The sequence below is a fragment of the Neopoerus faecalis genome, from assembly GCF_029218125.1.
Taxonomy (GTDB): domain Bacteria; phylum Bacillota; class Clostridia; order Oscillospirales; family Oscillospiraceae; genus Oscillibacter; species Oscillibacter faecalis_A.
The window spans coordinates 169,406-284,748 of sequence record NZ_JARFXX010000001.1 but is presented as its reverse complement, the minus strand read 5'-3'; the positions used below and the strand labels follow the sequence as shown (position 1 = coordinate 284,748).

Genomic DNA, 115,343 nt, shown 5'->3' with positions numbered 1-115,343 from the left:
CAGCCGCCATCAGCATAGCGGGAACCACCTTGTCGCAGGTGCCGATCAGCACCATGGCATCCAGGTGGTGTGCCTTGGCGTTCAGCTCGATCTCGTTGACCAGCAGGTCACGGGAAGGCAGCACGTAATCGCCGCCGCCCACGCAGTCGCACAGGTTCACGCCATAGAACAGGAACGGCAGGCCGCCCTTTTCAATGATGCCCTCACGAACGGCCTGAGCCAGGGGCTGCTGATGAATATGGCCGGGGTTGATCTCGTTCCAGGTATTCATGATACCTACACGGGGCTTTTCAATATCCTCATCATTGTAACCCATGCCATAGAAAAAGGCGCGGGTGCCCTGCCAATCCAGGGTCATGCGATCTTCCAGATCGCTATTGATCATTCTTTTCTTCTCGCTCATGGTTTTCTCCTTTATGAAAAAATAATCAAATTTGACAGAATCAAATTATAGAAATAACTGCAAAGTTACTGTGCGGAAACCTTACCTGCCTCTGCTTTCAGCTCTTTGCCAGCAGAGATGAACAGATAAACCAACACAACCACGCCAAAGATATCGGTGAAGTGCTCAGGCACAATGCAGCAGATACCGGCAGCAAAGGCCAGGACCCGCTTCCACATCACCAGAGGACGGCGGCAATAGCCCTCCAGACCGGCAGCCACCAGGTAAACGCCCAAAATGCAGGTGCAGATACACACGATGGTGCTGATTGGGCTGGTGCCCATACCATTGAACTGCAGGCCGGGCTCATACACGAACACATAGGGAACCAGGAAAGTGGGGAAAGCCATCTTGAAGGCCACCCAGCCCGTTTTTGAGGGGTTGCTGCCCGCGATAGCCGCAGCTGCATAAGAAGGAACTGCCACAGGAGGCGTAATGCAGGCCAGAATGCCAAAATAGAAGCAGAAGAAATGGGCAGTCAGCACGGGGATTCCCAGCTTTACCAACACAGGAGCAGCCACAGTCGCCAGCACGATATACACGGCCACAGTAGGCATACCCATGCCCATAATGATGGACATGATCATAACCAGGAACAAGGTGATAAAGAGGTTGCCCTGGGAGATCTGAAGAATGTAGTTGCCCAGCACGTTGCCCACACCGGTCAGGGTGGCCACACCGATGATCATACCCACGCAGGCGCAGGAAACACCAAAGGACACGGTCTTCTGACCGCCGTTGACAAAGGCCATGGCGATCTGCTTAAAAGACAGGCGGGTCTCTTTCTTCAGAGGAGAAACCACCAACACCAGGATAATGCCCACCAGAGCAGCAAAGGAGATCGTATACTGGCGGATAATCATATAGATCACAGCCAGGAACGGGATTGCCAGATGGCCGCGGCTCTTCATAGCGGCTTTCACGCTGGGGAGCTGGTCCTTAGGCATACCCAGCAGGCCCAGCTTCTTGCTGCGCAGGTCCACCGTGATGAACACGCTGAGATAATACAGCAGAGCAGGAATCAGGCCGGCTATCATAATATTGGAATACGGAATACCGATATATTCGGCCATAATGAAGCAGGCAGCGCCCATGACAGGGGGCACCAACTGGCCGCCGGTAGAGGCGCAGGCCTCAACCGCGCCGGCAAACTCAGGCGGATAGCCGCAGTCCTTCATCAGAGGAATGGTAAACGTACCGGTGCCCACCACGTTGGCAGCAGCAGCGCCGGAAATCGTACCAAACGCAGCGGAGGCCACAACAGCCACCTTGGCGGGACCGCCGGTAGAACGGCCAGTCAGGCCCAGGGCCACATCACGAATGAAGTCGCCCATGCCGCACTCCTGCAGCAGAGAGCTGAACAGCACAAACAGGGAAACATAAGTAGCGGCGGTACCCAAGGGGCTGCCGAAAATGCCCTCAGGGATCATGAACATATGATCCGCCATACGGGCCAGACCGCCAGCCTTAGTCTGGAACATACCGGGCATATAGTTGCCGAAGTAGGCGTAGACCAGGAATACCAGCGTGACCAAAGACAACGCCGGACTGACTAAGCGGCGGGTACCCTCCAGCACCAGAATGGCCAGAATCACAAACACGAACTGATCGGTAGAGTTGGAAATACCATACCGCATCAGAATGGCTTCATAGTTAATAAAGGCGTAAAAACAGCAGCCAAAGGAGGCAGCAGCGAAAATGTAGTCATACCAGGCTACGCCTTTTTTCGTATTCTTACTGAAGGCAGGATAAACCAAGAACAGGATTACCATGGCGCACAGCAGATACAATGCTCTCTGCTTTACGGCAGGGAGAGAGCCGAACGCCGCAGTATACACCAGGAACAGGGAAATAAACAGGGAGAATGCGTTTACGATCATCGAAGTGACTTTCGTCAGGGAACGGGTATTGTCCTCTTTGGAGAATTCACGCAGGATCTCATCAGCCTTTTCAGCGTTGATCTCACCGGAGGCGCCAGAGGAATTGACCTCTGGCGCCTGCGCGGCGTTCTTCTTCGCTTTGAAAAGGCTTTTTTTGTTATTATTTTCCATTAAAGCCTCCTAAGCTCCATGTTCGCTCTCAACGGTTCAATACGTTGCTTTCTCTATCTTACTTGCGGAGAGAGTCCCTTACAGGATGCCCTGCTCCTGATAATACTTCAGAGCACCGGGATGAATGGGCAGATCTGCGCAGTCCTTCACATCGTCAATGGTCAGGTTGGCCAGAGCGGCATGGAGCATGTTCAGGTCGCCGATGTTCTCCCAGATGTACTTGGTCAGCTCATAGACCAGTTCATCGGACAGATCGCCGCGGCAGCAGAGATAGGAGCCCTGTGCGATGGTGGCAATGTCCTCGGGCTGGGTCTTATAGGTGTTGGCAGGGATGGTTGCGCGGAACCAGACGGGGATGCTGTGCTCGCCGGGCTCGCAGGCCTTGTCAATGGTCTCCTGAGACAGGGGCATCAGATAAGCCTTTTCAGCGTTGGTCAGCTCCAGGAAGCTGGAGAAAGGAAGCTGGGTCACAGCGATTGCGCCGTCAGCGTGGCCGTCCTTCATGGCCTCGATGCCCTCGTTGCTGCCCAGGTACTGGGGATCGAAATCATCAAAGCTCATGCCCATCAGGGTGTAGAGCTGCTTAGCGGTAGCCTCATCGCCAGAGCCAGGGCCGCCAACGACCAGCTTCTTGCCGCGCAGGTCAGCCTCGGTCTTAATGTCCTTGGTGCAGAACTGCTGGAAATAAGCGTTGTACAGAGGGGTGATGACCTTGACATCCTCATAAGGCTTACCATCGAAAGCATTGGTACCGTCAATGGCATCCACCAGGACGCTCAGACCGATAATGCCGAAATCGCAGGTGCCGTTCTGCATGAACATGATGTTCTGCACGCCGCCAGTGGTGGCGGTGGAGGAGAACTGGCCGTAAACCTTTCCGTCATTGAAGAACTGGGTGAAGGTAGAGCCCATGGCATTGAAGGTGCCGCCGGTGGCGCCGCCGCCAATGGCATACAGGGCAGTAGGATCAATGCTGCTGTTGGTGTCGGATGCGTTGGTGTCACTGGAGTCGGTATTCTGTGCGGGTTCCTTGCTATCGCTGGAGTTAGAGCTGCCGCCACAGGCAGCCAGGGATAGGGTCATAGCCATTGCCAGGACCAGGGTCAGGAATCTTTTCATCTTCAGCCTCCATAGCTTACTTTATTTTTATGGAAGAGTCTGTTCAGGCTCTCCACATAAATCAGGATCAGCGCTTAAGAAATCATTGCGTAAATTTCTTCCAGGGTCTTGCCCTCCAGGCCCAGCTTATCCACCGTGCGTCCCTCGGCCTTGAAATCCCGGCCGCAGATAATGCTGGCGATCAAGATAAAGGAATCCATCACCGGCGTTTCAACGCCCAGCATATGACCGATAGAAGCCAAAGGCACAATACCGCTGACCGTATCCTCCACAATAAAGCGGTGATTCAGGCTGGTGGGGCTGCGAAGGCCCTTGTAAGCCGCATTGTGCTGCAGGAGGTCATACAGGTCCTCCTGGTCCAGCTTGTACATCTTCTGCAGGGAGTGCACCAGAGAAGGAACCTCCAAGCCCAGAGCACGGCAGACAGCCAGACGCTCCGCATCGCAGGCGGAAACCAGCTTTGCGATACTGGGGGTGATACCGGCCATATAATAATCGTAATTCTCACCCATGTCGGTGCGGTTCACGTTCATCAGGCTGGGAATGGGATGCAGCATAGCGCCGCCGCCCTCAAAGCCGGTCTCCAGAATGTTCTTAACAGGCTTCAAATTTGTGAAGATGCCGCCGATCTTATCCAACAGACGGTTCACATCGCCGGCAGGCAGGGTCGCTACATCCACACCGGCCTTAATGCCGGACTGGAAGGTCTGCCCAATCTCATAGGAACGGCAGGCATACATCAGGTCGCCGGACTCGGCAATAATAATGTCAGCCTTGCAGCCATGGACATCACGAATAATGTGGCTAACCTCCAAAGCGCCGCCCACATGGCCGGGGTTCAGCATAAAGATAGAACCATCATGGAGATAAGGCGCGCACAGATCAGCGATCTCTTTATGTGCGTCCGTGGTGGTGCAGACCATGATCACGTCCACATCCTTAACGGCCTCATCGATCACGGTCGTACAGACCTGCGGAAAGCCTTCACATTCAAACTTACCCGTAACAACGATTCTGCCCAGCTCATTCAAGCGGGCAATCTTCGCCTTGTCATGGTCATACAGTGTCACATAATAATTCTGGCTTGCCAGATAGGCCGCCATGGTCTGGCCGCCGGCGCCGGCGCCAATAACCGCAAATTTCAACTTGTCCATACTGCGCTCCTTATCTGCAAATTTGTTCTTATATCAGAACGGCTTTTTATATAAGAACTACCTTGCTGTAAAGTTTAATGGATATAACCGCGAATGTCAATAAAAAAAACCGCCAAACTTATACAGCAAAAATTGTCTATATTAGTACCTCGGTCTCCCTGCAATCTCTATGACTTTATCCATCCTTACAATTTGATTGCGTAATAAATTTACGCTTATTTGCGTTTCTTTTTCCGCCATTTCTCTTTAAGAGAGAACTAAAGCAGTTCTTTTGATAATTTTTACAAAATTCCCTGGCATATTGGTTGCAAAGTACAGCAAATTATGTTAAAATAATATAAATGATAATAAATGGAGGAAAAACCTTTATGGCGCAGACCGCACATCGCTCAACCTCCCGTGTGCTGGATATCTTTGAGCTGCTCTCAACCACCAGCTCAGACGGTGCTACACTTACGGAAATCGCTCAGGCATTGGAATCGCCTAAAAGCAGCATACTCCCGATCCTGCAGACCCTGGTGGCCCGGGGTTACATTGATATGGATTATCGCACAAATAAATATTCTATTGGTGTCAATCTCTATATGGCCGCTTCAATTTACCGCAGCAAGATCTCTATCAATAAATTTATCGACAATGAGATGCGCCATCTGACCACACGGCTAGAGGAATCCTGCTGCTTAGCAGTGTTAGATGGCCGCAACAGCCTTTTTTTGCATAGAACAGACCCCCGGGATGGTGTTCACTGCCAAAAATCCCCCGGAAAGAGCGAGCTCGCTTGTCTGGGTGCTGTGGGCAAATCTCTGCTGTGCGACTACAAATTGAAGGAAATTTCCGATCTGTTCCTCAGCAACGGGCAGACGCTCCCCAACGATATCAATCTTTACCGCCTCCATGTTCAAATGGAGGAAACTCGTTTTACCAGCCTTTCCTACGAATACGGTGAGGTAGAGCCCGGCATTCAGTGCGTTGCCACGCCGATCCGGCATCAGGAAAAGGTCGTTGCCGCCCTGGGGATCATCCTCCCTGTCTTCCGTCTGACGCCGGAAAAAATTCTGGACTGTACACGGCTGCTGCCGGTCTCCGCCCAGCGGATTGAAAACACATTGGCAAGCACTACAGAGGATATTTCCGACATTTTCTCCCTCAGTGGTTTTAGAAACCTGTAAAGCGTATTTACGGCATATCTCTTATCTGACGGCCCCATCCGTCGGATAAGAGATATGCTGAAAATAACAGGCCGGTTAACTGTAGAACACAGTTGACCGGCCTGCCTTTTCTGATTCTCATGTCAGCTTTCATATCTACGCCTATATATTTAATAAGGTATCAGTCCTGAAAGCGTCCGCAGTACTCAAACACTCAGAAAATACTTGCTAAAATAAGCGGCACCCATAATAGATGCGATGCTCAGAGGCTCATCTAAGCCTTAATAGCCCAGAGCGGCGGTAAACACCGCCACGCCGGAATACCGGTAAATGCTGATCTCAGAGGTTGGCTCCACCTGAAAGCAAGGGTCGGGAAAAGCTGCCCGATAGCGGCGAATGCCCCACAAGCAAACGGAAAAACAGGCTTTTAAGGACAGACAGCGGAAAAGAAGTCATCATGATTTCCGCCAATACACAACTCCAGGCATAGAAGTGCAGAACAATGGTTTTAAGAATACTGCCTTCCTGCAACAGGCCGGCAGTGTATAATCGCCGTGCACAATGCGCACAGCAGCGCAGCGCCTATCTTCACAAAGTTCAGTTCTTCATTCAGCCGCAAACAATCTAACAAATGCCAGTCACTGCGGTTCAGTATAGCCGCATCCGCCTATTTCTCGTTTCCGACCGCATGCGCAGAAAAGCAGGACAATTCCTAAAGCCAGAAAAGGACTGTTCTCTTTAACTACTATAGCTGCCGCCAGTAAGAAGCTGATCAGATTCCGGAAAGTACCTATTCAAAGGTATGTACTTTTCCTGAGGTCAGCTTCACAAAAACCTGCATGAAGGAAAAAGGCCGTACCGCACCGGCATGAGGCAGATCACTTTTGCTTTTGGCCCCTTCATAACTGTGTTTTAGTCTTTTTATACAGGAGCCGTTATCCGTTACAACGTTGGAAGTTCCATGTTCAGCAAGCGCAGCATCGCATTGTGATAGATCTTCCTCTGTAGGTAGAAGTCCGCAAGCTCCACATATTCGTCATTCTGATGTTCTGTGTGGATATGCCCCGGGAAAGCAGCGCCAAAGCCTACGATATTGTCAATTCCTCGGGCATACGTCCCCCCGCCGATCACGATCGGATCACCCAGGTCGCCAGTCTCTTCCCGATAGGCTGCCAGAACCTGCTGTAAAACCGGATGGTCCTTGGGATAATACAGCGGCTTGGCGTTTTTCAGGATGCGCAGTTCCACACCGCAGTCAGCGGCGGCATCCTGCACCTTCTTCAAAATCCCCTCGCCATCTGCGGTCACCGGATAGCGGATATCCAGCGTCATGGTGATCTCCTCCGGCGTAGTGCTGACCATACCCACACAAAGTGTGGTCCGGCCGCTGGCCTCATCTGTGATATCAATGCCCATATATTCCCCGTGGCAGGTATCCCGCACATACTTTTCATGGAATGCCACCAACGGGTCCTCCACACGGCCATACAACTCCCGCATAACTACCGCAATGGCGCTGACACCCTGGTCCGGCACGGTGGCGTGAGCTGCCTTTCCGGCGGCAGAGAGCCGGACGGGCTGCCCATCATGATTCTTGTAGCACGCCTCACACTGGGCCGCAACAATATTGCAGGCCGTGCCGCCCTTCAGGGATTGCAGGCCGCTCTTTGCTGCTGGTACAGCAAGCTCTGCCCACAGCATTCCCTTTTCACCGTTCAGTGCTGGAAATTCAGCGTCCGGTGTGAAACCGGCAATAGGCTTTTCCTCATTCTGCCGGTAATAATCCATATCAGTCCAGACGCCAGTCTCCTCGCTCTGTCCAAAAATCAGGCGAAGCCGCCGGGGCAGCCGTCCGCCGGTCTCTTCTAAAATATCAGCGGCAGCGTAAATGCAGGACATGGCCGGACCCTTATTGTCAGAGGAACCTCTGCCATAGAGCCGTCCGTCCTTTACTGTACCGTCAAAGGGCTCCACAGTCCAGCCATCTCCCGCCGGAACAACATCCAAATGCGGGACCACAGCAATCATTTCCGTACCCTGTCCGATTTCCGCCCAGGCGGTCTTGCCCGGCAGCTTCGTTGTACGCATTCCCAGAGAACGGCACAGGGCCAGCGTATGGTCCAGCGCTTCGTCTACCTCTTTGCCGTAGGGCTGACCGGGATTGGCGCCATGGCCGGATACGCTGGGGATCCGCAGCAGCTTCCGGAGAGATTCCAGCATTTCTTCATTTGTATAAGGCATGAGAAAACAACTCCTTTCTCAGATCTTGCCAAAGGGAGGCGTGACCCAGCTGAAGTCCTCCAGGGCCTCCGCCTTTGTTTCCGCGCCGCTGGCAACCTCCAGCACCTGCTGGTAAAGCTCCTTGCCCAGGTCCCGGTAATCCCGGTGCTGGGTAATGACAGGAGAGGCGTCAAAATCGATCATCTCTCCGCCGAGTCTTGCGTAGGTATCCGGGTTGCCGGTGATCTTGATGGTCACGCTGGCAGCGTTGCCGAGGGGCGTGCCCCTGCCCGTGGTGAACAGGCAGATATGAGCGCCTGTCATGGCCAAAGCCGTGGTGGCGTAAACGTCATTGCCGCCCTGCCGGTTGTCCAGCAGCCATTGGCCGGAGGCCGGAACATCCTCGCCTACCTCCAGAACGCCTACTACCTTTGTACGGTTGCCGGAAAGCTCCAGATTACTGATAGCCTTTTCACAGAGCGTTGTGATGCCGTGAGCCTTGTTGCCGGGGGTGGGATTCACATCCGCGATAGACTGGCCGGTCATTTTCAATACGTCGTTGCGGTACTCTTCCACAATGTTGAGGATATGCTCGCCCACTTCGTGAGTGGCTGCCAGTTCGATCAGGTGGCGCTCATGACCGGGCATACCACGGATCCCGGCGCTGACAATCGCCGCCCCCGCATCACCCAGCAGATCGGCCGCCTCACCGGTGGTAACATTTGCCGCCAGAGAGCTTGACCAATCGGAGCCGCCGCAGTAAACTGAAACTATCAGATCAGAGACAGGGAATGGCTCTCTGGGCATTTCTTTTCCCTCCTGCAGAAGCTGGTTCACCAAAGTGGTCCCTTTTTCTACAGTCCGCTTTACGCCGCCCTCATCCTGAATGCACAGGTGATAGACCTTCGTGCCGTATTTTTCAATCTCAGCGGCAATTGCCTGCGGATTTGTCCACTGGCAGCCCAGACTTACCAGCACCACGCCGTATACATTGGGATGCTGGCCGGCCCGGATCAGCCCCAAATTCGTCCGGTTCTCCTGGTCATGATATTCACCGCAGCCGGTATTGATCGTGATAGCCGGCACACCGCATCGGGCGGCGATCTGCGTGGCTGCACCGTTGGCGCACTGGACCAGAGACATGACCAAAACCTGATTGCGAATGCCGAACCGCCCATAGGTGCGGCGGTAGCCCATAACTGTCTGATTCATCTCTGCTCCAACTCCTTTGCCCGTTTCCGGTATGCGGCGGCGTATTCGTTGCAAAGCCGCTCGGTAATGTCTTTTACGTTGTGGGTATGGACCCATTGGCCCGGCTGAATATCGCAAGAGGCCTCACCAATCGCCGTTCCGTACTTGACGATCATCTCCGCGGCAGGGATCCGCCGCAGAGCAATCTTGTGTCCCACAGGAATATCCTCTGCGGCTGTCAGCTTCAGACCGGCAGCAAGAACTGTATCTCCTGCCTTTACAGCTTGGGGAACAACAGCCACATTATCCTTTTCATTCAGGGTAATCGCGTAAATTTCCATCTTACCTTCACCTCTCCTTTCAGTATACCAGCTCCCGCCAAAACACGCCATTGGGAAAAGTTGCACGCTACCCATGTGTTTTTTATATATCTCAAGATCAGGAGGCTGCCTACATGACCTTTCAGCAACTCACCTACTTTGTTACAGCGGCCCGTTTCGGCTCCATCAACCAGGCCGCCGAGCATCTTTACACCCATCAGAGCAACATCAGCAACGCTGTCCGGCAGTTGGAGGAGGAATTCTCCATCCAGCTTTTTGAGCGCAACTCCAAGGGCGTTCAGCTCACCACCGCCGGCCGGGAATTTCTCGCTTACGCCCAGGACCTGGTGCGAAAGAAAGAGGACCTGGAAAAGCTCTATCAGGTGCGGACCAAATGCAACCCCCAACATTTCTCCGTGGCGGCCATGCGTTCCTTTTTCGCATACGCGCCTCTGCTGGCCATCTCTGATGAAGGCTTCTGGAGCGTCCCGATGAACCTACGGCTGCAAAAATGCTCCCGCCGGGATGTGATCGATCTTGTTTCCTGCTCTGAGGCCGACCTGGGTATTCTCTTTTCCATGAAAAGCGCCATTCCCCGGTTAAGGCAGGCTGCACGCATTAAGGGTGTGGAGCTGGCACCTTTGGGAGAAAGCAACCTTCACGCCGTCATGCGGGCAGAACATCCCATGATCCGCAGCGGCAATCTGACCGACATGGACCGTTACCCCTACGTCATTATCGAGAATGATGAAGACTACAGCCGTCTTTACGACGATGCCTCCGGCAGCATCAGCAGCCTATTCACCACGCTGCCCTCCACTATCATTTCCACCAATGACTCCATGACCTGTCAGAGCATCGTGGCCCACTCCAACGCCTTTTTTATCAGCACAACGCCCTGGAAACACGGTCCCCATTATGACTTTGCCTCCATCCCCCTCCCTGGCGAGGAAAATCGGATCACCTTCTTCAGCGTGCTCCACTGCGGGCAAACCCTCTCCCCGCTGGGACAGGCCTACTTGGGGCAGCTGCAAAAACTGATGAAAGAGCTTTAAAGCCGCTGAATTTCCTACAAAACCTCTCTCGGAGATGCATTTCAGAAATAATTTTTCCTAATCCATTCATCTTTTTGTTAAAAACATCTAATCAACAGTTGCTTTTTTGTCGAAGACGTAAAAAACGAGGTTTTTCGTGTTTTTTTATTGACATCAGCAAATATTTGAAATATCATTTGCTCATGGTTCATATATCCGTTGTCGTTCGCATATGCGCACCGATTCTGTTTGAATCATCTGTCAAGAAAGAAAGGAGAACCCCAATGAAAAAAGCTTTGTCTCTGCTTCTGGCATCTGTCATGGTCCTGTCTCTCACCGCTTGCGGCGGCTCTAAGAAGGACGATTCCGCTGCCAGCGACAACTCCGGCTCCGGCGATGCCGCTGCCGCCACCTACGAGTTCAAACTCGGCACCGACTGCTCCGATCCCGCTCTGTCTCCCGATTACAACGGCTACGGTATGCAGATTGCTAAGTTCTGCGAGCTGGTCAGCGAGAAGACCAATGGCCAGGTGACCATCACCCCGTACTATGAGTCTGTTCTGGGCGGCCAGTCCGAGCTGCTGACTCAGGTCCGCGACAATGAGTTGGATATGTTCTATGGCCAGGCTCAGTCCAACTTTGACTCCCGTTTTGCTTTTAAGGCTATCCCCTATCTGGTGGCTGATGTGGACGCCTTGCATCGTCTGATGGCCAACCCCGATGGTGAGCTGTACAAGCTGTATGCTTCCATCCTGGAGGAGTACAACATCCACCTGATTGGTCAGGGTGTGGGCACTTTCCGCGGCCTGTTCAACAACAAGCACCAGGTTGCCACTCCCGAGGATATGAAGGATCTGACCATGCGTATTTATGAGGACCCCGTTGTCAAGTACTTCTGGGCTCCCATCTGCAACGCTTCCGTCATCTCCTTCTCCGAGGTTTACACTGCTCTGCAGACCAAGACCTGCGACGCTATGGAGATTGCTGCCGGCGTTGGTATCTACAGCAAGTTCTATGAAGTCTGCGACCACTACACCGATATCAACTGGCAGTTCATGAGCCAGGGCTTCCTGCTGAGCGACAAGTGCTGGAACACTCTGCCCGACGACCTGCGTCAGATCGTTGTTGATTGCGCTTGGGAGTCCTCCGAGTACGAGTATGAAAAGGAGAAGGAATTCGCCGCCGAGGCTATGGGTCAGCTCTCTGAGCTGGGCTGCGAGGTTTACCAGCTCTCTGACGATGAGCGTCAGGCTTGGGTCGATTATGCCCGTTCTCACGATGACGAGTTCCGCGATTACATCGGCGCTGATTTCTATGATCAGGTCATGTCCATTGTGGAAGCCGACGCTGCCGCCAACGCCTAATCAGAACCGCTTTGCTCCTGATTTTACAGCAATAGTGTGAAAAAGCGCCCGGTTTAATTGGAATGCAAATTAAATCGGGCGCTTATTTTTAGTAAAACCATAGATAGAGACTTGGAGGGCAAATATGCAATTTCTGGAGAAATTGGATAAGGGCATTGACGCGTTCCTGAAATACTTTACAGGCGTGCTCATGGTCCTGCTGACGATTATTGTCTGCGCAATGGTCATTTCCCGGTATGTGTTCCGGATTCAGATGGGCGGTATTGAGGAACTGCCTGTCTACTTCATGTGCGTCTGCATTTGGCTGGGCGGCATCCGTGTTTCCCGCAATGACGCGCATGTCAAAATTGAGATTATCTATTCTCTCATCAAAAACCCCCGTGCTCAGAACGTTCTGCGCACCTTGACTTCCCTGATTGCCGCTCTGGTACTGACCTATTTCTGCAACAGTGCCTGGCTGCTGGTTATCCGTACCTATGAGGCTGGCACGATTTCCTCTTCGATCGGTTTCCCCCTGTGGATCGCCTACAGTTTTGAGCTGATCGGCACTGTTGGTATGACGATTTATACGTATGTGAATACGATCAAATACGCTTTGAAGGTGGTGAAGGGCTAATGAGTATCGTCGCATGTATGGCGCTGATCCTGGCGCTCATTATGATGAGTATGAACATTCCGCTGGCATTCCTGGCTGGCGCCATGATCTTCTCCTTCACCAATGGACTGACGACTGGCAGCTGGGGTTCCACCGGCTGGTTCTCTGTTGAGTCTTTCTCCCTGCTGGCTATCCCCCTGTTCTTGATTGCCGGTACTCTGATGGAGCGCAGCGGTATTGCCGGCGCTCTGGTGGACCTGGGCCAGAAGCTGACGGATAAAGAGGGCAAGGGCCGCGGCCTCGCCAACGCTATTCCTGTTGTTTCCGGCTTCTTTGGCGCTCTCTGCGGCTCCGGTCTGGCTACCGCTTCTACCATGTGCACCATGCTTGGTCCCCGTCTGGAGCAGAAGGGCTACAAGAAAGAGTTCATCTATGGCCTGATTGCCTGCAGCAGTCCTTTCGGCTATATGATCCCCCCCAACATGAACGCCATCATCTATGCCAAGGTGGCCAACGCCTCTGTGGCTGATTTGTTCATGGCTACCGTGATCCCCGGTATTCTGTGGATTATCTTCTACATCATCATCAACCGGTTCATGGTTCCCAAGTATTTCTTCCCCGAGAACGCTGTAGCCTCCGCCACGGTGGCTACCGAAGTCAAGAAGCAGCAGTCCAACTGGCAGCTCTTCCGTTCCCTGATCCCTGCTATCCTCATGCCCGTTATCATTCTGGGCGGTATTTACGGCGGCGTCTTCACCGCTACCGAGGCTGGCGCTGTCGGCTGCCTGTACGGCGTGATCGTGGGCGTGTGCATCTATCGCACCGTTAAGACCCGCGACCTGTTTGACATTTTCGCCACTGCTGCCTATCAGATGGGTTCTCTGCAGATCATCTTCCCCTTCACCATGATCTTCACTCGTATCATGGTGACCAACGGTGTGCCCGATATGGTGACCAGTTTCGTTACCGGCGTGTCTGACAGCAAGATCGTCATCATCCTGATCCTGGTGGCTGTGCTGTTTGTGGCTGGTTTCTTCCTGGACGGCAACATCCTGCTGCTGGTCCTGACTCCGCTGCTATTGCCCACCGCTACCTCTGTTGGCATGAGCGTGATTCAGTTCGCCGTGCTGGTGTTCGTTGCTCTGGGTGTTGGCTCCATTACGCCTCCCATGGCTATGTCCCTGTTCCTGTGCGCAAGACTGGGTGATGTCCCCGTGGAAAAGATGGTCAAGCCCATGATCCCCTATATCGTGTTCGCGGCTGTGCCTATCCTGCTGCTGGTGGCTTTCGTTCCTGCAATATCCGAATTCCTGCCCTCTCTGCTGCATTAATGATTTTAACGTAAAAGAGCCCAATGGGCTCTTTTACGTACATATGGAGGAACTTTTATGGATTATCTCATTAAAAACGCTAAAGTTGTAGATGGTACCGGTGCCCCTGCATATACGGCGGATGTGGCCGTTACCGGCGACACCATTACCCAGATCGGCTCAATCAATGAGCCTTGCGCCAACACTATTGACGCTGCCGGCCGTGTCCTGATGCCCGGTATTATTGACCCCCACAGCCATGCTGACGCCGGCATTTTTAATTCTGATTGGTCCCATCAGCGGATCACACAGGGTATTACGACGGAGATCACCGGCCACTGCGGCCCCTCCCCCGCTCCCAACTGTCCGGAAAATATGGAGCTCTTGCGGCGGATCTACTTTGACCTGACCAACACCGGCGTTCCCTTTGAGTGGCCCTTCCATGACTTCAAGGGCTGGCTGGATACTGTCAGAGCTCAGAAACTCTCTGCCAACTATGGCTTCTTTGTCGGCCACGGCACTCTCCGGGCTTATGTGATGGGTGGAAAGACTGAGAAGGCCTCTCCCGCTGAGATCAAGGCTATGCAGGAGCTTTTGGACGAGGCTCTGAGCCAAGGCGCTATGGGTCTGGGACTGGGCTTGAGTATGTTCCCCGGCAGCTATGCCGATACTCAGGAGCTGATTGAACTGGCCAAGGTAGTCAAGAAGCATGACGCCATGATTGCCGCTCACCGCCGTGACGAGGGCAATACCGCCTACGAGTCTATTGACGAAATGCTGACTGTGGCCCGCGCTACTGGCGTCCGCATGAACATTGCCCATGTCAAGGTCACTGGCAGCAGCAACTGGGGCAAGGGCAAATCCCTTATCAAGCTCATTGATGACGGTATCAAAGAGGGACTTGACCTCTCTCTGGATGCCTATCCCTATATCGCTGGCTACACCCAACTCTTCCAGATCTTTCCCATCAGTGTGTGGGGTGTGGGCGGCGAACAGATGCTGAAGAACTTCAGCGATCCCGCTTATCGTGCGGACGTGATCGCCAAGATGACTGACGGCACCTATGGCGGCCTGAAGGCTGCTAACGGCGGCGCCGCCGGTGTGCAGGTCATTCAGTGCCCTGATCCCACCTTCGACAAGAAAACGTTAGCTGAGATCAGTGAGATCCTCCATGTGGACCCTGTGGAGGCCGCTATCGAGATGATGGAGCGCTTCGGCAGCAATGTCATGATGTTCTACTATTTGCAGGATATGGACGAGTTGAAGGGGATCCTGCTCTATCCCAATACCATCATCATGTCTGACGGCGCTCCCACCAGCGCGCACAATCATCCCCGCTGGATGGGTGCTTTCGGTCAGATCTTTGAAATGTTTGTTCAGAATGGCCATGAGCTGGCACTGGAGGCCGCTGTTAAGAAAATGACCTCGATGCCTGCCCAACGGTACCGTCTGCTGGACCGCGGCGTGATCAAAGAGGGCAATAAGGCCGACCTGATTCTGCTGGATTGGGAGCATTTCCAGAATAACTGCACCTATGAGAATCCCGCCGGCCCCTCCAAGGGGATCAATTACGTGTTCCTGAATGGCAAGATCGCCGCTATGGACGGTAAGTATACCGGAGAGGGACAGGGCACGGTTTTCTGTGGCCATTAAGCTCTGTTTCTTTATGTAAAATCAGGGGCGGCAGTCAAATGACTGCCGCCCCCGATTTTATATTCATTTTTTAGAAAGGCAGGACCATATAGTCCAGATCCCTGCGCATTCCCTCGCTGAGGATCAAGGGGCCATGCTCAGTAGCGTAAGCGTCATCCTCAATCCGCATACCAAATTCACCAGGGATATAAATGCCAGGCTCTACAGAATGGTACATACCCGGCAGGATCAGATCCTGGTTCTTCCCATCCACAGACGGCGCTTCATGGATACTCAGGCCAATGCCATGGCCGACCCGGTGGTTAAAATAGGGACCATATCCCGCCTTTTCAATAACCCGGCGGGCTGCCTGGTCAATGGTGCAGATAGGTTCTCCCACCTTGATGGCATCAAAGGCTGCCTGCTGTGCCTCAATCAGCACCTGGAATACCTCCCGCATTTTCGGCGTAGGCTTACCCAGGAAGAAGGTACGAGACATATCCGCCCAATATCCCTGGTAATCAATGCTGCAATCGATCAGCACCTGCTCCCCCTTTTGCAGGATCTTGTTGCTGGCCTGCCCATGGGGAGAAGCAGCCGCTGTGCCGGAAAGGATGCAGGGAATCATATAGTCTGTGCCGCCCAGGCGATAGGTCTCGGCAAACATATCCATGGACAGCTCCAGTTCGCTCTTCCCCGGTGCCAGGCGCTTACGGATAAATTCAAACATTTGGCACAGCTTATCCGCCGATTCCCGTAGAGCCATCAATTCTGTTTCGTCCTTAGATAGCCGTATTTGGTTCAAAAGGTCAGTCAGATCCACAATATCCAGTCCGTAACGCTGGAAAATTCTCTTGCCCAGCGCCATACTGTAGTGCTCCTGGAAACCGCCGCCCATCTGAACACCGATCTTGCGGTCCTTCAGCAGAGGCTCCAAAATATCCAATGGGTCCTCCCCATCAGAAAAGAGGTATTGCTCCGTAGAGCATTTTCGCATGTTCAGCTCCTCCAGCTTAGGTGCAATGGCAACATGGCGGCCGTTACGGGCGTCCAGCACGATACCCATAAACCGCTCAGCAGGACTGATCGCCACACCAGTCAGATACAGGAAGGTGCGGGGCTCTCCAATCAGCGCTGCGTCAAGGTCATGCCCACACAGCCACTCGCAAATCGACTGCCGTCTCTTTTCATAGATGTCCATAGAGTACCTCCTCGGAATTTAAATAAAAATGGCCGAAAAGCCAAGCACCCGTAAGGGAACGTGGCTTTCGGCCATATCGGAGCATAAGGCCGTGAGCCTTTGCTTATTCGTGCGACAAGATGCCCTTTCCCTTTTCAATTGGGAAGTGGCAGGCCACAAAGTGACCCGGACGGACCTCACGCCACTCCGGCACCTGTTGGCCACAGATCTCCTTGCAGCGGCTGCACCGGGTATGGAACCGACAGCCGCTGGGCGGATTGGCAGGAGAGGGGAGATCACCTTGCAGCAAGGTGCTCTTCCGCTCTTTCCGCAGAGCAGGATCAGGGATGGGAACAGCTGCCAGCAACCCCTCCGTATAGGGATGGCAGGGTGCGTCAAACAGCTCCTCTGTCTCAGCCAGCTCTACCAACTGTCCCAGATACATCACGGCGATCCGATCACTGACGTGTTTCACCGTGGGCAGGCCATGGGCAATGAAAATATAGGAGAGGTCGAACTCTTTTTGCAGTTTGGCCAGCAGATTCAAGACTTGAGCCTGAATGGATACGTCCAGAGCACTGACCGGCTCATCGCAGATGATCAGTTTCGGTTTCAGCGCCAGTGCCCGTGCAATGCCGATCCGCTGCCGCTGGCCACCGGAAAATTCATGGGGATAGCGGTAGGCGTAGTCCCGCTGGAGACCTACCACATCCATCAAACTCAGCACCTGCTCGCGGAGATCCGCAACGTCCTTATAAGCGTGGTGCGTTTTCAACGGCTCCGCAATGATGTCAAACACGCGCATCCGGGGGTTCAGAGAGGAATAGGGGTCCTGAAAAATCATCTGGATATTGGGCCGGATCACGTCCAGCTCTTCCCTGGACATTTCGGAGATCTCATGTCCTTCAAAGTAGACCTCACCGCTGGTTTTTTCCAGCAGCCGGATAATGGTGTTGCCGGTGGTGGATTTTCCGCAGCCGGACTCGCCCACGATACCCAGCGTCTCACCAGGACGGATCGCAAAGCTGACATCATCCACAGCCCGCACATACTGATCCTTATTCTTGTTGGCAAACAGACGGCCGCCTACCCGGAAATACTTTTTCAGATGGCGCACTTCCAGCAGGTACTCACCGGTATAAGGCTGTGCCAATTCCTGGCGGAGCTGTTCCGCCTTAGCTTTATGATCTGACATTATTTTCGGCCCCCTTCCAGCGGGTGCAGGCAGGCTACACAATGCCCGTCCGACAGCCGCTTGAGCTCCGGTGTGATCCGCTTGCAGTCCTCCTGCGCATAGGGGCAGCGGGGGTGGAACGCGCAGCCCTCAGGCATAGCCTTCAGGCTGGGCACAACACCCTCAATGCACTGCAGCTCGCTGTCCTTTGCTTCCTGAACCTTGATGGTACTGTTGAGCAGGCCCTGAGTGTACGGGTGTGCACAGTGGTGGAACAGCGTCATTACGTCGGCTTCCTCCACCAATCTGCCGGCATACATGACCAGGACCCGGTCCGCCATCTCCGCAATTACACCCAGGTCATGGGTAATAAACATGATGGAGGTATCCGAATTCTGGATCAAGTCCCGCATAAGCTCAAGGATCTGGGCCTGAATGGTCACATCCAGTGCTGTAGTAGGCTCATCCGCAATGATGAGCCGGGGTGCGTTCGCTAAGGCGATTGCGATCATAACACGCTGCCGCATACCGCCGGAGAGCTCGTTGGGATATTCCTTGTAGACCGCTTCAGGCCGGGGAATGCCCACCTTCTTCAGCATAGCGATCGCCCGTTCCTTTGCCTCCTGCTTATTGCACTTCTGATGCAGCTCAATAGTATCGCTGATCTGTGCGCCCACTGTAAACAAGGGGTTCAGAGAGGTCATAGGCTCCTGAAAAATCATGGCCAGCTCAGAGCCGCGGAGCTTCCGCATTTCCTCACGGCTGTATTTGGAAATATCCTTTCCCAGCAGGGAAATATGGTCAGATGTAGCGACACCGGGAAATTCCAGCAGGCCCATGATAGCAAGAGAGGACACGCTCTTCCCGCAGCCGGACTCGCCCACAATCCCAAGCAATTCGCCGCGCTTTACCTGAAAGGTCAGATCCCGAACGGCATGAAGCTGTTCGCCGTCCGCCGTCTTAAAGTAGATATTCAGATTTTGGACGTCAAGTGTGGTTTTTTCTTCCATATCCATTCCTCACTTTATGCCTTGATTGCGGGGATCCAACACGTCACGCAGCCAGTTGCCGAAAAACATGATGCCCAGCACAGTAATGGTGATGGCGATACCAGGGAAGGTGCCGATCCACCAATGGGTACCCAGAAACTTCCGTCCCTCGGACAGCATAACACCCCAGGAAACCGTAGGCGGCTGAATACCAACGCCCAGGAAGGACAGGGCAGCCTCGCTGATGATATTGCTGGCCACGTTCATCGTGCACAGCACGATAAAAGAGGACATAACGTTGGGCATGATGTGCTTGAAAATAATCACATGGTTCGGCGTGCCGATAGTCCGGGAGCACTTCACGAACTCCTTTTCCTTCAAGGCCAGCACCTCACTTCGGATCAGTCGGGCAAACGGTACCCAACTGGTTCCGCCAATGATCAGAACCAGCACCGTAACGCTGCTGCCGGCTACCATCAAAACCACCATTGCCATCAAAATACGGGGGATGGCAAAGAAGGCATCGGTAGTCCGCATGATCACGCTGTCAATCCAGCCGCCGTAGAAACCGGAAACCATACCCAGCACAATACCAAAGACACCAGCCAGCAGAACGGAGAGAATACCTACCAGCAGAGACACTCTGGTACCGTAAATAATACGGCTCCAGAGGTCACGGCCCAGGTTGTCGCAACCCAGCAGGTGCTCCATGGAACCGCCCTCCATCCAGCAGGGCGGCATCCGCATACCGTGAAGATCCACCGCTGTGGGGTCATAAGTGGCAATTTGCGGGGCAAAGACTGCAATAAATACCACCACTAAGATGATAATAAAGCCAATCATACCTGTCTGGCTGTGCAGAAGCAGGCTGCCATAGCGCCGCAAGACGCTATTCTTTTTTACGGAGTTATTCTCCGCAGTATTTTTCTTTCCCATCTTCGCTGTTCCTCATCCCATTCTGATTCGGGGGTCGATCAGACAATACAGCACATCCGCCAACAGGTTCACAATGATCGTAATAAAAGTGATCACCAGAATAGAAGCCTGCACAATGGCCATGTCATGATTTGTAACACCGGTCACCATAAGCTGCCCCAGGCCAGGCCAGGCGAAAATCGTCTCCGTGATCAACGCACCGCCAAACAGGCCGGGAATCTGCAGGGCTATCATGGTAATAACCGGGATCAAAGCATTTTTGAAGGCATGGCGGTAAATGATGACCCGCTCTGCAAGACCCTTGCTTCGGGCAGTGCGGATATAATCCTCATGCACGATCTCCAGCATAGAAGAACGCACTAAAGGAATGATCTGCGCCGCCGTGCCGATTGCCAGCGTCAGCGACGGCATGACCAACTGGGCCAGCGTACCACGTCCTGACGGTGGCAGCAGCTGAAAATGAACGGCAAAGATCATGATCAGCATAATGCCCACCCAGAAACTGGGCATAGCCTGTCCCAAAACCGCAAAGCCATTTACAATTGAGTCAAAGGGCGTGCCGTGTGTCTGTGCCGCCCAGATTCCTAATGGAACGGCAATTACAATAGACAGCAGAAGAGATACCGCGCATAGTTCCAAAGAGGCCGGAATTCGTTCCAAAACGATCGGCAGAGCCGCAGCATTATACTTATGTGATGTTCCGAAATCACCATGAAGCAGGCCCTTAATGAAAATGCCGTACCGCACATACATGGGTTCATTCAGACCCAGAGCCTCCCGCAGGTTATCCCTTGCCTCCTGTGTCGCATCCTGCGGCAGCATCATGGAAGTGGGATCGCCGGACAGATTGACCATCAGAAACACCACTAGCGTCACGATCAGCAGGACCGGAATCACTTGAAGCAGTCTCTTTCTTAAATATTTCCCCATAGGGCTTTCCTTTCCGTTTTACTCAGCCTTGGCAAACTTTTCGATGGTAGCCACCACCATTTTGATTCCCAGAATGTAATCCTCAATAAAGATATGCTCGTTGGGAGAATGTACGGCGGACTCCGTGTTGCCGGGGCCGATCATGGCCACAGGGATATTGTCGTACTTGCAGATCTTCTCCATGGGAGAAGTGCCAGCCAGTGTGATCTGAACTGCGGGCTCCGCACCGTAAACGTCAGTAGCAGCCTCCATCAGCGCCTTGACATAGGTGGAGTTGATGTCGCTGCGGAAGGGAGCGCAGCCGGATTCTACCACCATCTCAATATCGGAGAAGCCGTGGTCATCCAGGTGCTTGCGCAGCAGCTTTTCAATCTTGGCGGGATCCTGACCGGCAACCAGACGGAAGTCCATCTTTACAGAGGCACGGGCAGGCACCAGACTCTTGTGCTCCGTGCCGGTATGGCCGGAAACCATGCCGTCAATATTGGCGGTAGGCGCGAAGAGCAGCTTTTTCAGGGCCTCATCACCCTCAACACCGCCGATGTACTCCTTGACGCCGGACAAGCGCTTTGCATCGTCGGGATCAAAATGACCCATCTTCAGGGAATCCAGTTCATCCTGCGTCACAGGCTCCACATCATCATAGAAGCCGTCGATCAGGATCTTGTCGTTTGCGTCCTTAATAGAAGCCAGCGCCCACACCAAACGCCAGGCGGGATTTACCACCAGAGGCGCGTTGGCGCTGTGGATATCAATGTTGCCGCCCTTGGCAAACAACTCTACGCTCAGCATGCCCTTGGCACCCAGTGCGATAATCAGAGGGCCGTTGTCAGGCAAACGGTCGCCGCCCTCCCACATGTAGCCATCCGCATGGAACTTGGAGGGGTTATCAGCGACTACCTTGCTCAAGGAGGGGCTGCCTACCTCCTCTTCGCCGTCATAAACCATCTTGATATTCAGGGGCAGTTCTTCACCAACTGCCCGGATGGCCTCCAGTGCACACAAACGGCAGGCCAGAGCGTCCTTATTATCCGCAGCGCCTCTGGAATAGAGGATCTTGCCGTCCTCAATAGTTCCAGAATACGGAGGATACTTCCACTCAGACTCATCGCCGGCAGAAACCACATCATAATGATTATAAATGCCCAGGGTACGGTCCTTGCGCTTGCCGGGGATCTCCGTGTAAAGAACGGAATTGCCGGGAGTCTTGATCTCCTCGGGCTCCGCGCCGGTGTACTCCCGCACAGTCTTCATCACGAGCTCCTTCATCTGCTCGTTTTCGGGGTGCATGGAGGCCACGCTGGGCTGACGGACAAAGGACTGCAGCAATTCAATATAGCGGTCACGGTTTGCATCAATGTAGGAATAAATTTTTTCGAGATCCATTTTGCCACTCCTAACGACCCTTTGGGTCAAAATTTGCATTGTTTGTAGTTTAAATTTAGGAAAAAGGGGGTTGTCCGTAGGGACAACCCCCTTTTCTGTACACTTGGGTACGGTCGGGTCAATTACTTCGTATTGTCAACCAGCCAGTCGCAGTAATAAGCGCTGATGACACCGGGAGTGTAGCTGACCTTATCGCTGACGCCCAGCGCAATGGAGGGCTGAATGAGCTGGATAGAGGGCAACTCCTCAGCAACCAACTGCTGGCACTCCTTGAACTGCTGCTCGCGGGAATCCAGGTCCATGTTGGTCTTAGCGGCGGCGAACAGAGCCTCATACTCGGGGTTGTTCCAGTTCATACCGGAATCAGCAGCTTCGGTGTACAGATTCATGGGATAAGCGCCGTCCATGAAGCCAACGCCGTAGCAGACAAAGGCCATATCGGTCCAGGAGTTAGAGGACAGGATCTCAGACCAGGTGGAGAACTCCAGCAGCTCCAGATCAATGTTGATGCCCACCTGGGCAGCCATGGAAACGATAGCCTGCTCAATGTCGCTGTCGCAGACATAACGGCCGGTGATACCAGTCATCTTGATGGTGACACCATCGGGATAGCCGGCCTCAGTCAGCAGCTCCTTGGCCTTTTCGGGATCATAGTTCTGAACGTTGTCCAAGGACTCGTCATAACCGAACACACCAGCGGGGCAGCGAGTGCGGGTGGGATGGCCGCTGCCGGAGAGGATGGTGTCGCAGATGAGCTGCTTGTCAATAGCATATTCCAGAGCCTGACGGACCTTCACGTTGGAGATGGGGCTGTCGCTCTGGGTATTGCAGAGGATCATAAAGTCACGGGTGCTGTCGCCGAAAACAACAGAGGTGCCATCGTTGCCGTTGATACGATCCCACTCGTTGGGGGAAACGTTCTCAGCGATGTCAATGCCGCCGGTCAGCAGCTCGGAAACACGGGTGGACTCCTCGGGGATTACCTTGTAGATGATCTGGTCAAAATCTCTGCGGACATTTGCGTCGTCAAAATAAGTCTCGTTCTTCTCCAGGACCACGCTGTCGTCCTTAGACCAGCTCACGAACTTGTACGGGCCGGAACCAATGGGGGCCTTCTGGAACTCATCCATGCCGCCGCAGGACTCCACATAGCTCTTGGGCAGGATCTCAGAGCCAGCCTTGCTGACCAGAGACATCAGAGCGGGATACGGATCATTGGTGCGGATGTTCAGAGTGGTGTCATCCACCACGTCAACACCGGCGATCACGTTAAAATACTGGTTCTCGCGCAGACCGGTATCGGTAGCAGGACGCTCCAGGGAGAACTTAACATCCTCAGCGGTAAGCTTGTCGCCATTGCTGAAGGTCACACCCTCCTTCAGCTTAAACTGCCAAGTAGTGTTATCCAGGATCTCATAGCTTTCAGCCAGATCGGGGATGGTCTCACCGTCAGCGGTCTGCGTATACAGGTGGCTGAAAATATTGTGCAGAATGCATTCAGAAGCAGCGCTGTCGTTGTTTGCGGGATCGAAGGACTGCAGGTCGGAGGCCACACCAATGGTGATGGTCTTGACACCGTCATCCGCAGTACTGCTGCTGTCGCCGGAGTTGGTGTCAGCAGAGGCCGTGTTTTTGCCGCCGCATGCCGCCAGAGACAAAGACATAGCAAGCGCAAGAATCAGGGCAAGTGTCTTTTTCATCTTTTTTCATCCTTTTCTTAAAGATTTTATAAACGCCGGTCCCAAAAATCACCAACCAGACGCTTATTTTCAAGAGAAACATTATAAAGCTTTTGTTTAGCTCCTGAATAAATTAAGCATATTATATCGCTAAGTAAAAACTCTGTCAACTAAATTCGCTAAAAGCTGTTACAATTTAACAGAATTTTATACCTTTCGTTTTGGTGGGTTTCTTGCTTTTTGTATATGTGCTAAACCAATTAGCAATTTCCTTTAGCCGGCGAATCCGGTTACGGGGTTTCCCGGAGCGGGACAGTTCATGATTCTCCCCGTGGAAAATCACCATCCGGCAGGGAACCCGCTGGCGCTGGAAGGCCGTGAACATCTGATATCCCTCAGAGACCGGGCAGCGGTAATCCTCATCAGAATGGAGGATCAGCGTCGGCGTCACAAAATGATCGCCATAGGCTACCGGAGAATGCTTCCACATTTTTTCAGGGCTCTTGTAGAAATCAGCGTCGCACTGAGGCTCCGTATAGATAATGCCAATGTCGCAGGTGCCATAATCGCTGAGCTGGTTGGAAATGCTCCGCTGCGTGCAGGCCGCCGCGAAACGATCCGTATGACCCAGGACCCAGTTGGTCATGAAGCCGCCATAGCTGCCGCCTGCCACGGCTACCCGCTTGGAATCGATCTGCGGATAGTGTGCCAGTACCGCATCTGTAAAAGTCATGAGGCTGTCAAAGTCTCTGCCGCCGTATTGGCCCCGAATATCCGCAAATTCATCTCCCCGGCCGTCGCCGCCGATAGGATTGCAGTAAAACACGAAATAACCCTGACCCGCGAAGTACTGCATCTCATGGTTGAACACTTCGCCATAGGTCATGCGGGGGCCACCGTGGATCTCCAGCAATGCAGGGTATGTCTTGTTGGGATCATAGTCAATGGGTTTAAGCACCCAGCCGTCGATCTCAATGCCCTCATGCTCCACGGTCAACTTCTCCGGGGCAGCCAGATAACACCCATCAAACACATGGTCATTCAGGTGGGAGATCTGCTCAACGCCGCTCTCCTTGATCTGATACAGCTCCTGAAGCTGATTGCCGAACAGGCAGATACCCAGGATCTCGCCTTTCTCATTGACATCAAAGCAATCAATAGAGCCCTCGCCGCCATAAACCGTCTCCGTATGGCCGGAGAAATCCAAAGTTTTCAAATGCGATGCATTCCGCCCTGTCTCAAGGTAATAGATCCGGTCATTATGGATCTGCACCGGAGAACCGCCGCCCAAGCCATAGCGGCTGTCGGAGCAAACGTTATTATGGGGATAAAGGTTATCCGCCAACAGCGTGGTGATCTTTCCGGTTTCCAGATCGTAAAAACAGAAGTCCGGCGTCTCCTCATCCTCAAAGATCTTACCATCAGACATCAGCAGGAGCAAGCCGCCGTGGTAGCCCCGCAGGCCGTGGAGATACTGCCCATAAGGGTCCAGCAGGCAGGTCGTCTCCCCGGTGACCGGGTCCAAGCGGTATACGCCCTTGCGGTAAGGAGTCAGCCCCACAAAATCCTCACCCACGAAATAGAAGATCCCATCGATGTAGGCGACTTCCCACACCTTCATATTCGGCGTGGAGAGACGGCGGACCTCCCCGGTAGTGCTGTCATAGAGGAACAGCGCGTCCCGGTTATTGCTCTGGAAGCCCTTTCCGTTGTAATAGAAAGGATACTCCTCCAGCACATCGCAGTCTCCGTCTGCCCGCTTTGCCTGCAAACGGGCCAGCCGCTCTTCCCGGGGACGGAGATAATCATCCGGGTCCAGGCGGTCGATCTCAGCAATAAAGTAGTACTTCCCACCGCCGATGCTGACCAGTTCCTTGGTATTCAAAGGCAGCTCTACCGCCGGCAGAGCCTCTCCTCCCTTTAGGGAAAGGCGGTAGAACACAGTGAATTGCTCTCCCGCCTCCCGGCGGCGGCGCTCCTCAGGAGTGCGGTCCGCCGGGAAGAGGATGTTGTCGTCATCCTCCCAGAAAAACGCATTTTCCCGGTCCATGCCGGTGATCTGACGGACTGCTCCGTCTTCATACAAACACAGGTTGGAACGGTAGCCGTTTTCTTTTTCGTCGCACTGTGTTTTGACAAACGCAGCACGCTTGCCATTCGGAGAATATTTCAGTCCCGAAAGAAACTGATAATTTAAAAATTGGTCCAGTCGAATGCCTTCCATTTCCGTTTCATTCTCCTTTACAATATGTTTGGAGCAATGCGTTCAGCTTTACTTACCAGAGTGTACAGCGCCCTTAGCCAGAGAGCCGACCCAGCTCTGATACAGGCCCAGGTAACCGGACTTCCAATCGATTTCCTTATCAAAAGCCGCCACGCGGGCTGCGATCTCTTCGTCAGACAGCTCCACATTGATGGTGCGGGCCTCAATGTCGTAGCTGATCATATCACCGTCCCGCACCGCACAGATGGGGCCCTTCAGAGCCGCCTCGGGAGAAGCATATCCGATAATGGCGCCGGAGGCGGCACCGGAAAACCGGCCGTCGGAGATCATGGCGCACTTGCCAGCCAGATGAGAGCCTGCCAAAGCAGAGGTGAAATCGTAAACACTGATCATGCAAGGGCCGCCCTTGGCCCCCTGGAACAGGATCACAATAAAATCACCGGCCTGAAGCGTACCGTTATGCAAAGCGTCAATGGCATCATTTGCGTCAAAGAACACCTTGGCGGGCCCACGGAATTTCAGCATATCCCGGGCAAAGGTGGACTGCTTGGCAGAGCAGCCCTCAGGAGCGATATTACCCTTGAGGATGCAAATGCCGCCATCCACGCTGTAAGGCTGATCCATGGGATGGATCACCTCCCGGTCCAGGACCTCATGGCCTTCAATATTCTCCCCCAGCGTCTTGCCGTTTACGCTCAGGCAGTCCAGATTCAGGGTGCTCTTGATATTGTTGCACATAGCCCGGACACCGCCGGCCCGGTCAAAATCAGAAATCGTGTAGGGTCCCACAGGACGAATGGTCATCAGCAGAGGCACCTCATGGGAGGCCTTGTCGAACATATCCCACACGGAGCAGGTCAGGCCAGCCTCAGAGGCAACGCCAGGCAGGTGGTACATGGTGTTGGTGGAACCGCCCATTGCCATAATCATCCGGACTGCGTTGTTGACGCTCTTTTCCGTAATGATGTCTCTGGGGCAGATGTTCTTCTTCCACAGTTCAATGACCTGCTTGCCAGCCTCCCGGCCATAGCGCAGCAGACTCTTATCCACAGCGGAGGCAGTGGCGTTGCCGGGCAGGCTCATGCCAAGGGTCTCTACCACGATCTGCATGGTATTGGCGGTGCCCATCATGTTGCAGGCGCCGATGCCGGGACAGGCTACATCGATCAGGCCCTCCAGATAGGCCATGGGACACCGGCCCTCCTCTACGGCGGACACAGTTTTGTTGACATCAATAAAGTCCACCAGCTTACCATCGTAAATACTGGACTTCATATGGCCCCCGGTCACAATGATCGCCGGAACATTGACACGGGCCGCAGCCATGGTAATGGCGGGCACATTTTTATCACAGGTGGCGATCAAAACCATAGCATCCAGCTTCTCCGCCCGCGCAATCACCTCAATGGAATTGCAGATCAGGTCTCGGGAGGCCAGTGCGTATGCGGGCTTGGGCTGGAGCCCGTCACAGAAGTTGATGGTATTGAAGTTGCAGGCAATGCCGCCAGCCTCCGTAATGCCCTCCGTCACGGCCTGGGCCACGCCCTTCAGGTGCAGATGGCCGGGATTGTAGTCCGCCCAGGTATTCATCACGCCCACACGGGGCTTTTTCATATCCTCCCGGTCATAGCCAAGCTCCAGCATTGCCTCCTCAGCGGGCCGCAGCTCGTTGTTCATCATATGTTCGCTCATCGTTTTTACCCCGCTTTCCGCTCATTTATGACTCCCGGTGGGCTTCAGCAGTCCGCCGGTCTTCCAAGATGTGACGCTCTTTTGATACATACCCATAAATCCATCCTGGATCTCGGGTTTGCGGTCAAAGGCTGCCACGCGCTTTGCCAGTTCCCCCTTGGAAATCTCAGCCTGGATCGTGCGTTTCTCCACATCCACAGTAATCATGTCACCATCCCGAACACCGCAGATGGGGCCGCCCAGTGCCGCCTCCGGAGAACAGAGGCCAGCCGCCGCAAAGGGTTCCTTACCGGTGTAGCGGCCGTCTGTCAGCACGCAGACCTGATCCTTCAGAGGGGACTCAGCCAGTGTGGCCGTCAGCTCACAGTATGCCGGTATAGCGGGACCACTCTTGGCGCCGACCATAGTCAGAATCACAGCGTCACCTGCCGTCACCTTACCGTTCTTGACCGCTCCGGCGGCCTCCGCGTCGCTGTAAAACACCTTGGCAGGGCCCTTAAACTGCTTAGTGAAGGCAGACTTACGGGTCACAATGCCCTCCGGAGCGATATTACCCTTCAAAACGCAGAGATCGTTATCGCGGACAGGCTCCTTGACCGTATGGATCACTGCTGCATCCCGGCTGGCCTTGCCCTCCAGCTTCTGAGCCAGAGTCTTGCCGCTTACATCAACGCAGGTCAGATCCAGGTGCTCCTTCATCTCCGCCATCAAAGCGGAGAGACCGCCAGCCTGGGTAAAGCGGAACAGCACGTTTTGCTCTTCAGCGCACAGATCTGCCAGCACAGGGATCTCACGGCTGGCCTGATCGTAAACAGCCCAGCAGTCCATATCCAGGCCCGCTTCTGCTACAATGGCGGGCAGGTGCAGCATGGTATTCACAGGCATGCCAATCGCAGCGCAGACCTTAATGGCATTGGTCAGAGCGGATTCGGTCATGATCTTACGGGCTGTAATCCCTTCACGCCACAGCGCCATGACACGGCGGCCGGCCTCACGGGCCAGGATCTGAAGCCGGGTGGAAATGGCGGACAGATCGCTGTTGCCGGGTACAGTCATACCCATGGCCTCCGCCAAAACACACATGGTCTCCGCCGTGTCCAGCAGGCTGTCAGCCCGGAGGATCTCGCCGTCAGACAGCGGATAACCGCCAGTGACTACCACGGCGGGCAGATCCATACGGGCAGCACCCTGCAGAATACCAGCCACTGACTTACCGCGGGTAGCGATCAGGACCATACCATCCAGCATGCAGCCATCCATGATCGTTTCGATTTCATTGCACATCAGGTCCCGGGAGGGCAGAATATAGGGACTGTCTCCAGCGCCGTCGCTGAGGTTGGTCAGATTATAATTGAACGCCAGACCGCCGGCCTCTACGATACCCTCCTTTACAGACTCCGCCAGGTTGGCCAGATGGGTCTGAGCCGGATCAATCACATTCCAAGTGTCGATCACGGCGATCCGGGCCTTTTTCAAGTCTTTGTCATTCAGGCCCAGGCCGCGCAGCAGCGCTTTGGTGCTGGATTCACGGATATCTTCCGTATAGCTCCGAGCAACAGGTTCTTTTTGTTCCATAGCTAAATATCCTTTCTGCGCATTTAATATAATCTCAGCTAATAGTTGTCTCATATTTTTCTGTGTTTAAGAAGTCCAATTTGCATTATAGCAGAGAGGATTCCTTAAAATCAATGATTTCCGCAAGTTTTTGTACGGGTCGTCTATTTATTTAGCACATATATAATCGGGTGCTTCTCTCCTCATACTTTTACAAAAAGCACCGGTGTATAGACGCTCTATACACCGGTGCTTCCATCTTTATTTCCTTACTGATTAACGCATCCCCATCTGCGCTCCGGATCATTGGTCAGGATCTTCCGATAGCAGTTGATCACCTTGTAGAAAGCCCGCAGCTCCTCTACCGAGCAGACCTCCAGCAAGCTTTTAACAATGTGGGTCGAATCTTCAAAATCATTTGCCACAAAATTATAGATGATCTCCATTCCCCAATCCGTTGTATACAGCCGGAAAACCTTTTCATCCGTTTCGCTCTTTTCCTTATAGATAAAACCCTTTGCCTCAATTTTTTTCAGGATCTGGGAAATGGCTCCCCTGCTGCGGTTCCAGTAATACCCTAATTGAGTCGCTGTGATTCCCGGATAGTCTCCGATCATCATGATCACCCGGATCTCCATCATGGTCAATTCCGTCCCGTGGGATTTCATGCGGATCGCACCGGTCATACCGCTGGCAACGATCAGAAAATCATATAGGTCACCCGCATGATGATTCACCTTGCGTAAGATCTGGTTGATCGCATTTGGATTTAACGCCTCATTCTCATGACCTTTCTCTTTCGTATCACGCCACCCTCCTCACAGTCCTGCCAAGCAGTTTGATATTTAGTTTACCTATCATACTTTTAATATGGGCATCTGTCAAGTAACTTGCTTTCAGATGCACAAACCGCCATATCGCAGGAAGATTACGACAGCTTTCCTTTCAAACGTGCAGAGCAAAGTGCTGCGATTGTTTCACAATAGATCAATGAACAGCTCAGCACGGCGTTTCCGGCGTGAAAACAAATATAACCGCGAGAGTACGCTTCAATTTCAAAAGAGCCGGAGCAAGTTCTCTGACGCTTTCCCCGGCTTGCCATCCCCAGCCAGAGTCTAACTGGCGTCTACCGCTTAGGAGCAGCATCGTTCGGGTCACACCTTATAATGCACTGTGCTTTAAAACGTCCGCAAAGCCGCATAAATACTGACTTTTATAATAAAACAGCTTATTAAGGTGCAGCCTCATTCTAAATTTTGCCGATCTTTCAGCAAGTTCGATCCCCTTGCTTTTCATTATCTGCCCTCACAAATACACCGCTCCTGCATTGTCTGCGCCGCAGAGCGAGGGATTTGCTCACACATGGGCTAAAATCCCAATGCAAATATTTTTCATGGCAAGTTTCATTCCCTGTACGGTGTTTTTCTTTTATTATGCCAGATTTCCGCCGCCGATTCAATCCCCACTGCCGAGGGGCGGCGTCCGCCGCCGGATTTTCTTTGCGTATCCTACAATTTTTGCGGGATACGGCGGCCGCCCTCTTGGGCATCCTACCGATCTTGCGGACAAGGGTTGCCGTTTCTATTGACTTGCATTTTCCGCTGTGCTACACTTCAGCCAATCAAAGGGCGGTCTGCCCGGAGAAAGGACGGAGAATCGGATGACGCATGATACCAAGGCTTCCGTGAATACGTCTGCACAGCGCGGCTGTGCCGCTTTCTCCTGCCATGCTGCCTCTGCGGAAAACAATACTGCCCTGCTTCTGGACGCCGGTCTGCTGCCGGCGTCCATTCTTTTGCACATTATTCTGCTGGTACGGGCCAGCTTTGCCGGACATCGGAACAGCGCGTATCTCACAGGCCATTGAATGGCGTTCATGAGAAACAGGCGGCTCCGTCGATCCGGCGGGGCCGCTTTTTAATTTGATTTACGATTTTTCGGGAGGAAAGAGATATGAATATCCGCGTGACCAAAACAACACACCCCATGGAGCTGACCCCCTCGGACAAGCTGGGCTTCGGCATCCACTATACCGACCACATGTTCATCATGGACTACAGTGATGAAAAGGGCTGGTACGATCCCCGCATCATCCCCTTCCAGAATATTTCCCTGTCTCCGGCCGCCTGCGTGTTCCACTACGGCGCCGAGGTCTTTGAGGGTTTGAAGGCATACCGCCGCCCGGACGGCGGCGTGCAGCTGTTCCGTCCGTGGGACAATATGGAGCGCCTGAAGAACTCCTGTATCCGCATGGGCTTGCCGGTGGTGCCCCCGGAGGATGCGCTGGAGGCGGTGAAGGCGCTGGTGAAGGTGGACGAGCGCTTTGTCCCCTCCGAGCCCGGCACATCTCTCTATATTCGCCCGTTCCTGTTCGGCACGGACGCAAAGCTGGGCCTGCATGGTGTTCACGAGGCTATGTTCATCGTGGTGCTCTCCCCTGTGGGCAGCTATTTTGATAACGGCATGGAGCCGGTAAAGATCATTGTGGAAACCGAGGATGTCCGAGCGGTCCGGGGCGGCACCGGCGAGGCCAAGTGCGGCGGCAATTACGGCGCGTCTAACCGCGCCGGCGAGCGGGCCTTTGCCAACGGCTATTCTCAGGTTTTGTGGCTGGACGGTGTGGAGCATAAGTACGTGGAAGAGGGTGGCGGCATGAACGTTGTCTTCAAAATCGGCGGCAAGATCGTCACGCCCATGCTCACCGGATCTATCCTGCCGGGCATTACCCGCCGGTCCTGCCTCCAGCTTCTGCGGGATTGGGGGACGCCCGCCGAGGAGCGCCTCATCACGGTGGACGAGCTGTTTGAGGCGGCGGAGAACGGCACACTGGAGGAGGCCATGTGCGTCGGTACCGCCGCGGTCATCTGCCCCATCGGCGAGCTGACCTACGGCGATAAGGTCTATACCATCAACAACTTCCAGACCGGCCCCCTGGCCCAGAAGCTCTACGATACCCTTACGGGAATCCAGTGGGGCACGGCGGAGGACCCCCACGGCTGGACCTGCCGCCTGTAAGAGCGGCTGTGGCACGGACGGACTGTCCGAACCCACAAAATCCCGGCATATTTTCCCACAAGGTTGAGCAGGTGCGACAAAAGAAAGGCCGACCTGTCGAAAACGGATTGACAACTGTCCGTACCCGTGCTACAGTAACCCCAACTTACAAAACCGACACGAAAGGAGGCACACAGGATGATGACCATGCTGATGAACCATGTGATGATGGCGGCTGCCAAAGCAGGCGCTTTCCTCTCCTGCGCTGCCTCCAACGTGCATACCGCCGCCATGATGGACGCCACTGCCGTGGCGTCCATTTTTGCTGCCATTATTATGATTATCAGCCTGATTATCATTATCAGCATTATTGGCACAAGTGAATATGGCCGGTGTGAAAATAAGCAGCCGCTCAGCGCGTAAGCACAAGGAGCAAGCGGCCCCGCCGGTTCGGCGGGGCCGCTTTTTTGCGTTCAGACCCATTTCAGGAGGTAATTGACATGAAACTCACAGGTGCGCAGATATTGATCGAATGTCTGCTGGAACAAAACGTGGATACCGTGTTCGGCTATCCCGGCGGCACCATTCTCAACGTATATGATGCCCTCTATGACCATAGGGAGATCACCCATATTCTCACCTCCCACGAGCAGGGCGCGGCCCACGCCGCGGACGGTTATGCCCGCAGCACCGGCAAGGTGGGTGTGTGCTTTGCAACCTCCGGCCCCGGCGCCACGAACCTCACCACCGGCATTGCCACGGCATACATGGATTCCTCCCCGGTAGTTTTTATCTCCTGCAATGTGCCGCAGAACCTCATTGGAAAGGACGCCTTTCAGGAGGTGGACATCACCGGCATCACCATGCCCATCACAAAATCCACCTATCTTGTGCGGGATGTAGCCAAGCTGGCGGACGCCGTGCGGGAGGCGTTCGCACTGGCCCGCAGCGGCCGCCCCGGCCCCGTGGTGGTGGATATTACCCGGGATGTCACCGCCGCTGTGTGCGAATATGAATATCTGCCGCTGGAGCGGCACGCCGCCTCCGGGCACTTAGCCTCCCTCATCCACCGGGCCTACACCAGCAGCCTGAAGATGCCGGAGGCCGACCTGGGGGATGTGGAAAAGCTGGTGGAGATGATCGCGGCGTCCGAAAAGCCCATGCTGATCTGCGGCGGCGGTGTGGTCCGCAGCCGAGCCCATGAGGAGTTCCGGCAGTTTGTCCGCCGCATCGACGCCCCGGTGGCCATCACCGTTATGGGCGGCGGCGGTGTCTCCGGCCGGGATGTGATGACCACCGGCATGATCGGGATGCACGGCTCCGTGGCTTCCAACATGGCCTGCGACAACTGTGATCTGCTCATCGCCGTGGGCTGCCGGTTTTCCGATCGAGTGGCGCTGAAGCCGGAGACCTTCGCCCATCAGGCGAAAATCGTCCACATCGACATCGACCGGGCGGAGATCAACAAAAACGTCCAGACGGACCACCACATCATCGGAGATGCCAAGCAGGTTTTAAAGCTGCTGTTGGAGCGTCTGCCCCAGTATGACCATAAGGAGTGGAAGAATTTTGTGCTCTCGTTTCCCCGGGAAACGGAATACGGCGAGAGTGAGAGCGTCCTGACCCCCAAACAGGTGCTCTCCGCTATTGCCCGGCTGTGCCCGCAGGACTCCATCGTGGCGACAGACGTCGGCCAGCACCAGATGTGGGCCATCCAGCACCTTCATTTTGACTATCCCGGCCAGCTCTTGACCTCCGGCGGCTTCGGCACCATGGGCTTCGGCCTCGGCGCCGCCATCGGCGCCAAGCAGGGCAACCCGGAGAAAACGGTCATCCACATCACCGGCGACGGGTGCTTCCGCATGAACGGCAACGAGCTGGCCACCGAGGCGTATTACCGCCTCCCGGTCATCACCGTGATCTTCAATAACCGCAATCTCGGCATGGTCCGCCAGTGGCAAAGCCTGATCTACGATCGCCGCTACTCCCAGACTTCGCTGGAAAACCGCAGCCCGGACTTTGTGAAGTTCGCGGACGCCTTCGGCCTGAAGGCCCGGCGGGTCACGCAGCCCAGCGAACTGGCCGAGGCGCTGACCGAGGCGCTGGCGGAAAGCGCGCAGGGCCGGGGCTATGTCATCGACTGCGCCATCAACGCCGATGAAATGGTGCACCCCATGGTCAACGGCGGTCATCACATTACGGAATTTCTTTTGAGCTGAGGAGGGGAGGACATAATGATGGAAACAGCGCTGCGTACCCTTTCCGTTCTGGTGGACAATGAGCCGGGAGTGCTCTCACAGATCTCCCGCCTGTTTTCAAGAAAGGGCTTCAATATCGAATCGCTGGCGGTGGGTCCCACGCAGGACCGGAGCCTTTCCCGCCTGACGCTGGAGGTCATTACCGATGACAGCCAGACGGAGCTTTTATGCAACCAATTATCCAAAATGGTGCCGGTGCACTCCGTCCGACTGCTGGCGGACGAGCACTCCATCCGCCGGGAGCTGGTGCTCTGCAAGGTCCGGGCGGAGAACCGAAGCATCCGCAACGAGCTGATTCAGCTTGCCAATGTGTTCCGGGCGTCCATTCTGGATGTCTCCGCCACCTCCATGACGCTGGCAGTCATCGGCGAGGAGTCGAAAAATGAGGCCCTCACCGACCTGCTGCGGGAGTTCGGTATTCTGGAAATGGTCCGCACCGGCATGGTGGCGCTGGAGCGGGGCCGCTATACCATTCAGGACGAACGGAAGGAAACACTGGAATTCAATCTGGGAAAAATGCTGTAAATCTGTGCATTTTACGATAAAAAACTAAAAACGAAAGAAAAAGGAGAAAGAACCATGGCTAAGATGTATTACGAAAAGGACTGCGACCTGAACTATCTCAACGGAAAGAAAATCGCTGTGATCGGCTACGGCTCTCAGGGCCACGCCCATGCCCTGAACCTGAAGGACTCCGGCTGCGAGGTCTGCGTGGGCCTGCGGGAAGGCTCCAAGAACTGGGCCCAGGCGGAGGCCGCGGGGCTCACTGTCAAGACCATTGCCGAGGCCGCCAAGTGGGGCGACGTTGTGATGCTGCTCATCAACGATGAGGTGCAGGCCGACGTATATAAAAAGGACATCGCCCCCTATCTGGAGGAGGGCAACGCGCTGGCCTTTGCCCACGGCTTCAACATCCGCTATAAGCAGATCGTGCCCCCTGCCGGTGTGGATGTGTTTATGGCGGCCCCCAAGGGCCCCGGCCACACCGTCCGCTCCACCTATGTCTCCGGCAAGGGTGTGCCCTGTCTGGTAGCCGTGGAGCAGAACGCCACCGGCCGGGCCTATGAGATCGCGCTGGCCTACATCGCCGGCATCGGCGGCGCTCGGGCGGGTATTATGGAGACCACGTTCCACGATGAGACCGAGACGGACCTCTTCGGCGAGCAGACCGTTCTGTGCGGCGGCGTGGTGGATTTGATGCAGTGCGGCTTTGAAACGCTGGTGGAGGCCGGCTACGCTCCCGAAAACGCCTATTTTGAGTGCATTCATGAGATGAAGCTTATCGTTGACCTTATCAATAAGGGCGGTGTGGCCGCGATGAACTACTCTATCTCCGATACCGCTGAGTTCGGCGAGTACTTTTCCGGCCCCCGGGTGCTGCCTCACGAGGAGACCAAGGCCCGGATGCGGGCCGTGCTGGCGGATATTCAGGACGGTACGTTTGCCGGCCGCTGGATCGCCGAGAACAAGAGCCGGGGCCGCACGTTCTTCAATTCCAAGCGGGACCAACTGGCAAAGCACCCCATGGAGCTGGTGGGCGAGGAATTGCGCCGCAACATGATCTGGAGTGGTGATAAAAATCTCGACACGGCATCTGACTAAAAAGAGGTATCGGAGGAGAAAGCTATGCGTTCTGATGAGATCAAGACCGGCGTGGAGCGTACGCCGAACCGCAGCTTGCTGTATGCGCTGGGCTATACCGATGAGGAGCTTTCCCGGCCCCTCATCGGCGTGGTCAGCTCCTATAACGAGATCGTTCCCGGCCACATGGGGCTGGACAAGATCGCCGAGGCGGTGAAAGCCGGCGTCCGGGCCGCCGGCGGTACGCCGGTGATGTTCCCGGCCATCGCCGTGTGCGACGGAATCGCTATGGGCCATGTGGGTATGAAGTATTCGCTGGTGAGCCGCGACCTCATTGCCGACTCCACAGAGGCTATGGTCATGGCCCACCAGTTCGATGGACTTGTGATGATTCCCAACTGCGACAAGAACGTGCCGGGCCTGCTGATGGCGGCGGCGCGGCTGAATATCCCCACCATCTTCTGCTCCGGCGGCCCCATGCTGGCAGGCCGTCTCAGAGATGGCCGCCGCACCTGCCTGAGCCATATGTTCGAGGCGGTGGGCGCTTATCACGCAGGAAAGCTGGACGAGGCCGGTGTGGCGGACTACACGGAAAATGCCTGCCCCACCTGCGGCTCCTGCTCCGGGATGTACACCGCCAACTCCATGAACTGTCTTACAGAGGCCATCGGCATGGCCCTGCGGGGCAACGGCACCATTCCCGCCGTGTATTCCGCCCGTCTGCGGCTGGCCAAGGAGACCGGCATGAAGATCATGGAGCTGGTGAAAAAGAACGTCCGTCCCCGTGACATCATGACAAAGGCCGCCTTCCACAATGCCGAGACCGTGGACATGGCGCTGGGCTGCTCCACCAATACCATGCTCCACCTCCCCGCCATCGCCCACGAGGCCGGGGTGGAGCTGAATCTGCGCATGGTCAACGGCATCAGCGACAAAACTCCCAACCTCTGCCATCTGGCCCCTGCCGGCGACACCTATATCGAGGATCTGGACCGGGCCGGCGGCGTCTGGGCCGTGATGAAGGAGCTGACCAAGGCCGGTCTGCTGGATACCTCGCTGCCCACCGTAACGGGTAAGACCGTAGGGGAAAACCTGGAAACGGCGGAGAATCTGGACACCAGTCTCATCCGCCCGCTGGAGGAGCCTTATTCCAAGACCGGCGGCATCGCCGCCCTGTTCGGCAATCTGGCCCCGGACGGCTGCGTGGTGAAGCAGAGCGCCGTGGCCCCGGAAATGCTGCGGCACAAGGGCCCCGCCCGGGTGTTCAACAGCGAGGAGGAGGCCATCGCCGTCATCTACGCCGGCGGCATCCATCCCGGTGATGTGGTGGTGATTCGCTACGAGGGACCCAAGGGCGGCCCCGGTATGCGGGAAATGCTGAACCCCACCTCCGCCATCGCCGGTATGGGATTGGACAAGGATGTGGCCCTCATCACCGACGGCCGGTTCTCCGGCGCGACCCGGGGAGCGTCCATCGGCCACGTCAGCCCGGAGGCTGCCTCCGGCGGCGTCATCGGTCTGGTGCAGGAGGGCGACCTCATCGAGATCGACATTCCCGGACGCTCCCTCCACCTGTGCGTGGAGGACGCGGAGCTGGCGGAGCGCCGGAAAAATTGGGTCTGTCCTGAGCCGAAGATCAAAACCGGTTACCTTGCCCGATATGCCAAGCTGGTGTCCTCTGCCGACAGGGGCGCCATTCTGGAATGAGGGAGCGGTGTATGAACACGGCTGAAGCATTGGACCGCCTGCTTTTGTACCGCCAGACGCCGGAGAGCCTCTTGCGGCGGCTCATGGACCCGGCAGAGACCGTCCGCACGGCGGCGCAGGCGGAGGTGGTGGCGCTGGCGGTGGAAAACGGCTGGCAGGGCGACCTGTGGCGCTGCTGCATCGCGTGGACGCTGACGGAGCACGAGAACCCTTTCTCCCTCTCATGGGAGCGCCGCACCGGCCCGGAGGACACCCTCAGCGCGCTGGCGCTGGCGGACATGGCTGTTTTCCATGCCCTGCTGTCCGCCCCGCCGGAGGAGGGGCCATGGCCTCTTCTGCGAAATTTTCACCACGAGAGCCGCCAGGGTAAGGAAAGCGCTCCGCTGACGGAGCTGGCCGCCGCGCTGGCAGACGCCGCCTCCCCGGCGGCGCTGCTGGACTGTCTGACTGCTTTTTATCAAAGCCACGGCGTCGGTCAATTAGGGCTGGGGCAGGTGTTCCGCGTCCGGCGGGAGGCCGATGGCGTCCGATTGCTCCCAGTGCGGGACCAGCCCCCGGTGCGCCTTGCGGATTTGGTAGGCTACCGGCAGCAAAAGGAGCAGTTGGTCCGCAATACCGAGGCATTTCTGCATGGCCGGGGCGGCAATAATGTCCTACTCTACGGCGATGCCGGAACCGGCAAGTCCACCAGCGTACAGGCTATTGCCAATGAATACGCGGCGAAGGGGCTGCGGCTTATTGAGGTTTATAAGGAGCAGTATGACCTTATTCCGGCGCTTCTGCGGCAGATCAAGGGCCGCAATTACCGCTTTCTCCTGTTTTTGGACGATCTCTCCTTTGAGGAAAACGAGACCTCCTATAAATATCTGAAGGCGGTCATGGAGGGCGGCGCGGAGGCCCCGCCGGAAAACGTGCGAATCTGCGCCACCTCCAACCGCCGCCATCTGGTGCGGGAGGTGTGGAGCGACCGCAGCGATATAGAGCATGACGGTGACATCCACCGCTCCGATACGGTAGAGGAAAAGCTGTCCCTTGCCAGCCGCTTCGGTTTGCAGCTTTTCTATCCTGCCCCCACCTTTGAGGAATATCAGCAAATCGTCTCCATCCTCTCCGAAAGGGCAGGAACGGACCTGACTGCCGAGCAGCTCCGGGCGGCGGCCGCCACATGGCAGGTCCGCAGCGGCAGCCGTTCCGGCCGCACGGCGCAGCAGTTTGTCAATCAATTAGATCGCTGAAAAACGGCAGTCAGGAAGCAAATTTTTGCTTTCTGACTGCCAATAAAAACTTTATTCTGAAAAAGCATCAGCCCCCACTCGCTCCAACGGCGAATGGGGGCTACTTCTGCTGTGTTTCTTTCAATATGGTTACCTCTGCTTCCATCTATATTGCCGCTGCTGCAGAACACTGGCTGCCAATCCATGAGGTGCCGGGTGCGTGCAGAGACTCATCTCACGCGATTCATTAAATGATGGCACTTCGTATTTGACGGCGCGGCCCACTGAAGCGGCGCTCAAGGAACGGCGGATTTGGGTTCGGAAGCACTGCCCTCCTTGTGCCTTTACTGTACAATGAACCCTTGAAAATGTCAATAGATTTTGTATATATTTTACATTTTGAATAAATAAAATTGAAAATATACGAGCAATCTGCACAAAAGCATGCGGTCAGCCAAGCTCGGCATAAAAATGCGCGGGGGACAACTCTTCTTGAGCCCAAAAACCATCCCGCAGTGCGGACAGGTTTTCCTCATCATGCTCGATCTCACAGCTGAACCGGCGCAGCGCCTCCGCAGGACCGCATACCGCCGCAAGGCACCGGATGGTCAGCACGGCGAAAATGCACAGCTGCGTCTGCCCCAGCACATCCCCGTCATTGACCGCCTTTAAAATATAGTGGAACAGAAAATACGCGGCAATGCGCTCCAAAAGCGCCTCGGATACCGGTGCCGGCTCCGCCGCTTCTCCCCGGTGCAGAAGGTCCCGCCAGTCCGGCTCTAAAACCTCCAGCGTTTCCAAAAATTGCAGGGCGTAAGGGAACAGCCCCGTGGTTTCCGGCGCGGCGGAATGCGCCGGGAGCGGTCCTTCGACCAATTCCGGCAGGGCATCCTCGTCCTCTGCGTCCAGCCGCTCCTGTACGCCTTGGGCCAGCAGCAGAATATCCCGCAGCCGAGCGTTCAGAGGGCGGGTGCGATTCTGCAAAAGCGCCAGCATCCGTTCCCGCAGGGGCAAAAGCCACGTCAGCCATTCGTCCCCCGCCTCTGCGGGCGTATCGTCCGTTCGCTCCGGAAACAGCAGCGGGGCCTCGCTGCTCAGCAGAAGCCGGTTCGCCTCAGGGCAGGAGGCGGACAGTGTGACCTCCCGGAACGTGCCGTAATCTTCCACGAACCGGGGGTGCTCCCGGCAGGTGACAGAGGTGGCCGCCTCGTCCAAGGTGAGGTGCACCTCACAGAGATTTTCCTGATTCAAAAAGGGGCAGCGCCCGCCGCGAAGCGGAAAGCACCAGTCCTCTCCGTCAAGTTGCATCGCGGCGCGGAGCCGCTCCCCCAGCGGGCCGGGGAGAGCGCGGTACCGCCGGGCGGTGTCCTCGTCCAAAACAACCTCCCACTCCATGCAGCAGCTATGAGGGCACGCCCCCGCCAGACAGGAAAAATCGTCAAAATAATCCGGGACACGCAGCTTCATGGCACTTCCTCCTGTATCTGACAGCGGCTCTTTCAAAAAAAGTTGCATACGCAACAGAATTTACATAAATATTATAGGATACTATCTACGGAAAGACAAGGCTGAATAGCCAAGGAAAAAGGAGATACCCTATATGATACGGAAAATCATTGAGATCGACCGGGAAAAATGCAATGGCTGCGGTGCCTGTGCGGCCGCCTGCCAGGAGGGCGCCATCGGCATGGTGGACGGAAAGGCCGCCCTGCTGCGGGACGATTACTGCGACGGCCTCGGCAACTGTCTGCCCCATTGCCCCACCAACGCCATCACCTTTGTGGAGCGGGAGGCCGCTGCCTTTGACGAAAAGGCCGTTGCCGCCGCCCAGCTCCAGAAGCGGGCAGAGGCGCTGAAGGGCAGTGCGCCGGTGACGCGCACCGGCTGTCCCGGCAGCGCACCGCTGCAAATGGGCGGCTGTCCTGGCAGCCGGGCCGCTGAGCTGAAGCAGACTGCGGCAGAGGCCCCCATGCAGACCATGGCCCAATCCCGCCTGATGCAGTGGCCCATCCAGATCAAGCTGCTGCCGGTGCAGGCCCCGTTCTATCAGGGGGCAAAGCTGCTCATCGCCGCAGACTGTACGGCCTTTTCCCGGGCGGATTTCCACGAGCGGTTCATGAAGGGCCATATTACCCTCATCGGCTGCCCCAAACTGGACGAGGGCGATTACGCGGAAAAGCTGACGGACATCCTCCGGCTCAATGATATCCGGGCGGTCACAGTGGTCCGCATGGAGGTCCCCTGCTGCGGCGGCCTTCAGCGGGCGGCGGAGACCGCGCTGCAAAACAGCGGCAAATTCCTCCCGTGGCAGGTGGTGACGCTGGGACGGGATGGAAGCATTATGGATTGACATTTGGAAAATGGAGGCAAGGAAATGAGAGCAACGGTCAATGACACCTGTATCGGCTGCGGCCTGTGCGCCGGCACCTGCCCTGTGGTGTTTTCCATGGGGGATGACGGACTGGCCCACGGCGGCGAAATTCCGGACAACCAGCGCGCCGAGGCGGAGACCGCCCGGGATGGCTGCCCGGTCAGCGCCATCAGCATCGAGGACTGAAGTCCATGAAAAAGCGGCGGAGCAAACGCTCCGCCGCTTGCGACCGTCGAAAAAGTGGCATTGCCACTTTTTCGAGGAAGTTTCGCTGCGCTCTGCGCCTCGGTTGTCCGCTGATGGCGGACAATTCGACGCTCGCTTTGCACAAAGTGTTTTCTGCCACGCACAGGTCGCGGCAAAAAACAAATTTTACAGCTTTCGCGTCTGCGGACGCGAAACTCTGTGAGGCTTTTTCAACACGCTGAAGCGGCGGAGCAAACGCTCCGCCGCTTCAGCGTGTTGAAAATCCGTCAGGTATTGTCCCGGCTGATAGGCTCCCGCACCAGCAGCCGTCGGAGAGCTTTGCCGTTGAAGGGAATGAGCGGATAGAGGTAGCCCTTACCCACCAGCGGCTTTGTGGTGCACAGCAGAACGAAAATTCCCACCACGCCCAGCACGAAACCCCAGACGTCAAAGGCCGCCGTGACCAGCAGCAGCGCCACCCGCAGCAGCTTGAAGGCGTAGCCCAGCTCGTAGCTGGGCTGGGCAAAGCCCGCCACGGAGACAAAGGCCATATAAACCAAAACCTCCGGCCCCAGCCATCCGGCCTGTACAGCGAAATCGCCCAGCACCAGCGCGCCCAGCATGGAAAAGGAGTTGGAGAGGCTGTCCGGCGTATTCAAGGACGCCAGCTTCAATACGTCAATCAAAAACTCAACCACTAAAAGCTGGCTCAAAAGGCTCAGGGACACCGGCTCCGGTGAGGACAGGAAATCCAGCCATCCCGGCAGACGGTCAGGCACGCTGACCATCAAATACCACGCCGGAGTGATGAACAGCGAGAGGAGGAATACCGTCACCCGCAGAATACGGAGATACGTGCCGATGAGGGGCGGGAAGTAAAAATCGTTGGCCTCCTGGGTAAAATCGAAAAACGAGGTGGGCAGAATCATCACGGAGGGTGAATTGTCCACCATTAAAACGATGCTACCCTCCATGATGCTGGCCGCCGCCGCGTCAGGCCGTTCCGTGTAGCGGACCTTTGGGAATGGATTGTACCACTGCTTTGGGCGGATGGCCTCCGCCAGACTTTCCTGCGCCATGGAAAGAGACCGGATGTCCAGCCCCAGCAGCTTGCCCCGGAGCTTGCGGAGCAGCGATTGGTCCACCTTGTCATCCAGATAGCAGAGCACGGCGTCATTGTGGCTCCGGGAGCCGACCTTGTGGCCCTCCATGGTCAGGTGCGGGTCCCGGATGCGTCGGCGCAGCAGCGCCATATTGGGAACCACCGCCTCCACAAAGCCATCGTGACTGCCCCGGAGCACCTTTCCATCCGGCGGCTCGTCCACGCCCCGGCTGGGATAGCCCTTGGCGTCCATCAGCGCGGCGCCGGACAGTCCCTCCATGATCAGCAGGGATTTTCCCAGAAATACGGAGGTCACGGCGTCAGATACGTCAAACGTGACGTTGGATTCGGAAAACGTGATGAACCGGTCCAAAAACTCCTGCATCTGGGTGAGCCCTGCTACGTGCTCCGGCTTCAGGGATAGCCAGAAGGCGCCCATGCGCTCAATGATGCTGTCGCTGCCGAAACCGTCCACCACCCACAGCCGCGCCCTTCGCCCGCCGATGACATAATCCCGGCTCACCATATCGCAGCTCCGGCCTACGCCCAACAGCAAATCCAGCTCCGCGGCGTTTGCCGCGTAATTTGAAGTCAGTTTTTCCATAAGCACCCCCGCAATATAGGGGTAGTATGCGCCGGAACAGAAAATTTATGGCAGTGAGCGGAAAAAAGCGTGGGAGTGCCGAAGGGCGGTCCCACGCTTAATTAAAATGAATTCACTTACCACTCCAGAACGCGGACTCTTATCACATTTGCCATGTGCTGAACGTCCTCAATGACGCGTTCCGCCACCTTCGTGCCGAGGTCCACCATGGTGTAAGCGTATTCGCCCCGGGACTTGTTGCTCAGGTTCTCCACGTTGACCCCGTCCCGGCCGAACAGGCTGGTGATGTTCGCCAGCATACCGGGAACATTCTTGTGCAGGATGCACAACCGCTCCACGCCGCTGCGGTCCATCACCATATCCGGCAGATTGACGCTGCGGCGGATGTTGCCGTTTTCCAGATAGTCCGTCAGCTCGTCCACCGCCATGGCGGCGCAGTTCTGCTCGCTCTCCGGTGTGGAGGCGCCCAGATGGGGCATGGCGATGACATGGGGCGCGGTGAGCAGCCGGTTATTGGGGAAGTCCGTGACGTATACCGCCACCTTGCCGGTATCCAGTGCCGCCAGTATGGCCTCATCATCCACGATCTCGCCCCGGGCCAGATTGATGACCCGCACGCCCCGCTTCATGGCGGCAATGGCATCGGCGTCGATCATGTGGGCCGTTTTTCCCGTGTAGTGGATGTGCAGAGTAACGTAATCCGCCCGCTTATAAAGGTCATTGATATCCTTGACCACATGAACGTGGCGGTCCAGCCGCAGGGCGGTGTCCACGGACAGGAAGGGATCATAGCCGTAAACATCCATGCCGAGGGAAATAGCGGTGTTGGCCACAATGGAGCCGATGGCACCGAGGCCGATGATGCCCAGCGTCTTTTTGTAAAGCTCCGGTCCCACAAAGGCGGACTTGCCCTTTTCCACCACAGTAGCCACCTCCACGCCGGAGGCCGCCTGCTCCCGGACCCAGCGGATAGCGCCGGGAATATCCCGGGAGCCCATCAGCATGGCGCAGACCACCAGCTCTTTTACGGCGTTGGCGTTGGCACCGGGGGTGGAGAACACAGGGATGCCCGCCGCCGCGCAGCGGTCCAGCGGGATGTTGTTCACGCCCACGCCCGCCCGGGCGATAGCCAGCAGGCTGGGGTTGAACTCCATGTCCAGCAGCTTGGCGGAGCGAACTAAAATCCCCTGAGGGTCCTGTACCTCATCGCCCACCTCATACAGTGCGGCGTCAAAACGGTTCAGGCCCACAGGGGAAATCTTGTTCATGGTTTGAATGCGATACATATTCATGATCTCCTTGGCGGCTCCAGCGAGCCGCATTACTCCCACCGGAACGTGCGGCGCTTGCGCCGCTTCCGCCGAGGCACTTTCCATTATAGCGGAACCGCCGGGGGAATCAATGTCCGAACAGTCAAAAAACGGCGGGCTTTGCCGGTGTTCTTTGGCGAAAAGGGCGGTTTGACCGCGAACGGGGAAACAAATGGGAAAAAATTCGGAATTTCAGCGGAAAATATGAAATTTCCCATTGAAATTAGAGAAAGCGTGCATTATAATAATAGGCTGTGCAAAAATCCTTTAGATAGGAAAGGACATTCAGATTATGCAGAACGAACATTTGAGAAACGTAGCTATTATCGCCCACGTTGACCATGGCAAGACAACGCTGGTGGACGAGATGCTCAAGCAGGGCGGCGTCTACCGGGAAAATCAGGAGGTTGTGGACCGCGTGATGGACTCCGGCGATCTGGAGCGGGAGCGCGGCATTACCATTCTGGCCAAGAACACCGCCGTCCGATATAAGGACGTAAAGATCAACGTGGTGGATACCCCGGGTCACGCTGACTTCGGCGGCGAGGTGGAGCGCATTTTGAAGATGGTCAACGGTGTCATCCTGCTGGTGGACGCCGCTGAGGGTCCCATGCCTCAGACCCGCTTCGTCCTCAGCCGCGCACTGGAGCTGGGTCACCGGGTCATTGTGGTGGTCAACAAGATCGACCGTCCCGACCAGCGCATCCACGAGGTCATCGACGAGGTGCTGGAACTGCTGATGGACCTCAACGCCACTCCCGAGCAGCTGGACTCCCCCATGCTGTTCTGCTCCGGCCGGCAGGGCACGGCCTCCTATTCCCCCGATGTGCCGGGCACGGACCTCAAGCCGTTGTTCGAGACCATTCTGGAGTACATCCCCGCTCCCGAGGCGGATGTGGACCAGCCGTTCCAGATGCTGGTCAGCTCCATCGACTATAATGAGTTCGTGGGCCGCATCGCCATCGGCCGCATCGAGCGCGGCACTCTGAAGCAGAATCAGGAGATCGCCGTTTGCAACTACCATGACCCGGACGCCGCCCCCAAGAAGGCCAAGGCCGTGTCCATTTACGAGTTTGAGGGTCTGGCTCGGAAGCAGGTGACGGAGTCCACCGCCGGCAACATCATCGCCATGAGCGGCATCCCCGACATTACCATCGGCGATACCATCTGCGCACCCTCCGCCGTGGAGCCGCTGCCCTTTGTGAAGATCAGCGCCCCCACGCTGGAGATGACGTTCTCCGTCAACGATTCCCCCTATGCCGGCCGGGAGGGTAAGTTTGTCACCTCCCGTCAGATTCGCGAGCGTCTGTACCGCGAAACGCTGAAGGACGTTTCCCTGAAGGTCACGGATACCGACCGCGATACCGCGTTCAACGTGGCGGGCCGGGGCGAGATGTCTTTGTCTATCCTTATCGAGACCATGCGCCGTGAAGGCTACGAGTTTCAGGTTTCCCCCCCGCGTGTGCTGTATCAGGAGATCGATGGCAAGAAGTGCGAGCCCATTGAGCGCCTTGTGGTGGACGTTCCCAGCGACTGCGTAGGCGCGGTCATTGAAAAGCTGGGCCAGCGCAAGGGCGATCTGGTGGAAATGACCCCTGTGGGCGACCGCATGAAGGTGGAGTTCCTGATTCCCGCCCGGGGCCTGTTCGGCTACCGCAATGATTTCCTCACCGACACCAAGGGCGAGGGCATCATGGCCTCCGTGTTCGATTCCTACGCCCCCTATAAGGGCGACATCCAGCGCCGGGGCATGGGCAGCCTGATCTCCACCGAGACCGGCGAGTCCATTACCTATGGCCTTTATAATGCGCAGGAGCGCGGTACGCTGTTTATCGGCGCCGGCGTCCCGGTGTACGAGGGCATGATCATCGGCGTTGCCAACCGAGGCGAGGACATTGTGGTGAACGCCTGCCGCAAAAAGCAGCTCACCAACACCCGTGCCTCCGGTTCTGATGACGCTCTGCGGCTGGTGCCGCCCCGCCAGATGAGCCTCGAGCAGTGCTTGGAGTTCCTGGCGGACGATGAGCTGCTGGAGGTCACCCCCAAGAGCCTGCGGATGCGCAAGGCCATTTTGAACCACGAGCAGCGCATGAAGTCCCTGAAGGGCAAAAAGTAAAAACCGTACAGCCCGCCGAGCCATCCCCGGCGGGCTGTGTTTTAAGCAAAGGAGTATTATATGAAAAAATTACTGAGCATCTGTCTGGCCGCCCTGCTGCTTTTGAGCATGGCCGGGTGCGGCAAGACCGACACGGCTGTTGTTGACGCTGCTAAAACCGATACAACTGAGCCTAAGACAGAGGGCATCGGCACCCACCGCGCCGAAATTGAAATTCAGGACTATGGCACCGTCACCGTGGAGCTGGACGGAGACGCCGCGCCCATCACCGTGCAGAACTTCATGGACCTTGCCAACGCCGGCTTTTATAACGGCCTGACGTTCCACCGCATCATCGCCGGGTTCATGATGCAGGGCGGCGACCCCAACGGCAACGGCACCGGCGGCTCCGAGAATACCATCAAGGGCGAATTTTCCGCCAACGGTGTGGAAAATCCCCTGTCCCACATCCGGGGCGCCATTTCCATGGCCCGGGCGCAGGACATGGACAGCGCCAGCTCCCAGTTTTTCATCTGCCATGCCGACAGCACATTTCTGGACGGTCAGTACGCCTGCTTCGGCTATGTGACGGACGGTATGGACGTGGTGGACGCGGTCTGCGAGGCCGCTCAGCCCACGGACGATAACGGCACCATCCCGGCGGATCAGCAGCCGGTCATCACCGAGGTTCGCATGATCGACTGAATTGAAAATGTAAATGCCCCGGAGGGAAGTCAGAACTTCTCTCCGGGGCATTTTTTCGCCTCCCGGCTTTCCAGCGGCGGTGCCCTGTGCGACAATGCTGTCAAAAGGATTGGGAGGAAACGGTATGAGACAGCGCAGAGCGCCCGCACCTATTACGGCGCGGCAGATCGAAACATTCAGGCGGGAGCTGACACAGCGGGAGTGCAGCCCCGGTACGGTGGAAAATTACGTCCGCAGCGTTCGAGCCTTCGCCCGCTGGAACCGGGAGGCCCCTGTGACCCGCGGCCGCGCCGCGGAGTGGAGGCGAAGCCTTGCGGAAACACATGCCCCCGCCACTGTCAACGCCATGCTGGCTGGGCTGAGTAAATTTTTCACTCTGACGGGCCGGGAGGACTGCCGGGTGCGTCCGCTGCGGCTCCAGCACCGCAGCTTTCGCTCGGCGGAGCGGGAGCTGAGCCGCGCGGAGTACCGCAGCCTTGTCTGTACCGCCCGCGCAGAGGGCCGGGAACGGTTGGCGCTGCTGATGGAAACGGTCTGCGCCACCGGGATTCGGGTGGGCGAGGTCCGCTATATCACGGTGGAGGCGGCCCGGCGGGGCCGCGCGGACATTGCGCTGAAGGGAAAACTCCGCACGATTCTCCTTCCCGCCCGTCTCTGTCGGCGGCTCTTGAAATTCGCCGGGAAAAACAAAATCGCCTTTGGCGCGATCTTCCTCACCAAAAGCGGCTGCCCTTTGAGCCGCACGCAGATTTGGGCGGAGATGAAGCGCCTGTGCGCCAAGGCGGGCGTGGCGGCGGAGAAGGTGTTTCCCCACAATCTGCGCCACCTCTTTGCCCGCACGTTTTACGAATCGTGCCGGGATGTTGTAAAGCTGGCGGACATTCTGGGCCACAGCTCCGTGGAGACCACCCGGCTCTACCTCCTGACCACCGGTGCGGAGCACCTTCGCCAGTTGGAGCGGCTGCGGCTCCTCTGTTAGACAAAATAACCATTTTGTCAACAGCGCGGTCAAAGGCCCACGCACTGTCCCGTTCGTTGACCCAATCATAGCGGAAAGCCTTTAAAAAAGCAAGCAATTCCCCTAAAAGAAGCGCATGAGAGCGGACCGGCCCCTTGTTTTTCGCAGAGCCGGTCTGTTTCCGTGCGCTTTTTCTTGAAAAAATCCCTCCTGCTTTTCCTGCGGCGACAGGCAAAGCGCTATTTGTTGACAAAATGGTTATTTTGTCTGCCGCTGTCCCGGAAAGCAGGGAGGACCGGGGATGGGCTACGAATTTAAACGGCCGGACGCAACGGCCATGGAGCGGGTGCTGGCGCGGCACCCCGCCGACCCGGAGGGCGCGGTGCTGCGCCTTGCGTGGCAGGCGGGCCTCAGCCGGGAGGAAATTGCGGGCCTGACATGGCCGCAGGTGGATTTGACGGACAGCGTCCTGTACCTGTCCGACCGCACCGTGCCGCTGGAGGGCGACACCCTGAACTGCCTCCGCCGGCGCCATGAGCAGTACGCCGCCGTGTCCGACCATGTGGTGATCTCGGACCGCTACAAGCGCCCCATGCCGCCGGAATCCGTGTCCCGTCTGGCCCGGAACGCGTTGGATGCCGAGGGCCTGCGGGTGAGCCTGAAGGATCTGCGTCAGGATTTTGTCATCCGCCAGTTGGAAATCCATGACTGGCCCTACGCCGCCCGCGTCAGCGGCATGGCGGTCTCCACCCTTCGGGGCGCCTTCTCCCAATATTTCCGCCCCAAGGAGGAAAAGCGCCCGGAGCCGCCGGGCAATATACAGGAGCGGGAATACCTCCTTTGGCGGATTTTGCAGCAGGAGGGCGGCTCCCTTGTGGGTATGGCCCTGTGGATGAGCTGGAAACTGAATATGCAGCCCGGCGAGATCTTGGAGCTTACATGGCCGCAGGTGGACTTCGACCGCGACGTCATCACCCTTCCGGACCGCGAGATCCCCATGGGCAGCCGCCTCAGCCGCCAGCTTCGGGACGCCTGGGACCACCGCCGTGACCCCGCCCAGCCCCGCATCATGCTGGCCCCGGCCACCGGCCGCCCCATGGACCTTGCCCGCCTCTCCACCATCACCCGCACGGCCCTCATCCACGGCGGGCTGGAGGACATCAGCCTCGGTGACCTTTGCCGCTGGAGCCGCCGGGATGACCGCCGCCGTGCGCTGCTGGCCGCCCTGAAGGAAACCGGCTCCCTGACCCGCGAGGAGGTTATGACCCGTCTCGGCATCACGAAAAATGCCGCCCTCACGCTCCTGAACGCTCTCCGCGCCGAGGGCGCGGTGCTCCGCGTCGGCAGCCGCTACTACCCCGCCGATGCGGTCACGCCCCCGGACGCCCAGCCCGCCGCCGTGCTGGATTTTCTCCGGGAAAACGGCCCTGCCGCCCGCAAGGCCATCGCAGCCCGCTTGGGCCTTCCCCCGGCGCAGACCGCCGCGCTGCTGCGTCGAATGGCGGCGGAGGGCCGCCTCGTCCTCACCGGCAAGCGCTACGCCCTCCCCGCCGATTCCCCCGACTGACCCTCCCCACAAACGCTACACTTACAAACAACAAAAAACACGGAAATTACGTTATTTCCGTGTTTTTTTACATCTGAATTACGAACCGCGCAAATCTATTTACATTCCGCCCGCCCCCTGCTAAATTGAGCTTGCGAAACAAAGCTGCGGGCAAACTGCCTCCAAGCTCCGTGCTTGGTGTAGGCTCGTAACGCCCGACGCAAGTCGGGCCGTTCCCATTCTCCATTCGCAAACCAGCGAAGCGTTTGCGGATGGAAAAGCGAGGAGAAGGCTCGTCCGATATCGGCCAAACCGCTTGCGGTTCGGCGATATCTCAGAGCCATCGACGAGCAGGCTAGCCCCGACACGAAACCCGGAACCCGGGGGCGGGGACTCCAAGGCGCTGTTTCGACATTTTATAAGGAGGAAACCCCATGAAGAAGTTCCTTTCTCTGGTACTGGCTCTGGTGATGACCATGTCTCTGGTCACCGTCTCTGCCGGTGCCAAGGACTTCACCGACGGCAGCAAGATCAATTATAAAGAAGCTGTCGACGTGATGTCCGCCGTGAAGGTCATCGACGGCTATGCCGAAGGTGACTTCCGTCCCAGCGCCACCCTGACCCGTGGCGCTGCCGCCAAGATCATCTGCAACCTGATCCTTGGCCCCACCACCGCGTCCGCCCTGGTGGCTGACGCCGCTCCTTACAAGGATGTTCCTACCAACCACACCTTCGCTGGCTACATTGCTTACTGCCAGAAGGAGGGCATCATCTCCGGTTATGCCGACGGTACTTTCCGTCCCGCCGCTTCCCTGACCGGCTATGCCTTCATGAAGATGCTGCTGGGCGCCCTGGGCTATGATGCCGAGGTCGAGCAGTACACCGGCGCTAACTGGTCCATCAACGTTGCCAAGCGCGCCATGAACATCGGCCTGAAGGACGGCCTGATCGGCGACTTCAACGGCGTCAAGGCTGTGACCCGTGAAGAGGCTTGCCTGTACGCTTTCAACACCCTGCAGGCTACTATGGTCGAGTATTCCGCTAAGACCTCTGTTTCCACTAACGGCACTACCGTCGTTATCGCCGGCTCTGAGGCCAAGGATGTTGTCAACACCGGCAAGACCGATAGCAACATCGACAAGGACGGCAAGATGCAGTTCGCTGAGAAGTACTTCGAGGACCTGAAGCTGGATAAGACTTCCGATGATTTCGGCCGTCCCGCTAACAAGTGGAACGTGAAGAAGGAAGAGGTCGGCACCTATGCCAACACTCCCGACGCCACCTTCACCAAGAAGGTCACCAAGGCTGACGTTTACAATGCTATCGGCAAGACCGTTTATGACGATCTGAAGGATGGCGACGCCACTCTGACCACCTACTTCGACGGTGATGGGACCAAGGTCAAGGCTGCCGATGTTGACTCCACTTGGGCCAACAAGAACGACACCGGCAAGGTCAACTCCACCGGCAACGGCGACCTGACCGAGATCTATGTTGACGACGACAACAATGTCACCATCGTCACCATTCGTACCTATGTCTTCCAGGCTGCCACCGATTATGACGCCAAGAAGGAGTCCGTCAACCTGACTCAGGATGGCTCCAAGGCCGACAACCTGACCAACGCTGCCAAGACTATCGTTCTGAACGACCGCACTGTTGAGGCCGAGGACTACGCTGTGGTCAAGGACCTGAAGGCTGACGATTACGTTCTGGTCACCGCCGTGAAGAACGGCTCCGGCTATGACGTGAAGTCCGTTGAGAAGGCCGAGGTCAAGACCGTTGAGGTCTCCGGCTACAAGCTGAACGACTCCGTGGACGCTGCTTCCACCACCTACAAGTACAACGCCAACGCTGACTCCATCAAGGGTACCTCTTACAACGTCGGTAAGCAGGCTACTCTGGTTCTCGATAAGTATGGCTACATCATCGCTGTCGAGGAGTCCGTGGTTCTGTCCGACTATGTGTACATCGAGAAGTTCGGCTCCACCTCCAGCCTGAACGCCAAGGCTCTGGCTAACGCCATCTTCGCCGACGGTACTGACGCTGAGATCACCGTCAAGGAAGTTCTGGGCGTGAAGAACAAGACCACCATTGCTAACTATGGCACTTCCATGGCTGGCTGGTACACCTACAGCAAGAACACTGCTAACGAGTATACTCTGTATGCTATCGAGAGCAAGTATAACCAGAAGGCTGACTCCTTCTCCGGTATCACCGAGGTTTCCGTCAACGGCAAGGTCAACCCCATCAGGGGCGCTCTGAGTGGCGTTCTGGCTAACGACGATACCGTCATTCTGGTCTCCGACAAGGACGACGACATCACCGTTTACACCGGCGTGAAGAACTTCCCCGGCGTGAAGCTGACCTCTGCTTCCAGCAAGGCTACCGTTTCTGCTGTCGTTAAGACCTCCAACGGCTATGCTTCTCTGGTTTACATCGATGTTGACGGTTCTGCCACCATCACCGGCGACAAGAACTCCAACCTCGTGTATGTTGTTGAGTATGATGGCAAGTATGTCACCAAGGACAACGAGACCTTCTACAAGTACACCGTGCTCGATGGCGAGGACGAGGTCAAGATCGAGGCTGACAACCAGATCCAGAACATCACCGGTTCTGTTTACGGTGTTGCCAACTACCTGACCAAGAGCGGCGACCGTTACACCGACTTCCAGCTGGTCAAACAGGATAAGGACGTTGTTGTTTACGGCACTGGCACCAAGGCCAGCGATCCCATCAAGCAGAGCGCTGGTACTCTGGTTCTGGCTGCGGGCAACAACAGCACCGGTAAGTTTGTTGTTGCTTCCGACGCTAAGATCACTCTGGTTACCACCAAGGGCGCTGCCGTTCTGAACAAGGACGCTGACGCCGCTTACGAGGTTTCCGCTAACATGACCGCTAAGGAGCTGGTGGATGCTCTGGCTACTGCCGACACCTACACCTACACCTATGCCGGTAAGACCACCGATAGCGACAACGAGGTCCTGAAGGAGCTGTATGTCACTGTCACCGCCGCTACCGCTTCCAACAGCGGTAATGGTTCCAACAGTGCTAAGGGTGAGGGCTCTGCCACCATCAACTACACTGTCGCTTCCAATGGCACTCTGCGCTACACCATCAACTACACTGCTCCCGAGTATGCTGCTGACGGTGCGCATGCCACTGTGAAGGTTGATGTGCTTGCCAACGGCAAGTATTTCGATACTCTGACCATCGCCAAGGATCTGAAGAATGGTGAGTTTACCTACACCGGCAAGGATTCTGGCTATCCCGATGACGAGGAGTTGACTTTCGAGATCTTTTCCGAGGAGTTCGACGAGGTTGTTGTCAACTATGTTGACGCCGCCGGCAAGGCTCTGACCGTTGGCGGTGACAAGACCGCTAAGGTTGGCTCTCTGAAGGTCGATCTGACCAGCAACGACGGTACCTTCAAGGTCACCAAGGTTGACGGTGCTACCGTTTCCACCTCTCTGCCTACTACCGACGTCAATGCTGGTACTGGTACTTCTCTGACTGTCTCTGCGATCGATGGCACCAAGGCTGTGACTGTCACCATCGACGCCACTGGCCTGACTGCGAAGACCTACAGCATCAGCACCGCCACTGTCGCTGGTGCGGATAAGACGCTGGCTAACCTGAAGGATGCGACTACCGGTACCAACTACGCCGGTGCGAACAGCACTCTGAAGCTCAACTTCAAGGCTGATAAGGTCGCCAGCATCAACAAGGGTGAGAAGGTTGGCGTTGTCATCACTCCCGACAGCACCGATGGCAAGCTCGCCAAGACGGATGCGCCCATGAAGGTCACCTTCGACATCGCCGGCGAGGAGTTCGAGGTCGTCTTCAAGAATGACGGTAACGCGCCCGCCGCTGTGAATGGTTTTGTGACCATCAATGATGATGCGGATGTTGTGATCAAGAAGGTTGAGATGCTCACGATGCCCGGTATCAAGAACATTACCTTCGAGGATAAGAACAGCAATGGCTTCCTGGATGCCAGTGTCGGTGGCGCTGACACCATGACCGTCTACTTCACCGAGAAGGTCACCGGCGCCATCTCTGCACCCTCCAGCACCACCCTGACCTTCGGTGCCGGCTCCCTGGCTGATGACGGTATGTCCGCCACCTTCACCGTGACCGGCAACGCCGCTGACAAGGACACGAAGTACACCGTGACCTTCTTCGGCAGCAACGACCTCAAGGCTGTCAGCGGCAACTTCAACAAGGCTGCCATCGTTTGGGACATCACCGGCCTGACCGCTGTTGCCCAGTAAAACAGCCTTATGGTTCATGTGTCTGACATGGTAAAAAACAGATAAAGCAAGGCCCGCTCCTTTTGGAGTGGGCCTTCTTTTTCATTCGCCCATCGGCAGGAGCGCCATGTAGGTGTAGGTTTGTCCACCCTCGTTGAGGACGGTGCTGGCGGTATCGCTGGTGGTGTAACGGGAAATGGTGACACCGGTTTCCGTCCAATTAAATTGTGCGCAGGCGAAGGTATTATTGCTATACGTTAAGAACATTTTGCTGCCCCGCAGGATCATGCCAAAATCTCCCATTATGTCGGCTTGAATGAACACGGCCATCGGCTTTGCCGAAAAGGTGAGGGAGTGTTCTGTCGTGCCGGTGCCGCGGTAGGTGCCGTATTCGATCTTGCAGTTGCCGCAGCCTGCCAGCTTGGCGGCGTGGGCGGTCAGCGCCGTGTCGATCTTGTCCCAGTTGTCGTTGAATTCCGAATGTAAGATGCGGTCTCCGCCGTCCCATTTCTTCAGTCCTAAATTCTTCGTGTTCTCCATGTTTGCTTCCTCCCCATAATTTTGCCTGCTGTTCCCGCCCGCCCGGGCTTGAATATACTCCCTTACCCACCCTTTTCCAAATAAAAAAAGTTGCACGTTTCCGTGCAACAGCTTCAAAATTTTTTGCAAAAAAAATCAGGGCGCACGGTTTTCCGTGCGCCCTGAAAAATTCCAAAGCGGAAATTTACTTGTTGTACAGCTCCTTGAGCTTCAGCAGGTGCTGATAGCGGTCCATAGCGACCTGCTCGTTGCGCGCAAACAGCGTCTCGGCGCGGTCGGGGAACTCGCGGGTCAGGCGGCTGTAACGGGCCTCGTTCATCAGGAAGGCGCGGTAACCGTCCTCCTTGGGCTCCTTGGAGTCCACAACGAACTTCTCGCCCTCAGCGGCGGGATTGAAGCGGAACAGGTTCCAGTAGCCGCACTCAACGGCCTTCTTCATCTCAGTCTGGCAGTTGGTCATGCCGCCCTTGATGCTGTGCATCTCGCAGGGAGCATAGCCGATGATGAGGGAGGGGCCGTGATAGGCCTCAGCCTCCTGAATGGCCTTCAGGGTCTGAGCGGGGTTGGCGCCCATGGCCACCTGTGCCACATACACATAGCCGTAGCTCATAGCGATCTCAGCCAGAGACTTCTTCTTGGTCTCCTTACCGGCAGCGGCGAACTGTGCCACCTGACCGATGTTGGAGGACTTGGAAGCCTGACCGCCGGTGTTGGAGTAAACCTCGGTATCGAAGACGAACACGTTGACGTCCTTGCCGGAAGCCAGAACGTGATCCACGCCGCCGAAGCCGATATCGTAGGCCCAGCCATCGCCGCCGAAGATCCAGATGGACTTCTTCTCCAGATATTCCTTGTCCTTCAGAATGGCGGCTACCAGCTTGCAGGCGTCGCAGTCGCAGAACTTCTCGCCCTTGGCCTTCAGCTCGGCGGCATGAGCCTTGAACTGCTCCACGGCAGCAAGCTCGTCCACGGTGGCGATGCTGCTCTCCAGAGCCTTGATGTACGCGGCGGAGGCGTCCTTGTTAGCAGCGCCATCCTCCATGGTGTCCAGCCACTTCTGAGCGGCTTCCTTCAGCTCGGGACGGGTCCACTCAACCGCAATGAGCTGGCGGGTCAGGTCGGCCAGACGGTTGCGGGTGGCCTCCTGACCGAGATACATACCGAGGCCGTGCTCGGCATTGTCCTCGAACAGGGAGTTGGCCCAAGCGGGACCGTGGCCGTTCTTATCGGTGCAGTAGGGAGAGGTAGCGGCAGGACCGCCCCAGATGGAGGAGCAGCCGGTGGCGTTGGAGATGTACATCCGGTCGCCGTAGAGCTGGGTGACGAGACGGGCATAGCTGGTCTCGGCGCAGCCGGCGCAGGAGCCGGAGAACTCCAGATAGGGCTGCTTGAACTGGCTGCCCTTGACGGTGTTGTCCTGCATGTCGGCCTTGGGAGCGACCTCAGCCACGCAGTAGTTGAACACATCCTGCTGTGCGGCTTCCTCTTCCTGACCAACCATGGTCAAAGCGCCCACGGGGCACACGCCCACGCACACACCGCAGCCCATGCAGTCCAGAGGAGACACGGCCATGGTGTACTTGTAAACGCCCTTGCCCTTGCCGGCCTTCACGTCTACGATCTTGGCAGCGGCGGGCGCCTTGGCGGCCTCGTCCTCGGTCAGAGCGAAGGGACGGATGGTAGCATGGGGGCAGACATACGCGCAGTTGTTGCACTGGATACACTTGGAAGCGTCCCAGGTGGGAACGGAGACGGACACGCCGCGCTTCTCATAAGCGGCAGCGCCCTGCTCGAACTGGCCGTCCACATGAGGCAGGAAGGCGGAAACAGGCAGGCTGTCGCCGTCCATACGGCCCACGGGGAACATGATGTCCTCCACCTGCTTCACAACGCCCTCGCGGCCGGTGAGCTTGGTGGTCTCGACCTCGTCCTTGGCATCGGCCCAATCAGCGGGCACGTCGAACTTCTTGTAAGCGGTAGCGCCCAGGTCGATGGCCTTGTGGTTCATGTCCACAACGTCCTGACCCTTCTTCAGGTAGGAGTGGGTGGCGGCGTCCTTCATGTACTGCAGGGCCTCAGTCTCAGGCAGGACCTTTGCCAGAGAGAAGAAGGCGGACTGCAGAATGGTGTTGGTGCGCTTGCCCATGCCGATCTGCTTGGCCAGGTCGATGGCGTTGATGGTGTAGACCTGGATGTTGTTCTTGGCGATGTAGCGCTTGGAAGCGGCATCCAGATGGTGGCTGAGCTCCGCGTCATCCCACTGGCAGTTGATCAGGAACACACCGCCGGGCTTCACATCGCGGACGATGGGGAAATGCTTGGTGATGTAGGCAGGCACGTGGCAGGCCACGAAGTCAGCCTTGTTGATATAGTAAGAAGACTTGATGGGCTGATCGCCAAAACGCAGATGGCTGACGGTGACGCCGCCGGTCTTCTTGGAGTCATACTGGAAGTAGGCCTGGATGTACTTGTCGGTATGGTCGCCGATGATCTTGGTGGAGTTCTTGTTGGCGCCAACGGTACCGTCGCCGCCAAGGCCCCAGAACTTGCACTCGATGGTGCCGGCAGGAGCAACGCCGGGAACGGCCTTCTCCTCCAGAGACAGGTGGGTGACGTCATCCACGATGCCGAGAGTGAACTCGTGCTTGGGCTCGGCCTTCTTCAGCTCGTCATACACGGCGAACACGGAGGCAGGCGGCGTATCCTTAGAGCCGAGGCCGTACCGGCCGCCGATGACCTTCATGTCATTGAAGCGGTTGGCGTTGGCCAGAGCGGTGACAACGTCCTTGTAAAGAGGCTCGCCCTCGGAGCCGGGCTCCTTGGTGCGGTCCAGAACGGCCAGAGCCTTGCAGGTAGCGGGGATGGCAGCCAGCAGCTTATCGGCCCGGAAGGGACGATACAGGTGGACCTTCACCATGCCGACCTTCTCGCCGTGAGCGTTCATGTAGTCGATGACTTCCTCTGCCACGTTGCAGATGGAGCCCATGGCGATGATGACGCGGTCGGCATCGGGAGCGCCGTAGTAGTTGAAGAGCTGATAGTTGGTGCCCAGCTTCTCGTTGATCTTGCCCATATACTTCTCGACGACCTCGGGGAGATCCTCGTAGTACTTGTTGCAGGCCTCGCGGTGCTGGAAGAAAATATCGCCGTTCTCATGAGAACCGCGCATCATGGGACGCTCGGGGTTCAGGGAGTGCTTGCGGAACGCGTCAACAGCGTCCATATCGCACATTTCCTTCAGGTCCTCGTAATCCCACACGGCGACCTTCTGGATCTCGTGAGAGGTGCGGAAACCGTCGAAGAAGTTGATGAAGGGAACACGGCCCTCAATGGCGGCCAGATGGGCCACGGGAGCCAGATCCATGATCTCCTGAACGTCATTCTCGCACAGCATGGCGAAGCCGGTCTGACGGCAGGCCATGACGTCGGAATGATCGCCGAAGATGTTCAGAGCGTGGCTGGCCACGGTACGGGCGGACACATGGAACACGCAGGGCAGCAGCTCGCCGGCGATCTTGTACATATTGGGGATCATCAGCAGCAGACCCTGAGAGGCCGTGTAGGTGGTAGTCAGCGCACCGGCTGCCAGAGAACCGTGGACGGTACCGGAAGCACCGGCCTCAGACTGCATCTCGCACACCTTGACGGTGGTGCCGAAGATGTTCTTCTGACCGTTGGCTGCCCACTGGTCCACATAGTCTGCCATGGGAGAAGACGGGGTGATGGGGTAGATACCCGCCACTTCGGTAAAGGCGTAGCTGACATACGCAGCCGCGTTGTTACCGTCCATGGACTTGAATTTTCTTACCATAAACTCTTACCTCCTGAGCGGCGGGGACTGTCTGCGAACAGCCCACGCCAAATTCGGCATCCGGTCTCTCTCCCCCGAATGTCATACAGGCTGAGTGTAGCATATTCTTTACGATTTGTAAACAGAATGGAGCAAATTTTGAAAGAGAAAAGGATTTCGCTGCATTTTTTGTCGGGCTGTGTTTATTTTTTAACTTTTGACACACTCCCTGTTTCCAAAATGGGAAAAGTGTGATACACTAATTAGATGTAAAAAGCCGAATTTCTGAGAACAGCTTTTGGGAGGAACGCCATGGTCACTACCGTCCGTTCGCTGGGCCTTTCCGGCATCGCTGGCTATGAGGTCACGGCGGAATGCTTTCTCTCCGGCGGATTGCCGGCCTTTGATATTGTGGGTCTGCCGGACGCTGCTGTGCGGGAAGCCCGGGAGCGGGTGCGGGCGGCGGTGAAAAACTGCGGTGCCAAGTTCCCGGTGAGCCGCATCACGGTGAACCTTGCCCCCGCCGGAACAAAAAAGGCGGGTACGGTCTATGATCTGCCGATTTTTGTGGGTGTGCTGGCCGCCGCGGGTGAGCTGCCCGTCCCCGCCAAGGACGCCGCGTTCATCGGTGAGCTGAGCCTCACCGGCGCTCTCCGGGGCGTTGCCGGTGTGCTGCCCATGGCGCTGGCCGCCAAGGCGGCGGGTATCCGTACGCTGTACGTCCCGGCGGACAACGCCGCCGAGGCTACGCTGGCGGAGGGACTGACGGTTTATGGCATGCCGGATGTGAGTGCGCTGGTAGCCCACCTGAAAAACGAAGCGCCCCTTTCCCCCGCTCCGGTGTGGACGCCGGAGCCGGAGACCGGCGATCTGCCGGATATGCGGGACGTCATGGGGCAGGAAAACGTGAAGCGGGCGCTGGAGATCGCCGCTGCCGGCGGGCATAATATTCTGCTCATCGGCTCTCCCGGCGCAGGAAAGTCCATGCTGGCAAAGCGTCTGCCCTCCATTCTGCCGGAGCTGAGCCGCGCCGAGGCGCTGGAGACCTCCGGCATCTGGTCCGTGGCGGGGCTGACGGACCCGGGACACCCCCTGTTGACCCGGCGGCCCTTCCGCTCTCCCCACCATACCACCTCCGCTGCGGCGCTGGCTGGCGGCGGGCCGCTGATGCGGCCGGGAGAAATCTCTCTGGCCCACAACGGCGTGCTGTTTTTGGACGAACTGCCGGAATTTCACCGGGACGTTTTAGAGGCGCTGCGTCAGCCCTTGGAGGACGGTGTTGTCACCGTGGCCCGGGCTGGCGGCACCCTGCGGCTCCCCGCCCGGTTCCAGCTGGTGTGCGCCATGAATCCCTGTAAGTGCGGCTGGCGGGGCCACCCCTCCGGTCGGTGCACCTGCTCGGACAAGGAAGTGGAAAAATACGTTCAGAAAATATCCGGCCCGCTGCTGGACCGCATTGACCTCCATGTCAGCGTTCCCTCTGTTGAATACGAGGCGCTGCGGCGGAAAAAGCAGCCGGAGTCCTCTGCGGAGATCAAGGCGCGGGTGGACGCTGCCCGGGCCCTTCAGGCCGCACGCTTTGCGGGGACGGATGTTCCCTGCAACGCCCAGATGCCTCCGGCCATGATCGGGCGGTTCTGCGCGCTGGACGCACGGTGTGATGCCTTGATGAAGGCCGCCTTTGAGCGCATGGGCCTCACGGCCCGAAGTCATGACCGGGTGCTGCGGGTGGCCCGCACCATCGCCGATCTGGACGGTGCGGCGGCCATCGGCCCGGAGCATCTCTCCGAGGCCATCCAGTACCGCAATACGGACATCCTGAAGGGATAGCGGCAAGTTCAATTCGCAAAAGGAGCATTGGAAATTTTATGTTGTTTGAAAAAAGCGGCGGCGCGGTGGACTGGCTCATCGTGGGCCTTGGAAATCCCGGGCAGAAGTATGAGCACACCCGCCACAATATGGGCTTTCTCACTGTGGATCTGCTGGCGGAAAAGCTGAATGTCAAGCTCAACAAGGTGAAGTTCAAGTCCGCCTATAATATCGTCCGCTTCGGCGGGCAGAAATGCCTTGTGATGAAGCCCCAGACGTATATGAACCTCTCCGGTGAGGCAGTCCGCGAGGCGGTGCAGTTCTATAAAATTCCCGCCGATCACGTACTGGTGATCTATGATGATGTGTCATTGCCGGTAGGAAAGCTGCGGGTGCGGCCCACCGGCTCCGCCGGCGGCCATAACGGCATCAAGAATATCATCGCCCATTTGGGAACACAGGATTTCCCCCGTATCAAGATCGGCACCGGCGCCCCGGCGGGCGGCGGCGCGGAGATGATCGACTGGGTCATCGGTGTGCCCTCTCAGGCGGAGCGGAAAATTCTGGTGGAGAGCTTTGAGCGGGCCATTCAGGCGGCGGAGGACATCCTTGAAAACGGCTGCCAGAAGGCCATGAATGACTATAACTGACGCCCTGCGGCAAAACGGGCGTAACAACAGAACAAATCGCATATAAAAAAGCAGGTGCACTGCCCCGCCAAGGGGTCAGTGCGCCCGTTTCCGCGTGAATTTGAAAATCGGGAGGTGTCGGATGGACGCTTTTTTGAAAACACTGCAAACGCTGCCGGAGGCATCGGAGCTCATCGCACGGGTGGAAAACGGCGGCTGTCCCGCCGTGCTCACCGGCACGGCGCCGGTGCAGCGGGCCTGCATCGGCGCGGCGGTGGCCGCCGGGACCGGGCGGCCCGCAGTGTTCCTCTGCGCCGATGAGCGGGAGGCCCGCCAACTGGCCGGCGACCTGCAAAGCCTCACCGGACAGGAGCCGGTAACGCTGCTGGCAAGGGAATGGCAGTTCCGGCCCAACGCCGTTGCCTCCCGGGAGTGGGAGCGCAGCCGCCTTGCGGCGCTCTACCGCATGGCCTCCGGCGCGGTTCCCGCCGTGGTGGCCACCATTGACGCTCTCATGACCCGCACGCTGCCGCCCCAGCGTCTTGCGGCACTATCCGTCACGCTGCGCCCCGGCGACCGGGTGGAACTCGGTGCGCTGACGGAGCGGCTGGTGCAGGCGGGCTACAGCCGGTGCGAACAGGTGGAGGGTGTGGGCCAATTCGCCATCCGGGGCGGCATTCTGGACGTTTTCTCCCCACTGATGGAGCAGCCGGTGCGCTGCGAATTTTTCGATGATGAGGTTGACTCCTTGGGCGCCTTTGACCCCGGTACCCAGCGCAGGACGGAAAACGTGTCCGCCGCGCTGCTGCTCCCGGCGGCGGAGGTGCTGCCGGGACTGGCCCCCGGTGGCCCGGCCCGGTTAGCCGAGGAACTGGAGCGCCTTGCGGTGAAGTACGCCAAAAAGGCGGAGACCGCCGCAGTAGCCCAGACGCTCCGGGGGGACGCCGAACGCTTCCGTACCGGCGCCGCCGTGGAAGGGCTGGACCGCTATTTGAGCCTTATCTACCCGGACGCCGTCTGCGGCGCGGACTATCTGCCGCCGGACGCCGTTGTGTTCTTCTGCGAGGGCGGGCGGCTGGACCAGCGGGCGAAAAATGTGCTGCTGCAGCTCCATCAGGACACGGAAACGCTGATGGAGGCGGGCCTCATGGCCGGAGACGCGGCGGAGGTGTGCCTCTCGGAAACGGCGCTTTATACCCGCCTTGCGGATTTCCCGGTGGTGATGCTGGACGCGCTGCCTACCTCCCGCCATCCCTTAAAGCCCAAGGGGCTGCTGGCCCTCAGCGCCCGGCAGCTCAGCTCCTATGGCGGCAGCCTTGAAATGGCGGTCAGCGATCTGGAGCATTACCGCAATACCGGCACCGCCGTGCTGGTGCTCTGCGGCGGCGAGGTGCGGGCGCAGAATTTGCTGCGGCTTTTGGAGGAACGGAGCATCCCGGCGGTCCTTGACCTCAAGGGCGCCGCCATGCCCCGGCCCGGCGAGCTGCGAATCACCGTGGGGGCGCTGTCCGCCGGGTGCGAGTGGCCGGCGCTGAAGCTGGCCGTGCTCACCGAGGGCCAGCTCACCGCCCCCACACAGAAAAAGCTGAAGCTGAAAAAGGACTCCAACCGCCAGAAGCTCCAATCCTTCACCGACCTCTCCCCCGGCGATCTCGTGGTTCATGTTCACCACGGCATCGGCCGCTTTGTGGGAATCACCCGCATGACCGTGGACGGTGTGGAAAAGGACTATATCAAGCTGGACTACGCCGGCGGGGACTGCCTCTATGTCCCCGTAACGCAGTTGGACCTTGTGAGCAAGTATATCGGCGGAGGCGAGGAGCAGGAGCGCACCCGCCTCAACAAGCTGGGCGGCACGGAATGGGCCAAGCAGAAGACCCGGGCCAGAAGGGCGGCCAAGGATTTAGCCGCTGGGCTTACGAAGCTCTACGCCGAGCGCCAGCGCCGCCCGGGCTTTGCCTTTTCGCCGGATTCCCCATGGCAGCGGGAATTTGAGGAGGCGTTTCCCTATGCCGAGACCAATGACCAGCTTCAGGCTGTGGAGGACATCAAGAAGGATATGGAGCAGCCCCGGCCCATGGACCGCCTGCTCTGCGGCGATGTGGGCTACGGCAAAACGGAGGTGGCCCTCCGGGCTGTGATGAAATGTATTTTAGACGGAAAGCAGGCCGCCATTTTAGTGCCCACCACCGTTCTCGCCCAGCAGCATTACGCCACTGCCTGCGGCCGGTTCCGGGACTTCCCGGTGAAGATCGAGGTGCTCTCCCGTTTCACCACCGCTAAGGAGCAGAAGCGCATTCTGGCGGCGGCAAAAAACGGCGGCGTGGACCTTTTGATCGGCACCCACAAGCTGCTGCAAAAAAGTGTGGAATTTAAGGATTTGGGCCTGCTGGTCATTGACGAGGAGCAGCGCTTCGGCGTGACCCATAAGGAGCGGCTTAAAGAGATGAGCCGGCAGGTGGATGTGCTGACGCTGTCGGCTACCCCCATTCCACGGACGCTGAACATGGCCCTCTCCGGCCTGCGGGATATGTCCACCATTGAGGAGCCCCCCGCCGACCGTCAGCCGGTGCAGACCTACGTGCTGGAGCATGACTGGGCCGTTTTGGAGGACGCCATGCGGAAGGAGCTGTCCCGTGGCGGACAGGTCTATTACCTTCATAACCGGGTGGAGACCATCGACCTCACCGCCTCCCGTATTCAAAAGCTGCTGGGGCCGGAGGTCCGGGTGGTCACGGCCCACGGAAAAATGGGCGAACAGGAGCTTTCCACCGTGATGCAGGCCATGGTGGACGGCGAGGCGGATGTGCTGGTGTGCACCACCATCATTGAGACCGGCATTGACATCCCCAATGTCAACACCCTCATCATCGAGGACGCCGACCGGCTGGGCCTCGCCCAGCTCCACCAGATTCGCGGCCGCATCGGCCGCAGCACCCGCCGGGCCTATGCCTACCTCACCTACCGGCAGGGAAAAATTTTGCAGGAGACCGCCGCCAAGCGGCTGGCGGCCATCCGGGAGTATGTGGAGTTCGGCTCTGGCTTCAAGATCGCCATGCGGGACCTGGAGATTCGCGGCGCCGGAAATCTGCTGGGGCCGGAGCAGTCCGGGTATCTTATGACCGTGGGCTATGACCTGTATCTCAAGCTGCTGGAGGAGGCGGTTCTGGAGGAGCGGGGCGAGGAAAAGAAGATCGAGGCGGAGTGCTCCGCCGACCTGACCCTCAACGCCAACATCCCGGAACGGTATATTTCCTCCCCGGAGCAGCGGATGGACCTCTACCGGCGCATTGCCGCCATCCGCACCAATGACGATGCCTCCGACCTCATGGACGAGCTGATCGACCGCTACGGCGAGCCGCCCCGCCCGGTGCTGGCGCTGCTGGACGTGGCGCTGCTGCGCGCTGCCGCCGCCAAGGCCGGAGTGTCCGACATCACCCAGAAGCAGGACACGCTGCGCTTTACGCTGGCGGTGTTTCGTCCCGAGGCGCTGGTGAAGGTGTGCGGCCTTGCCAAATATAAATTCCGCCTGACGCTCTCCGCAGGGGAAACACCCATGCTGACCCTGAAGCTCAAGCCCAATGCCGATGTGCTGGAAACGGCGCTGGAGCTGGTGGAGGATTTGAAGCTGGCCTCGCAGGAGTAATGCCACTGTACCGCTTTCATGGAAAATCAGTATAACAAAGCCCCCGCCGTTCGGCGGGGGCTTTGAGACTGTCGATAAAGTAGTAAATTCTCCGCGACGGTAAGGAAGGGTGTGCGCGGGAAACCCAAGAGGGGTGTCCCGCGCCATTAAAATCCTAAGTTTTCAGAACTTTTATGAAGTTCTGAAAACTTGCTCAGCGGGGAGAAAAGACTTTTTCGACACGCTGAAAGCCCCCGCCGTTCGGCGGGGACTTTGTTGTTCGCACGGCAGTCCGTCAGTCGGCGGGAGCCTCAAATACTTTCCTCCCAGCGGAATACACCGCCCGGAGCGCATTCGGCTGCCGCCGGTATACCGCCCGCTCCAGCCGTTGGGCCGGGGTCAGGGACTTTCCATGAGGCAGTGCGCTGTCGGAGAGGACCATGGCGTGCAGGGCGTTGCCGGGGGCGAAGCCCGGCTGTTCCCCGAACCACTCCGCCCCGGCGGAGGTGGCCAGATACCACGCCTCCGCCACTGTCAGCGGCGCCGGGACTGCCGGGTCCGTCATGCGGCGGATCTTGGAGGCCCGGATAGCGGCGGCGGTGACGTCAAACATATCCAAATGATCGCCTCCGGCAATGTCACTTCCCAGCGCTACCCGGACGCCCTCGGTCAGCATCGTCCGCACCGGGGCAGTGCCGGAACAGAGGTTCAGGTTGGAATCCGGGCAGTGCACCACGGTGACACCGGCATTTTTCATGGCCTGCCGCTCCCACTCATCCGACCAGACACAGTGGGCCATGAGGGTGCGGTCATTCCAAAGGCCGTATTTGGCATAGGTCTCCCAATATTGCTCACAGTCCGGGTGCAGCTCCCGGACCCACTGTATTTCCGCCCGGTTTTCCGAGAGGTGGGATTGTACCGGCAGACCTCGCTCCGCCGCCAGCCTTCCTAAAAATTCCATGAGCTTATCGGTGCACGAGGGAGTGAACCGGGGCGTCAGGATGGGATGGATGCGACAGGTGTCTTGACACCTGTCAAGCCAGCGCAGCGTATCGCGCATGGAAGCCTCCGTGGTTTCCTCTAACACGCCGGGAAGACCGTTGCGGTCCATATTCACCTTGCCGACGTAGCCGGTGACGCCTGCGCGCTCCAGTTCCTCCATTAAAATCAGTGTGGCCTCGGTGTGGAGTGAGGAGAACATACACACCCGTGTGGTGCCGTGGGCGATGAGCTCCCGGGATAGCTGCCGGTAGACCGTCCGGGCATAATCCGTATCCGCGAAGCGGGCCTCTGTGGGAAAGGCGTAGGTATTCAGCCAGTCCAGCAGCGGCAGGTCCATGCCGGTGCCCAGCATGGGATACTGGGGTGCGTGGAGATGCAGGTCGGCAAAGGACTGGACAATGAGATCGTCGCCATAGTCCTCCACCGGCGCGCCGGCATACTGCTCCGGCAGCACTGGGTATATGCCGGTGATGTGTCCGTTCTCGGCGATGAGATAGCCGTGCTCCGTGGTCTCCAACCGGCCCAACGCCGGGGCGGAGACGATGCAGCCCTTTAAAATCGTAGTCATGAGTCGGTTCCTCCTGAAAAAAATAAATGAGCGCCCGAACGGGCACTCATAGCGGGGCCTTGGGCGGTCCCATAGAAACTTCCGCGCCCGGACAGTGCCCAACAGCGGAATTATATGAGCATATACACTTTACAATACTATCATATCACAGCGGCGGAAAAAACGCAAGCCCGTCACCCGAGACCCCGGCGGCGCTTATACTGTCATACGGGCGGAGGAACGCCCGAAACCATGGAGAAGGCGTTGATTCGTATGCTGCAAGCCTTGAGCCGGGCCGCGCTGGGTACCGGCTTTCCCTTTCTGATGACAACGCTGGGAGCGGCGGTGGTGTTTTTCTTCGCAGAGGCGCCCCGGCCCCAGTTTCAAAAAGCCATGCTGGGCTTTGCCGCCGGGGTCATGACGGCGGCCAGTGTGTGGAGCCTGCTGCTGCCGGCCATTGACCGGGCGGCGGACGTTGGACTTCCCGGCTGGCTCCCGGCGGCGGTGGGGCTTTTGTGCGGCGTGGTGTTCCTTGCCGCGCTGGACGCCGCCCTGCCGAGACTGCGCCGCGGCAGGGACGAGGACCCGTCCCGGCGGCAGAGCACGCTGCTCATGGTGGCCATTACGCTGCATAACGTGCCGGAGGGCATGGCGGTGGGGCTGGCCTTTGCGCTGGCAGAGGCGGGCGAGGGCATGGCCGGTGCCGCCGCACTGGCCATGGGAATTGGAATCCAGAATTTCCCGGAGGGCGCGGCTATCTCTCTGCCGCTGCGGCAGGAGGGGTATTCCCGGCGGCGGTCTTTTGCGTTGGGAACGCTCTCCGGCGCGGTGGAGCCCGCGGCGGGAATCTTGGCAGCGCTGGCGGCGGCCGGAGTGCGGCCGGCGATGCCGTGGCTTTTGAGCTTTGCCGCCGGAGCCATGCTGTACGTAGTGGTGGAGGAGCTGGTGCCCCAAGCCCATTCCCGGACCGGGACCTGCGGCTTTGTGGGCGGCTTTTTGATCATGATGATACTGGATGTGGCGCTGGGATAGGGCGGCTTGTCAAAAAGGAAACTTACGTTGCCTCATAGGAAAAAGTCTGCTATAATCGTGCCGACCTGCCATGCTGCATGGCAAAATACAAAGGAGAGCGTTTTTATGGAAACGAAATTCAGGGGCAGCGAGCATTATGTGGCGTCCCGGGAGCTGATGGAGACCGTGAACATCGCCGTGGCGCTGCAAAAGCCGCTGCTCATCAAGGGCGAGCCCGGCACGGGCAAGACCGTGCTGGCGCAGGCCGTGGCGGAGGCACTGGGGAAAAAGCTCATCATCTGGAATGTGAAATCCACCACCAAGGCGCAGGACGGCCTGTACGTTTACGATGTGGTGCAGCGGCTCTATGACAGCCAGTTCGGCGGTCAGGGCGTGGACGATATCAAAAAATACATCAAGCTGGGCAAGCTGGGCGAGGCGTTTTCCGCCGAGGAGCAGGTGGTCCTGCTGATCGATGAAATCGACAAGGCCGATCTGGAATTTCCCAATGACCTTTTGTGGGAACTGGACCGGATGGAGTTCTACATCCCGGAGACCAAGGAGACCATTCGGGCGAAACAGCGGCCCATCGTCATCATCACCTCCAACGCGGAAAAGGAGCTGCCGGACGCCTTTTTGCGCCGGTGCGTGTTCCACTATATCGAGTTCCCGGACCAGGAGCAGATGGAGGCCATTCTCCGGGTGCACTTCGGCAATCTGGACGAGAAGCTGGTAAAGCAGGCGCTGGCGGCATTCTACTGGCTGCGGGAGCTGCGGGGCATTGAGAAGAAGCCCTCCACCTCTGAGCTGGTGGACTGGATCCGGGCACTGGTGGCCGGCGGCGTGGCCCCGGAGCGCATTGAGAGGGAAATTCCCTTCGCCGGTGTTCTGCTGAAAAAGGATAAGGACCTGCAGACCCTTGGGAAAGCAAGGAGATAAGCCATGTTCGCCGCGTTTTTTTACCTGTTGCGCCAAAGGGGGCTGAATGTTTCCCTGAACGAGTGGATGACGCTGCTGGAGGGCATGGAAAAGGGACTGCACCACTCTACTCTGACGGGGTTTTATCACCTGTGCCGGGCGGTGGTGGTGAAAAGCGAAGCGGAATTTGACCGCTTCGATCAGGTATTTCTGGAATTTTTCAAGGATGTTCCCTATACCGGTGAGCTGCCGGAGGGCTTACTGGACTGGCTGAACCATCCCAGTGAGGATTTGAAGCGCACCATTGAGGACCTCCGTTCCGCCGGATTCCCGGACGAAACATTGGAAGAACTGCTGAAAATGCTGGAGGAACGTCTGAAAGAGCAGACGGAGGAGCATAACGGCGGCAATTATTGGGTAGGCACACAGGGCCGGAGCCCCTTTGGCAACAACGGCTGGCATCCCAATGGGATCCGCATCGGCGGGCAGTCCCGGCACCGCACTGCCATGATGGTGGCGGGGGAGCGGAAGTTCCGGGACTTCCGCAAGGACAACACGCTGGATACCCGGCAGTTCCAGATGGCGTTCCGCACCCTGCGGCAGCTCTCCGCGCAGGAGCGGAGCGCCGAACAGGAGGTGGATGTGGACGCCACCATCCACGATACCTGCGAAAACGCGGGCGTGCTGCGGGTACGGTATCAAAATCCACGGAAGAATATGGTGAAGGTGCTGCTTTTAATGGATTCCGGTGGCTCCATGGACTATTATGCCGGTCTTTGCAGCAGGCTTTTTCAGGCGGCTACCAAATCCAATCATTTCAAGGAGCTGCACACGTACTATTTCCACAACTGTATCTTCGGCAATGTGTACGAGGGGCCCCGGCTGTGGCAGGACGGCCGGACACCTACGGAATGGCTGCTGCAAAACTTTGATGAAAGCTACAAGGTGATCATTGTAGGGGACGCCGCCATGAACCCCTATGAGCTGCGGGAAAAGCAGTATGACTGGAAAACCCAGCGTTACGGGGCTTCAGGCCTTGAATGGCTGGGATTGCTGAAGAAGCACTTCCCCTATCTCATCTGGCTGAACCCGGAGCCGATGCCGGTCTTTCAGGACTTCTGGACGGTGACGCATCTGGAGCTGGCGAAGATGTTCCCCATGTTCGATCTCACCGCCGAGGGACTGGAAGCCGGCATGAAGCGCCTCATGGCCAAGCGATAAGCCCGAACAAAAAATAAAGCCGCGCCCTCTGCTTTCACAGAGGGCGCGGCTTTTGCAAATACAGTTATTCGGCGGTGAGGGAAAGCGTACCGCTGCCGGTACTCAGGCACACAGAATCCGCGCCGAAGCAGCGCAGAAGCTGCTGCCGCTCCGTCAGGGAGCGGCCATTGAGATACCAGAGTGTCAGCTTGCCGGACTGGGTGTAGGCGCAGGCGTAGCGGTCGGAGTAGTTGGTACTTCCTTGTGCCAGCACGGCGGTGCGGGTATCGGCGGTGGGGGCGTAGGACTTGTTCCCCTCAAGGCAGCGGCCCTCCGTGGTCAGCCGCAGCGAGAGCTTTTCGGCGCTTACCTGTCGAGTGAGGATACTGAGAGCATAGTAAACGGTCTCCGGCGGCTCCATGGCGTACACCGGCACCGCCGCTTCGGAAACCGTATAGGCGGGCAGACGCAACACCAGCCGGTCCGCCGCCTTGCCCAGCGCCGTGTAATCCGGCACGGTCTGTCCCCGGGCAGGAGCGTCCGCCGCCACATAGAGGCGCTTATCCGGCATGGCGGTGCGGAGACGCTGGACCAGCGCCCCCAGCGCGTGGCCGTTGTCATTGGCGGGCTGGCCAATGTCCAGATACAGTCCGTCATAGCCGCCCTCTGTCACAGCCTGCGCCAGACGCGCAACGGATTTGGTATCCGCCGATAGTGTGCCGGACTGGCCGGTCACGCCCAACAGCACGGTCTTGCCGTTTTTCTGCGCCAGCGCGGCAGACTGCGCGGCGGAAAGGGTCACGGAAAGCTGGGCACTCTGTCCGCCGGTGAGGGTCCCCGCCATGAGGACAAGGGTGGTGCAGTCCGCAGTCTCCGGCAGTGTCTCGCTGCCCTGCAAAAGCAGAATCGTCTCGCCGCTTCCGGCGGGGTGGAGCTTATGATAAAGGCGGCTGAGCATCACCGCCGCCTGCTCCCGGGTAGCGGCGCGGTCGGGGGCAAAGGTGCTCTGGCCCGTGCCACTGACCAGCCCCATGGCGTAGGCCATGGCGACGTGGCCCCGGTTGGTGGTCACATCCCGGAAGGGCAGTGTGTCCTCACCGGCAAGTCCGGCAATGGGACCGTAGCCCAGCGCCCGAATCAGCGTGACAGCCAGCTCCTCCCGGGTCACGGCGTCGCCGGGACGGTAGGTGCCGGTCTGCCGAGTCACGGCTCCGTGCTCATAGCAGGCCCGGAGGGCCGGCTCGTACCATGCCCCTTGGGGCACATCGGAAAAAATCTGATAATAGGCGCCGCTGCTCTGCCAGCCGAAAAACCGGCTCAGCACCACGGCGAAGGCGCTCCGGGTCATGGGTTGGCCCACGCCGAAGGTATCGGCGCTCTTGCCCTGAAACCAGCCCTGCGTCACGCATTGACTGATGGCGTCCGCCGCCCAGTGACCGGCGGGAACATCCCGGAAGCCGGCGGCCCGGGCCGGGACGCACAGCCCGCCGGAGAGCACCGCGCACAGGCACAGACAGGCCAGCGCACGGCGGAACAAATTGCGTTTCATAGTGGTCCTCCTTGCCAAATTCGGAAGAATTTACCGCCTATTGTACCAGAACGGGGGCCATCCGTCAAATTTTCCGCCGGAATTTCCCTGAAAACGCCGCAAAAATCCCGGAATTTCTCTTTTCCTCAGCTGAAAAATGTGCTATCCTATCAGGTGAATTTTAAACGTTTTCAACGGAGGAACGATATGAACAACAATGAAATGCTGCTTTTGAAGCTGGGCGAGGTGGTGCTCAAGGGCCTGAACCGCCGCAGCTTTGAGGATAAGCTGGTGAGCAACGTCCGCCGCCGCATGAAGCACTGCGGCAGCTTTCGGGTCTATATCCGCCAGAGCACCATCTATGTGGAGCCGCAGACGGAGGAATGCGACATGGAGGCCGCCTATAAGGCGGCGCGGCAGATCTTCGGCATTGTGACCGTGGCCCGGGCCGTGCCCTGCGACAAAACTATGGACGCCATTGTGGAGACCGCCAAGACCTATCTTGCGGATGAATTTGCAAAAGCCAAGACGTTTAAGGTGGAGAGCCGACGAGCGGACAAGCAGTTCCCCATGAATTCGATTCAAATTTCCCAGTATGTCGGCGGCGAGCTGGCGCAGTTTTTCCATAAAAAGGCGGAGATGCACACGCCCGACCTTACGGTATACGTGGAGATTCGGGAAAAGCACGCCTACGTTCACGCCCCCTCTGTTCCCGGCGCAGGCGGATTGCCTATCGGCATGGGCGGCCGGGCGGTGAGCCTGCTCTCCGGCGGGCTGGACAGCCCGGTGTCCTCCTATATGATCGCCCGCCGGGGCGTGGAGCTGGAAATGGTGCACTTCGTCTCCCCGCCGTACACCTCCCAGCAGGCGCTGGACAAGGTGCTGGAGCTGGCGCGGCTTTTAACGGTGTACTGCGGTCGCACCATCGTCCATGTCATTCCTTTTACGGAAATTCAGGAGGAGATTCGCCGCAAGTGCCCGGAGGAGTATTTCACTCTGATCATGCGTCGGTTTATGATGCGGCTGGCAGAGGCTGTGGCCCGGAAATCCCACGCCTCCGCCCTTGTTACCGGCGAATCTCTGGGTCAGGTGGCCAGCCAGACCATCAAGGCGCTGGGCGTCACGGAGGATGTGACGAAGCTGCCCGTGCTGCGGCCCCTCATCGGTACGGACAAGGTGGAGATCATCCGCATGGCCCGGGAAATCGGCACCTACGATACCTCCATCCTGCCCTATGAGGACTGCTGCACGGTGTTCACCCCCCGGCACCCCGCCACCCGGCCGGTGCTGGAGGACGTGGTGAAGGCGGAGTCCGTGCTGGACGTTGATGTGCTGGTGGAAAAGGCGCTGGCAGGCGAAAACTGGGTGCGGGTCAAGCCGCAGTAAAGGGGGGACAGCATGGAAATTCGGAAAGCGACACCCGGTGATTTAGAGGGCATTCGGGCGGTCTATGCCGCCGCCAAGGCGTTTATGGACGCCCACGGCAACGTAAGCCAGTGGGAGCCGGGGTATCCCGACAGCGTGATTCCCGGCGACATTGCAAACGGCAACTGCTACGTGGAGACGGAGAACGGCGTGATTCACGGCGTATTCGTCTGCATTTTGGGCGAGGACCTCACCTACCGGGTCATCACCGACGGTGCGTGGCGCAATGACGACCCCTACGCCACCATTCACCGGCTGGGGAGCGATGGTGCGCTCCCCGGCTTTACCGGCCGGTGCTTTGATTTCTGCAAGGGCCTTTGCCCGGACCTCCGGGCGGACACCCATGAGCATAACACCGTGATGCAGCACTTGCTGGAAAAGAACGGCTTTCTGCGCTGCGGCACCATCATCACAACCAATGGAACGCCCCGCATCGCGTATCATTTTGTGGGCTGAGGAGGGAAAGGGTCATGTCACATTCTGCTGAGATCATTGCCGTTGGCACGGAGCTGCTTCTCGGCAACATCACCAACACCAATGCCCGGGACATTTCCCGGGCGCTGTCCGCCGTGGGCGTGAACGTGTTCTGGCACACGGTGGTGGGCGATAACCCGGAGCGGCTCCGGGCCGCGCTGGACATTGCCCGCAATCGGGCGGACATCATCATTACCACCGGCGGTCTGGGGCCCACCTATGACGATCTGACAAAGCAGACTGTCTGCGCCGCCTTCGGCAAGCCGCTGGTGCTGCGGGAGGATGTGCTGGAGGGCATCCGGGCGTATTTTGCCCGGAACGTGCACCTGACCATGCCGGAGAACAACCGCCAGCAGGCGGAATTCCCGGCGGACTGCGTCATTTTTGACAACCCGGTGGGAACGGCCCCCGGCTGTGCCTTTGAGGCAGAGGGCACCCATGTGCTCATGCTGCCGGGGCCGCCCTTTGAGATGCTGACCATGCTCCGGGACTATGCCGTGCCCTATCTGCGGAGCCTTTCCCGGGAGGTCATTTTGTCCCACGATATCATGACCTTCGGCATGGGAGAGAGCGCCATTGAGGAGCTGATGCGGGAAAAAATCGCCCGCATGGAAAACCCCTCTCTTGCCACCTATGCCCGCCCAAGCGAGGTGCGGCTCCGGGCCACAGCCAAGGCGGAGAACGCCGAGGCGGCGGAGGCGCTGCTGGCACCGGTGGTGCGGGAGACGGTAGCTTACCTGGGAGACATTGTTTACGGCGTGGATGTTCCCAATCTGGAAACGGCCTGCATGGCGGCACTGAAGAAAAAGGGCTGGACGTTTGCCACGGCGGAAAGCTGCACCGGCGGACGGGTAGCCGAGCGCATCACGGCGCTGCCGGGGGCCTCCGAGGTGTACCGGGGCGGCGTGGTGAGCTATTGGACGCAGGTGAAGGCGGACGTGCTGGGAATCGATTCGGCGCTGCTAAAGGAATACGGCGCGGTGTCGGAGCCCTGTGCCCGGGCCATGGCGGAAAATGTCCGCCGCATTACCGGGGCGGAACTGGCGGTGTCCGTCACCGGTGTGGCGGGGCCGGACGCCGATGAGCGGGGCAATCCCGTGGGGCTGGTGTTCGTGGCGCTGGCCGCGCCGGAGGCCACCTACTGCCGGAAGCTGGACTTGGGGAAGCGCCGCCGGGACCGGATTCAGGACATGGCCAGCAACCATGCCTATGACCTGCTGCGGCGCTATCTGGCGGGTCTGCCGGTGGAGCCGGCCACGCCGGGAAAGCACTTGGAGCGGCTGTAAAGCGTAAAATAAACAGAGAAGCGGGAGGCTTGGCCTCCCGCTTCTCTGTTTATTTGTCCGTTTCTGCCGGAGCGGTGTCCGGTACGCTGTGGGTCCTGAGATAATCCAGCCAGCGTCCGCAGCCCGCCCGGTTCAGGTGCACACCGTCAAAGCTCAGCTCCTCCGGGAGACACCCGTTCTCGTCCGTCAGGGCCTCTGCCACATTGAGGTAGGGGCAGCCGTATTGCTGCGATAGCTCCATCCAGACCTGATTGTAGGCTAAAATGCGCTGGTTATTGACGTAGGAGCCCTTTTCGTCCTGCGAAGCGGTGACGGGCAGCAGGGATTGAATCACCAGCTCCGATTCCGGCGCGTCTGCCAGCAGCTTTTGCACCAGTGTCTCAGCGCGGCTGCGGAAAATCTCCGTGCCGTTCCAGCCCAGCTCGTTGACGCCCAGCATCAGGTAAATTTTCCCGCAGCCGGAGCTGGCCACGGCGTCCGCAAGGGAAATTTTTCTGCCGCTGTCCGTTTTCCAGTTTTGCTGTTCCACGGCGGAGGACACCGTTTCGCCGGTGACATAGAAATACGTGCCCCGCTCCAGCCCGCTGTACAAGCGGAAGCCATCGGTGCGGGAATCGCCCACAAAGGCCACATCGTCAAAGTAATCGTCGGTGACCGGGGCGGATTCCGCCACCGGTGTCCAGAGGGGCTCCTCCGGCTGCAATGCCATGTCCGGGGACTGTTCCTCCGGCGCGTCCGGGACAGTACCCTCTGTATCAATGTTTACGGTATCTGTCGGAGCGGGCAGAGCCGTGTCCTTGCCAGGGGGCGTCTCCGGGGCGGTGGTCCGGGCCTCGGCAGTCCGCAGCAGCGGGCAGAGCACCACTGCCAGAAGCAGAAGCAGCCAGAGCCGGCGTCCTTTTTTTATATGCAGCCTTTTCCCGGCCATGGCGCTCCCTCCCCTCGTTTTTGTCGCCTCTCTATTAGACACTTTTTGCCGAAAAAAGTCGGTACAAAACGGATAAAAATCGGTGACAGAACGGTGACAATTTGCCGGTGGAAGCCACCGGCCGCCCACTGCCACGGATAAAATGGAAGGTTTCGGACGGTGAGGAAATACACGGAAAGACGGAGCGTATTTTGTGCCGTTTAAAAATCGGCTTGCCTGCCAAAAAATTCCAAAAATCAAGAAGACCCGGCATTATGCCGGGTCTGAGACTGTCGATAAAGTGGTAAATCCTCCGCAGCGGTAAGGAAGGGTGTGCGCGGGAAACCCAAGAAGGGTGTCCTGCGCCATTGAAATCCTTAGTTTTCAGAACTTTTATGAAGTTCTGAAAACTTGTTCAGCGGGGAGAAAAGACTTTTTCGACACGCTGAGACCCGGCATTATTATGCCGGGTCTTCTTCAGGCTATGCACAATAGAGGGACACTATGCCCTGTGTCAGTCCCGCAGAGAGGGGGGATAGACACCCGCCGCGTGGAGAGCCTTCAAATCCTCCGCCACAAGGGCGCGGTCCTCGTGATAGGTCATGCCGAACCACTTATCCTTGGAGTGGAGCACGGAGACCTCTATCCGGCCTGCCTTCAGCTCCTCCCCTACCATCACCGGCAGCAGGCACTCCGCCTTCAGCGCATCGGCAGGTAGCGCCCGGAGGAAGTCCTCAAAATACGTCCGCAGCGCCGGGAACACGGAGGGCATGAAGCCCCAGAAATTCATGGACACCACCGTCTCCGGGGACAGATCGGCGCCAGTATCCAGATCGGTGAGATGCCCATCCGGGTAAAGCTGGATTTTCAGTGTCTCCTGAATAGAGCTCAGCTTCCCGTCCTGCACATGGCACACGCCTCGGGACACCGTGCCGTGAAGGCTGGCGGTGTTTTTCAGAAGATAGCCTACCATTACGGCTTGGCCGTTTTCCGGCAGACGCACCAACTGCTCATAAATGGTGCGGTAGGCGTCCACGCCATAGTAATCATCGGCATTGATGACGCAGAACGGCCCGTCCACCGCCGGTTCGGCGCACAGCAGGGCATGAACGGTGCCAAAGGGCTTTGTCCGCCCCTCGGGGATGTGATAAAAATTCGGCACGGAGGAAAAATCCTGATAGACATAGGCGATCTCCACCGGGCGGCCGCTTTTGGCGGTTTTGTTTTTCAGATAGCCCACAAGGCCCTCCATCATCTCCCGCATTTCCGGCTTGATGATGAATACGATTTTATCAAAGCCGGCCCGGATGGCATCATAAATGGAATACTCCATCAAAATCTCGCTGTTGGGGCCGATGCCGTCCACCTGCTTGCTGCCGCCGTAGCGGGAACCGAGGCCCGCCGCCATGATGACCAAAGAAACGCTCATACAGCTTCTCCCTTAATTTTTATTTTATATTTGGGATTTCCATTATGGTTTTCTTTACCATACCCTATTTTGCGGTATTTTGCAACGGTCTTGACATTTTTGTTTTTTTGATTATAATTTGAAAACGATAATCATTTTCAAATTGGAGACTGCTATGGCATATCAGACAAAGCAACAGCAGGCAGTGCTGCACTGCCTGCGTGCCCGGGCGGAGGAATGTATTTCCGCCGCCGAGCTTTCAGAGGATCTGCGGCATGAGGGGCTGACCGTGGGACTTGCCACGGTGTACCGTCAGCTTGACCGGCTGACGCAGCAGGGGCTTGTACACAAGGTCACCACCGAGGAGGGGGCGCTGTACCAATACTGCCCGCAGGCCGGGTGCCGCCATGACTGCTTTTTGCTGCGCTGTGAGCGCTGCGGGCGCATGGTCCATTTGGACTGCGCGCATCTGGAGGAGGTCTGCCGTCACCTTTCGGCGGAGCACCGGTTTTATATCGACCCCCGCCGGACGGTGCTGACGGGGCTGTGCGCGGCGTGTGAGGAGGCGGAACATGAAAGATAACGAGCTTATCGTCTGCCGGGACGTTTCCCTCGGCTATGAAGGGCGGTCCGTGCTCTCGGGCCTGAACCTCACCATTTCCAAGGGGGACTATCTCTGTGTGGTGGGAGATAACGGCTCCGGCAAGTCCACGCTGATGCGGGGCCTGCTGGGCCTGCTCCAGCCCCAGATCGGGCACATTGAGCACGCGCCGGCGCTGCGCCACGGCGCCATCGGCTATCTGCCCCAGCAGACCCGGGCCCAGCGGGACTTCCCTGCCACGGTGCTGGAGGTAGTGCTCTCCGGCTGCCTGAACCGGCGGGGACTGCATTTCCTCTATACCCCGGCCCAGCGCTCCGAGGCCATGATGAATCTGGGTAAGCTGGGTATTCTGGAGCTGAAGGACGCCTGCTACCGGGATCTCTCCGGCGGGCAGCAGCAGCGGGTGCTGCTGGCAAGGGCGCTGTGCGCCGCAAAATCGCTGCTGATTCTCGACGAGCCTATCACCGGACTGGACCCCGCCGCCGCGCAGGACCTTTACAAAACGCTGGCGTACCTCAATGAAAAGGAGGGCATGGCCATCGTGATGGTGACCCATGACCTGAAGGCGGCGCTGAAAAGCGCCCGCACCGTGCTGCACATCGGCCGCAGCGGACTGTTCAGCGGAACGAAGGCCGACTATCTGGCAAGCCCGCAGGGCCGCCGCTTCCGGGAGGAGCTGGAATCATGAATATTTTGCAGATGTTTTCCTACCCCTTTATGCAGCGGGCGCTTGTGGCCGGGGTGCTGGTGAGCCTGTGCGCTGCGCTGCTGGGCGTACCGCTGGTGCTCAAGCGCTATTCCATGATCGGCGACGGACTGAGCCATGTGTCCTTCGGCGCGCTGGCCATTGCCGTTGCGCTGGGATTGACACCGCTGTACTTTTCGATTCCCGTGGTGATCTTAGCGGCGTTTTTCCTGCTGCGGATGGCCAGCAATCCCCACTGGAACAGCGACGCTGCCATTGCCGCTGTCAGCGCCTCGGCGCTGGCTGTCGGTATTCTGGTCATCTCCCGCACCACGGGCATGACAACGGACGTGGACAACTATATGTTCGGCAGTGTGCTGGCTATGACGCGGAGCGATGTGGCGCTGTCCGTGGTGCTGTCCGTGACGGTGCTGGCGCTGTACGGCCTTTTTTACCACCAGATTTTTGCCGTGACCTTTGACGAGAGCTTCTCCCGGGCCACAGGGCTGCCGGTGGACCGCTACAATACCCTTCTTGCCATTCTCACCGCCCTGACGATTGTGCTGGGAATGCGGATGATGGGGGCTATGCTTATTTCCTCACTGGTGATTTTCCCGGCGCTGACCGCCATGCGGTTGTTCCGCAGCTTCCGGGGTGTGATTCTCTGTGCGGCCGTGACGTCGGTGGTGTGCTTCATGGCGGGGCTGACGATCTCGTTCATGTTCTCCACCCCGGTGGGAGCCACGGTGGTGGCCGCGGACCTTGCGGTGTTCCTCTGCGCCTGTCTTCTTGCCGCTCTGCGGCGGAGATAAGGCAAAAAAATTACTCTGGCCCGGTGCGATGAATGGCCTGTTTTATCGCACCGGGCCGTTTTCTGCTAAAAAAACGCAAAAAAACGGAGCCGCTTTCTCTGTTTCCGCCATTGACTTCCCGGCAAGTTTCTTTTAGACTATGGCCTTATGTTGAGGTGATTTATTTTGGATTTGATTTTGGAATTTTGCATCGTGTTTTTGATCTGCATGGCCGGGGAGTGGATCGCGGCGTTTCTGCCCTTTACACTGCCGGCCAGCGTCATCAGCCTGCTTCTGCTGCTGATTTTGCTGCTGTGCGGCGGGGTGAAGGAGCGGACGATTCAAGGAACGTCCCAGTTCCTCATCGGCAACATGGGCCTGTTTTTCATCCCCGCCATCGTGGGGACGCTGGAATATCTGGATGTGCTGAAGCTGCAGGCCATCCCCTTTCTGGTGGTGACGCTGGTGTCCACGCCGGTGGTCTACGCGGTGACCGCGTGGAGCATCCGGCTCTTTATGAAGATGCTTGGCGGAAAGGAGGCAGACCATGATTGATACCCTGACCTCCACGCCCTTTTTCGGGCTGGGACTGACGCTGCTGTGCTGGTTTCTTGCCGTGAAGCTCCAGAAGCGCACGGGGCTTCTTGTCTGCAACCCGGTGCTGGTGGCGGCCATGCTGGTCATCGCCGTGATGGTGGTGTTCCGTATTCCGCTGGAAAATTACAATGCCGGCGGCGATATTATCAAAATGCTGCTGGCCCCGGCCACGGCGGTGCTGGCGCTGAACGTGTACCAGCAGCGCGCCGTTTTGAAGCGGTATTTCTGGCCGGTGGTGCTGGGCTGCTTTGTGGGGAGCCTTGTCAGCGTGCTGGCGGTGCTGCTGCTGTGCCGGATGTTCCAGACGGAGGCGTCGCTGGTGAACTCCCTGCTGCCCAAGAGCGTGACCACTGCCATTGCGGTGAGCATTTCCGAAAGTGCTGGCGGTCTGCCGGGGCTGACAGCGGCTTCCGTGTGCGTCACCGGCATTGAGGGAGCCATGCTGGCGCCGCTGTTTGCCAAGCTGTTCCATGTCACCGACCCGGTGGCGGAGGGTGTGGCCATCGGCGCGTGCAGCCATGCGGTCGGCACCAGCAAGGCACTGGAGATTGGGCCGCTGCAGGGGGCCATGAGCTCTATCGCCCTGTGCGTATGCGGTATCATCACCTCTGTGCTGGCGATGTTCTTCACCGTGTAAAGCTATATTGATGGAAAATGCGAACCGCTTCAGAGGTCCGCATTTTCTTTTAAAAGATTCGGAGCAGACCGGGGCGGCTGCCGGGTCAAATAGGGGCGAGGAGGAGCGCCTTGCGCCGTTTTGGGCGGAAAACGCCCGGAACGGCACGAAAAGTGCCGAAAATTTGACGGATTTTTTCAAAAAAGTCTGGAAATCCACTTGCATTCCCTGATAAAGTGTGCTATCTTACAGATATTAGGAGTGTAAGTTTTGGAGTGGACCGCAAGGTCCGCTCTTTTTTGTGGAACAAACGCTCCACTTCAAATCTTCAGAAAACCGGAGGATGCGCCATGGAAAAGGTCACAGAGCTCACCGCACGGCTGGCAGAGCCCGTCATTGCAGAGCAGGGCTGTACGTTGTGGGATGTGGAATATGTAAAGGAAGCCGGAACGTGGTATCTCCGGGTCCTCATCGACAAGGAGGGCGGTGTGGACATTCTGGACTGCGAGGCCATCTCCCGGAAGCTCTCGGACCTGCTGGACGAGGCGGACCCCATCGAGGGCAGCTACACGCTGGAGGTCGGCTCCGCCGGTGCGGAGCGGGTGCTGAAGCGCCCTGCCGATTTTCAGCGTTATCTGAACAGCCCCGTGCTGGTGAAGCTCTACAAGCCGGTGGACGGACGCAAGGAGTTCCCCGGTACGCTGACCGCTTATAATGAGGCGGACGGTTCCATCACCGTGGAGATGGGCGGCCAAGCCTATACCTTTGACAAAAGGGCCGTGGCGCTGTGCCGCCTGCGGGTGGAATTTTAAAATTTGTGATTCCTGTCTCGGAAAAAGACGTATAAAAAAAGACGTATAAAATAAAAGGAGTAATTCAAGATGAAGGGCAAGAAAAAGGTAAAGGAACCCGCGGGCATGAACATCCCCGAGATCTTTGCGGCTCTGGCCATGCTGGAAAAGGAGCGGGGCATTCCCCAGACCTTTATGATGGATAAGATCATTCAGGCCATTTCCACCGCGTACAAGCGCGACCATAACGGCGTGGAGAACGTTGTGGTGGATGTGGATGAGGAGCACCAGACGCTGAAGATGTACGTTCAGAAGAACGTGGTGGCAGAGGAGGACTATGTGGACCCTCTCAACGAAATGAGCGAGGAGGAGGCCAAGGCCATCTCCGCAAAGTATCAGGTGGGCGATGTGGTGAACATCCCCGTGGATAATACCGAGTTTGGCCGCATCGCCGCCGGAAACGGCAAGCAGGTCATCATTCAGGGTCTGCGGGAGGCCGAGCGCGGCATGGTGTATGACGAGTTCAACTCCAAGCAGCACGAGATTCTCACCGGCGTTGTGACCCGCATCGATCCCCGCACCGGCGCCGTGTCCCTGCGAATCGGCACCGGCACGGAGTCTACGGAGGCGCTGCTGCTCTCCGGCGAGCAGGTCCCCGGCGAGGAGCTGGTAGAGGGCCAGCACGTAAAGGTGTATGTGGTAGATGTCCGCCGCTCTACCAAGGGCCCCCAGATTTTGATTTCCCGGACGCACCCCGGCCTTGTCAAGCGGCTCTTTGAGCTGGAGGTGCCCGAGATTTATGACGGTACCGTAGAGGTGAAGTCCATCGCCCGGGAGGCCGGCAGCCGCACGAAGATGGCGGTCTGGTCCGCCGACGAGAACGTGGACCCCATCGGCGCCTGCGTCGGCCCCAAGGGTCAGCGGGTGGCCAACATTGTAGAGGAACTGCGGGGCGAGAAGATCGACATCATCAAGTGGAGCGAGGACCCCGCCGAGTTTATTGCCGCCGCGCTGGCACCCAGCGATGTGGTGAACGTTTTCATGGCGGAGGAGGGCAAGGCCTGCCGCGTTATCGTGCCGGACGATCAGTTGTCCCTCGCTATCGGCAAGGAGGGGCAGAACGCCCGTCTGGCGGCCCGCCTTACCGGCTATAAGATCGACATCAAGCCCGAAAGCTGGAACGGCGAGGAAGAGGCCGAGGTCCAGTGACACAGATGATTTTCTTTCTCTGCGGCGTGGCTGCGGGGCTGGCGGTACTGCACCTGCGGCGCGGCGGGAGAAACGGAAGAAGATAAGGCCCGGCGCGGTGAGCCGCGCCATGTGTAAGGAGGGCTGTCTAAAATGCAGAAAGTGAAGAAAATTCCTCAGCGGCAATGTGTGGGCTGCCGGGAGATGAAGGATAAAAAGAGCCTTCTGCGGGTGGTAAAATCCCCCGAGGGGGCGGTGAGTCTGGACTTCGTGGGCAAAAAGCCCGGCCGGGGCGCCTACGTGTGCTACAGCGTGGAGTGCCTGAAAAAGGCGCGGAAGTCCCGCGCGCTGGAGCGGGCGCTGGAGGTCAGCATCCCCGCGGAGGTCTATGACGCCATGGAGGCAGAACTGGAGGGACGCGATGGACAGGAATGAACAGACCCTCTCCCTGATCGGCCTGTGCCTCCGGGGACGGAATTTGGAGGTAGGCGAGGAGCCGGTGGAGGCCGTGGCCCGCGCCCGGGACGCCCGGGTGCTGCTGCTGGCGTCCGACGCGGCGGACAACACCGCCCGCCGGGTGCGGCGGTTCGCGGAAATGGGCCAGTGCGTGTGGCTCCGGGTCCCCTTTACCAAGCGGGAACTGGGGCTGGCCACCGGCCGCGCATCTGCCGCCGTGGCGGCCATTACGGATATCGGTCTTGCCGTGGCGGTGGTGCGGCGGCTGGCGGAAGCGGAGCCGGAAAAATATGCCGAAGACCTTGCCAAGCTGGAACTGAAGGCCAAGCGGGCCGCCGAGCGGAAAAGCGAGGCCGCCCAGCATGAAAAAAATCTCCGCCGGGGCGTGAAGCGCCCGAAAAAGCAGACGGAGACACCGGAGGAGCGAAAGCAGGACCGCCGCGCCGGAGCAAAGGCGGAGCGCGGCCCCCGAAAAGGTGAAAAAACCGGGAAGGGCGGCCCACGCGGAAAGACCTCTGCAAGACCTGTGCCGGGTGAAAAAAACCAGCGGCGGAGCGGCACATACGAAAAGAGCGCCGGAGGAAAAACGCAAGGGCGCACCGCCTCCGGCAAAGCGGCGGAGGGCCGCAGCGGCCCCCGGAAAAGCGGGCCCCGGCCGTTCAAAAGCGACCGTCCCAAGGCAAAGCGGAATCCATTTGCACACAGCCGCCCGGTGAAAAAGGGCAAGGGCTCCTTCCGGAAAAAGGAGAGCTGAGAGGCTGTCGGCGTGTTCCATACGAAATTCAGGCCGGACGGTCCTTTGACCGGCGGTAAACGAGGTGTTTTATTTGGCTATTGAAAAATACAGAGTACGTGATGTGGCGCGGGACTTCGGCTTCCCCGCAAAGGTGATCACCGACATCCTTGGCAAGTACGGCGAGGCCCCCAAGAGCAATATGCAGGCGTTGGAGGACAAGGAGCTGTCCGTCATCTTCGAGCATCTGACCCAGAACAATCAGATTTCCAGCATTGCGGCAATCTATGCCGACGAGCCGAAGAAGCCGGAAAGCGCGCCCGCGCCCAAGGCGGAGGCGGCCCCCAAGGCAGAGCCCGCCCATAAGGCAGAGGCAGCGCCCGCCAAGCCCGCACAGGCGGCACAGGCAAAGCCCGCCGTGTCTCAGCAGGCGCAGAAGCCGGCGGCCCAGCAGCAGACTCAAAAGCCCGCGCAGCCGGTGGTGCAGCAGCCCCAGCAGAAGCACAGCAAGTCCACGGCCACTGCCCAGCCCACCACCCGCGTACCGGAGAAGAAGCTGGTGGACACCCGCAAGGGCGGCGACGTGAATCTGGCGAAGTATGACCAGCGCCTTGAGGACCTTGGCGGTCAGCGTGGCGAGCGCATGGCCCAGAAGGGCGGCAAGGAAAAGTTCCGCAACAACCGCGGACGTCAGGGCGGTCAGGTATTTTCCAACAAGCGGCGGCAGGATGAGGCGGAGAAAATGCGCAAGCTCCAGCTTGAGATCGCCAAGAAAGCCCCCCTCAAGGTCCAGATTCCCGATGAGATCAGCGTGGGTGAGCTGGCCAGCCGCATGAAAAAGACCGGCGCAGAGGTGGTCAAGTGCCTGATGAAAAACGGCGTCATGGCCTCTTTGAGCCAGATCATCGACTTCGATACCGCCTCCTTTGTGGCCGAGGAGCTTGGCTGCAAGGTGGAAAAGGAGGTTGTGGTCACTATCGAGGAAAAGCTCATCGACACCACGGAGGACCGGCCCGAGGATCTGGTTCCCCGCGCCCCCGTTGTGGTGGTCATGGGCCACGTGGACCACGGCAAGACCTCTTTGCTGGATACCATCCGCAATACGTCCGTTGCCTCCGGCGAGGCCGGCGGCATTACCCAGCACATCGGTGCCTATCAGGTGGAGATTCACGGCAAGCCCATCACGTTTTTGGATACGCCGGGCCATGAGGCGTTTACGTCCATGCGTGCCCGCGGCGCTATGATCACGGATATTGCCATTTTGATGGTGGCGGCAGATGACGGTATCATGCCCCAGACCGTGGAGTCCATCAACCACGCTAAGGCTGCCAATATCCCCATCCTCGTGGCGGTGAACAAGATCGATAAGGAAAACGCCAACCCTGACCGGGTCATGCAGCAGCTCACCGAGTACGGCCTCGTGCCCGAGGAGTGGGGCGGCGAGACCATCGTGTGCAAAATTTCCGCCAAGAAGCACATCGGCATTGACAACCTGTTGGAAAACCTTGTGCTGCTGGCAGAGGTGCAGGAGCTGAAGGCCAATCCCAACCGCGCCGGTCAGGGTACGGTCATCGAGGCCCGGCTGGACAAGGGCCGGGGCCCTGTGGCCACACTGCTGGTGCAGAACGGCACGCTGAAGCAGGGCGACATCATTATCGCCGGCACCTCTGTGGGCCGTGTGCGTACCATGGTAAACTACCGCGGCGAGCGGCTAACGCAGGCCGGTCCCTCCGTGCCTGTGGAGATCGCGGGTCTGTCCGAGGCTCCTGTGGCCGGTGCGCCCTTCTTCGCTGTGGCGGATGAGCGCATGGCCCGCGAACTGGTGGAGCAGCGCAAGGCCGAGGAACGCGCCAAGGCCGCCGCGCCGGTGCAGAAGGTGTCTTTGGAGAACCTGTTCGACCAGATCAAGTCCGGCGAGCGCAAGGAGCTGGCCCTCATCGTCAAGGCCGACGTGCAGGGCAGCGTGGAGGCCGTGAAGTCCTCTCTGGAGAAGCTCTCCAATGACGAGGTCAACGTCAGGGTCATCCACGGCGCCGTGGGTGCTATCAACGAGTCCGATGTGACGCTGGCCGCCGCGTCCAACGCCATCATCGTCGGCTTCAACGTCCGGCCGGACGCCGCAGCACGGGAAAGCGCTCAGCGCCAGAATGTGGATATGCGGATGTACCGGGTCATTTATGACGCCATCGACGAGATCGAAACCGCTATGAAGGGGATGCTGGCTCCCAAGTTCCAGGAGGTCGTTCTGGGCCATGCGGAGGTCCGGGAGACCTACAAGGTGTCCTCTGTGGGCACCGTGGCGGGCTGCTACGTGCAGGATGGCTGCCTGCGCCGGGACTGCTCCGTGCGGGTGGTCCGGGACGGTATCGTGGTCCACGAGGGCGTTCTCGGCTCTCTCCAGCGGTTCAAGGACTCTGTCAAGGAGGTCAAGGAGCGCTTTGAGTGCGGCCTGACCGTGGAAAAGTTCAACGATATCAAGCTGGGCGACATCATCGAGGCCTACACCATGGAGGAGGTGCCCCGCTGAGCGCGGCCCTGAAAAAGTTATAGTTTCATTCTGTTCCGGGCGGCGGCTATGCCGCCGCTCGGCGCTTTATCTCCCACAAACGGAAAGGAGAGGTTTTATGGCATCGAACCGTATCGGACGAATCAACGAGGAAATTCAGCGGGAACTGGCGGAACAGTTACGCCGGCTGAAGGACCCCCGGGTCTCTCAGGTGGGTATGGTCTCCGTCACCCGTGTGGACACCACCGGTGACCTGCGCTATGCCAAGGTATATATCAGCGTACTGGACAAGACGCAGGAAAAGGATGTTTTGAAGGGACTCAAATCCGCCTCCGGCTTTTTGCGTCGGGAGCTGGGCCGCAGTCTTCAGCTTCGCTATACTCCGGAGCTTCAGTTTATCGCCGATGACTCTATCGCCTACGGCGCGCATATTTTAGAGGTTTTGCGGGACCCGGAAAAGGTGAAGCCCGTGAACCCGGATAATGACGCCGTGCTGCCGGACGAGGAGGCGTGAGCGTGCTGACCGTATTGGAAGCTGCGGAACTGCTGCGGCGCTTCGACCATGTGCTGATTTTGACCCATGTGCGGCCGGACGGAGATACGGTGGGCTGTGCCGCCGCCCTGTGCGCCGCGCTGCGGGCGCTGGGAAAAACGGCGTATCTGCTGCCAAATCCCGGCCTGACGGACAATACCGCCCCCTATTTTGCCCCCTATGCCGCGCCGGAGGGCTTTGTGCCGGAGCGGGTGGTGTCGGTGGACATCGCCACCCCGGGGCTGCTGCCGGATAACGCACGCCCCTATGAAAAACGCATTGATCTGGCCCTTGACCACCACCCCTCCTTTGAGGGCTTTGGCCGGGCCAACATCGTCCGGCCGAAGGCCGCTGCCTGCGGCGAGCTGGTGCTGGACATCATCCGGGAGCTGACGCCGCTGACACAGGAGATCGCCCTGCCGCTGTATGTGGCCATTTCCACGGATACCGGCGGCTTTATCTACTCCAATGTCACCGCCGAGACCCACCGGGCCGCGGCGGCGCTGATGGAGACAGGCATTGATTACCGCACTGTCAACAAGCGGTTCTTCCAGACGAAATCCCGGGTGCGGATGCAGCTGGAGGCGGCCATGCTGGCGGACGCGAAATTCTACGATAGCGGCCGCGCGGCGGTGCTGGCCGTGCCGCTGTCGCTGCTGGAGCGGTTTCACGCCACGGAGAACGATGCGGAGGACCTTTCCTCCCTCGGCCCGCAGATTCAGGGCGTGGACTGCGCTGTGACCATGCGGGAGCTGAGGGAGAATGTCTGGAAATTCTCCCTCCGCACCGGGGAGCGGGTGAATGCCACAGAGGTCTGCCGCCTGCTGGGCGGCGGCGGTCATGCCCGCGCTGCCGGCGCCACGCTGGAGGGCGTGAGCCGCGCCGAGGCGGAGGAGAAAATGCTCACCGCTATTGCGCGAATTGTGCCGGATTTCAAAAGATAAGGAGCTGCGCCATGCCAAGCGGCATTGTGATCATTGATAAGCCTGCCGGGTGGACGAGTATGGATGTCTGCGCCAAGATGCGGGGCATTCTGAGAGAAAAGCGGGTGGGCCACGGCGGCACGCTGGATCCCATGGCCACCGGCGTACTGCCAGTGTTTCTGGGACAGGCCACCCGGGCTGTGGAGTTCGCGGAAAACGGCGAAAAGGAATATGTGGCCGGTCTGCGGCTGGGCGTTGTGACCGATACGCAGGATACCACCGGCGAAATTTTGGAGACCCGTCCCGTCACCGTGGACCGGGAGGCGCTGGCGGCGCTGCTGCCCCGCTTTACCGGGCCCATTGAACAGGTGCCGCCCATGTACTCCGCCATTAAGATCGGCGGCCAGAAGCTCTACGAGTTGGCCCGTAAGGGCCGCGAGGTGGAGCGGAAACCCCGCAGCATCACGATTTTTGAGTTGGAGCTGCTGGAGCAGGTCAGCGAAACGGACTATCTTCTCCGCTGCCAGTGCTCCAAGGGGACGTATCTTCGAACGCTGTGCCACGATATCGGGCAGGCGCTGGGCTGCGGCGGCGCCATGTACAGCCTCCGCCGCACCATGGCCGCCGGTTTTACACTGGCGGAGGCCGTGTCCCTTGAGGCTGTGCAGGCGCAGGGCGCAGCCCTACTGCGGCCTGCAGACTCTCTGTTCGCGGCGTATCCCGCCTATCGCCTGACCTCTGCCGGAAAGGAAAAGCGCGTCCGCAACGGCAATCCCATCACGGCGGAGGTGCCGGAGGGAATGTACCGGGTATACGGCGCAAACGGCGAATTTCTGTGCCTGTCCCGTGCCAAGGACGGTACGCTGACATCTATCAAGAATTTTTTTGGAGCATAAGCTATGGCCATTCAACCGAAAGTAATCGCATTGGGCTTTTTTGACGGTGTGCATCTGGGGCACGGCGCCCTGCTGCGCCGCACGGCGGCGGAGGCAAAGCGCCGGGGCGTCTGTTCCGCCGTGTTCACATGGGCACAGCCGCCCAAGGAGGTGGTCTCCGGTGTGCCGGTGCCCCTGATCAACTCCCCGGAGGACCGGGCGTGGCTCGCCAAAAATCTCTACGGCATCGACGAGGTCATCATGGTCCCCTTTGACCATGAGATGATGACGACCTCGTGGGAGGATTTTATCACGGAGATTTTGGTGAAGCGCTATCATGCTGCGCATCTGGTGGCGGGACACGATCACCGGTTCGGCCATAAAAATCAGGGGACGCCCGCTTTATTACAGGCAAAATGCGCGGAACTGGGGCTGGGCTGCGACATCATCCCGGAGGTCACGGTGGGGGGTATCACTGTCAGCTCTACCTATATCCGCCGGCTGGTGGGACTTGGACAGGTGGAGCGGGCCATGGACTATCTGGGCCATCCTCACATCCTGACCCAGACCGTGCGCCATGGGCGGCGCATCGGCCGCACCATTGGGATTCCCACGGTGAATCTGGTGCCGCCGCCCCATGTGCTGGTGCCAGGGGACGGTGTGTACGTTGCCCGGGTGTGCCTTGAGGATGGGAGCAGCTATGCCGCCGTGACCAATGTGGGTACCCGCCCCACCGTGAATAACGGCAGTGACCTGACGGTGGAATCGTGGATGCTGGACTTTGAGGGCGACCTCTACGGCCAGTCTATCCGGGTGGAATTTTACCGGCGGCTGCGGGACGAGATTCGCTTCGATTCGTTGGAGGCGCTGAAGCACCAGATCGAAACGGACGCGGAAAGCGTCCGGGCCTATTTTAAAGAAAAACAGTAAAAAAGGAGAGCGGTTTGCTCTCCTTTTTCTTATATCAGCGTCACAATGAGCCAGACGAGGCCGATGCTGCCGGCGCCGATGAGGGTGTATACCAGCGGGTTCAGCTCCCGCCATGCCCGGCTCAGGCGGCTGCCGCCGGTGTAGCCACGGGCTACCCGGCGGGCTTCCTCCACCAGTTCCCGGGCGGTGACGCCCTCGCCGCCGGCATCGTTGCGGACAATGAAGATAGCCTGTTCAAAAAAACGCTGATCCGGCGAATCCACCACCACAACACGCCGGGAAATTCCTTTTACCATAGCTGTGCTCCTCCTCTGTTTCGTCTATTCCAGTTTCCCGCAAAGAGAGGAAGTCTATACCGGAGGCGGAGATTTTTTTCAGCTTGAGCGCTTATACCGTCTGTACTTCCTCCGGCAGACGGTAGAGCACCTGCACGGCGCAGTCATCCTGCAGCTTTTCCCGGCGGATGCTTTCCGACAAAATGAGATTTGCCAGCGTCTGCGGGTCATCGCCGCCCCATCCGGCCAGCAGGTTTTGCAGCCAGTCATCCCGGTTGGGGTCTGCCACACCGTCGCTGACCATCACGGCAAAGCTCCCCGGCTCCAGCGTCACGGTGGTGAGGTCCGGGGCGGCGGGGCTGCCCCGAAGCCCGACAGGCAGGCTGCTGCCGCTGATGCGGCGGACGGAGCCGCCCTTTTTGAGATAGCTGGGGGCGGCACCGAATTTATAAAACGCCGCCTCGCCGCCTCGGAGCACGCACAGATCCACAGTGGTGAAGCTGCCGGTCTCCGCACCCCGGAGGGCCATGGCGGAGTTCAGGGTGGTCAGCGCCGCCTCCGGCTGAATGTCCGCCTCTAAAAACTGCCGCAGCAGCCGGCAGGTCAGGGCGGATTCCCGCCGTGCGGCGTCTCCACTGCCCATTCCGTCCGCCAAGATCATGCACCATGTTCCTCCGTCCGTGCGGAAAGCTTCCATGGTGTCCCCGCAGATGAGCTCCCCCTCCTTGGGCCGCAGCGCCGCGCCGATGGCGCAGCGGGCCATTGTGTCAAGGGCCGGGGCGGCCCCGGCGGCGCTGACTGCGGCGGCGGAGAGCAGGTCGGACATCTGGGCGTACTGCCCCTTGGCGCTGCGGCGGGTCTCCTCCAACTGGCGGCGGTACTGCTTGCGCAGCAAAAAGGCGGCAAGCTCGCCGTTGATGGCCTGCAAAAGCTCGGAGAGGTGGATACAGCGGTCGGCAAAATGGGAGGGGAAATCCTTGGCCTTGGCCTTGCCACGCTCCAACAGAAAGGGCGTGGCATCGTTGAGGGCGTTAAAGGTGGAGGTATACTCCTTTTGCCAGCAGAGCTGGCACAGCGCGCAGCTCCGGCATACCTTCTCCGCCGCCCGGTCGAAAATGACCGCCGGGTTTTCCTCCTGCGGCGGCGCGGCGCGGTTCATGCTGTCATACAGCGCCCGCATTGCCTCCGCAGCCCGGTCCAGCCGGGTGCGGAGCGTTTTCCCCTGCGCTGCCTCCGCTTCGGCGGGGGCGGCCTCCTGCCGGACGCGTTTGCCGCCGAAAATTCGCCGAGGAATCGCCAAAAACAGCAGCGCTCCGGCAATGGTTTCCAGCAGCAGCGTCATGGCCAGAGCTTCCCGGGAGGTGAGCATGGCGGCAAGCGCCCCTAAAAAGAAGGCCATGGCCGCCGTGCAGCGGCGGCGGCACCGGGCGGCCAGCAGCCCCGCCATGCCGTAGGCGGCAGTGAACAGCCCGCCGGTCCCCACGGTGAGATCCGTGACAAGGCCCAGCCCCAGTCCGGCAGTAACGCCGGTCATGGGCCCCTGCCCGTAGGCCGTGCAGGCAAGGAGGGCGCACAGCAGCGTCCGGCCCACAGAGACGTTCAGGACCGTCAGGTCCCCCAGCGCCAGTGTCAGCGCCGCGCCGAGAAACAGCAGTCCCTCCGGGGAGAGGCGGTCCTCCTCACCCTGAAAAAGCCGGGCAAAAAAGTAGGCGGACACACCGGTGAGCAGACCTGCCGCCGCGCAGGGACCGATGCTGCTTACCGGGTCAAGGGCCTGACAGGCGTAGATTCCCCCTACGGCCAGCACCATGCCCGCCGCCAGCACCGGCATGACCCACGGACGCTTGAAAAAATCCGTGTCCCGAAAGGCGGTGGCCGCCGTGACCGTCAGGATTCCCACGGCGGCAAAGGCCAATGCCTGCTGAAAGGGCAGAAACAGCAGCGCCCCCATCACGCCGCCGCCCAGCGCGGCGGCACCACCTGCCCCCGGTCCTGCCGCCGCGATGCACCCCAGCGCAAAGGGCGCGTAGCCATCCACCGTTTCGCTGGCGGTCAGCGCCGCGGCGAGAAAAAAGCGAATCCCCCAGTGCAGCCATTGCCCGGAGCGGAGCCGGGCCGCTGTCAGAGCCCCATAGTCCATGTGGGTCCCTCCTTCTTATGTTAACTGAGGGTATCATACTGCCTGTCCCGGAAAAATACAGTCGGAATCCGTGGGGCGGGCCGATTTTCACGGGACTTGCATTTTTGCCGGGAATCAGCTACACTAATAAGACTGTAAAAAAGAAAGGGGGCCGCGCCATGAGGATCGGTACGGTCGAGATTCATTCCAAGCTGGCTCTGGCGCCCATGGCCGGGGTCACGGACGCGGCTTTCCGCCAGATCTGCGCGGAGCTGGGGGCGGGCTACACCATAACGGAGCTGATCTCGTCCAAGGCGCTGTGCTATCACGATAAAAAAACGTTCTCTCTCCTGACGCAGTTCCCCGGCGAGCATCCCGCCGCTGTGCAGATCTTCGGCAGCGACCCCGCCTGTATGGCCGAGGCCGCCCAGATTGCCATAGAGCACACCGGCGCGGATATTCTGGACATCAACATGGGCTGTCCCATGGGTAAGATCGTCAACAACGGTGACGGCGCGGCACTGATGAAGGACCCGGAGCTGGCGGGACGCATCGTGGAGGCGGTGGTGAAGGCCCTGCCGGAAACGCCGGTAACGGCAAAGTTCCGCCGGGGCTGGGACATGGGCCACTGCAACTGCGTGGAGTTCGCCCAAACACTGGAGCAGGCCGGTGCCGCCGCCGTGGCGGTGCATGGCCGCACCCGGGCGCAGGTCTACGGCGGCACTGCCGACTGGAACTGCATCCGGGCGGTGAAGGAGGCGGTGTCCATCCCGGTCATCGCCAATGGCGATATCTGGAAGCCGGAGGACGCCAAGAGAATCCTGCTCCACACCGGCGCAGATATGGCTATGATCGGCCGGGGGTGCTTTGGAAATCCGTGGCTGTTCCAACAGGCAAAGGCTGTGCTGGACGGAGCGCCCGTTCCACCGCGTCCGCCGCTGGCGGAGCGGTGTCAGACCGCTCTGCGGCAGATTCGCATGGCCGCCGCCTATAAGGGGGAGCGGGTGGCCGTGCTGGAGGCCCGGAAGCAATACTGCTGGTATCTCAAGGGTATCCCCCACGCCAACTATTATAAGGAGCAGATCGTGCAGATGAATACGCTGGAAGATGCGGAGCGCATCACAAGGGGCATCTGCCGGGACCTGCGGGATCAGGAGGCGCCCCTATGAACGAACAGGAGCAAAGGTGGATACAGGCCGCACGGGGCGGCGACGAGGCCGCTTTTGGCGAGCTGGTGCGGCTGTACCAGAAGCGGGTCTACGCGCTGGCAGTGCGGCTGTGCCCCACGCCGGAGCTGGCGGAGGAGGCGGCGCAGGAAGCGTTTCTTGCGGCGTGGCAGGGCCTTCCGTTTTTCCGGGGAGACGCCGCGTTTTCGACGTGGCTGTACCGGCTGACCAGCAACGCCTGCGTGGATTTGCTGCGAAAGGAGCAGCGGCATCAGGGCCTGTCCCTTGACGATGAGACCGTCACGGCGGAGGCGGCGGACACCGCCCCCACCCCGGAGGAGGCGGCAGAGCACCGGGAGCTGCGGCAGCAGATCGAGGCGGGGCTGAAAACACTGTCCCCGGAGCACCGGGCGGTTTTAGTGCTGCGGGAGCTTCATCAGCTCAGCTATGACGAGATCGCGGAGAGCTTGGAGCTGGACCTTGGGACGGTGAAGTCCCGAATCAGCCGGGGACGAAGACAGCTGCGGGAATTTTTGATAAAACATGGGAACTTTTTTGATTCCGCTGCGTCCAAACGAACAGAAAGGGGGCTGTGAAATGAATATCCATGAAAACACCGCCCTGCTGGACGCCTTTTTGGACGGAGAGACAACGCCGGAGGAGACCGCCGAGGTGCGGGCGCACCTGGCGGACTGCCCGGACTGTCGGGCCTATGTGGCAGACGCAATGACCCTCCGGGCGGCGTTCCCCACGGAGGAGGATGCGGAGCTTCCGGCGGATTTTGCGAAAAACGTGATGGCCGCTGTGGCGAAAACACCGCAGCCCCGGCCGAAAAAGCAGCCTTGGGGCAAGGTGGCGGCAGCCGCCGCGTGCGTGGCCGTGCTGCTTTTGGTGCAGAATCACTTTGCCGGCGGTGGTGTGTCCGGCAGCAGTATGTCCTCCGGCAATGAGGCCGCTGTGGCGGACACCGCCGCTTACAGTGCTGCCGCTCCGGCAGCGGGCGCGGCGGAGGAGGGCAGCGTGAGCTATGAGGAATCCGCGATAGTCACGGCAGAGCCCAACGCAAAGAACGCCACGGAAAAGGACAGTGCCGCCGCAGAGCATATGGATGCTTGGGTGGAAAACGGAAACGTTGTATTCGCCGGTACGGCGCAGATCACGCAGGCGCAGGCCGACGAACTGCTGGCGGAATATGACGGAAAGCCCTATTTCGATGCTGACCGCCCGGAGGCGGGCGTTATCGGCACCGGCTACGCCATGGAGCAGGCGGATTTTGAAAAGATTTTGGAGGCGCTGGATATTCCGTGGGAGGCCGAGGCAAATCCCCAGCGCACCACGGAGCTTTATTGCATCGTAGTCACAGCAGATGAGGACTGAACAGGCAAAAAAAGGAACGCGGCGCTTGCCGCGTTCCTTTTTTGCGCTATGAGAATCAATCCCGGCCCGGCAGGGGCAGCGGGTGCAGAATGACCCGGCCGAAGCACACAAGGCCCCGGCTGCCGGAGGGGGGCAGAATCACATCGGCGTCCGCCCGCTTACGGTTCAGGGAGAACAGATACACCACGCCGGCAGGGTCCTTGTAGTATTGCTTGCAGAAAAGGTCGCCATCTACGCAGAAAATACCCACATCGCCCTCCCGCAGCGGGTCGCGGTTTACATAGACCACGCTGCCATCGGCAATATAAGGGGCCATGGAGTCACCGCTGATTCGAACGGCGAACTCCGCCGCCTGCGGAACGTCCTCCGTAACGGGGATATAGTCGAAGTCCTCGCCGAACACCGGGGAGGCATAGCCTGCCGCCGCCGGGTTGCGGTAAAGAGGGATGACCCGGGGCTCCTGCTTTTCCGGCCCGGCCTCCTCCACCTCATCCCGGTAGGCGCACAGTGCGTCCACCACGGAGCGCACGGTCTCGCGGCCCTTGAGGGACAGGCCCCGGTACTGCCGCAGCAGCGCCTGCTCGGAGGCGGACAGGCTCCGGCCGCCCTCCCGGTAGCTGTCCCGGAACAGAACGTTCGGCTCTGTTTCCAGACAGTCAAACAGCCGCAGCATGACATCCTCCTTCGGAAAGCTCAGGCCGTTTTCATAATTGCTGACAGCAGAGGGAGAGACACCCAGCCGCTCCGCCAGCTCCGCCCGGGTGAGCCGCAGCTCGCTCCGCCGGAGCCTGATCTGTTCGCCAAAACTCATGGAAAAAGCGCCTCCTACTTTGCTTTTCGACGGTTTCCGACAACATCATAGCGAAAAAAACTGTGACTGTCAATCTATTTTAACAAGTTTCTTGTAAAAATATTCTTGACTTAACAAATAACTTGTGATATTGTAAGAACGTTCACAGAAATCCTGTCTGATGCAATGTCCATGGACAGGCGGAAAAGGGAGGTTTTATGGAGAAGCAGTCAAGCTGTCCGTACCGGACCGGGAAAACCGGGACAACAGCCGCCGCATAAAAGGACAGACACAGGTGGGGCCTGTGTCTGTCCTTCGGGGGTATCTGCTCACATGGCTTCGGCGCGTTGGAAGCGTGCTCCGCATTTGCAAACGCAAAAAAAGAACGACTGCTTTTCAGCAATCGTTCCTTGGTGGGGGAAGGTGGATTCGAACCACCGAAGTCAGTGACAACAGATTTACAGTCTGCCCCATTTGGCCGCTCTGGAATTCCCCCGTATAAAATTTTGGAGCTGGTGGACGGATTCGAACCCCCGACCTGCTGATTACAAATCAGCTGCTCTACCAGCTGAGCTACACCAGCAGTTCCAACAGCATGGTTTATGATAGCAGAGAGCGGCGCTTTTGTCAACACATTTTTTGCGTTTTTCGCTTTTTTCTGAGGAGGGGATGGAATGGAACGCGGTTGTGGAGGCGTTCGTGACCGCCTCGTTCGCTGTACGCTGTGCGGACGGGAGATCACGGCGGGAGAGGAATATTGGTGCTGCAACGGCAGCCGGGTCTGCACCGGGTGCCTGCCGGAGCTGGCGCGGCAGGAGCTTTGGCCCTGCCGGGAGATACGGGGAAGGGAGGCGCGGATATGACGCTGCTGGAGCTGTCCGCGGTTTACGCGGAGAATGCCGCCGTGCTGCACGGCCGAATCACAGAGCTGCGGCGCATGGTACGGCTGGAGCCGGACCGGGAGACTGCCCGGGCACTGCAAAGGCGGGTGGAGGCGCTGCTGCCGCTGTGGCGGGAGGCGCGGAGCCTTGCGCGAATCACGGCTCATTACTATGACAGGGAGGCGTTTAGATGGCACATCTGAGTCTGGACGCCAAGGGGGGACAATGGCTGGCCGATCTGGCGGAGTGGGGCCGAAGCGGCGCGCCGGACAACCGTCGCCAGCTGGAGCAGCTCCGCCAAAAGCTGCGAACCGCCCGCAGACAGGTTTTGACGCCCCGGCAGCGGGAGATTTTGGGATTATATTATGATGAGGGACTGACCATGAGCCAGATCGGGGAACGGCTGGGACTGAACCGCTCCACGGTCTGCCGGACGATTCACCGGGCCCGGGAGCGGCTGTACCGCTCGCTGCGCTTCATGCTGTAGGAAAATTTGCGCTTTTGCTTGCGGTACCGGGAAAAAGCCGATATAATGGGGGCAGAATACGGGCCGGTCCCGCATTGGACGGGCCCCAAATATGGAAGGAGCACGGACATGATGAGACCTGTGATCGTAATGGCCGGGACGCCGGTGGACACGCAGATGGGAATGGACTGTCTTGCAGCGCAGGGCGTGGAGGGCGTTTTCTGCTCCATTTCAAAGGACCCGGTGGAGCAGACCGCGTTTCAGATCTCCTCAGAGCGGGAAAAGGCGGCGGTGGTCACCGCCCTGTTCCGGGAGGCACAGGCGGCGCACGGCTGTGAGCAGGCGTTCATCTACTGCAATTCTCTGTCCGGCTCCGTGGATTTTGACGCCATTGCCCGGGAGACCGGCGTGGCGGTGGTGACGCCGCTGGACGTTTACAGAGCGTTGGCGCCGCAGTACCGCTCCCTTGCGGTCATTGCCGCCAACGCGCAGGGCGCCGCCGGTATCGAGCGGACGCTGCTGCTGTCCAACCCGGATTTGACGCTGCGGAGCGCCGGGATTCTGCCGGTGGTGCTGGCCATTGAGCGGGGCGAGGAACCAGAGGAGCTGGTGGAGCGCCACCGTCTGCCGGAGCTGGCGGACTGGTTTGCCGCACAGGGGGCGGAGGCGCTGCTGCTGGGCTGCACGCACTTCCCATACTTCAAGGAGGCACTGGGCCGCAGGACCCGCCTGCCGATTTTAGACCCGGCGCAGGAGATGCTCCGGCTGCTGGGCGTGTGAGCAGAACGCCGTAAAGATAGAAAATGCTGCTTCAAAATGAAAAAACCGCCCCAGAGCACAGCTCCGGGGCGGTTTTCTTAGGCTTCAGTCATTTTCCAGATGATGCCGCGCAAGGTCGCAGATGGCGCGGAACGTCTGGTCGCTGATGTCATGCTCCATTTTGCAGGCGTCCTCCTCGGCCGTCACTGGGTCCACGCCAAGCTCCACCAAGAAGTTCGTGAGGGTGTGGTGGCGCTGGAGCATTTTGGCGGCAATCTCCATGCCGCTGTCTGTCAGGGTGATGAGCCCGTCCTTATCCATTTCAATATATCCGTTTTCCCGCAGACGCTTTGTGGCATACGTCACGCTGGGCTTTGTTACGCCAAGGTGCTCCGCCACATCCACGGAGCGGACATACCCCAAAGAATTACGCAGCATCAGCATGGTTTCCAGATAATCCTCGGATGCCTTGAGTATTTGCATAGCAGTATCACCGGCCTTTTTGGTTTTCCGGCATAGCCGGTTCTAATAATTCATGTTATCATAGTTTTCGCACAAATGCAAGGCGGAGCCTTTCCCAAATTTTCAACAAAATTTTCTGATAAGATAGTTGACACCAAATGTTAGAGATGTTAAACTACACAGTGGTTAGAGAGAGCTAACATCTACAGGGCATACTGCGCCTTGTTTTTATTTTCACAATGGGTTAGCAGGCTCTAACTCTGATATTCACAGATTTGGAGGGATTTTCCATGATGCCGCTGGCACTGGCAAATATCGGTGAGGAGTACATGATCCGCAAGGTGAGTGGAAACCCGGAGACCAAAAAGCATCTTGAGGATCTGGGCTTTGTGGCCGGGGGATCGGTCACGGTGGTATCCGCTCTGGGCGGCAACATCATCGTGAAGGTGAAGGAATCCCGGGTGGCCATCAGTGATGAGATGGCCCGCAAGATCATGGTTTGATCAATTTTAGTATAGAGGGAGGAAACAAGCATGAAAACACTGCGAGAAGTCAAGATCGGCGAGACAGTCAAGGTTGTCAAGCTCCACGGTGAGGGTCCCATTAAGCGCCGGATCATGGACATGGGCATCACCAAGGGCGTTGAGATCTTTGTCCGCAAGGTCGCTCCTCTGGGCGATCCAATGGAGGTCACTGTCCGGGGCTACGAGCTGAGCCTGCGGAAAGCGGACACCGAAATGATCGAGGTCGAATAAAATTTTTAAAATACGGTTCGAGCACTTGAACCAGAAGGAGCAGTCAAATGGATAAGCAGATCAAAATTGCCCTCGCGGGCAACCCTAACTGCGGCAAGACCACTCTTTTCAACGCGCTGACCGGCTCCAACCAGTTCGTAGGTAACTGGCCCGGCGTTACCGTTGAAAAGAAAGAGGGCAAGCTGAAGAAGCACGACAACGTCATCATCATGGACCTGCCGGGCATCTACTCTCTGTCCCCCTACACGCTGGAGGAGGTCGTTTCCCGTAACTACCTCATCACCGAGCGTCCCGATGCCATCCTGAACATCATCGATGGCACGAACCTTGAGCGTAACCTGTACCTGACCACGCAGCTCACCGAGCTGGGTATTCCTGTGGTCATCGCCATCAACATGATGGACGTTGTCCGCAAGAACGGCGACCAGATCAATGTGGCGGAGCTGTCCCGGGAGCTGGGCGTCCGCATCATTGAAATCTCCGCTCTGAAGGGCGACGGTGTCATGGAGGCCGCCGAGGCCGCCGTGAAGGCTGCCGAGGGCACCAAGACCGTCCCCATGCACACGTTCTCCGGCCCTGTGGAGCACGCCATTGCCCACATTGAGGAGGCCGCGCTGAACAATCTGCCCGAGGATCAGCAGCGTTGGTATGCCATCAAGATTTTTGAGCGCGACGATAAGGTGCTGGAGCAGTTGCACATTCCCTCCGATGTCATGAGCCACATCGAGACGGACATCAAGGCTGCCGAGACCGAGCTGGATGACGATGCCGAGAGCATTATCACCAACGAGCGCTATGTGTACATCGCGGAGATCATCAAGCACTGCTACAAGAAGCAGAATGCCGGTCAGCTCTCCGCCTCCGATAAGATCGATAAGATCGTTACGAACCGTTGGCTGGGCCTGCCTATCTTCGCCGTGGTCATGTATCTGGTGTACTGGATCGCCATGGTGGGCGTGGGCGCTCCCGCTACCGACTGGGCCAATGACGGTCTGTTCGGCGATGGCTGGCATCTGTTCGGCATGGGCACCTCTGAATACACTGAGGTGGCCGATGACTACACCGCCGCCTCCGAGGCCATCAGTGCTTACTACGATCTGGATACCGAAGCCGATGACTTCGATCCCGATGCCGCTCTGGCCGAGATGAAGGCTGTTCAGCCCGATTCCGACACCGCCACCATTGAGGTGGAGGACGAGGAGACTCTGGCTCAGAACGAGATGACCGTTTACTATGGCGCTGTTCCCGATGACGCTGACGAGGACACCACCGTTGGCATGAGCTATCTGGATGCTGTCAGCTACTTTGAGGAAAACGGCTTTGATGAGCCTGATCCCGCCGATTACGGCGTGTGGGTCCCCGGTATCCCCGTGCTGGTTGGCAACGCTCTGGAGGCCGCCGGTGCTGCCGATTGGCTGAGCGGCCTGATCAACGATGGTATCGTGGCCGGTGTCGGCGCCGTTCTGGGCTTCGTGCCTCAGATGCTGGTGCTGTTCCTGATGCTGGCGTTCCTCGAGGCCTGCGGCTATATGGCCCGTATCGCCTTCGTTCTGGACCGTATCTTCCGTAAGTTCGGCCTGTCCGGTAAGTCCTTCATCCCCATGCTCATCGGCACCGGCTGCGGCGTGCCCGGCATCATGGCTTCCCGTACCATTGAAAATGAACGTGACCGCCGTATGACGATCATGACCACCACCTTCATCCCCTGCGGCGCTAAGGTGCCCTTTATCTCCATGGTAGCCGGCGCTATCTTCGGCGGCGCCGCTTGGGTGGCTACCTCCGCCTACTTCGTGGGCATGGCTGCCATCATCGTCTCCGGCATCATGCTGAAGAAGACCAAGATGTTCTCCGGCGATCCCGCTCCCTTCGTTATGGAGCTGCCCGCCTATCACTGGCCCACTCTGGGCAACGTGCTGCGCAGCATGTGGGAGCGCGGCTGGTCCTTCATCAAGAAGGCCGGCACCATCATTCTGCTGTCCACCATCTTCGTCTGGTTCACCACCTACTTCGGCTGGGCTGAGGACGGCTTCCGGATGCTCTCCGAGGAGGAGATCGATTACTCCATCCTTGCCCGCATCGGCAGCCTGATCGCTTGGATCTTCGCGCCTCTTGGTTGGGGCAACTGGCAGGCCGCTGTGGCTTCCATCACCGGTCTGGTGGCCAAGGAAAACATCGTCGGCACCCTGGGTATCCTCTATGGCGGCGGCGACGGCACCGTGTACCAGAATCTGGGCGCTGCCTTTACCGCAGTCAGCGGCTACTCCTTCCTCGTGTTCAACCTGCTGTGCGCCCCCTGCTTTGCTGCTATCGGCGCCATCAAGCGTGAGATGAACAACGGCAAGTGGACCTGGTTCGCCATCGGCTATCAGTGCGGCTTCGCCTATGTTGTCGCCCTGATGATCAACCAGTTCGGCAATGCCTTCACCGGCAGCCTCAACATCATCGGTCTCGTGGCCGCCATCGCTGCGCTGGTGCTCATCATCTATATGCTGGTGCGCCCCTACAAGGAAGCCACCAAGCTGTCCACCAAAGTCTGATTTTCCCTTTCTCACCTCCATTTACTCTATTTCCATTCTTTGCCAAAGGAGTGATTTTCCATGCTGACATGGTTGAGTGCCAATCTTGCGACCATCCTCATCTCCGCAGTTCTTTTAGCAGTTGTCATCTCCATTATCCGGTATCTCATCCGCCAAAAGAAGCAGGGAAAGAGCACCTGCGGTGGCAGTTGCGGCGGTGGCTGTGCCGGTTGTTCCGGACACTGCCATTCCAAGCAGTAACGCAAGAAAAGAGACAGGACGCGGTTTCCGCGTCCTGCCTCTTTTTCGGTGAAAAGCGCCGCATGGCCGCCGGGAAGTTATGAAATGCAGCAGAGCTGTCCGCAGAAAACGGACAGCTCTGTGCACTTTTACATACATGATATGAATTCCTCCAAAATTTCCCTATAATTTTCTCCGCTCTGTCAATATGCTTTTCGCGGGCCGACTGTTTATAATAAAAGATAGTCTGCATACTATTTCCGTGTACCCGGCCTGTGAAGCACGGGGCAGAAAGGAATTTCGAATGAATATTTTTTCACTGTTCACGCTCTGCGGAGGATTGGCGTTTTTCCTCTACGGCATGACCGTGATGTCCAAAAGTCTGGAGAAAATGGCCGGCGGCAAGCTGGAAAAGCTGCTCAAGCGCATGACCTCCAACCCTATCAAAAGCCTTTTACTGGGCGCGGGAATCACCATTGCCATCCAGTCCTCCTCCGCTATGACGGTGATGCTGGTGGGCCTTGTGAACTCCGGCGTTATGGAGCTGCGGCAGACCATCGGCGTTATTATGGGCTCCAATATCGGCACCACGCTGACAGCGTGGCTGCTGTCCCTCACCGGAATTGAAAGCGACAGCTTTTTTGTCAATCTTCTCAAGCCCAAGAATTTCTCCCCCTTGCTGGCGCTGGCGGGCATTCTACTCATTATGGGCTCAAAAAAGCAGCGCCGCCGGGACGTGGGCCGGGTCATGATGGGCTTTTCCATCCTGATGTACGGCATGGAGCTCATGAGCGGCGCGGTGGCGCCGCTGGCGGATATGCCGGAATTTTCCGGCCTGATGACCGCCTTTACCAATCCTTTCCTCGGTGTGCTGGTGGGCGCGGCCTTTACGGGCATCATCCAGTCCTCTGCCGCGTCTGTGGGTATTTTGCAGGCGCTGGCCATGACCGGCTCTGTGACCTACGGCATGGCGATTCCCATTATCATGGGCCAGAATATCGGCACCTGTGTCACGGCGCTGCTGTCCTCCATTGGCGTCAGCCGCAGCGCAAAGCAGGTGTCCGTGATCCACATTTCCTTCAACCTCATCGGTACGGCGGTGGGCCTGCTTGTGATCTGCGGCGGCGGGCTGCTGTTCGATATGCCGTTTTTGACCCAGCCGGTGAACGCTGTGGGCGTGGCGCTGTGCCACACAGTGTTCAATGTCTGCACCACTATTTTGCTGCTGCCCTTTACCAGCCAGCTGGAGGCGCTGGCGAAAAGGGTCATTTCTACAGAGGACAAGCCCTCCGACTTTGCCTTTCTGGACCCCCGGCTGCTGCGGACGCCCGGCGTGGCTGTCAGTGAGTGCGCGTCTATGACCAACCGCATGGGCGAGTTGGCCCGGGAGAATATCCGCCTTGCGCTGGAGCAGTTCGACCGTTACAGTGAAGAACAGGAGGAAATTATCCGAGCCAATGAGGACAAGCTGGATGTTTACGAGGACCGCCTCGGCAGCTATCTTGTCCAGCTTTCCCAGCATGGCACTTCGGCGGATGACATGAATACAGTTTCCCGGCTACTCCATGCCATCGGCGACTTTGAGCGCATCGGCGACCACGCCCTGAACCTGCTGGAATCCGCTAAGGAGCTCCACGACAAGGGCCTGTCCTTTTCCCACATCGCCGGAGTGGAGGCCGATGTGCTGATTCACCTGACGACTGATTTGCTGGATGGCGCGCTGGATTGCTTTGAAAATGACGATGTTCGGGCTGCTCGGGGCGTTGAGCCGCTGGAGGAGACCATGGACTATCTGACGGAGGAGATTCGCAGCCGCCATATCCGGCGCCTCCAGAATGGGCAGTGTACCATTCAACTGGGCTTTGTGCTCAACGATCTGCTTAACAACCTTGAGCGCGTGGGCGACCACTGCTCCAACATCGCCCTCAGCGTGATCGAGGAGCAGACGGACGAGGCCGATTCCCACGCTTATGTCCACAGTCTGAAAAAGGATCAGGAGTTTAATCTGCGGTTCCAACAGGACCTCAAGCGCTACGCCTTACCCAACGAGGAATAAAAAATCCCCCCTGATACCGGTCAGGGGGGATTTCCTTATGCCAAAACGCGGCGTTTTTATATTTTTTACATCTGAAACCGCAATCTATTCTTTACCTTTGGGCGGATTCCTGCTATACTATATCTTTGTTGAATTGTTTCTATAAGGAGGTGTGTCCCTATGAAGTATCAAAAATGGCATATCGGCACGGCGGCAGAGGGAGACACCGCCCTTTTGCGGGAGGCGGGCTATTCCGGCCTGCTTGCTACCGTCTTGGCCTCCCGGGGCATCACCACGGCGGAGGCCGCCGCAGAGGCGCTGGAGCGGGAGACCACGCTGACTCTATCCCCCATGCTGATGCGGGATATGGACAAGGCTGTGGCCCGGATTCAAAGGGCCCTTGCCAATGATGAGACCATCGCCGTGTTCGGCGATTACGATGTGGACGGAATTACCTCTACGGTGCTGTTGCTGGACTATCTGAAGGGCTGCGGCGCTCACTGCCTGCGCTATATCCCCCGGCGCATTGAGGACGGGTACGGACTGTCCCGGGATGCCATTGCCGGTTTGCGGGAGCAGGGAGCCACATTGATGATTACCGTGGACTGCGGCATCACCGGCAATGAGGAGGTGGACTTCGCCGCCTCTATCGGCATGGATGTGGTCATCACGGACCACCATGAATGCAAGGAGGAACTGCCCCGGGCCGTGGCGGTGGTGGACCCCCACCGAAGCGACTGCCCGTACCCCTTCAAGTATTTAGCGGGCGTGGGCGTGGCGCTGAAGCTGGTGCTGGCGCTGGGCGGACCGGATCGGGAAAACGCCCTGTTTGCCCGGTACTGCACACTGGCCGCCATCGGCACCATTGCTGACGTCATGCGGATGGAGGGGGAGAACCGCACCATTGTTTCCTGCGGACTTGCCTCTCTGGACCATACGGATTTTGTAGGCATCCACGCGCTTTTGAAGGAGGCGGGCCTGCTGGGCAAGCCCATTACGTCTATTCAGATCGGCTTTGTCCTCTCCCCCCGCATCAACGCCGCCGGGCGCATGGGGGCGGCGGACCTTGCCGCCGATCTTTTGCAGGAGACGGACCCCGCCAAGGCGGAGGAGCTGGCGCGGCAGCTATGCGATTTGAACCGGGAGCGGCAGGCGGTGGAGCAGGCCATCTGCGCCGATGCCATCGCCCAGATCGAAAAGCTGCGGCCGGAGGATCGCAACGCGCTGGTGCTCTCCAGCGAGGAATGGCATCAGGGCGTGGTGGGAATCGTGGCCTCCCGTCTCAGTGAAAAATACGCGGCCCCCAGCTTTATGATTCACCTCAAGGACGGCTCCGGCAAGGGCTCCTGCCGCTCCTACGGCGGGTTCAACCTGTTTGCCGCGCTGGAATCCTGTGCCGATCTGCTGGATGGCTTCGGCGGTCACGAACTGGCGGCGGGCTTTACCATTCCGGAGGAAAATATCGCCGCTTTCCGTCAGCGGATGAACCGCTGCGTCAAGGCCGCCTCCGGCGGCGAGCGGGCGGTAAGCTGTCTGGAGGTGGATGCCGCCATCTCCAATCCGGCGGATATGACGCTGGAGCAGGTAGACCAGCTTTCTCAATTAGAGCCCTACGGCGCCGGGAATCCCCGGCCGGTGTTTGCGCTGCTGGGGGCTACGGTGGACAGCGTACAGTCCGTGGGACAGGGCAAGCACCTGAAACTGCGGCTGAGCAAGGGCCCCAGTCGGTTTGACGCTATTTTCTTCTCCATGCCGGAGGCCGAGGCCCATCTGGAGCCGGGCTGCCGGGTGGACGCCGCCTTTTATCTGCAGGCCAATACATTCCGGGGCAACACAACGCTGCAATTACAGTTAGTGGACCTGCGGCCCTCACTGACGCCCAGCCGCCACGAGGCGGAGTCGCTGGCGCTGCTGCACCGGCTGACAGAGGGCGGACACCTGACCGCGCAGGAAAGGGCCCGGCTTATGATTTCCCGGGACCAGTTCGCTGCGTTCTGGCGGGTGCTGGAGTGGCATTTGAAGCAGGGAAAGCTGGAAACGGAGCTGCTGCCCTACCTTCGGACGCTGGCGGCACAGGCCGGGGGCTGCGACAGCTTCCTCCGGGCCGGACTGGCTCTGACGGTGTTTCAGGAGCGGGGACTCATTTCCCTGACCTTGCAGGACGAGCGGCTTACGCTGTGTCTCAATCCCGTACAAGGGAAGGTGGATTTGAACGCCTCTCCCTATCTGCTCCGGCTGCGCGGCGGCGCGGAGACAAAGTGAGGTGGGTGTCATGATGATGAGCATTGACCAGCAGTACCAGAAGCTGGAGGATACGATTCGCTCGTACAATCCCGGGGCGGATTTTGCCCGCATCCGGGCGTCCTACGAATTTGCCCGGGCACATCACGGCGAGCAGCGCCGCAAAAGCGGCGAGCCTTATATCACGCACCCGTTGGCCGTGGCGCAGATCGTGGCGGAGGAGCTGCACCTCGATTCCGAATCCATTGAGGCCGCTTTGCTCCACGATGTCATTGAGGACACGGACGCCACCTATGAGGATGTGGCCAAGCTCACCTCTCCCACTGTGGCGGATTTGGTGGAGGGCGTCAGCAAGCTGACCCGTATCCAATATGCCACCAAGGAAGATGAGCAGATGGAGAATCTCCGGAAAATGCTCATCGCCATGAGTAAGGATATTCGGGTCATTCTCATTAAAATTTCCGACCGGCTCCATAATATGCGGACCATGGAGTACCAGTCCCCCACCAAACAAAAGCAGAAATCGCTGGAGACCATGGAAATTTACGCCCCCATTGCCCACCGGCTGGGTATGCAGCGGATGAAGTGGGAGCTGGAGGACCTTTCCTTAAAATATCTCGACCCCATCGGCTATGATGAGATCGTCAGCAAGCTGGACGCCAAGCGCCCGGAGTATGAGGACTTCATGCGACGCACGCAGGACCAGATCGACCAGAGGCTCAAGGAGTTGGACATCAGCCACGTTGTCTATGGACGGATGAAGCACCCTTACTCCATCTACCGCAAGATGTTCAGTCAGAACAAGTCCATTGACGAGATTTTTGATCTGTTCGCATTCCGGGTGGTGGTGGACACCATAGGGGACTGCTACAATGTGCTGGGCGTCATCCATGACCTCTATAAGCCCATTTTGGGGCGCTTCAAAGATTATATCGGCACTCCCAAGCCCAACGGCTACCAGTCCCTCCACACCACTGTGATGGGGACGGACGGTATTCCCTTTGAGGTGCAGATTCGCACCCGGGAGATGCACGAGATCGCCGAATACGGCGTGGCCGCCCACTGGAAGTACAAGCAGAACGGGCAGGGCGCCGGCACGGAGGGAAAATACGAGTGGGTGCGCCGCCTGCTGGAAAATCAGGAGGGCGCCGACGCCGAGGAATTTATCCACTCCCTGAAGGTGGATATGTTTGCCGATGAGGTGTTCGTGTTCACGCCCAACGGCGATGTGCAGAATTTGCCCGCCGGGGCCACGCCCATTGACTTTGCCTATGCCATCCACTCCGCCGTGGGAAACCGCATGATCGGCGCCAAGGTGAATAACCGCATCGTCACGCTGGACCATGTGCTGAAAAACGGCGATATTGTGGAGATTCTGACCTCCAAGAATGCCAAGGGCCCCAGCCGGGACTGGATGAAGATCGCCAAAAGCACGGAGGCCCGCTCCAAGATTCGTCAGTGGTTCAAAAAGGAGCGGAAGGACGAAAACATCGTCAACGGCCGCTCTGCCTTTGACGCGGAGCTGCGGCACTGCGGCATCTCCATGAAGGATGTGCTGGACCCGGAGTTTTTGCCGGTGCTGCTGAAGAAGGTAGCCTATCCCACGCTGGAGGATCTGTATGCCGCCATCGGCTACGGCGGCTTTACAGCCCAGAAGGCGGTGAGCCGTATTCAGGGCGAGCTCCAGCGCCGCCAGCAGCAGCGCCAGCAGGAGCAGCTGCTGTTGGAGGCGGCCACCGAGGAAAAAAAGGAGGAGCCTGCCAAGGCACCAGACGCCGCCAAGCAGCAAAAGCAGCCCAAGGCGGTGAAAAGCGAGCAGGGCATTATCGTGGAGGGGCTGGACAACTGCCTTGTGAAATTTTCCAAGTGCTGTACCCCGGTCCCCGGCGATGACATCGTGGGCTTTATCACCCGGGGCTACGGCGTGTCCGTCCACCGGGCGGACTGTCCCAACGCCTCGGCGGAAAAGCGGGCGGAGCAGCCGAATCGTTGGATTCGCGTCTCATGGGGCACGGATACCAACGACAGCTATCCCACCACCATTGAGGCCGTGTGCAAGGACCGGCTGAACCTGCTGCTGGATATTTCGGCGGCGCTGTCCTCCACCAAGACCTTTGTTTTGGGGCTGAACACCCGCAGCACGGAGGATGGCTTTGCCATTATCCGGGTGGAGGTCCGCATTAAGGACGGGACCCAGCTGAATAATTTGATGAACAAGCTCCACCAGATATCCGGCGTGCTGAAGGTCACCCGGCCGGTGGGCTGAGATTGCCCCCGGAGAGCGGGGCAAGGAATAAGGAGCTGTAAAAAATGCGTGCTGTTGTGACGCGGGTAAAAAATGCCTCCGTGGTGATTGGCGGACAGGTCAATGGCCAGATCGGCACCGGCTTTCTGGTGCTGCTGGGTGTCGGCCCCAACGATACGGAGGCCGCTGCCGACAAGCTGGCGGACAAGATCTGCAATCTGCGGGTCTTTGAGGACGAAAACGAGAAAATGAATTTGAATTTGGAGCAGGTGGGCGGAAGCCTTTTGGTGGTATCTCAGTTCACGCTGTATGCCGACACCTCCTCCCGCCGCCCCGGCTTCAGCGGTGCGGCCAAGCCGCCGGTGGCCATCCCGCTGTATGAGCGGTTCATGGCCCACTGCCGGGAGCGGGGCTTTGAGGTCCAGCACGGCGAGTTCGGCGCTGATATGCAGGTCTACTCCCAGAATGACGGGCCTGTGACCATTTTGTTCGATACGGATACTTGAGACAAGGGGTGGCTTATGAAGATTCAAGCCTTACAGGTAGGCCCCATCGGCACGAACTGCTATATTTTCTGCGATGAGGGCGCCAAGGTCTGCGGCATTGTCGATCCCGGCGGGGAGCCGGAGGTGATTCTGGACGCCGTGAAGAAGCTGGGCTGCACGGTGGATAAAATTCTCCTGACCCACGGCCATTATGACCATACTGGCGCGGTGCCGGCGCTGCTGCGGACGCTTCCGCCCACAGCGGTCTATATTCACGAGGCGGACTTTGATTTTCCAAGTCCCCAGCTGTTCCCCCTGAAAACGGAGCTGTCCCGCATCCCCTTCGGCGGTGTGAATTTCTACGGCGAGGGAGACCGCATCACGGTGGGCACGCTGGAGCTTCAGGTGCTCCACACCCCCGGCCATTCCGAGGGCAGCGTTACGCTGGCGTGCGGGGATACCCTGTTCTGCGGCGATACGCTCTTTGCCGGGTCCTGCGGCCGGACGGATTTCCCCGGCGGCAGCATGAAGGCCATGATGGCCTCTCTTGCCCGTCTGGCGGCCCTGCCCGGAGATTACCGGGTGCTGCCGGGACACATGGAGCCAAGTACGCTGGAGCGGGAACGGAAAACAAATCCCTATATGCAGATGGCGCTGCGGGAGCAAGGCTGAGATGAAGCTGGAATTTCACGGCCATGACGAGCGCTACATTGTAGAGCAGAGCATGATGAACCTCTTTCCGCTGGAAAAGCCGGTGTACGGCGCTGTGGAGCCGGGAGAGACGGACTGGTGCCGCCTGACCGCCGAGGAAACGGCAGCGGGGGGCTGGGTCAGCGGTGAGTTACACTACAGCGGCGCCGCCGGTGCGGCGGAAACGGCGTATACCCTCTCCGGCACGGCGTTTGAGCAGGAGGGCCAGCGGCGCTACGCCGTGGCGGCCTGCTTCTATCTGGCGTTTCTGAATTTGATGAAAGCACTGCCGGAGGCGGCCAGAGCTGCGGGCAAGCTGGTGCTGCCCCCGTGGGGGATGCTCACCGGCGTGCGGCCCGACAAGCCCGTGACCTGGGCCTTGATGGAGGGCAAATCTCCCGAGGAGGCAAAGGCGTACCTCAAGGCGCATTATTTTGTTCCGGAGGAGCGGGCCGCGTTAGCGCTGGAGACCGGCATTGTGGGATATCAGGCCCGGAAGCGTCTGGCGGCGCGTGATATTGATCTGTATGTTGGGATTCCGTTCTGCCCCACCCGCTGCGCCTACTGCTCCTTTGTCAGTCAAAGCGTGGAGCGGAGCTTCGGACTGGTGGAGCCCTATGTGCAGGCCCTTTTGGCTGAGCTGCGCGTCGGCGGGGAAATGGTGCGGGAAAACCGTCTCCGTCCCCGGACGTTTTACATGGGCGGCGGTACGCCCACCACGCTGTCCGCCGGACAACTGGACGCGGTGCTGACCGCGCTGGAGGAGTCCTTTGACCTCTCCGACTGCCCGGAGCTGACGGTGGAGGCTGGCCGGCCGGACACCATTACCGCCGAAAAGCTGGCCGTTCTGAAAAGCCACGGCGTCACGCGGGTCTCCGTCAATCCCCAGACGATGGAGGACAAGGTGCTCACTGCCATCGGCCGCCGCCACACGGCAGCGGAGACCCGGGCGGCTATGGAGCTGGTTTCCGCCTACCACTTCCCCCATGTGAACATGGACCTCATTGCGGGGCTGCCGGAGGATACGCCGGAGGGCTTCCGGCGTTCGCTGGATGAATGCCTTGCTATGGGGGCGGACAACATCACCGTTCACACGCTGGCGCTGAAAAAGGGCAGCCGGATTCTTACAGAGGGGCTGTCCATCCCGGACGGTGACGCCGTGCAGGCCATGCTGGACTATGCCGCCCCGGCGCTGCGGGCCGCGGGCTTTGCCCCCTACTATCTCTACCGGCAGAAATATATGTCCGGCAGCTTTGAGAACGTGGGCTGGAGCCGTCCCGGCGGCGAATGCTGGTACAATGTGGATATCATGTCCGAGCTGTGCTCCATTTTGTCCTTCGGGGCCGGCGGCTCTACAAAAATGGTGGAGCCGGGGACGAACCACATTGAGCGGGCCTTTAATCTGAAGTACCCCAAGGAATACACGGAGCGGCCGGAGAAGGCGCTGCAAAATCAGGCCGCCTTTGCCAAATTTTATGCCGACTATGTGAAAGACGCCTGAGGGCGGGGAGGTTTTTATGGAACAGCGCGGTGAAAGCTGGAGGGAAACGGCCCGCAGTGTGGCCGAGGTCATGGGACTGGGCGCCAAGCGCCTGACGGACGCCGCACGGCGTCAGATAGAGCTCAGCGACCTCCGGGCGGGCATCAACGCCGCTTTGCGGGAGCTGGGCGAGCTGCTGTACGCCACCCATACCGGCACGCCTACGGACTCCGAGGCGTTGCTGGCGAAGATGGAGGAGATCGACCGCCTGAAGGCGCGGGTCCGAGAACTGGAGGGCGACCCGGTGGTGCATCTGCTCTGCCCCCGCTGCGGCCGGGAGGTGAAGCCCGACGATGTATACTGCCGGGACTGCGGTGAAAAGCTGTAAAAAGACCCGCAGCGGTTTTGGGTATGTTCCGCCTCTGACGAACATACCTAATAAAGATAAAGAAAGCGGCGCGGTGCGCGCCGCGTATGTGATTTGCGAATCAATCTGAAAAGCCGAGGTATTAGCATGGCAACTCCTGCAAAAAAGCAATCCTTTTTGGGCGGTGCCGCCATTTTGGCAGCGGCGGTGGTGGTGGTGAAGATCATCGGCGCCGTTTACAAGCTGCCGCTGAACAATATTTTGGGCGGCGCGGGCAAAACGTATTTTGATACCGCCTACCGCATTTACAATTTTCTTCTGACCTTCTCCACGGCGGGTCTGCCGCTGGCCATCTCCCGGATGACCAGTCAGGCCCACGCGCAGGGCCTGGAAAATGAAAAGCGGAAAATTTTCCGCACGGCTATCTGGCTGTTTTTCGGTTTGGGGCTGGTGTGCTCCGTGCTGATGTTCACGCAGGCGGATGGTCTTGCCCGCTTTTTGAATAACTCTCTGGCAGCTCCCGCTGTCCGGGCATTGGCTCCCGCCGTATTCTGCGTGTGCCTGCTGGCCTGTATGCGGGGCTACACACAGGGGCAGGGCAATATGGCCCCCACGGCGGTCTCTCAGGTTTTGGAGGCGCTGCTGAAGCTGGGAATTGGACTGCCGCTGGCATGGTATGCGCTCCATATCGGCCTTTCCGATGAGCTGGGCGCCGCTGGCGCCATTGTGGGTGTCACGGCGGGCACGGTGGTCTCCATGCTGTTTTTGTGCGTTTATCTTGCCACCCACCGGAACCGGCAGGAGGCGCTGGATACCCCGTCCTCCAGCGGCGCCATCATCAAGAGCATTCTGCTCATTGGCGTTCCCATCACCCTCAGCAACTCCGCCATGAGCATCATCAATATCATCGACACCAAAATCGTTATGGGTCGCCTGCAAAGCGCACTGGGACTTTCCGAAACGGCGGCGGCAGTGCTGAACGGACAGTACAGCATGGCCATGGATATGCCGAACATGGTGGCCTCGTTCGTCTATCCCGTCACCATGAGCCTCATCCCCTTTGCGGCGGCGGCGCTGGCTCGGCAGGACCACGGCGAGGCGGATCGTATTATTTCCTCCGCCTTCCGGCTCATTGCCATTCTGGCGCTGCCGGCAGGCGTGGGCCTCTCTGTGCTCTCTACGCCCATTGAGCTTTTGGTGCTGCCCATGCAGCGGGAGGACGCGTTGGCGGCAGGCCCTCATCTGCAGATTTTAGGCATCGCACTGATCTTCATTTGTCTCATGATTCTCACCAACGCCATTTTGCAGACCTACGGCAAGGAGCAGCTTCCCATTTTCACCGTCATCGCCGGCGGCGTGGTGAAGGTGGTCATGAATTACATTTTGGTGGGCAATCCGAACATCAACATTCACGGCGCGCCCATTTCTACGCTGTGCTGCTATCTGACCATCTGCGGCTTGAATTTGTTCTTCGTGTGGAAGTATTCCCCGGAGAAGCCCCGGTACATCCAACTATTCGCAAAGCCGGTGCTGGCCTCTGTCCTGATGGGCGGCGCCGCGTGGGCAGTGTACGGTCTGGTGTATCGCCTTCTCAGCGGCCACTCCGCTTACGGCGCCAACGCGCTGGCAACGCTGGTCGGCATTCTGGCCGGTGTGGTGGTGTACGGCGTATTGGTGGTGGCGCTGCGAATCCTGCGGGCAGAGGATGTAAAAGCTCTGCCGAAGGGAGACAAAATCACCAAACTTTTGCGCCTGAAGTGAACAATTCATAAAAAAACCAGCATTATCAAGGGTTACAGGCGAAAATAGCTTGCAAAGGTAGTGGAGATATGGTAAATTTTCAAAGGAAAGAGCGCTATGACTGGGAGGACCTGCTGACCATCATGCGAATCCTTCGGGCGCCGGGCGGCTGCCCGTGGGACCGGGAGCAGACCCACCAGTCCATCCGCCGGAACTTCTTAGAGGAGACCTACGAGGCGCTGGACGCCATTGACCGCGACAGCGCGCCCGATATGCAGGAGGAGTTGGGAGACGTTCTGCTTCAGGTGGTGTTCCATGCCGCCATGGAGGAGGAGCGTGGCCGCTTTACCCCGGACGATGTAGTGGACGGTGTCGCGCAGAAGCTGGTTTTCCGCCACGCTCATGTGTTCGGCTCCGCACAGGCTGCCGCTGACAGCGCCGAGGCGCTGGAGGACTGGGAGGCGCAGAAAAAGCAGGAAAAGGGCTATACCTCCCCGGCAGACGCCGTTGAGGCCGTGCCCCATACGCTGCCGGCGCTTTGGCGGGCAGAAAAAATCGTTTCCCGCTCCGTGAAGGCCGGGTTCAACTGGAGCTCCGTGACCGGGGCGCTGGAGAAGCTGGACGAGGAATGCGGTGAGCTGCGGCAGGCGGTAGAGACCGGCGGAGCCGTGGACGCGCCCCACGGCGTCCGTGAGGAGCTGGGGGACGCGCTGTTTGCCCTCTGCAAAATCGCCCAGATGTCCGGTGTGGACCCGGAGGACGCGCTGCACCGTGCCTGTGACAAGTATCAGTCCCGCTTCCGCACTGTGGCGGATACGGCGGACAAGCCCCTTTCGGACTATACGGAGGCGGAGCTCGTCGCTCTGTGGGAGCAGGCAAAAAAATGAATCTTCACCGCCGCACAGGCGGTAAGAGATAAAAGGGATTTCACATTTTACAGGAGGAATATGATAATGAACAAGGCTGAACTGATCGCTGCCGTGGCAGCCGCCGCTGAGATTTCCAAGAAGGACGCCGAGATCGCCGTTACCGCGACTCTGGACACCATTACCGCCGCTCTGAAGGAGGGCGACAAGGTGCAGCTGGTGGGCTTTGGCTCCTTCGAGGTCAAGAGCCGCGCTGCCCGTACCGGCCGCAACCCCCGGACGAAGGAAGTTGTGGAGATTCCCGCTTCCAAGGTGCCTGTGTTCAAGGCCGGCAAGGCCCTGAAGGACGCTGTGGCGAAGTAAGTATGAACCAAGGAGGGGGCTATGCCCCCTCTTTTTGCATTTTTGGAGGAAACACAATGCGTTTGGACAAATATCTCAAGGTCTCCCGCCTCATCAAGCGGCGGACCGTGGCCAACGAAGCCTGCGACAACGGACTGGTCACTGTCAACGATAAGCCCGCCCGGGCCTCCTACGAGGTGAAGGAGGGCGATAAAATTTCCCTGCGCTTCGGTGCCCGGACCATTACGGTGGAGGTGGTCTCCGTGCAGGAGACTGTGCGCCAGAGCGAGGCCGCCGCCATGTACCGGCAGGTGTAGTTCTATCCATAGTCCTGTCCGCATAGCCTTGTGACAGGGAGGGGATGGTATGGCCGCTGAATTCAATATTCCCGCTGAGGCCCACCGGCTGGAGCTGACGGGCCGGGAGCATCTGACGGTTTCCGGCGTGGAGGATGTGGAGCGCTTTGACGAGACCGGCGTGGTTATGAGCACCGCTGCCGGAATGCTGGTTGTGACCGGGGAGGACCTGCACATCGGCAAGCTATCCTTAGAGGGCGGCGAACTGTTCGTGGACGGACGCATCGACTCCATCGCCTACGAGGATGCGCCGAACCGTCAGGGGGGCTTTTTCAGCCGCCTGTTCGGCTGAGCCATGGAAATTCAGATCACGGAGCAGCTCCGCAGCTTTCTTCTGGCAATTCTGCTGGGAATGGCCGTGGGCGTGGTGTATGACCTAATGCGGGCGGTGCGGCTGCGGCATCCCCGGCTGACCGCTGTGCTGGACCTTGGCTGCTGCCTGTTTGCCGCTGGGGGACTGTTTCTCTTTCTCATGCGGCAGACGGACGGACAGCTCCGGGGCTATATCCTTCTGGGCGCCGTAGGCGGCGCCGTTTCCTATTTCAGCGCCGCCTCTGCCGCGCTCCGTCCCGTGTGGGACTTCTGGCTGGACCGGGCCGGAGAGCTGTACCGGCTGCTGAGCCTGCCGGTGCGGTGGGGGATGAGGGGCTGCAAAAAAATTGCTGAAGCGGCAAAAAACCTCTTTTATTTTTGGAAGAAATACGTTACAATATTATGGATTCATCGGGATAGGGTATCCCGGCGCAAAGGAGGCGGGCCTCATGGCAAAAAAAGCGGCCGGGGCCGCAAAAAAAAGAAGCGGCAGTCTGTCGGTACATCTGGTGCTTCTGCTGGTGCTGGCGGTGTTGGGCTGGCGGCTGTACGTGCAGCAGGGCGAAAACGAGAAGGCCCGGGCGGAGCATGACGCCTACGCGCAGCAGGTGGAGACGCTGAAGCAGGACAATGAGGCGCTGCGCGCCGATATTGCCGAGGGCGCCACCGACGAGAAAATGGAGGAGCTGGCCCGGAACGAGTTGGGCTGGACGGACAGCAACGAATACGTCTTCTACGATAAATCCAACTGAGCATTTCCGGCAGAGCCGGTGCAGATATTGAAATCAAAAAGGAGTTATACAGCATTTATGGAACTTGAGGTCGGAACGATTTTAGAGGGCAAGGTCACCAGCATCACAAAATTCGGCGCCTTCGTAGCCTTGGAGGGCGGCAGGTCCGGCCTTGTACATATCTCCGAGATCGCCAACACCTATGTCAATGATGTCCACGATTTTCTTCAGGAGGGGCAGACGGTCAAGGTCAAGCTGCTGGCCATCAAAGACGGAAAGTTGGACCTTTCCATTAAAAAGGCGCTTCCCGCGCCGGAGCGGCCCGCGCAGCGGTCCTTCCAGCCCCGGACATCTCCCCGCCCTGCCGCGCCCCAGCATCGTGCGCCCGTGCAGGCAGCGGATACCACGCCCTCCGGCGATTTGGACTTTGAGGATAAGCTCAAGCAGTTTTTGTCCTCCTCCGAGCGGAAGATGGCGGACCTGAACCGGAATATCTCCGGCAAGCAGGGCGGGCGCAGAAGACGCTGAGTCCGTTGCCGGAAGTGAAACGGAGCATAGACAGGCGGCACACGAAACCGTGTGCCGCCTGTTTTTGGGCATTGAGGGACGTTGCTTTTGAAGCGGCCCGGGTAGGCGGAATATTTGGAGAGCCGCCAAGACTGCGGCGGGCAGCTTTGCCGTTATGAGACCTTGATGAAGAAGGTCGACTCCTGCCAATTTGGAAATTTTTGTGAATTTACACAGATTGCTATGGAAATCCGAAACGGTGCATGGTATAATTACCACAAAGAGAGGGCCATACCCCTCTTTCACGAAAGGAGCGAGCCTTATGAAGTATACCTACACCTGCAAGAAGATCCCCCTGAGCGATTCCATTAAGGCCTATGCCGAAAAGCGGCTGGAAAAGCTGGAAAAGTATTTTCATCGGGAGGATACCTCTGCCTTCGTGACCTTTAACGTAGAAAAGGACAAGCTGTGCACTGCGGAGATCACCATCCGGGATGGGTCTACCATCCTGCGGGCGCAGACCACGGAGCCTGACGGGGATATGCGGGGCGCTATTGATGCCGCCGTGAGCTATATTGAGCGCCAGATTTTGAAGAACAAGACCCG

The 115,343-nt window shown here is 58.5% G+C and carries 102 protein-coding genes and 2 tRNA genes (2 of these 104 running past the window's edge); 71 read left to right on the top strand and 33 right to left on the bottom strand.

What is annotated here, in order from left to right:
* The 4 genes from ilvD (PY311_RS01315) to PY311_RS01300 form a co-directional block, all read right to left on the bottom strand.
* A protein-coding gene (gene ilvD / locus PY311_RS01315; RefSeq protein WP_286146867.1) for a dihydroxy-acid dehydratase crosses the window boundary here: on the bottom strand, nt 1-403 show its start. It extends 1,271 nt beyond the left edge of the window; only the first 403 of its 1,674 coding nucleotides appear in the window; the start codon lies at nt 401-403; its stop codon lies off the left edge, out of view.
* Between the two features lie 65 nt (nt 404-468).
* Nucleotides 469-2,493: a TRAP transporter permease gene (locus PY311_RS01310; RefSeq protein WP_286146866.1), complete on the bottom strand. Its 2,025-nt coding sequence runs from the start codon at nt 2,491-2,493 to the stop codon at nt 469-471.
* A 78-nt stretch (nt 2,494-2,571) separates the two neighbouring features.
* A complete protein-coding gene (locus PY311_RS01305) occupies nt 2,572-3,612 on the bottom strand; it encodes a TAXI family TRAP transporter solute-binding subunit (protein WP_286146865.1) in 1,041 nt (346 codons plus the stop codon).
* A 74-nt stretch (nt 3,613-3,686) separates the two neighbouring features.
* Nucleotides 3,687-4,766 carry an NAD/NADP-dependent octopine/nopaline dehydrogenase family protein gene (locus PY311_RS01300; RefSeq protein WP_286146864.1) on the bottom strand — a complete coding sequence of 360 codons (1,080 nt, stop codon included), beginning with the start codon at nt 4,764-4,766 and terminating at the stop codon, nt 3,687-3,689.
* Between the two features lie 368 nt (nt 4,767-5,134).
* On the opposite strand from PY311_RS01300, the gene PY311_RS01295 reads away from it, so the two are divergent.
* The gene (locus tag PY311_RS01295) at nt 5,135-5,935 is read left to right on the top strand and encodes an IclR family transcriptional regulator (RefSeq protein ID WP_286146863.1); all 801 of its coding nucleotides are present in this window, start codon (nt 5,135-5,137) and stop codon (nt 5,933-5,935) included.
* Between the two features lie 921 nt (nt 5,936-6,856).
* Here PY311_RS01295 and PY311_RS01290 read toward each other — a convergent pair.
* The 3 genes from PY311_RS01290 to PY311_RS01280 are packed head-to-tail and all read right to left on the bottom strand — an operon-like array spanning nt 6,857 to nt 9,666.
* The gene (locus tag PY311_RS01290; protein WP_286146862.1) at nt 6,857-8,155 is read right to left on the bottom strand and encodes a Sapep family Mn(2+)-dependent dipeptidase; all 1,299 of its coding nucleotides are present in this window, start codon (nt 8,153-8,155) and stop codon (nt 6,857-6,859) included.
* An 18-nt stretch (nt 8,156-8,173) separates the two neighbouring features.
* Entirely contained in the window at nt 8,174-9,346 is a 1,173-nt protein-coding gene (locus PY311_RS01285) for a UxaA family hydrolase (protein ID WP_286146861.1), read from the bottom strand.
* Entirely contained in the window at nt 9,343-9,666 is a 324-nt protein-coding gene (locus tag PY311_RS01280; RefSeq protein ID WP_286146860.1) for a UxaA family hydrolase, read from the bottom strand. Before PY311_RS01280 ends, PY311_RS01285 begins: the two co-directional genes overlap by 4 nt.
* A 113-nt stretch (nt 9,667-9,779) precedes the next feature.
* On the opposite strand from PY311_RS01280, the gene PY311_RS01275 reads away from it, so the two are divergent.
* The 5 genes from PY311_RS01275 (at nt 9,780) to PY311_RS01255 (ending at nt 15,601) form a co-directional block, all read left to right on the top strand.
* The gene (locus tag PY311_RS01275; RefSeq protein ID WP_286146859.1) at nt 9,780-10,700 is read left to right on the top strand and encodes a LysR family transcriptional regulator; all 921 of its coding nucleotides are present in this window, start codon (nt 9,780-9,782) and stop codon (nt 10,698-10,700) included.
* A 263-nt stretch (nt 10,701-10,963) separates the two neighbouring features.
* Entirely contained in the window at nt 10,964-12,043 is a 1,080-nt protein-coding gene (locus PY311_RS01270; RefSeq protein ID WP_286146858.1) for a TRAP transporter substrate-binding protein, read from the top strand.
* Between the two features lie 124 nt (nt 12,044-12,167).
* Entirely contained in the window at nt 12,168-12,659 is a 492-nt protein-coding gene (locus PY311_RS01265) for a TRAP transporter small permease (RefSeq protein WP_286146857.1), read from the top strand.
* The gene (locus tag PY311_RS01260; RefSeq protein WP_286146856.1) at nt 12,659-13,969 is read left to right on the top strand and encodes a TRAP transporter large permease; all 1,311 of its coding nucleotides are present in this window, start codon (nt 12,659-12,661) and stop codon (nt 13,967-13,969) included. Before PY311_RS01265 ends, PY311_RS01260 begins: the two co-directional genes overlap by 1 nt.
* Nucleotides 13,970-14,026: 57 nt before the next feature.
* Nucleotides 14,027-15,601: an N-acyl-D-amino-acid deacylase family protein gene (locus PY311_RS01255; protein ID WP_286146855.1), complete on the top strand. Its 1,575-nt coding sequence runs from the start codon at nt 14,027-14,029 to the stop codon at nt 15,599-15,601.
* Nucleotides 15,602-15,671: 70 nt separating this feature from the next.
* Here the strand turns inward: PY311_RS01255 and PY311_RS01250 are convergent, their stop codons facing one another.
* The 11 genes from PY311_RS01250 to PY311_RS01200 all read right to left on the bottom strand — a co-directional run bounded on the left by PY311_RS01250 (nt 15,672) and on the right by PY311_RS01200 (nt 30,061).
* The gene (locus PY311_RS01250; RefSeq protein WP_286146854.1) at nt 15,672-16,781 is read right to left on the bottom strand and encodes a M24 family metallopeptidase; all 1,110 of its coding nucleotides are present in this window, start codon (nt 16,779-16,781) and stop codon (nt 15,672-15,674) included.
* A 103-nt stretch (nt 16,782-16,884) separates the two neighbouring features.
* Nucleotides 16,885-17,955, bottom strand: coding sequence for an ABC transporter ATP-binding protein (locus PY311_RS01245; RefSeq protein ID WP_286146853.1), 1,071 nt, complete (start codon nt 17,953-17,955; stop codon nt 16,885-16,887).
* Complete coding sequence (locus PY311_RS01240) at nt 17,955-18,944, bottom strand: ABC transporter ATP-binding protein (RefSeq protein WP_286146852.1); 990 nt, start codon at nt 18,942-18,944, stop codon at nt 17,955-17,957. Before PY311_RS01240 ends, PY311_RS01245 begins: the two co-directional genes overlap by 1 nt.
* A 9-nt stretch (nt 18,945-18,953) precedes the next feature.
* Nucleotides 18,954-19,859: an ABC transporter permease gene (locus tag PY311_RS01235; RefSeq protein WP_286146851.1), complete on the bottom strand. Its 906-nt coding sequence runs from the start codon at nt 19,857-19,859 to the stop codon at nt 18,954-18,956.
* 12 nt (nt 19,860-19,871) lie between these two features.
* A complete protein-coding gene (locus PY311_RS01230) occupies nt 19,872-20,789 on the bottom strand; it encodes an ABC transporter permease (RefSeq protein WP_286146850.1) in 918 nt (305 codons plus the stop codon).
* Nucleotides 20,790-20,807: 18 nt separating this feature from the next.
* On the bottom strand, nt 20,808-22,175 hold the full coding sequence (locus PY311_RS01225; protein ID WP_286146849.1) for a M20/M25/M40 family metallo-hydrolase: 1,368 nt from the start codon (nt 22,173-22,175) through the stop codon (nt 20,808-20,810).
* A gap of 122 nt (nt 22,176-22,297) precedes the next feature.
* Nucleotides 22,298-23,875 carry an ABC transporter substrate-binding protein gene (locus PY311_RS01220; protein WP_286146848.1) on the bottom strand — a complete coding sequence of 526 codons (1,578 nt, stop codon included), beginning with the start codon at nt 23,873-23,875 and terminating at the stop codon, nt 22,298-22,300.
* A 175-nt stretch (nt 23,876-24,050) separates the two neighbouring features.
* Entirely contained in the window at nt 24,051-26,078 is a 2,028-nt protein-coding gene (locus tag PY311_RS01215; protein WP_286146847.1) for an alpha/beta hydrolase family protein, read from the bottom strand.
* A gap of 48 nt (nt 26,079-26,126) precedes the next feature.
* The gene (gene ilvD, locus PY311_RS01210) at nt 26,127-27,770 is read right to left on the bottom strand and encodes a dihydroxy-acid dehydratase (RefSeq protein ID WP_286146846.1); all 1,644 of its coding nucleotides are present in this window, start codon (nt 27,768-27,770) and stop codon (nt 26,127-26,129) included.
* A gap of 21 nt (nt 27,771-27,791) precedes the next feature.
* Nucleotides 27,792-29,345: a dihydroxy-acid dehydratase domain-containing protein gene (locus PY311_RS01205; RefSeq protein ID WP_286146845.1), complete on the bottom strand. Its 1,554-nt coding sequence runs from the start codon at nt 29,343-29,345 to the stop codon at nt 27,792-27,794.
* A gap of 248 nt (nt 29,346-29,593) precedes the next feature.
* Nucleotides 29,594-30,061, bottom strand: a complete 468-nt coding sequence (locus tag PY311_RS01200) for a MarR family winged helix-turn-helix transcriptional regulator (protein ID WP_286146844.1) — start codon at nt 30,059-30,061, stop codon at nt 29,594-29,596.
* Between the two features lie 923 nt (nt 30,062-30,984).
* On the opposite strand from PY311_RS01200, the gene PY311_RS01195 reads away from it, so the two are divergent.
* From PY311_RS01195 to PY311_RS01160, 8 genes are all read left to right on the top strand, one after another.
* On the top strand, nt 30,985-31,191 hold the full coding sequence (locus tag PY311_RS01195; RefSeq protein WP_286146843.1) for a hypothetical protein: 207 nt from the start codon (nt 30,985-30,987) through the stop codon (nt 31,189-31,191).
* Between the two features lie 86 nt (nt 31,192-31,277).
* The gene (locus PY311_RS01190; protein ID WP_286146842.1) at nt 31,278-32,339 is read left to right on the top strand and encodes a branched-chain amino acid aminotransferase; all 1,062 of its coding nucleotides are present in this window, start codon (nt 31,278-31,280) and stop codon (nt 32,337-32,339) included.
* Nucleotides 32,340-32,516: 177 nt separating this feature from the next.
* The gene (locus tag PY311_RS01185; protein WP_286146841.1) at nt 32,517-32,741 is read left to right on the top strand and encodes a hypothetical protein; all 225 of its coding nucleotides are present in this window, start codon (nt 32,517-32,519) and stop codon (nt 32,739-32,741) included.
* Nucleotides 32,742-32,818: 77 nt separating this feature from the next.
* Nucleotides 32,819-34,537 (top strand): biosynthetic-type acetolactate synthase large subunit, encoded by a 1,719-nt coding sequence (ilvB, locus tag PY311_RS01180; protein ID WP_286146840.1) that lies wholly within the window; start codon nt 32,819-32,821, stop codon nt 34,535-34,537.
* Nucleotides 34,538-34,552: 15 nt separating this feature from the next.
* Nucleotides 34,553-35,101: an acetolactate synthase small subunit gene (gene ilvN, locus PY311_RS01175; protein ID WP_286146839.1), complete on the top strand. Its 549-nt coding sequence runs from the start codon at nt 34,553-34,555 to the stop codon at nt 35,099-35,101.
* Between the two features lie 54 nt (nt 35,102-35,155).
* On the top strand, nt 35,156-36,178 hold the full coding sequence (ilvC, locus tag PY311_RS01170) for a ketol-acid reductoisomerase (RefSeq protein WP_286146838.1): 1,023 nt from the start codon (nt 35,156-35,158) through the stop codon (nt 36,176-36,178).
* Nucleotides 36,179-36,202: 24 nt separating this feature from the next.
* Nucleotides 36,203-37,864: a dihydroxy-acid dehydratase gene (ilvD, locus tag PY311_RS01165; RefSeq protein ID WP_286146837.1), complete on the top strand. Its 1,662-nt coding sequence runs from the start codon at nt 36,203-36,205 to the stop codon at nt 37,862-37,864.
* A gap of 11 nt (nt 37,865-37,875) precedes the next feature.
* Nucleotides 37,876-39,099 (top strand): ATP-binding protein, encoded by a 1,224-nt coding sequence (locus tag PY311_RS01160; protein WP_286146836.1) that lies wholly within the window; start codon nt 37,876-37,878, stop codon nt 39,097-39,099.
* Between the two features lie 429 nt (nt 39,100-39,528).
* Here PY311_RS01160 and fliB read toward each other — a convergent pair whose 3' ends face one another.
* Nucleotides 39,529-40,545, bottom strand: coding sequence for a flagellin lysine-N-methylase (gene fliB / locus PY311_RS01155; RefSeq protein ID WP_286146835.1), 1,017 nt, complete (start codon nt 40,543-40,545; stop codon nt 39,529-39,531).
* 133 nt (nt 40,546-40,678) lie between these two features.
* On the opposite strand from fliB, the gene PY311_RS01150 reads away from it, so the two are divergent.
* Nucleotides 40,679-41,428, top strand: a complete 750-nt coding sequence (locus PY311_RS01150; RefSeq protein WP_286146834.1) for an ATP-binding protein — start codon at nt 40,679-40,681, stop codon at nt 41,426-41,428.
* A 24-nt stretch (nt 41,429-41,452) separates the two neighbouring features.
* On the top strand, nt 41,453-41,635 hold the full coding sequence (locus PY311_RS01145; protein WP_286146833.1) for a ferredoxin: 183 nt from the start codon (nt 41,453-41,455) through the stop codon (nt 41,633-41,635).
* Nucleotides 41,636-41,922: 287 nt separating this feature from the next.
* Here PY311_RS01145 and PY311_RS01140 read toward each other — a convergent pair whose 3' ends face one another.
* Together PY311_RS01140 and PY311_RS01135 are read right to left on the bottom strand one after the other, a co-directional pair.
* Nucleotides 41,923-43,341: a spore germination protein gene (locus PY311_RS01140; protein WP_286146832.1), complete on the bottom strand. Its 1,419-nt coding sequence runs from the start codon at nt 43,339-43,341 to the stop codon at nt 41,923-41,925.
* Nucleotides 43,342-43,457: 116 nt separating this feature from the next.
* On the bottom strand, nt 43,458-44,627 hold the full coding sequence (locus PY311_RS01135) for a phosphoglycerate dehydrogenase (protein ID WP_286146831.1): 1,170 nt from the start codon (nt 44,625-44,627) through the stop codon (nt 43,458-43,460).
* Nucleotides 44,628-44,943: 316 nt separating this feature from the next.
* Between PY311_RS01135 and typA the strand changes: the two genes are divergently transcribed.
* The 5 genes from typA to PY311_RS01110 all read left to right on the top strand — a co-directional run bounded on the left by typA (nt 44,944) and on the right by PY311_RS01110 (nt 54,232).
* A complete protein-coding gene (typA, locus tag PY311_RS01130; RefSeq protein WP_286146830.1) occupies nt 44,944-46,767 on the top strand; it encodes a translational GTPase TypA in 1,824 nt (607 codons plus the stop codon).
* 60 nt (nt 46,768-46,827) lie between these two features.
* Nucleotides 46,828-47,451: a peptidylprolyl isomerase gene (locus PY311_RS01125; protein ID WP_286146829.1), complete on the top strand. Its 624-nt coding sequence runs from the start codon at nt 46,828-46,830 to the stop codon at nt 47,449-47,451.
* Between the two features lie 124 nt (nt 47,452-47,575).
* Entirely contained in the window at nt 47,576-48,430 is an 855-nt protein-coding gene (locus PY311_RS01120; protein ID WP_286146828.1) for a tyrosine-type recombinase/integrase, read from the top strand.
* A gap of 280 nt (nt 48,431-48,710) precedes the next feature.
* Nucleotides 48,711-49,976, top strand: coding sequence for a DNA glycosylase AlkZ-like family protein (locus PY311_RS01115; protein ID WP_286146827.1), 1,266 nt, complete (start codon nt 48,711-48,713; stop codon nt 49,974-49,976).
* 413 nt (nt 49,977-50,389) lie between these two features.
* Complete coding sequence (locus PY311_RS01110) at nt 50,390-54,232, top strand: S-layer homology domain-containing protein (protein ID WP_286146826.1); 3,843 nt, start codon at nt 50,390-50,392, stop codon at nt 54,230-54,232.
* An 81-nt stretch (nt 54,233-54,313) separates the two neighbouring features.
* On the opposite strand, the gene PY311_RS01105 is transcribed toward PY311_RS01110, so the two are convergent.
* Both PY311_RS01105 and nifJ read right to left on the bottom strand, forming a co-directional pair.
* Nucleotides 54,314-54,751 carry a hypothetical protein gene (locus tag PY311_RS01105; protein WP_286146825.1) on the bottom strand — a complete coding sequence of 146 codons (438 nt, stop codon included), beginning with the start codon at nt 54,749-54,751 and terminating at the stop codon, nt 54,314-54,316.
* Nucleotides 54,752-54,935: 184 nt separating this feature from the next.
* Nucleotides 54,936-58,562 carry a pyruvate:ferredoxin (flavodoxin) oxidoreductase gene (gene nifJ, locus PY311_RS01100; RefSeq protein WP_286146824.1) on the bottom strand — a complete coding sequence of 1,209 codons (3,627 nt, stop codon included), beginning with the start codon at nt 58,560-58,562 and terminating at the stop codon, nt 54,936-54,938.
* Between the two features lie 291 nt (nt 58,563-58,853).
* Between nifJ and PY311_RS01095 the strand changes: the two genes are divergently transcribed.
* The 3 genes from PY311_RS01095 to mfd all read left to right on the top strand — a co-directional run bounded on the left by PY311_RS01095 (nt 58,854) and on the right by mfd (nt 64,625).
* Nucleotides 58,854-60,371: a YifB family Mg chelatase-like AAA ATPase gene (locus PY311_RS01095; RefSeq protein ID WP_286146823.1), complete on the top strand. Its 1,518-nt coding sequence runs from the start codon at nt 58,854-58,856 to the stop codon at nt 60,369-60,371.
* 38 nt (nt 60,372-60,409) lie between these two features.
* Entirely contained in the window at nt 60,410-61,000 is a 591-nt protein-coding gene (gene pth, locus PY311_RS01090) for an aminoacyl-tRNA hydrolase (RefSeq protein WP_286146822.1), read from the top strand.
* Between the two features lie 121 nt (nt 61,001-61,121).
* Nucleotides 61,122-64,625, top strand: coding sequence for a transcription-repair coupling factor (mfd, locus tag PY311_RS01085; protein WP_286146821.1), 3,504 nt, complete (start codon nt 61,122-61,124; stop codon nt 64,623-64,625).
* A 274-nt stretch (nt 64,626-64,899) separates the two neighbouring features.
* Here mfd and PY311_RS01080 read toward each other — a convergent pair whose 3' ends face one another.
* Complete coding sequence (locus PY311_RS01080; RefSeq protein ID WP_286146820.1) at nt 64,900-66,174, bottom strand: amidohydrolase family protein; 1,275 nt, start codon at nt 66,172-66,174, stop codon at nt 64,900-64,902.
* A 231-nt stretch (nt 66,175-66,405) separates the two neighbouring features.
* Here PY311_RS01080 and PY311_RS01075 point away from each other — a divergent pair, with 231 nt between their 5' ends.
* The 3 genes from PY311_RS01075 (at nt 66,406) to PY311_RS01065 (ending at nt 69,303) form a co-directional block, all read left to right on the top strand.
* A complete protein-coding gene (locus PY311_RS01075; RefSeq protein WP_434059923.1) occupies nt 66,406-67,185 on the top strand; it encodes a ZIP family metal transporter in 780 nt (259 codons plus the stop codon).
* A gap of 105 nt (nt 67,186-67,290) precedes the next feature.
* Entirely contained in the window at nt 67,291-68,103 is an 813-nt protein-coding gene (locus PY311_RS01070) for an AAA family ATPase (protein ID WP_286146819.1), read from the top strand.
* Nucleotides 68,104-68,106: 3 nt separating this feature from the next.
* The gene (locus PY311_RS01065) at nt 68,107-69,303 is read left to right on the top strand and encodes a VWA domain-containing protein (protein ID WP_286146818.1); all 1,197 of its coding nucleotides are present in this window, start codon (nt 68,107-68,109) and stop codon (nt 69,301-69,303) included.
* Between the two features lie 64 nt (nt 69,304-69,367).
* Here PY311_RS01065 and PY311_RS01060 read toward each other — a convergent pair whose 3' ends face one another.
* Entirely contained in the window at nt 69,368-70,831 is a 1,464-nt protein-coding gene (locus PY311_RS01060; protein WP_286146817.1) for an S-layer homology domain-containing protein, read from the bottom strand.
* A 186-nt stretch (nt 70,832-71,017) separates the two neighbouring features.
* On the opposite strand from PY311_RS01060, the gene thiI reads away from it, so the two are divergent.
* The 3 genes from thiI to PY311_RS01045 are packed head-to-tail and all read left to right on the top strand — an operon-like array spanning nt 71,018 to nt 73,995.
* A complete protein-coding gene (gene thiI / locus PY311_RS01055) occupies nt 71,018-72,196 on the top strand; it encodes a tRNA uracil 4-sulfurtransferase ThiI (protein ID WP_286146816.1) in 1,179 nt (392 codons plus the stop codon).
* A gap of 12 nt (nt 72,197-72,208) precedes the next feature.
* Entirely contained in the window at nt 72,209-72,691 is a 483-nt protein-coding gene (locus PY311_RS01050; protein ID WP_286146815.1) for a GNAT family N-acetyltransferase, read from the top strand.
* A gap of 14 nt (nt 72,692-72,705) precedes the next feature.
* A complete protein-coding gene (locus tag PY311_RS01045; RefSeq protein ID WP_286146814.1) occupies nt 72,706-73,995 on the top strand; it encodes a competence/damage-inducible protein A in 1,290 nt (429 codons plus the stop codon).
* 49 nt (nt 73,996-74,044) lie between these two features.
* Here the strand turns inward: PY311_RS01045 and PY311_RS01040 are convergent, their stop codons facing one another.
* Nucleotides 74,045-74,923, bottom strand: a complete 879-nt coding sequence (locus PY311_RS01040) for a GDSL-type esterase/lipase family protein (protein ID WP_286146813.1) — start codon at nt 74,921-74,923, stop codon at nt 74,045-74,047.
* 493 nt (nt 74,924-75,416) lie between these two features.
* On the bottom strand, nt 75,417-76,331 hold the full coding sequence (locus tag PY311_RS01035) for a nucleotidyltransferase family protein (protein WP_286146812.1): 915 nt from the start codon (nt 76,329-76,331) through the stop codon (nt 75,417-75,419).
* Between the two features lie 154 nt (nt 76,332-76,485).
* Between PY311_RS01035 and PY311_RS01030 the strand changes: the two genes are divergently transcribed.
* From PY311_RS01030 to ribF, 14 genes are all read left to right on the top strand, one after another.
* The gene (locus PY311_RS01030; protein ID WP_286146811.1) at nt 76,486-76,893 is read left to right on the top strand and encodes a Fur family transcriptional regulator; all 408 of its coding nucleotides are present in this window, start codon (nt 76,486-76,488) and stop codon (nt 76,891-76,893) included.
* Nucleotides 76,883-77,599 carry a metal ABC transporter ATP-binding protein gene (locus PY311_RS01025; RefSeq protein ID WP_286146810.1) on the top strand — a complete coding sequence of 239 codons (717 nt, stop codon included), beginning with the start codon at nt 76,883-76,885 and terminating at the stop codon, nt 77,597-77,599. The genes PY311_RS01030 and PY311_RS01025 overlap by 11 nt, the downstream gene beginning before the upstream one ends.
* Nucleotides 77,596-78,408, top strand: a complete 813-nt coding sequence (locus PY311_RS01020; protein ID WP_286146809.1) for a metal ABC transporter permease — start codon at nt 77,596-77,598, stop codon at nt 78,406-78,408. The genes PY311_RS01025 and PY311_RS01020 overlap by 4 nt, the downstream gene beginning before the upstream one ends.
* A 165-nt stretch (nt 78,409-78,573) precedes the next feature.
* On the top strand, nt 78,574-78,942 hold the full coding sequence (locus PY311_RS01015) for a CidA/LrgA family protein (protein ID WP_286146808.1): 369 nt from the start codon (nt 78,574-78,576) through the stop codon (nt 78,940-78,942).
* A complete protein-coding gene (locus PY311_RS01010; RefSeq protein ID WP_350309688.1) occupies nt 78,935-79,621 on the top strand; it encodes an LrgB family protein in 687 nt (228 codons plus the stop codon). The genes PY311_RS01015 and PY311_RS01010 overlap by 8 nt, the downstream gene beginning before the upstream one ends.
* A gap of 329 nt (nt 79,622-79,950) precedes the next feature.
* A complete protein-coding gene (rimP, locus tag PY311_RS01005; RefSeq protein WP_286146807.1) occupies nt 79,951-80,412 on the top strand; it encodes a ribosome maturation factor RimP in 462 nt (153 codons plus the stop codon).
* 69 nt (nt 80,413-80,481) lie between these two features.
* Nucleotides 80,482-81,600 (top strand): transcription termination factor NusA, encoded by a 1,119-nt coding sequence (gene nusA / locus PY311_RS01000; protein WP_286146806.1) that lies wholly within the window; start codon nt 80,482-80,484, stop codon nt 81,598-81,600.
* Nucleotides 81,601-81,732: 132 nt separating this feature from the next.
* Entirely contained in the window at nt 81,733-82,014 is a 282-nt protein-coding gene (gene rnpM, locus PY311_RS00995) for an RNase P modulator RnpM (protein WP_286146805.1), read from the top strand.
* Nucleotides 82,001-82,789, top strand: coding sequence for a 50S ribosomal protein L7 (locus tag PY311_RS00990; RefSeq protein ID WP_286146804.1), 789 nt, complete (start codon nt 82,001-82,003; stop codon nt 82,787-82,789). The genes rnpM and PY311_RS00990 overlap by 14 nt, the downstream gene beginning before the upstream one ends.
* A 73-nt stretch (nt 82,790-82,862) precedes the next feature.
* Nucleotides 82,863-85,295: a translation initiation factor IF-2 gene (gene infB / locus PY311_RS00985; RefSeq protein ID WP_286146803.1), complete on the top strand. Its 2,433-nt coding sequence runs from the start codon at nt 82,863-82,865 to the stop codon at nt 85,293-85,295.
* Between the two features lie 97 nt (nt 85,296-85,392).
* Nucleotides 85,393-85,788, top strand: a complete 396-nt coding sequence (rbfA, locus tag PY311_RS00980) for a 30S ribosome-binding factor RbfA (RefSeq protein WP_286146802.1) — start codon at nt 85,393-85,395, stop codon at nt 85,786-85,788.
* 2 nt (nt 85,789-85,790) lie between these two features.
* Nucleotides 85,791-86,750 carry a DHH family phosphoesterase gene (locus PY311_RS00975; protein WP_286146801.1) on the top strand — a complete coding sequence of 320 codons (960 nt, stop codon included), beginning with the start codon at nt 85,791-85,793 and terminating at the stop codon, nt 86,748-86,750.
* Nucleotides 86,751-86,761: 11 nt separating this feature from the next.
* Nucleotides 86,762-87,625 (top strand): tRNA pseudouridine(55) synthase TruB, encoded by an 864-nt coding sequence (truB, locus tag PY311_RS00970; protein WP_286146800.1) that lies wholly within the window; start codon nt 86,762-86,764, stop codon nt 87,623-87,625.
* A gap of 3 nt (nt 87,626-87,628) precedes the next feature.
* Nucleotides 87,629-88,534, top strand: coding sequence for a riboflavin biosynthesis protein RibF (gene ribF / locus PY311_RS00965; RefSeq protein WP_286146799.1), 906 nt, complete (start codon nt 87,629-87,631; stop codon nt 88,532-88,534).
* A 29-nt stretch (nt 88,535-88,563) separates the two neighbouring features.
* Here the strand turns inward: ribF and PY311_RS00960 are convergent, their stop codons facing one another.
* Both PY311_RS00960 and PY311_RS00955 read right to left on the bottom strand, forming a co-directional pair.
* The gene (locus PY311_RS00960) at nt 88,564-88,830 is read right to left on the bottom strand and encodes a hypothetical protein (RefSeq protein WP_286146798.1); all 267 of its coding nucleotides are present in this window, start codon (nt 88,828-88,830) and stop codon (nt 88,564-88,566) included.
* A gap of 91 nt (nt 88,831-88,921) precedes the next feature.
* Nucleotides 88,922-90,949, bottom strand: a complete 2,028-nt coding sequence (locus PY311_RS00955; protein ID WP_286146797.1) for a SpoIIE family protein phosphatase — start codon at nt 90,947-90,949, stop codon at nt 88,922-88,924.
* 158 nt (nt 90,950-91,107) lie between these two features.
* Between PY311_RS00955 and dusB the strand changes: the two genes are divergently transcribed.
* From dusB to PY311_RS00940, 3 genes are read left to right on the top strand one after another with little or no spacing between them, the layout of a single operon-like run.
* The gene (dusB, locus tag PY311_RS00950; protein WP_286146796.1) at nt 91,108-92,097 is read left to right on the top strand and encodes a tRNA dihydrouridine synthase DusB; all 990 of its coding nucleotides are present in this window, start codon (nt 91,108-91,110) and stop codon (nt 92,095-92,097) included.
* Nucleotides 92,094-92,690 (top strand): RNA polymerase sigma factor, encoded by a 597-nt coding sequence (locus tag PY311_RS00945; RefSeq protein WP_286146795.1) that lies wholly within the window; start codon nt 92,094-92,096, stop codon nt 92,688-92,690. Before dusB ends, PY311_RS00945 begins: the two co-directional genes overlap by 4 nt.
* Nucleotide 92,691: 1 nt before the next feature.
* Nucleotides 92,692-93,471, top strand: a complete 780-nt coding sequence (locus PY311_RS00940) for an anti-sigma factor family protein (protein WP_286146794.1) — start codon at nt 92,692-92,694, stop codon at nt 93,469-93,471.
* 55 nt (nt 93,472-93,526) lie between these two features.
* Here PY311_RS00940 and PY311_RS00935 read toward each other — a convergent pair whose 3' ends face one another.
* The 3 genes from PY311_RS00935 to PY311_RS00925 all read right to left on the bottom strand — a co-directional run bounded on the left by PY311_RS00935 (nt 93,527) and on the right by PY311_RS00925 (nt 94,844).
* Nucleotides 93,527-94,282 carry an XRE family transcriptional regulator gene (locus PY311_RS00935; protein ID WP_286146793.1) on the bottom strand — a complete coding sequence of 252 codons (756 nt, stop codon included), beginning with the start codon at nt 94,280-94,282 and terminating at the stop codon, nt 93,527-93,529.
* A gap of 390 nt (nt 94,283-94,672) precedes the next feature.
* A tRNA-Tyr gene (locus PY311_RS00930) sits at nt 94,673-94,757 on the bottom strand.
* Between the two features lie 11 nt (nt 94,758-94,768).
* A tRNA-Thr gene (locus tag PY311_RS00925) sits at nt 94,769-94,844 on the bottom strand.
* A 91-nt stretch (nt 94,845-94,935) separates the two neighbouring features.
* Here PY311_RS00925 and PY311_RS00920 point away from each other — a divergent pair.
* The 4 genes from PY311_RS00920 to PY311_RS00905 all read left to right on the top strand — a co-directional run bounded on the left by PY311_RS00920 (nt 94,936) and on the right by PY311_RS00905 (nt 96,388).
* A complete protein-coding gene (locus PY311_RS00920; RefSeq protein ID WP_286146792.1) occupies nt 94,936-95,124 on the top strand; it encodes a hypothetical protein in 189 nt (62 codons plus the stop codon).
* On the top strand, nt 95,121-95,345 hold the full coding sequence (locus PY311_RS00915; RefSeq protein WP_286146791.1) for a hypothetical protein: 225 nt from the start codon (nt 95,121-95,123) through the stop codon (nt 95,343-95,345). Before PY311_RS00920 ends, PY311_RS00915 begins: the two co-directional genes overlap by 4 nt.
* A complete protein-coding gene (locus tag PY311_RS00910; protein WP_286146790.1) occupies nt 95,333-95,629 on the top strand; it encodes a sigma-70 family RNA polymerase sigma factor in 297 nt (98 codons plus the stop codon). The genes PY311_RS00915 and PY311_RS00910 overlap by 13 nt, the downstream gene beginning before the upstream one ends.
* 108 nt (nt 95,630-95,737) lie before the next feature.
* On the top strand, nt 95,738-96,388 hold the full coding sequence (locus PY311_RS00905; RefSeq protein ID WP_286146789.1) for an aspartate/glutamate racemase family protein: 651 nt from the start codon (nt 95,738-95,740) through the stop codon (nt 96,386-96,388).
* An 84-nt stretch (nt 96,389-96,472) separates the two neighbouring features.
* Here PY311_RS00905 and PY311_RS00900 read toward each other — a convergent pair whose 3' ends face one another.
* Nucleotides 96,473-96,850: a metal-dependent transcriptional regulator gene (locus PY311_RS00900; protein WP_286146788.1), complete on the bottom strand. Its 378-nt coding sequence runs from the start codon at nt 96,848-96,850 to the stop codon at nt 96,473-96,475.
* 269 nt (nt 96,851-97,119) lie between these two features.
* Here PY311_RS00900 and PY311_RS00895 point away from each other — a divergent pair, with 269 nt between their 5' ends.
* The 20 genes from PY311_RS00895 to hpf all read left to right on the top strand — a co-directional run.
* A complete protein-coding gene (locus PY311_RS00895; RefSeq protein WP_286146787.1) occupies nt 97,120-97,332 on the top strand; it encodes a FeoA family protein in 213 nt (70 codons plus the stop codon).
* Between the two features lie 30 nt (nt 97,333-97,362).
* Nucleotides 97,363-97,584 carry a FeoA family protein gene (locus PY311_RS00890; RefSeq protein WP_286146786.1) on the top strand — a complete coding sequence of 74 codons (222 nt, stop codon included), beginning with the start codon at nt 97,363-97,365 and terminating at the stop codon, nt 97,582-97,584.
* 47 nt (nt 97,585-97,631) lie between these two features.
* Nucleotides 97,632-100,121, top strand: coding sequence for a ferrous iron transport protein B (gene feoB, locus PY311_RS00885; RefSeq protein ID WP_286146785.1), 2,490 nt, complete (start codon nt 97,632-97,634; stop codon nt 100,119-100,121).
* 60 nt (nt 100,122-100,181) lie between these two features.
* The gene (locus PY311_RS00880; RefSeq protein ID WP_286146784.1) at nt 100,182-100,361 is read left to right on the top strand and encodes a FeoB-associated Cys-rich membrane protein; all 180 of its coding nucleotides are present in this window, start codon (nt 100,182-100,184) and stop codon (nt 100,359-100,361) included.
* Nucleotides 100,362-100,644: 283 nt separating this feature from the next.
* Nucleotides 100,645-102,396 carry a Na/Pi cotransporter family protein gene (locus PY311_RS00875; protein ID WP_286146783.1) on the top strand — a complete coding sequence of 584 codons (1,752 nt, stop codon included), beginning with the start codon at nt 100,645-100,647 and terminating at the stop codon, nt 102,394-102,396.
* A 159-nt stretch (nt 102,397-102,555) separates the two neighbouring features.
* Complete coding sequence (gene recJ, locus PY311_RS00870; protein ID WP_286146782.1) at nt 102,556-104,637, top strand: single-stranded-DNA-specific exonuclease RecJ; 2,082 nt, start codon at nt 102,556-102,558, stop codon at nt 104,635-104,637.
* Between the two features lie 13 nt (nt 104,638-104,650).
* The gene (locus PY311_RS00865; protein WP_286147060.1) at nt 104,651-106,882 is read left to right on the top strand and encodes a RelA/SpoT family protein; all 2,232 of its coding nucleotides are present in this window, start codon (nt 104,651-104,653) and stop codon (nt 106,880-106,882) included.
* 44 nt (nt 106,883-106,926) lie between these two features.
* On the top strand, nt 106,927-107,367 hold the full coding sequence (gene dtd / locus PY311_RS00860; protein WP_286146781.1) for a D-aminoacyl-tRNA deacylase: 441 nt from the start codon (nt 106,927-106,929) through the stop codon (nt 107,365-107,367).
* A 15-nt stretch (nt 107,368-107,382) separates the two neighbouring features.
* A complete protein-coding gene (locus PY311_RS00855) occupies nt 107,383-108,018 on the top strand; it encodes an MBL fold metallo-hydrolase (protein ID WP_286146780.1) in 636 nt (211 codons plus the stop codon).
* A 1-nt stretch (nt 108,019) separates the two neighbouring features.
* The gene (hemZ, locus tag PY311_RS00850; protein ID WP_286146779.1) at nt 108,020-109,537 is read left to right on the top strand and encodes a coproporphyrinogen dehydrogenase HemZ; all 1,518 of its coding nucleotides are present in this window, start codon (nt 108,020-108,022) and stop codon (nt 109,535-109,537) included.
* A 16-nt stretch (nt 109,538-109,553) separates the two neighbouring features.
* Nucleotides 109,554-109,904, top strand: coding sequence for a zinc ribbon domain-containing protein (locus tag PY311_RS00845; protein WP_286146778.1), 351 nt, complete (start codon nt 109,554-109,556; stop codon nt 109,902-109,904).
* Nucleotides 109,905-110,030: 126 nt separating this feature from the next.
* Nucleotides 110,031-111,644, top strand: coding sequence for a putative polysaccharide biosynthesis protein (locus PY311_RS00840; protein ID WP_286146777.1), 1,614 nt, complete (start codon nt 110,031-110,033; stop codon nt 111,642-111,644).
* A gap of 68 nt (nt 111,645-111,712) precedes the next feature.
* Nucleotides 111,713-112,510, top strand: a complete 798-nt coding sequence (gene mazG, locus PY311_RS00835) for a nucleoside triphosphate pyrophosphohydrolase (protein ID WP_286146776.1) — start codon at nt 111,713-111,715, stop codon at nt 112,508-112,510.
* A gap of 66 nt (nt 112,511-112,576) precedes the next feature.
* A complete protein-coding gene (locus tag PY311_RS00830) occupies nt 112,577-112,852 on the top strand; it encodes an HU family DNA-binding protein (RefSeq protein ID WP_286146775.1) in 276 nt (91 codons plus the stop codon).
* 56 nt (nt 112,853-112,908) lie between these two features.
* Nucleotides 112,909-113,148, top strand: coding sequence for an RNA-binding S4 domain-containing protein (locus PY311_RS00825; protein ID WP_286146774.1), 240 nt, complete (start codon nt 112,909-112,911; stop codon nt 113,146-113,148).
* A 49-nt stretch (nt 113,149-113,197) separates the two neighbouring features.
* Nucleotides 113,198-113,479, top strand: a complete 282-nt coding sequence (locus tag PY311_RS00820) for a YabP/YqfC family sporulation protein (protein ID WP_286146773.1) — start codon at nt 113,198-113,200, stop codon at nt 113,477-113,479.
* Nucleotides 113,480-113,482: 3 nt separating this feature from the next.
* Nucleotides 113,483-114,091, top strand: a complete 609-nt coding sequence (gene yabQ, locus PY311_RS00815) for a spore cortex biosynthesis protein YabQ (protein WP_286146772.1) — start codon at nt 113,483-113,485, stop codon at nt 114,089-114,091.
* Nucleotides 114,051-114,251: an FtsB family cell division protein gene (locus tag PY311_RS00810; RefSeq protein ID WP_286146771.1), complete on the top strand. Its 201-nt coding sequence runs from the start codon at nt 114,051-114,053 to the stop codon at nt 114,249-114,251. Before yabQ ends, PY311_RS00810 begins: the two co-directional genes overlap by 41 nt.
* Before the next feature lie 57 nt (nt 114,252-114,308).
* The gene (locus PY311_RS00805) at nt 114,309-114,758 is read left to right on the top strand and encodes a S1 RNA-binding domain-containing protein (RefSeq protein ID WP_286146770.1); all 450 of its coding nucleotides are present in this window, start codon (nt 114,309-114,311) and stop codon (nt 114,756-114,758) included.
* Between the two features lie 301 nt (nt 114,759-115,059).
* Nucleotides 115,060-115,343, top strand: partial view of a ribosome hibernation-promoting factor, HPF/YfiA family gene (hpf, locus tag PY311_RS00800; protein WP_286146769.1) — the 5' portion only. The gene runs 262 nt beyond the window's last position; the window shows 284 of its 546 coding nt (coding positions 1-284); the start codon lies at nt 115,060-115,062; the stop codon falls past the right edge of the window.

What these genes read in the sequence shown, in the direction of transcription:
- PY311_RS00895 (WP_286146787.1), top strand. Translation starts at nt 97,120, where the DNA reads ATGATGCCGCTGGCACTGGCAAATATCGGTGAGGAGTACATGATCCGC.
- PY311_RS01185 (WP_286146841.1), top strand. Translation starts at nt 32,517, where the DNA reads ATGATGACCATGCTGATGAACCATGTGATGATGGCGGCTGCCAAAGCA.
- PY311_RS01110 (WP_286146826.1), top strand. Translation starts at nt 50,390, where the DNA reads ATGAAGAAGTTCCTTTCTCTGGTACTGGCTCTGGTGATGACCATGTCT.
- PY311_RS01150 (WP_286146834.1), top strand. Translation starts at nt 40,679, where the DNA reads ATGATACGGAAAATCATTGAGATCGACCGGGAAAAATGCAATGGCTGC.
- PY311_RS00890 (WP_286146786.1), top strand. Translation starts at nt 97,363, where the DNA reads ATGAAAACACTGCGAGAAGTCAAGATCGGCGAGACAGTCAAGGTTGTC.
- hemZ (WP_286146779.1), top strand. Translation starts at nt 108,020, where the DNA reads ATGAAGCTGGAATTTCACGGCCATGACGAGCGCTACATTGTAGAGCAG.
- PY311_RS01030 (WP_286146811.1), top strand. Translation starts at nt 76,486, where the DNA reads ATGGCATATCAGACAAAGCAACAGCAGGCAGTGCTGCACTGCCTGCGT.
- PY311_RS01305 (WP_286146865.1), bottom strand. Translation starts at nt 3,612, where the DNA reads ATGAAAAGATTCCTGACCCTGGTCCTGGCAATGGCTATGACCCTATCC.
- recJ (WP_286146782.1), top strand. Translation starts at nt 102,556, where the DNA reads ATGAAGTATCAAAAATGGCATATCGGCACGGCGGCAGAGGGAGACACC.
- rbfA (WP_286146802.1), top strand. Translation starts at nt 85,393, where the DNA reads ATGGCATCGAACCGTATCGGACGAATCAACGAGGAAATTCAGCGGGAA.
- PY311_RS01125 (WP_286146829.1), top strand. Translation starts at nt 46,828, where the DNA reads ATGAAAAAATTACTGAGCATCTGTCTGGCCGCCCTGCTGCTTTTGAGC.
- PY311_RS00940 (WP_286146794.1), top strand. Translation starts at nt 92,692, where the DNA reads ATGAATATCCATGAAAACACCGCCCTGCTGGACGCCTTTTTGGACGGA.
- PY311_RS00935 (WP_286146793.1), bottom strand. Translation starts at nt 94,282, where the DNA reads ATGAGTTTTGGCGAACAGATCAGGCTCCGGCGGAGCGAGCTGCGGCTC.
- PY311_RS00845 (WP_286146778.1), top strand. Translation starts at nt 109,554, where the DNA reads ATGGAACAGCGCGGTGAAAGCTGGAGGGAAACGGCCCGCAGTGTGGCC.
- ribF (WP_286146799.1), top strand. Translation starts at nt 87,629, where the DNA reads ATGGCCATTCAACCGAAAGTAATCGCATTGGGCTTTTTTGACGGTGTG.
- PY311_RS01295 (WP_286146863.1), top strand. Translation starts at nt 5,135, where the DNA reads ATGGCGCAGACCGCACATCGCTCAACCTCCCGTGTGCTGGATATCTTT.
- PY311_RS00820 (WP_286146773.1), top strand. Translation starts at nt 113,198, where the DNA reads ATGGCCGCTGAATTCAATATTCCCGCTGAGGCCCACCGGCTGGAGCTG.
- PY311_RS00900 (WP_286146788.1), bottom strand. Translation starts at nt 96,850, where the DNA reads ATGCAAATACTCAAGGCATCCGAGGATTATCTGGAAACCATGCTGATG.
- PY311_RS00865 (WP_286147060.1), top strand. Translation starts at nt 104,651, where the DNA reads ATGATGAGCATTGACCAGCAGTACCAGAAGCTGGAGGATACGATTCGC.
- nifJ (WP_286146824.1), bottom strand. Translation starts at nt 58,562, where the DNA reads ATGGTAAGAAAATTCAAGTCCATGGACGGTAACAACGCGGCTGCGTAT.
- PY311_RS00830 (WP_286146775.1), top strand. Translation starts at nt 112,577, where the DNA reads ATGAACAAGGCTGAACTGATCGCTGCCGTGGCAGCCGCCGCTGAGATT.
- PY311_RS00910 (WP_286146790.1), top strand. Translation starts at nt 95,333, where the DNA reads ATGGCACATCTGAGTCTGGACGCCAAGGGGGGACAATGGCTGGCCGAT.
- PY311_RS01290 (WP_286146862.1), bottom strand. Translation starts at nt 8,155, where the DNA reads ATGCCTTATACAAATGAAGAAATGCTGGAATCTCTCCGGAAGCTGCTG.
- PY311_RS00805 (WP_286146770.1), top strand. Translation starts at nt 114,309, where the DNA reads ATGGAACTTGAGGTCGGAACGATTTTAGAGGGCAAGGTCACCAGCATC.
- mfd (WP_286146821.1), top strand. Translation starts at nt 61,122, where the DNA reads ATGGACGCTTTTTTGAAAACACTGCAAACGCTGCCGGAGGCATCGGAG.
- feoB (WP_286146785.1), top strand. Translation starts at nt 97,632, where the DNA reads ATGGATAAGCAGATCAAAATTGCCCTCGCGGGCAACCCTAACTGCGGC.
- PY311_RS00945 (WP_286146795.1), top strand. Translation starts at nt 92,094, where the DNA reads ATGAACGAACAGGAGCAAAGGTGGATACAGGCCGCACGGGGCGGCGAC.
- ilvC (WP_286146838.1), top strand. Translation starts at nt 35,156, where the DNA reads ATGGCTAAGATGTATTACGAAAAGGACTGCGACCTGAACTATCTCAAC.
- PY311_RS01255 (WP_286146855.1), top strand. Translation starts at nt 14,027, where the DNA reads ATGGATTATCTCATTAAAAACGCTAAAGTTGTAGATGGTACCGGTGCC.
- PY311_RS00960 (WP_286146798.1), bottom strand. Translation starts at nt 88,830, where the DNA reads ATGGTAAAAGGAATTTCCCGGCGTGTTGTGGTGGTGGATTCGCCGGAT.
- PY311_RS01230 (WP_286146850.1), bottom strand. Translation starts at nt 20,789, where the DNA reads ATGGGGAAATATTTAAGAAAGAGACTGCTTCAAGTGATTCCGGTCCTG.
- PY311_RS01045 (WP_286146814.1), top strand. Translation starts at nt 72,706, where the DNA reads ATGTCACATTCTGCTGAGATCATTGCCGTTGGCACGGAGCTGCTTCTC.
- PY311_RS01120 (WP_286146828.1), top strand. Translation starts at nt 47,576, where the DNA reads ATGAGACAGCGCAGAGCGCCCGCACCTATTACGGCGCGGCAGATCGAA.
- PY311_RS01070 (WP_286146819.1), top strand. Translation starts at nt 67,291, where the DNA reads ATGGAAACGAAATTCAGGGGCAGCGAGCATTATGTGGCGTCCCGGGAG.
- dusB (WP_286146796.1), top strand. Translation starts at nt 91,108, where the DNA reads ATGAGGATCGGTACGGTCGAGATTCATTCCAAGCTGGCTCTGGCGCCC.
- PY311_RS01225 (WP_286146849.1), bottom strand. Translation starts at nt 22,175, where the DNA reads ATGGATCTCGAAAAAATTTATTCCTACATTGATGCAAACCGTGACCGC.
- dtd (WP_286146781.1), top strand. Translation starts at nt 106,927, where the DNA reads ATGCGTGCTGTTGTGACGCGGGTAAAAAATGCCTCCGTGGTGATTGGC.
- pth (WP_286146822.1), top strand. Translation starts at nt 60,410, where the DNA reads ATGTTGTTTGAAAAAAGCGGCGGCGCGGTGGACTGGCTCATCGTGGGC.
- PY311_RS01080 (WP_286146820.1), bottom strand. Translation starts at nt 66,174, where the DNA reads ATGACTACGATTTTAAAGGGCTGCATCGTCTCCGCCCCGGCGTTGGGC.
- PY311_RS01105 (WP_286146825.1), bottom strand. Translation starts at nt 54,751, where the DNA reads ATGGAGAACACGAAGAATTTAGGACTGAAGAAATGGGACGGCGGAGAC.
- PY311_RS01040 (WP_286146813.1), bottom strand. Translation starts at nt 74,923, where the DNA reads ATGGCCGGGAAAAGGCTGCATATAAAAAAAGGACGCCGGCTCTGGCTG.
- PY311_RS01115 (WP_286146827.1), top strand. Translation starts at nt 48,711, where the DNA reads ATGGGCTACGAATTTAAACGGCCGGACGCAACGGCCATGGAGCGGGTG.
- typA (WP_286146830.1), top strand. Translation starts at nt 44,944, where the DNA reads ATGCAGAACGAACATTTGAGAAACGTAGCTATTATCGCCCACGTTGAC.
- PY311_RS01095 (WP_286146823.1), top strand. Translation starts at nt 58,854, where the DNA reads ATGGTCACTACCGTCCGTTCGCTGGGCCTTTCCGGCATCGCTGGCTAT.
- PY311_RS01235 (WP_286146851.1), bottom strand. Translation starts at nt 19,859, where the DNA reads ATGGGAAAGAAAAATACTGCGGAGAATAACTCCGTAAAAAAGAATAGC.
- PY311_RS01270 (WP_286146858.1), top strand. Translation starts at nt 10,964, where the DNA reads ATGAAAAAAGCTTTGTCTCTGCTTCTGGCATCTGTCATGGTCCTGTCT.
- fliB (WP_286146835.1), bottom strand. Translation starts at nt 40,545, where the DNA reads ATGAAGCTGCGTGTCCCGGATTATTTTGACGATTTTTCCTGTCTGGCG.
- PY311_RS00840 (WP_286146777.1), top strand. Translation starts at nt 110,031, where the DNA reads ATGGCAACTCCTGCAAAAAAGCAATCCTTTTTGGGCGGTGCCGCCATT.
- nusA (WP_286146806.1), top strand. Translation starts at nt 80,482, where the DNA reads ATGAAGGGCAAGAAAAAGGTAAAGGAACCCGCGGGCATGAACATCCCC.
- PY311_RS00855 (WP_286146780.1), top strand. Translation starts at nt 107,383, where the DNA reads ATGAAGATTCAAGCCTTACAGGTAGGCCCCATCGGCACGAACTGCTAT.
- PY311_RS01075 (WP_434059923.1), top strand. Translation starts at nt 66,406, where the DNA reads ATGGAGAAGGCGTTGATTCGTATGCTGCAAGCCTTGAGCCGGGCCGCG.
- PY311_RS00875 (WP_286146783.1), top strand. Translation starts at nt 100,645, where the DNA reads ATGAATATTTTTTCACTGTTCACGCTCTGCGGAGGATTGGCGTTTTTC.
- PY311_RS01310 (WP_286146866.1), bottom strand. Translation starts at nt 2,493, where the DNA reads ATGGAAAATAATAACAAAAAAAGCCTTTTCAAAGCGAAGAAGAACGCC.
- PY311_RS01060 (WP_286146817.1), bottom strand. Translation starts at nt 70,831, where the DNA reads ATGAAACGCAATTTGTTCCGCCGTGCGCTGGCCTGTCTGTGCCTGTGC.
- PY311_RS01265 (WP_286146857.1), top strand. Translation starts at nt 12,168, where the DNA reads ATGCAATTTCTGGAGAAATTGGATAAGGGCATTGACGCGTTCCTGAAA.
- yabQ (WP_286146772.1), top strand. Translation starts at nt 113,483, where the DNA reads ATGGAAATTCAGATCACGGAGCAGCTCCGCAGCTTTCTTCTGGCAATT.
- PY311_RS01285 (WP_286146861.1), bottom strand. Translation starts at nt 9,346, where the DNA reads ATGAATCAGACAGTTATGGGCTACCGCCGCACCTATGGGCGGTTCGGC.
- PY311_RS01140 (WP_286146832.1), bottom strand. Translation starts at nt 43,341, where the DNA reads ATGGAAAAACTGACTTCAAATTACGCGGCAAACGCCGCGGAGCTGGAT.
- PY311_RS01215 (WP_286146847.1), bottom strand. Translation starts at nt 26,078, where the DNA reads ATGGAAGGCATTCGACTGGACCAATTTTTAAATTATCAGTTTCTTTCG.
- PY311_RS00905 (WP_286146789.1), top strand. Translation starts at nt 95,738, where the DNA reads ATGATGAGACCTGTGATCGTAATGGCCGGGACGCCGGTGGACACGCAG.
- PY311_RS01220 (WP_286146848.1), bottom strand. Translation starts at nt 23,875, where the DNA reads ATGAAAAAGACACTTGCCCTGATTCTTGCGCTTGCTATGTCTTTGTCT.
- thiI (WP_286146816.1), top strand. Translation starts at nt 71,018, where the DNA reads ATGAACAACAATGAAATGCTGCTTTTGAAGCTGGGCGAGGTGGTGCTC.
- PY311_RS01065 (WP_286146818.1), top strand. Translation starts at nt 68,107, where the DNA reads ATGTTCGCCGCGTTTTTTTACCTGTTGCGCCAAAGGGGGCTGAATGTT.
- PY311_RS01010 (WP_350309688.1), top strand. Translation starts at nt 78,935, where the DNA reads ATGATTGATACCCTGACCTCCACGCCCTTTTTCGGGCTGGGACTGACG.
- PY311_RS01035 (WP_286146812.1), bottom strand. Translation starts at nt 76,331, where the DNA reads ATGAGCGTTTCTTTGGTCATCATGGCGGCGGGCCTCGGTTCCCGCTAC.
- PY311_RS01280 (WP_286146860.1), bottom strand. Translation starts at nt 9,666, where the DNA reads ATGGAAATTTACGCGATTACCCTGAATGAAAAGGATAATGTGGCTGTT.
- PY311_RS01250 (WP_286146854.1), bottom strand. Translation starts at nt 16,781, where the DNA reads ATGGACATCTATGAAAAGAGACGGCAGTCGATTTGCGAGTGGCTGTGT.
- PY311_RS01240 (WP_286146852.1), bottom strand. Translation starts at nt 18,944, where the DNA reads ATGGAAGAAAAAACCACACTTGACGTCCAAAATCTGAATATCTACTTT.
- PY311_RS01195 (WP_286146843.1), top strand. Translation starts at nt 30,985, where the DNA reads ATGACGCATGATACCAAGGCTTCCGTGAATACGTCTGCACAGCGCGGC.
- mazG (WP_286146776.1), top strand. Translation starts at nt 111,713, where the DNA reads ATGGTAAATTTTCAAAGGAAAGAGCGCTATGACTGGGAGGACCTGCTG.
- PY311_RS01025 (WP_286146810.1), top strand. Translation starts at nt 76,883, where the DNA reads ATGAAAGATAACGAGCTTATCGTCTGCCGGGACGTTTCCCTCGGCTAT.
- PY311_RS00920 (WP_286146792.1), top strand. Translation starts at nt 94,936, where the DNA reads ATGGAACGCGGTTGTGGAGGCGTTCGTGACCGCCTCGTTCGCTGTACG.
- PY311_RS01205 (WP_286146845.1), bottom strand. Translation starts at nt 29,345, where the DNA reads ATGGAACAAAAAGAACCTGTTGCTCGGAGCTATACGGAAGATATCCGT.
- PY311_RS01050 (WP_286146815.1), top strand. Translation starts at nt 72,209, where the DNA reads ATGGAAATTCGGAAAGCGACACCCGGTGATTTAGAGGGCATTCGGGCG.
- truB (WP_286146800.1), top strand. Translation starts at nt 86,762, where the DNA reads ATGCCAAGCGGCATTGTGATCATTGATAAGCCTGCCGGGTGGACGAGT.
- ilvD (WP_286146846.1), bottom strand. Translation starts at nt 27,770, where the DNA reads ATGAGCGAACATATGATGAACAACGAGCTGCGGCCCGCTGAGGAGGCA.
- PY311_RS00990 (WP_286146804.1), top strand. Translation starts at nt 82,001, where the DNA reads ATGGACAGGAATGAACAGACCCTCTCCCTGATCGGCCTGTGCCTCCGG.
- ilvN (WP_286146839.1), top strand. Translation starts at nt 34,553, where the DNA reads ATGATGGAAACAGCGCTGCGTACCCTTTCCGTTCTGGTGGACAATGAG.
- PY311_RS01145 (WP_286146833.1), top strand. Translation starts at nt 41,453, where the DNA reads ATGAGAGCAACGGTCAATGACACCTGTATCGGCTGCGGCCTGTGCGCC.
- rimP (WP_286146807.1), top strand. Translation starts at nt 79,951, where the DNA reads ATGGAAAAGGTCACAGAGCTCACCGCACGGCTGGCAGAGCCCGTCATT.
- PY311_RS00880 (WP_286146784.1), top strand. Translation starts at nt 100,182, where the DNA reads ATGCTGACATGGTTGAGTGCCAATCTTGCGACCATCCTCATCTCCGCA.
- PY311_RS00825 (WP_286146774.1), top strand. Translation starts at nt 112,909, where the DNA reads ATGCGTTTGGACAAATATCTCAAGGTCTCCCGCCTCATCAAGCGGCGG.
- ilvB (WP_286146840.1), top strand. Translation starts at nt 32,819, where the DNA reads ATGAAACTCACAGGTGCGCAGATATTGATCGAATGTCTGCTGGAACAA.
- PY311_RS00955 (WP_286146797.1), bottom strand. Translation starts at nt 90,949, where the DNA reads ATGGACTATGGGGCTCTGACAGCGGCCCGGCTCCGCTCCGGGCAATGG.
- PY311_RS01245 (WP_286146853.1), bottom strand. Translation starts at nt 17,955, where the DNA reads ATGTCAGATCATAAAGCTAAGGCGGAACAGCTCCGCCAGGAATTGGCA.
- PY311_RS00915 (WP_286146791.1), top strand. Translation starts at nt 95,121, where the DNA reads ATGACGCTGCTGGAGCTGTCCGCGGTTTACGCGGAGAATGCCGCCGTG.
- PY311_RS01135 (WP_286146831.1), bottom strand. Translation starts at nt 44,627, where the DNA reads ATGTATCGCATTCAAACCATGAACAAGATTTCCCCTGTGGGCCTGAAC.
- PY311_RS01275 (WP_286146859.1), top strand. Translation starts at nt 9,780, where the DNA reads ATGACCTTTCAGCAACTCACCTACTTTGTTACAGCGGCCCGTTTCGGC.
- PY311_RS01160 (WP_286146836.1), top strand. Translation starts at nt 37,876, where the DNA reads ATGAACACGGCTGAAGCATTGGACCGCCTGCTTTTGTACCGCCAGACG.
- PY311_RS01020 (WP_286146809.1), top strand. Translation starts at nt 77,596, where the DNA reads ATGAATATTTTGCAGATGTTTTCCTACCCCTTTATGCAGCGGGCGCTT.
- PY311_RS01190 (WP_286146842.1), top strand. Translation starts at nt 31,278, where the DNA reads ATGAATATCCGCGTGACCAAAACAACACACCCCATGGAGCTGACCCCC.
- PY311_RS01260 (WP_286146856.1), top strand. Translation starts at nt 12,659, where the DNA reads ATGAGTATCGTCGCATGTATGGCGCTGATCCTGGCGCTCATTATGATG.
- ilvD (WP_286146837.1), top strand. Translation starts at nt 36,203, where the DNA reads ATGCGTTCTGATGAGATCAAGACCGGCGTGGAGCGTACGCCGAACCGC.
- PY311_RS01300 (WP_286146864.1), bottom strand. Translation starts at nt 4,766, where the DNA reads ATGGACAAGTTGAAATTTGCGGTTATTGGCGCCGGCGCCGGCGGCCAG.
- rnpM (WP_286146805.1), top strand. Translation starts at nt 81,733, where the DNA reads ATGCAGAAAGTGAAGAAAATTCCTCAGCGGCAATGTGTGGGCTGCCGG.